General features: G+C 48.7%; 119 protein-coding genes, 6 tRNA genes, 3 rRNA genes and 1 pseudogene (1 of these 129 running past the window's edge). 39 read left to right on the forward strand and 90 right to left on the reverse strand.

Annotation, left to right across the window (positions count from 1 at the left end; translation table 11 throughout):
• The first annotated feature begins 29 nt into the window (after nt 1-29).
• On the forward strand, nt 30-848 hold the full coding sequence (locus VN23_RS15245; RefSeq protein WP_046351363.1) for a UDP-2,3-diacylglucosamine diphosphatase: 819 nt from the start codon (nt 30-32) through the stop codon (nt 846-848).
• Nucleotides 845-1,891 carry a glycosyltransferase family 4 protein gene (locus VN23_RS15250; RefSeq protein WP_046351362.1) on the forward strand — a complete coding sequence of 349 codons (1,047 nt, stop codon included), beginning with the start codon at nt 845-847 and terminating at the stop codon, nt 1,889-1,891. Before VN23_RS15245 ends, VN23_RS15250 begins: the two co-directional genes overlap by 4 nt.
• Nucleotides 1,892-2,097: 206 nt before the next feature.
• Here the strand turns inward: VN23_RS15250 and rrf are convergent.
• From rrf to VN23_RS15280, 6 genes are all read right to left on the reverse strand, one after another.
• A 5S ribosomal RNA gene (rrf, locus tag VN23_RS15255) occupies nt 2,098-2,211 on the reverse strand.
• Nucleotides 2,212-2,342: 131 nt separating this feature from the next.
• Nucleotides 2,343-5,233: ribosomal RNA gene (locus tag VN23_RS15260) — 23S ribosomal RNA — on the reverse strand.
• Between the two features lie 332 nt (nt 5,234-5,565).
• Nucleotides 5,566-7,099 (reverse strand): 16S ribosomal RNA (locus VN23_RS15265).
• The 16S, 23S and 5S rRNA genes sit together here, the layout of an rRNA operon.
• 357 nt (nt 7,100-7,456) lie before the next feature.
• Nucleotides 7,457-8,518 carry a tRNA 2-thiouridine(34) synthase MnmA gene (gene mnmA, locus VN23_RS15270; protein WP_197432931.1) on the reverse strand — a complete coding sequence of 354 codons (1,062 nt, stop codon included), beginning with the start codon at nt 8,516-8,518 and terminating at the stop codon, nt 7,457-7,459.
• Between the two features lie 32 nt (nt 8,519-8,550).
• Entirely contained in the window at nt 8,551-9,015 is a 465-nt protein-coding gene (locus VN23_RS15275) for an NUDIX hydrolase (protein WP_197432932.1), read from the reverse strand.
• Nucleotides 9,016-9,023: 8 nt separating this feature from the next.
• Nucleotides 9,024-9,647, reverse strand: coding sequence for a pseudouridine synthase (locus tag VN23_RS15280; protein ID WP_046351604.1), 624 nt, complete (start codon nt 9,645-9,647; stop codon nt 9,024-9,026).
• A gap of 125 nt (nt 9,648-9,772) precedes the next feature.
• Here VN23_RS15280 and icd point away from each other — a divergent pair, with 125 nt between their 5' ends.
• On the forward strand, nt 9,773-10,996 hold the full coding sequence (gene icd, locus VN23_RS15285; RefSeq protein WP_046351603.1) for an NADP-dependent isocitrate dehydrogenase: 1,224 nt from the start codon (nt 9,773-9,775) through the stop codon (nt 10,994-10,996).
• Nucleotides 10,997-11,127: 131 nt separating this feature from the next.
• Here the strand turns inward: icd and VN23_RS15290 are convergent, their stop codons facing one another.
• Both VN23_RS15290 and VN23_RS15295 read right to left on the reverse strand, forming a co-directional pair.
• Nucleotides 11,128-11,331, reverse strand: a complete 204-nt coding sequence (locus VN23_RS15290) for a cold-shock protein (RefSeq protein WP_046351602.1) — start codon at nt 11,329-11,331, stop codon at nt 11,128-11,130.
• Nucleotides 11,332-11,445: 114 nt separating this feature from the next.
• A complete protein-coding gene (locus VN23_RS15295; RefSeq protein ID WP_046351601.1) occupies nt 11,446-11,649 on the reverse strand; it encodes a cold-shock protein in 204 nt (67 codons plus the stop codon).
• Between the two features lie 308 nt (nt 11,650-11,957).
• Here VN23_RS15295 and clpS point away from each other — a divergent pair, with 308 nt between their 5' ends.
• A complete protein-coding gene (gene clpS / locus VN23_RS15300) occupies nt 11,958-12,269 on the forward strand; it encodes an ATP-dependent Clp protease adapter ClpS (RefSeq protein ID WP_046351600.1) in 312 nt (103 codons plus the stop codon).
• Entirely contained in the window at nt 12,266-14,530 is a 2,265-nt protein-coding gene (gene clpA, locus VN23_RS15305; RefSeq protein WP_046351599.1) for an ATP-dependent Clp protease ATP-binding subunit ClpA, read from the forward strand. Before clpS ends, clpA begins: the two co-directional genes overlap by 4 nt.
• Nucleotides 14,531-14,590: 60 nt before the next feature.
• Here the strand turns inward: clpA and VN23_RS15310 are convergent, their stop codons facing one another.
• The 8 genes from VN23_RS15310 to ffh form a co-directional block, all read right to left on the reverse strand.
• Nucleotides 14,591-15,415: a mechanosensitive ion channel family protein gene (locus tag VN23_RS15310; protein WP_046351598.1), complete on the reverse strand. Its 825-nt coding sequence runs from the start codon at nt 15,413-15,415 to the stop codon at nt 14,591-14,593.
• A gap of 63 nt (nt 15,416-15,478) precedes the next feature.
• Nucleotides 15,479-16,396 carry a site-specific tyrosine recombinase XerD gene (gene xerD, locus VN23_RS15315; RefSeq protein WP_046351597.1) on the reverse strand — a complete coding sequence of 306 codons (918 nt, stop codon included), beginning with the start codon at nt 16,394-16,396 and terminating at the stop codon, nt 15,479-15,481.
• On the reverse strand, nt 16,393-16,878 hold the full coding sequence (locus tag VN23_RS15320; RefSeq protein ID WP_046351596.1) for a methylated-DNA--[protein]-cysteine S-methyltransferase: 486 nt from the start codon (nt 16,876-16,878) through the stop codon (nt 16,393-16,395). The genes xerD and VN23_RS15320 overlap by 4 nt, the downstream gene beginning before the upstream one ends.
• A gap of 74 nt (nt 16,879-16,952) precedes the next feature.
• Entirely contained in the window at nt 16,953-17,336 is a 384-nt protein-coding gene (gene rplS, locus VN23_RS15325; protein WP_046351595.1) for a 50S ribosomal protein L19, read from the reverse strand.
• A gap of 40 nt (nt 17,337-17,376) precedes the next feature.
• Nucleotides 17,377-18,168: a tRNA (guanosine(37)-N1)-methyltransferase TrmD gene (gene trmD / locus VN23_RS15330; protein ID WP_257722030.1), complete on the reverse strand. Its 792-nt coding sequence runs from the start codon at nt 18,166-18,168 to the stop codon at nt 17,377-17,379.
• Nucleotides 18,158-18,685, reverse strand: coding sequence for a ribosome maturation factor RimM (rimM, locus tag VN23_RS15335; RefSeq protein ID WP_046351594.1), 528 nt, complete (start codon nt 18,683-18,685; stop codon nt 18,158-18,160). Before rimM ends, trmD begins: the two co-directional genes overlap by 11 nt.
• Nucleotides 18,686-18,699: 14 nt before the next feature.
• A complete protein-coding gene (rpsP, locus tag VN23_RS15340; protein ID WP_046351593.1) occupies nt 18,700-18,960 on the reverse strand; it encodes a 30S ribosomal protein S16 in 261 nt (86 codons plus the stop codon).
• A 240-nt stretch (nt 18,961-19,200) separates the two neighbouring features.
• Complete coding sequence (gene ffh, locus VN23_RS15345) at nt 19,201-20,553, reverse strand: signal recognition particle protein (protein ID WP_046351592.1); 1,353 nt, start codon at nt 20,551-20,553, stop codon at nt 19,201-19,203.
• 55 nt (nt 20,554-20,608) lie between these two features.
• On the opposite strand from ffh, the gene VN23_RS15350 reads away from it, so the two are divergent.
• From VN23_RS15350 to VN23_RS15395, 10 genes are all read left to right on the forward strand, one after another.
• Nucleotides 20,609-21,457, forward strand: a complete 849-nt coding sequence (locus VN23_RS15350; RefSeq protein ID WP_062654917.1) for a cytochrome C assembly family protein — start codon at nt 20,609-20,611, stop codon at nt 21,455-21,457.
• 45 nt (nt 21,458-21,502) lie between these two features.
• Nucleotides 21,503-22,765 carry an HlyC/CorC family transporter gene (locus VN23_RS15355; RefSeq protein WP_046351591.1) on the forward strand — a complete coding sequence of 421 codons (1,263 nt, stop codon included), beginning with the start codon at nt 21,503-21,505 and terminating at the stop codon, nt 22,763-22,765.
• A 101-nt stretch (nt 22,766-22,866) separates the two neighbouring features.
• Nucleotides 22,867-24,576, forward strand: coding sequence for a type IV-A pilus assembly ATPase PilB (gene pilB, locus VN23_RS15360; protein ID WP_046351590.1), 1,710 nt, complete (start codon nt 22,867-22,869; stop codon nt 24,574-24,576).
• An 18-nt stretch (nt 24,577-24,594) separates the two neighbouring features.
• Nucleotides 24,595-25,830, forward strand: coding sequence for a type II secretion system F family protein (locus tag VN23_RS15365; protein ID WP_046351589.1), 1,236 nt, complete (start codon nt 24,595-24,597; stop codon nt 25,828-25,830).
• A complete protein-coding gene (locus tag VN23_RS15370) occupies nt 25,830-26,699 on the forward strand; it encodes a prepilin peptidase (RefSeq protein WP_046351588.1) in 870 nt (289 codons plus the stop codon). The genes VN23_RS15365 and VN23_RS15370 overlap by 1 nt, the downstream gene beginning before the upstream one ends.
• Nucleotides 26,699-27,325: a dephospho-CoA kinase gene (coaE, locus tag VN23_RS15375; RefSeq protein ID WP_231743277.1), complete on the forward strand. Its 627-nt coding sequence runs from the start codon at nt 26,699-26,701 to the stop codon at nt 27,323-27,325. Before VN23_RS15370 ends, coaE begins: the two co-directional genes overlap by 1 nt.
• Before the next feature lie 60 nt (nt 27,326-27,385).
• On the forward strand, nt 27,386-28,144 hold the full coding sequence (zapD, locus tag VN23_RS15380) for a cell division protein ZapD (RefSeq protein ID WP_046351587.1): 759 nt from the start codon (nt 27,386-27,388) through the stop codon (nt 28,142-28,144).
• On the forward strand, nt 28,141-28,332 hold the full coding sequence (locus VN23_RS15385; protein ID WP_046351586.1) for a DNA gyrase inhibitor YacG: 192 nt from the start codon (nt 28,141-28,143) through the stop codon (nt 28,330-28,332). Before zapD ends, VN23_RS15385 begins: the two co-directional genes overlap by 4 nt.
• A gap of 90 nt (nt 28,333-28,422) precedes the next feature.
• Nucleotides 28,423-29,166 (forward strand): GNAT family N-acetyltransferase, encoded by a 744-nt coding sequence (locus tag VN23_RS15390; RefSeq protein WP_046351585.1) that lies wholly within the window; start codon nt 28,423-28,425, stop codon nt 29,164-29,166.
• A gap of 85 nt (nt 29,167-29,251) precedes the next feature.
• Nucleotides 29,252-30,025: a lysophospholipid acyltransferase family protein gene (locus VN23_RS15395; protein WP_046351584.1), complete on the forward strand. Its 774-nt coding sequence runs from the start codon at nt 29,252-29,254 to the stop codon at nt 30,023-30,025.
• Here the strand turns inward: VN23_RS15395 and VN23_RS15400 are convergent.
• The gene (locus tag VN23_RS15400; protein WP_046351583.1) at nt 30,007-30,828 is read right to left on the reverse strand and encodes a symmetrical bis(5'-nucleosyl)-tetraphosphatase; all 822 of its coding nucleotides are present in this window, start codon (nt 30,826-30,828) and stop codon (nt 30,007-30,009) included. The two genes, VN23_RS15395 and VN23_RS15400, sit on opposite strands and share 19 nt — an antisense overlap.
• A gap of 150 nt (nt 30,829-30,978) precedes the next feature.
• Between VN23_RS15400 and VN23_RS15405 the strand changes: the two genes are divergently transcribed.
• Nucleotides 30,979-31,773, forward strand: a complete 795-nt coding sequence (locus VN23_RS15405) for an HDOD domain-containing protein (protein ID WP_231743438.1) — start codon at nt 30,979-30,981, stop codon at nt 31,771-31,773.
• A 76-nt stretch (nt 31,774-31,849) separates the two neighbouring features.
• On the opposite strand, the gene rplQ is transcribed toward VN23_RS15405, so the two are convergent.
• The 46 genes and pseudogenes from rplQ to VN23_RS15635 all read right to left on the reverse strand — a co-directional run bounded on the left by rplQ (nt 31,850) and on the right by VN23_RS15635 (nt 64,239).
• The gene (gene rplQ, locus VN23_RS15410) at nt 31,850-32,239 is read right to left on the reverse strand and encodes a 50S ribosomal protein L17 (RefSeq protein WP_046351582.1); all 390 of its coding nucleotides are present in this window, start codon (nt 32,237-32,239) and stop codon (nt 31,850-31,852) included.
• Nucleotides 32,240-32,263: 24 nt separating this feature from the next.
• Nucleotides 32,264-33,247, reverse strand: a complete 984-nt coding sequence (locus tag VN23_RS15415) for a DNA-directed RNA polymerase subunit alpha (RefSeq protein ID WP_046351581.1) — start codon at nt 33,245-33,247, stop codon at nt 32,264-32,266.
• Between the two features lie 34 nt (nt 33,248-33,281).
• On the reverse strand, nt 33,282-33,914 hold the full coding sequence (rpsD, locus tag VN23_RS15420) for a 30S ribosomal protein S4 (protein WP_046351580.1): 633 nt from the start codon (nt 33,912-33,914) through the stop codon (nt 33,282-33,284).
• Between the two features lie 14 nt (nt 33,915-33,928).
• A complete protein-coding gene (rpsK, locus tag VN23_RS15425) occupies nt 33,929-34,321 on the reverse strand; it encodes a 30S ribosomal protein S11 (RefSeq protein ID WP_046351579.1) in 393 nt (130 codons plus the stop codon).
• 16 nt (nt 34,322-34,337) lie between these two features.
• Nucleotides 34,338-34,700 (reverse strand): 30S ribosomal protein S13, encoded by a 363-nt coding sequence (rpsM, locus tag VN23_RS15430; RefSeq protein ID WP_046351578.1) that lies wholly within the window; start codon nt 34,698-34,700, stop codon nt 34,338-34,340.
• A gap of 64 nt (nt 34,701-34,764) precedes the next feature.
• A complete protein-coding gene (rpmJ, locus tag VN23_RS15435; protein WP_046351577.1) occupies nt 34,765-34,878 on the reverse strand; it encodes a 50S ribosomal protein L36 in 114 nt (37 codons plus the stop codon).
• Between the two features lie 35 nt (nt 34,879-34,913).
• Entirely contained in the window at nt 34,914-35,132 is a 219-nt protein-coding gene (gene infA / locus VN23_RS15440) for a translation initiation factor IF-1 (protein ID WP_046351576.1), read from the reverse strand.
• A 12-nt stretch (nt 35,133-35,144) separates the two neighbouring features.
• Nucleotides 35,145-36,449: a preprotein translocase subunit SecY gene (secY, locus tag VN23_RS15445; protein ID WP_046351575.1), complete on the reverse strand. Its 1,305-nt coding sequence runs from the start codon at nt 36,447-36,449 to the stop codon at nt 35,145-35,147.
• Nucleotides 36,450-36,475: 26 nt separating this feature from the next.
• The gene (gene rplO, locus VN23_RS15450) at nt 36,476-36,910 is read right to left on the reverse strand and encodes a 50S ribosomal protein L15 (RefSeq protein WP_046351574.1); all 435 of its coding nucleotides are present in this window, start codon (nt 36,908-36,910) and stop codon (nt 36,476-36,478) included.
• Nucleotides 36,911-37,096, reverse strand: a complete 186-nt coding sequence (gene rpmD, locus VN23_RS15455) for a 50S ribosomal protein L30 (RefSeq protein WP_046351573.1) — start codon at nt 37,094-37,096, stop codon at nt 36,911-36,913. It lies immediately after the preceding gene.
• A complete protein-coding gene (gene rpsE, locus VN23_RS15460; RefSeq protein WP_046351572.1) occupies nt 37,093-37,608 on the reverse strand; it encodes a 30S ribosomal protein S5 in 516 nt (171 codons plus the stop codon). The genes rpmD and rpsE overlap by 4 nt, the downstream gene beginning before the upstream one ends.
• Before the next feature lie 20 nt (nt 37,609-37,628).
• Entirely contained in the window at nt 37,629-37,982 is a 354-nt protein-coding gene (gene rplR / locus VN23_RS15465; protein WP_046351571.1) for a 50S ribosomal protein L18, read from the reverse strand.
• 13 nt (nt 37,983-37,995) lie between these two features.
• Entirely contained in the window at nt 37,996-38,529 is a 534-nt protein-coding gene (rplF, locus tag VN23_RS15470) for a 50S ribosomal protein L6 (protein ID WP_046351570.1), read from the reverse strand.
• 12 nt (nt 38,530-38,541) lie between these two features.
• Nucleotides 38,542-38,934 carry a 30S ribosomal protein S8 gene (gene rpsH, locus VN23_RS15475; RefSeq protein ID WP_046351569.1) on the reverse strand — a complete coding sequence of 131 codons (393 nt, stop codon included), beginning with the start codon at nt 38,932-38,934 and terminating at the stop codon, nt 38,542-38,544.
• A gap of 15 nt (nt 38,935-38,949) precedes the next feature.
• Nucleotides 38,950-39,255 (reverse strand): 30S ribosomal protein S14, encoded by a 306-nt coding sequence (gene rpsN, locus VN23_RS15480; RefSeq protein WP_046351568.1) that lies wholly within the window; start codon nt 39,253-39,255, stop codon nt 38,950-38,952.
• A 7-nt stretch (nt 39,256-39,262) separates the two neighbouring features.
• Nucleotides 39,263-39,802: a 50S ribosomal protein L5 gene (gene rplE, locus VN23_RS15485; protein ID WP_046351567.1), complete on the reverse strand. Its 540-nt coding sequence runs from the start codon at nt 39,800-39,802 to the stop codon at nt 39,263-39,265.
• A gap of 13 nt (nt 39,803-39,815) precedes the next feature.
• Nucleotides 39,816-40,136: a 50S ribosomal protein L24 gene (gene rplX, locus VN23_RS15490; RefSeq protein ID WP_046351566.1), complete on the reverse strand. Its 321-nt coding sequence runs from the start codon at nt 40,134-40,136 to the stop codon at nt 39,816-39,818.
• 10 nt (nt 40,137-40,146) lie between these two features.
• Nucleotides 40,147-40,515, reverse strand: coding sequence for a 50S ribosomal protein L14 (gene rplN, locus VN23_RS15495; protein WP_046351565.1), 369 nt, complete (start codon nt 40,513-40,515; stop codon nt 40,147-40,149).
• A gap of 186 nt (nt 40,516-40,701) precedes the next feature.
• Complete coding sequence (gene rpsQ / locus VN23_RS15500; RefSeq protein WP_046351564.1) at nt 40,702-40,962, reverse strand: 30S ribosomal protein S17; 261 nt, start codon at nt 40,960-40,962, stop codon at nt 40,702-40,704.
• Nucleotides 40,963-40,964: 2 nt separating this feature from the next.
• Nucleotides 40,965-41,153: a 50S ribosomal protein L29 gene (gene rpmC, locus VN23_RS15505; protein ID WP_046351563.1), complete on the reverse strand. Its 189-nt coding sequence runs from the start codon at nt 41,151-41,153 to the stop codon at nt 40,965-40,967.
• A complete protein-coding gene (rplP, locus tag VN23_RS15510) occupies nt 41,150-41,569 on the reverse strand; it encodes a 50S ribosomal protein L16 (protein WP_046351562.1) in 420 nt (139 codons plus the stop codon). The genes rpmC and rplP overlap by 4 nt, the downstream gene beginning before the upstream one ends.
• Nucleotide 41,570: 1 nt before the next feature.
• Nucleotides 41,571-42,260, reverse strand: a pseudogene (gene rpsC, locus VN23_RS15515) (30S ribosomal protein S3); the annotation flags it as partial.
• 9 nt (nt 42,261-42,269) lie between these two features.
• On the reverse strand, nt 42,270-42,599 hold the full coding sequence (gene rplV / locus VN23_RS15520; RefSeq protein ID WP_046351560.1) for a 50S ribosomal protein L22: 330 nt from the start codon (nt 42,597-42,599) through the stop codon (nt 42,270-42,272).
• A gap of 9 nt (nt 42,600-42,608) precedes the next feature.
• Nucleotides 42,609-42,884: a 30S ribosomal protein S19 gene (gene rpsS, locus VN23_RS15525; protein ID WP_046351559.1), complete on the reverse strand. Its 276-nt coding sequence runs from the start codon at nt 42,882-42,884 to the stop codon at nt 42,609-42,611.
• A 5-nt stretch (nt 42,885-42,889) separates the two neighbouring features.
• The gene (gene rplB, locus VN23_RS15530; protein WP_046351558.1) at nt 42,890-43,726 is read right to left on the reverse strand and encodes a 50S ribosomal protein L2; all 837 of its coding nucleotides are present in this window, start codon (nt 43,724-43,726) and stop codon (nt 42,890-42,892) included.
• Between the two features lie 12 nt (nt 43,727-43,738).
• Nucleotides 43,739-44,041: a 50S ribosomal protein L23 gene (rplW, locus tag VN23_RS15535; protein ID WP_197433117.1), complete on the reverse strand. Its 303-nt coding sequence runs from the start codon at nt 44,039-44,041 to the stop codon at nt 43,739-43,741.
• A complete protein-coding gene (gene rplD / locus VN23_RS15540; protein WP_046351556.1) occupies nt 44,041-44,661 on the reverse strand; it encodes a 50S ribosomal protein L4 in 621 nt (206 codons plus the stop codon). The genes rplW and rplD overlap by 1 nt, the downstream gene beginning before the upstream one ends.
• Nucleotides 44,661-45,305: a 50S ribosomal protein L3 gene (gene rplC / locus VN23_RS15545; protein WP_046351555.1), complete on the reverse strand. Its 645-nt coding sequence runs from the start codon at nt 45,303-45,305 to the stop codon at nt 44,661-44,663. The genes rplD and rplC overlap by 1 nt, the downstream gene beginning before the upstream one ends.
• A 157-nt stretch (nt 45,306-45,462) precedes the next feature.
• Nucleotides 45,463-45,774 (reverse strand): 30S ribosomal protein S10, encoded by a 312-nt coding sequence (gene rpsJ / locus VN23_RS15550; RefSeq protein ID WP_046351554.1) that lies wholly within the window; start codon nt 45,772-45,774, stop codon nt 45,463-45,465.
• A gap of 12 nt (nt 45,775-45,786) precedes the next feature.
• Nucleotides 45,787-46,977, reverse strand: a complete 1,191-nt coding sequence (gene tuf / locus VN23_RS15555) for an elongation factor Tu (protein ID WP_046351553.1) — start codon at nt 46,975-46,977, stop codon at nt 45,787-45,789.
• 27 nt (nt 46,978-47,004) lie between these two features.
• The gene (gene fusA / locus VN23_RS15560; protein ID WP_046351552.1) at nt 47,005-49,104 is read right to left on the reverse strand and encodes an elongation factor G; all 2,100 of its coding nucleotides are present in this window, start codon (nt 49,102-49,104) and stop codon (nt 47,005-47,007) included.
• Nucleotides 49,105-49,131: 27 nt separating this feature from the next.
• Nucleotides 49,132-49,602 (reverse strand): 30S ribosomal protein S7, encoded by a 471-nt coding sequence (gene rpsG / locus VN23_RS15565; protein ID WP_046351551.1) that lies wholly within the window; start codon nt 49,600-49,602, stop codon nt 49,132-49,134.
• A gap of 110 nt (nt 49,603-49,712) precedes the next feature.
• The gene (gene rpsL, locus VN23_RS15570; protein ID WP_046351550.1) at nt 49,713-50,087 is read right to left on the reverse strand and encodes a 30S ribosomal protein S12; all 375 of its coding nucleotides are present in this window, start codon (nt 50,085-50,087) and stop codon (nt 49,713-49,715) included.
• A 384-nt stretch (nt 50,088-50,471) separates the two neighbouring features.
• Nucleotides 50,472-54,671 (reverse strand): DNA-directed RNA polymerase subunit beta', encoded by a 4,200-nt coding sequence (gene rpoC / locus VN23_RS15575; protein ID WP_046351549.1) that lies wholly within the window; start codon nt 54,669-54,671, stop codon nt 50,472-50,474.
• 66 nt (nt 54,672-54,737) lie between these two features.
• A complete protein-coding gene (gene rpoB / locus VN23_RS15580; protein WP_046351619.1) occupies nt 54,738-58,916 on the reverse strand; it encodes a DNA-directed RNA polymerase subunit beta in 4,179 nt (1,392 codons plus the stop codon).
• Between the two features lie 220 nt (nt 58,917-59,136).
• Entirely contained in the window at nt 59,137-59,505 is a 369-nt protein-coding gene (gene rplL / locus VN23_RS15585; RefSeq protein WP_046351548.1) for a 50S ribosomal protein L7/L12, read from the reverse strand.
• Nucleotides 59,506-59,565: 60 nt separating this feature from the next.
• Complete coding sequence (gene rplJ / locus VN23_RS15590; RefSeq protein ID WP_046351547.1) at nt 59,566-60,108, reverse strand: 50S ribosomal protein L10; 543 nt, start codon at nt 60,106-60,108, stop codon at nt 59,566-59,568.
• Nucleotides 60,109-60,382: 274 nt separating this feature from the next.
• A complete protein-coding gene (gene rplA / locus VN23_RS15595) occupies nt 60,383-61,078 on the reverse strand; it encodes a 50S ribosomal protein L1 (protein ID WP_046351546.1) in 696 nt (231 codons plus the stop codon).
• Nucleotides 61,079-61,510: a 50S ribosomal protein L11 gene (gene rplK, locus VN23_RS15600; protein ID WP_046351545.1), complete on the reverse strand. Its 432-nt coding sequence runs from the start codon at nt 61,508-61,510 to the stop codon at nt 61,079-61,081.
• A gap of 82 nt (nt 61,511-61,592) precedes the next feature.
• Nucleotides 61,593-62,126 carry a transcription termination/antitermination protein NusG gene (gene nusG / locus VN23_RS15605; protein WP_046351544.1) on the reverse strand — a complete coding sequence of 178 codons (534 nt, stop codon included), beginning with the start codon at nt 62,124-62,126 and terminating at the stop codon, nt 61,593-61,595.
• Between the two features lie 26 nt (nt 62,127-62,152).
• On the reverse strand, nt 62,153-62,506 hold the full coding sequence (gene secE / locus VN23_RS15610) for a preprotein translocase subunit SecE (RefSeq protein WP_046351543.1): 354 nt from the start codon (nt 62,504-62,506) through the stop codon (nt 62,153-62,155).
• A gap of 68 nt (nt 62,507-62,574) precedes the next feature.
• A tRNA-Trp gene (locus VN23_RS15615) sits at nt 62,575-62,650 on the reverse strand.
• A gap of 48 nt (nt 62,651-62,698) precedes the next feature.
• A complete protein-coding gene (gene tuf, locus VN23_RS15620; protein WP_046351542.1) occupies nt 62,699-63,889 on the reverse strand; it encodes an elongation factor Tu in 1,191 nt (396 codons plus the stop codon).
• Nucleotides 63,890-63,930: 41 nt separating this feature from the next.
• Nucleotides 63,931-64,005 (reverse strand) — tRNA-Thr (locus VN23_RS15625).
• A gap of 14 nt (nt 64,006-64,019) precedes the next feature.
• A tRNA-Gly gene (locus VN23_RS15630) sits at nt 64,020-64,093 on the reverse strand.
• A 60-nt stretch (nt 64,094-64,153) separates the two neighbouring features.
• Nucleotides 64,154-64,239 (reverse strand) — tRNA-Tyr (locus VN23_RS15635).
• A gap of 427 nt (nt 64,240-64,666) precedes the next feature.
• Between VN23_RS15635 and VN23_RS15640 the strand changes: the two genes are divergently transcribed.
• The 4 genes from VN23_RS15640 (at nt 64,667) to VN23_RS15655 (ending at nt 66,160) form a co-directional block, all read left to right on the forward strand.
• Nucleotides 64,667-64,742, forward strand: a tRNA-Phe gene (locus tag VN23_RS15640).
• A 54-nt stretch (nt 64,743-64,796) separates the two neighbouring features.
• A tRNA-Phe gene (locus VN23_RS15645) sits at nt 64,797-64,872 on the forward strand.
• A gap of 176 nt (nt 64,873-65,048) precedes the next feature.
• Nucleotides 65,049-65,750: a GntR family transcriptional regulator gene (locus tag VN23_RS15650; protein WP_052746548.1), complete on the forward strand. Its 702-nt coding sequence runs from the start codon at nt 65,049-65,051 to the stop codon at nt 65,748-65,750.
• Nucleotides 65,751-65,794: 44 nt separating this feature from the next.
• Entirely contained in the window at nt 65,795-66,160 is a 366-nt protein-coding gene (locus VN23_RS15655) for a hypothetical protein (protein WP_046351541.1), read from the forward strand.
• Nucleotides 66,161-66,214: 54 nt separating this feature from the next.
• On the opposite strand, the gene pdxY is transcribed toward VN23_RS15655, so the two are convergent.
• The 5 genes from pdxY to VN23_RS15680 all read right to left on the reverse strand — a co-directional run bounded on the left by pdxY (nt 66,215) and on the right by VN23_RS15680 (nt 73,298).
• Nucleotides 66,215-67,069, reverse strand: a complete 855-nt coding sequence (gene pdxY, locus VN23_RS15660) for a pyridoxal kinase PdxY (protein WP_046351540.1) — start codon at nt 67,067-67,069, stop codon at nt 66,215-66,217.
• Nucleotides 67,070-67,227: 158 nt separating this feature from the next.
• Nucleotides 67,228-68,505 carry a tyrosine--tRNA ligase gene (tyrS, locus tag VN23_RS15665; protein ID WP_046351539.1) on the reverse strand — a complete coding sequence of 426 codons (1,278 nt, stop codon included), beginning with the start codon at nt 68,503-68,505 and terminating at the stop codon, nt 67,228-67,230.
• 9 nt (nt 68,506-68,514) lie between these two features.
• Complete coding sequence (locus VN23_RS15670) at nt 68,515-69,747, reverse strand: amino acid permease (RefSeq protein ID WP_046351538.1); 1,233 nt, start codon at nt 69,745-69,747, stop codon at nt 68,515-68,517.
• 119 nt (nt 69,748-69,866) lie between these two features.
• The gene (locus VN23_RS15675) at nt 69,867-71,780 is read right to left on the reverse strand and encodes a pyridoxal phosphate-dependent decarboxylase family protein (RefSeq protein ID WP_046351537.1); all 1,914 of its coding nucleotides are present in this window, start codon (nt 71,778-71,780) and stop codon (nt 69,867-69,869) included.
• A 36-nt stretch (nt 71,781-71,816) separates the two neighbouring features.
• Entirely contained in the window at nt 71,817-73,298 is a 1,482-nt protein-coding gene (locus VN23_RS15680; RefSeq protein ID WP_052746547.1) for an amino acid permease, read from the reverse strand.
• A 409-nt stretch (nt 73,299-73,707) separates the two neighbouring features.
• Here VN23_RS15680 and VN23_RS15685 point away from each other — a divergent pair, with 409 nt between their 5' ends.
• The gene (locus tag VN23_RS15685) at nt 73,708-74,787 is read left to right on the forward strand and encodes a class I SAM-dependent methyltransferase (protein WP_046351536.1); all 1,080 of its coding nucleotides are present in this window, start codon (nt 73,708-73,710) and stop codon (nt 74,785-74,787) included.
• Between the two features lie 557 nt (nt 74,788-75,344).
• On the opposite strand, the gene VN23_RS15695 is transcribed toward VN23_RS15685, so the two are convergent.
• Nucleotides 75,345-76,610, reverse strand: coding sequence for an Hsp70 family protein (locus tag VN23_RS15695; RefSeq protein ID WP_046351534.1), 1,266 nt, complete (start codon nt 76,608-76,610; stop codon nt 75,345-75,347).
• A 157-nt stretch (nt 76,611-76,767) separates the two neighbouring features.
• Between VN23_RS15695 and VN23_RS15700 the strand changes: the two genes are divergently transcribed.
• The 4 genes from VN23_RS15700 to VN23_RS15715 all read left to right on the forward strand — a co-directional run bounded on the left by VN23_RS15700 (nt 76,768) and on the right by VN23_RS15715 (nt 79,370).
• The gene (locus tag VN23_RS15700) at nt 76,768-77,373 is read left to right on the forward strand and encodes a flavin reductase family protein (protein WP_046351616.1); all 606 of its coding nucleotides are present in this window, start codon (nt 76,768-76,770) and stop codon (nt 77,371-77,373) included.
• Nucleotides 77,374-77,382: 9 nt separating this feature from the next.
• Entirely contained in the window at nt 77,383-77,766 is a 384-nt protein-coding gene (locus VN23_RS15705) for a Rid family detoxifying hydrolase (RefSeq protein ID WP_046351615.1), read from the forward strand.
• A gap of 489 nt (nt 77,767-78,255) precedes the next feature.
• Nucleotides 78,256-78,612, forward strand: coding sequence for a CoA-binding protein (locus VN23_RS15710; protein WP_335339399.1), 357 nt, complete (start codon nt 78,256-78,258; stop codon nt 78,610-78,612).
• Complete coding sequence (locus tag VN23_RS15715; protein WP_052746546.1) at nt 78,609-79,370, forward strand: DUF3658 domain-containing protein; 762 nt, start codon at nt 78,609-78,611, stop codon at nt 79,368-79,370. Before VN23_RS15710 ends, VN23_RS15715 begins: the two co-directional genes overlap by 4 nt.
• Nucleotides 79,371-79,464: 94 nt before the next feature.
• Here the strand turns inward: VN23_RS15715 and VN23_RS15720 are convergent, their stop codons facing one another.
• Entirely contained in the window at nt 79,465-80,280 is an 816-nt protein-coding gene (locus tag VN23_RS15720; RefSeq protein WP_046351532.1) for a DUF2145 domain-containing protein, read from the reverse strand.
• Between the two features lie 12 nt (nt 80,281-80,292).
• Nucleotides 80,293-80,736 carry a hypothetical protein gene (locus VN23_RS15725; RefSeq protein ID WP_046351531.1) on the reverse strand — a complete coding sequence of 148 codons (444 nt, stop codon included), beginning with the start codon at nt 80,734-80,736 and terminating at the stop codon, nt 80,293-80,295.
• A 287-nt stretch (nt 80,737-81,023) separates the two neighbouring features.
• Between VN23_RS15725 and dapF the strand changes: the two genes are divergently transcribed.
• The 3 genes from dapF to VN23_RS15740 are packed head-to-tail and all read left to right on the forward strand — an operon-like array spanning nt 81,024 to nt 83,579.
• Nucleotides 81,024-81,875, forward strand: coding sequence for a diaminopimelate epimerase (dapF, locus tag VN23_RS15730; protein ID WP_046351530.1), 852 nt, complete (start codon nt 81,024-81,026; stop codon nt 81,873-81,875).
• The gene (locus tag VN23_RS15735) at nt 81,865-82,557 is read left to right on the forward strand and encodes a DUF484 family protein (RefSeq protein ID WP_046351529.1); all 693 of its coding nucleotides are present in this window, start codon (nt 81,865-81,867) and stop codon (nt 82,555-82,557) included. Before dapF ends, VN23_RS15735 begins: the two co-directional genes overlap by 11 nt.
• Nucleotides 82,557-83,579, forward strand: a complete 1,023-nt coding sequence (locus VN23_RS15740; RefSeq protein WP_197432934.1) for a tyrosine recombinase XerC — start codon at nt 82,557-82,559, stop codon at nt 83,577-83,579. Before VN23_RS15735 ends, VN23_RS15740 begins: the two co-directional genes overlap by 1 nt.
• A gap of 440 nt (nt 83,580-84,019) precedes the next feature.
• Here the strand turns inward: VN23_RS15740 and pip are convergent, their stop codons facing one another.
• From pip to gatC, 11 genes are all read right to left on the reverse strand, one after another.
• Nucleotides 84,020-84,976, reverse strand: coding sequence for a prolyl aminopeptidase (gene pip, locus VN23_RS15745; RefSeq protein ID WP_046351528.1), 957 nt, complete (start codon nt 84,974-84,976; stop codon nt 84,020-84,022).
• 68 nt (nt 84,977-85,044) lie between these two features.
• Nucleotides 85,045-86,811: a ferrous iron transport protein B gene (feoB, locus tag VN23_RS15750; protein ID WP_046351527.1), complete on the reverse strand. Its 1,767-nt coding sequence runs from the start codon at nt 86,809-86,811 to the stop codon at nt 85,045-85,047.
• Nucleotides 86,808-87,149 carry a FeoA family protein gene (locus VN23_RS15755; RefSeq protein ID WP_052746545.1) on the reverse strand — a complete coding sequence of 114 codons (342 nt, stop codon included), beginning with the start codon at nt 87,147-87,149 and terminating at the stop codon, nt 86,808-86,810. The genes feoB and VN23_RS15755 overlap by 4 nt, the downstream gene beginning before the upstream one ends.
• A gap of 300 nt (nt 87,150-87,449) precedes the next feature.
• Nucleotides 87,450-88,727 (reverse strand): phosphoribosylamine--glycine ligase, encoded by a 1,278-nt coding sequence (gene purD / locus VN23_RS15760; RefSeq protein ID WP_046351526.1) that lies wholly within the window; start codon nt 88,725-88,727, stop codon nt 87,450-87,452.
• A 14-nt stretch (nt 88,728-88,741) separates the two neighbouring features.
• Entirely contained in the window at nt 88,742-89,299 is a 558-nt protein-coding gene (locus tag VN23_RS15765) for a hypothetical protein (RefSeq protein WP_046351525.1), read from the reverse strand.
• A gap of 127 nt (nt 89,300-89,426) precedes the next feature.
• A complete protein-coding gene (gene purH / locus VN23_RS15770; protein WP_046351524.1) occupies nt 89,427-90,989 on the reverse strand; it encodes a bifunctional phosphoribosylaminoimidazolecarboxamide formyltransferase/IMP cyclohydrolase in 1,563 nt (520 codons plus the stop codon).
• Nucleotides 90,990-91,056: 67 nt separating this feature from the next.
• Nucleotides 91,057-91,296: a helix-turn-helix domain-containing protein gene (locus VN23_RS15775; protein ID WP_046351523.1), complete on the reverse strand. Its 240-nt coding sequence runs from the start codon at nt 91,294-91,296 to the stop codon at nt 91,057-91,059.
• Nucleotides 91,293-92,333, reverse strand: a complete 1,041-nt coding sequence (dusB, locus tag VN23_RS15780) for a tRNA dihydrouridine synthase DusB (RefSeq protein WP_046351611.1) — start codon at nt 92,331-92,333, stop codon at nt 91,293-91,295. Before dusB ends, VN23_RS15775 begins: the two co-directional genes overlap by 4 nt.
• A gap of 312 nt (nt 92,334-92,645) precedes the next feature.
• On the reverse strand, nt 92,646-94,073 hold the full coding sequence (gatB, locus tag VN23_RS15785) for an Asp-tRNA(Asn)/Glu-tRNA(Gln) amidotransferase subunit GatB (protein ID WP_046351522.1): 1,428 nt from the start codon (nt 94,071-94,073) through the stop codon (nt 92,646-92,648).
• Between the two features lie 21 nt (nt 94,074-94,094).
• Nucleotides 94,095-95,543: an Asp-tRNA(Asn)/Glu-tRNA(Gln) amidotransferase subunit GatA gene (gatA, locus tag VN23_RS15790; protein ID WP_046351521.1), complete on the reverse strand. Its 1,449-nt coding sequence runs from the start codon at nt 95,541-95,543 to the stop codon at nt 94,095-94,097.
• A 29-nt stretch (nt 95,544-95,572) separates the two neighbouring features.
• Nucleotides 95,573-95,860 (reverse strand): Asp-tRNA(Asn)/Glu-tRNA(Gln) amidotransferase subunit GatC, encoded by a 288-nt coding sequence (gene gatC / locus VN23_RS15795; protein ID WP_046351520.1) that lies wholly within the window; start codon nt 95,858-95,860, stop codon nt 95,573-95,575.
• Nucleotides 95,861-96,301: 441 nt separating this feature from the next.
• Between gatC and VN23_RS15800 the strand changes: the two genes are divergently transcribed.
• From VN23_RS15800 to VN23_RS15830, 7 genes are all read left to right on the forward strand, one after another.
• The gene (locus VN23_RS15800; RefSeq protein ID WP_046351519.1) at nt 96,302-97,345 is read left to right on the forward strand and encodes a rod shape-determining protein; all 1,044 of its coding nucleotides are present in this window, start codon (nt 96,302-96,304) and stop codon (nt 97,343-97,345) included.
• Nucleotides 97,346-97,462: 117 nt separating this feature from the next.
• Complete coding sequence (gene mreC / locus VN23_RS15805) at nt 97,463-98,344, forward strand: rod shape-determining protein MreC (protein WP_046351518.1); 882 nt, start codon at nt 97,463-97,465, stop codon at nt 98,342-98,344.
• Nucleotides 98,344-98,850 carry a rod shape-determining protein MreD gene (gene mreD / locus VN23_RS15810; protein ID WP_046351517.1) on the forward strand — a complete coding sequence of 169 codons (507 nt, stop codon included), beginning with the start codon at nt 98,344-98,346 and terminating at the stop codon, nt 98,848-98,850. The genes mreC and mreD overlap by 1 nt, the downstream gene beginning before the upstream one ends.
• The gene (gene mrdA / locus VN23_RS15815; protein WP_046351516.1) at nt 98,847-100,769 is read left to right on the forward strand and encodes a penicillin-binding protein 2; all 1,923 of its coding nucleotides are present in this window, start codon (nt 98,847-98,849) and stop codon (nt 100,767-100,769) included. Before mreD ends, mrdA begins: the two co-directional genes overlap by 4 nt.
• Nucleotides 100,770-100,779: 10 nt before the next feature.
• On the forward strand, nt 100,780-101,874 hold the full coding sequence (gene rodA, locus VN23_RS15820; RefSeq protein ID WP_046351610.1) for a rod shape-determining protein RodA: 1,095 nt from the start codon (nt 100,780-100,782) through the stop codon (nt 101,872-101,874).
• Nucleotides 101,871-102,803: a septal ring lytic transglycosylase RlpA family protein gene (locus tag VN23_RS22345; RefSeq protein WP_046351515.1), complete on the forward strand. Its 933-nt coding sequence runs from the start codon at nt 101,871-101,873 to the stop codon at nt 102,801-102,803. The genes rodA and VN23_RS22345 overlap by 4 nt, the downstream gene beginning before the upstream one ends.
• Nucleotides 102,804-103,120: 317 nt before the next feature.
• Nucleotides 103,121-106,168, forward strand: a complete 3,048-nt coding sequence (locus tag VN23_RS15830; RefSeq protein WP_052746542.1) for a bifunctional diguanylate cyclase/phosphodiesterase — start codon at nt 103,121-103,123, stop codon at nt 106,166-106,168.
• A 29-nt stretch (nt 106,169-106,197) separates the two neighbouring features.
• On the opposite strand, the gene VN23_RS15835 is transcribed toward VN23_RS15830, so the two are convergent.
• The 5 genes from VN23_RS15835 to VN23_RS15855 all read right to left on the reverse strand — a co-directional run bounded on the left by VN23_RS15835 (nt 106,198) and on the right by VN23_RS15855 (nt 109,925).
• Nucleotides 106,198-106,464, reverse strand: a complete 267-nt coding sequence (locus VN23_RS15835) for an acyl-CoA-binding protein (RefSeq protein ID WP_046351514.1) — start codon at nt 106,462-106,464, stop codon at nt 106,198-106,200.
• Between the two features lie 98 nt (nt 106,465-106,562).
• Nucleotides 106,563-107,840, reverse strand: coding sequence for a dihydroorotase (locus tag VN23_RS15840; protein WP_046351513.1), 1,278 nt, complete (start codon nt 107,838-107,840; stop codon nt 106,563-106,565).
• Nucleotides 107,841-107,842: 2 nt separating this feature from the next.
• Nucleotides 107,843-108,805, reverse strand: coding sequence for an aspartate carbamoyltransferase catalytic subunit (locus tag VN23_RS15845; RefSeq protein WP_046351512.1), 963 nt, complete (start codon nt 108,803-108,805; stop codon nt 107,843-107,845).
• Nucleotides 108,798-109,280, reverse strand: a complete 483-nt coding sequence (gene ruvX, locus VN23_RS15850) for a Holliday junction resolvase RuvX (RefSeq protein ID WP_046351511.1) — start codon at nt 109,278-109,280, stop codon at nt 108,798-108,800. The genes VN23_RS15845 and ruvX overlap by 8 nt, the downstream gene beginning before the upstream one ends.
• Before the next feature lie 72 nt (nt 109,281-109,352).
• Nucleotides 109,353-109,925, reverse strand: coding sequence for a YqgE/AlgH family protein (locus VN23_RS15855; RefSeq protein ID WP_442905459.1), 573 nt, complete (start codon nt 109,923-109,925; stop codon nt 109,353-109,355).
• 84 nt (nt 109,926-110,009) lie between these two features.
• On the opposite strand from VN23_RS15855, the gene VN23_RS15860 reads away from it, so the two are divergent.
• The 3 genes from VN23_RS15860 to VN23_RS15870 all read left to right on the forward strand — a co-directional run bounded on the left by VN23_RS15860 (nt 110,010) and on the right by VN23_RS15870 (nt 112,322).
• Nucleotides 110,010-111,395 carry a cryptochrome/photolyase family protein gene (locus tag VN23_RS15860; RefSeq protein WP_062654918.1) on the forward strand — a complete coding sequence of 462 codons (1,386 nt, stop codon included), beginning with the start codon at nt 110,010-110,012 and terminating at the stop codon, nt 111,393-111,395.
• Nucleotides 111,396-111,444: 49 nt separating this feature from the next.
• Entirely contained in the window at nt 111,445-111,816 is a 372-nt protein-coding gene (locus VN23_RS15865) for a hypothetical protein (RefSeq protein ID WP_046351509.1), read from the forward strand.
• Nucleotides 111,817-111,899: 83 nt separating this feature from the next.
• Nucleotides 111,900-112,322 carry a hypothetical protein gene (locus VN23_RS15870; RefSeq protein ID WP_156455212.1) on the forward strand — a complete coding sequence of 141 codons (423 nt, stop codon included), beginning with the start codon at nt 111,900-111,902 and terminating at the stop codon, nt 112,320-112,322.
• A 10-nt stretch (nt 112,323-112,332) separates the two neighbouring features.
• On the opposite strand, the gene VN23_RS15875 is transcribed toward VN23_RS15870, so the two are convergent.
• Nucleotides 112,333-113,214 (reverse strand): CPBP family intramembrane glutamic endopeptidase, encoded by an 882-nt coding sequence (locus VN23_RS15875; RefSeq protein WP_052746541.1) that lies wholly within the window; start codon nt 113,212-113,214, stop codon nt 112,333-112,335.
• Nucleotides 113,215-113,222: 8 nt separating this feature from the next.
• On the opposite strand from VN23_RS15875, the gene VN23_RS21865 reads away from it, so the two are divergent.
• Complete coding sequence (locus VN23_RS21865; protein ID WP_156455213.1) at nt 113,223-113,390, forward strand: hypothetical protein; 168 nt, start codon at nt 113,223-113,225, stop codon at nt 113,388-113,390.
• Nucleotides 113,391-113,396: 6 nt separating this feature from the next.
• On the opposite strand, the gene VN23_RS15880 is transcribed toward VN23_RS21865, so the two are convergent.
• Nucleotides 113,397-114,557, reverse strand: a complete 1,161-nt coding sequence (locus VN23_RS15880) for an AAA family ATPase (RefSeq protein WP_046351507.1) — start codon at nt 114,555-114,557, stop codon at nt 113,397-113,399.
• 504 nt (nt 114,558-115,061) lie between these two features.
• On the reverse strand, nt 115,062-115,343 hold the 3' portion of the coding sequence (locus tag VN23_RS15885; protein WP_046351506.1) for a hypothetical protein. Its footprint extends 9 nt past the window's final position; the window shows 282 of its 291 coding nt (coding positions 10-291); its start codon lies off the right edge, out of view; it ends in the stop codon at nt 115,062-115,064.

Consider the following 115,343-nt stretch of genomic DNA (forward strand, 5'->3'; position numbering starts at 1 on the left):
TTGCTCCATTACCTCCAAGAGCTACCAGTATGTCGGAGATCACTCTCAAGTTTCGTAGCATTTGGATCTCTGACCTGCACCTTGGTACATCAGGCTGCCAGACCGCTTATTTACTCGATTTTCTCAAGCATTGCGATGCCGATCATCTTTATTTAGTTGGCGACATTATCGATGGCTGGGCCTTAAAACGCTCTTGGTTCTGGCAACAAAGCCACAATGACGTCATCCAGAAAATCCTTAGAAAAGCCCGCAAAGGCACCAAAGTAACCTATATCCCCGGCAATCATGACGAAGGCGCACGGCAATTCCTAGGGCTGATGTTCGGTGAGATTATCATCGAAGATGAAGTCATTCACACCATGGCCAATGGCAAGCGCTTCCTTGTGCTGCATGGCGATCGCTTCGACGGCGTTGTGCAATGCGCAAAATGGTTGGCGATTGTGGGCGATCGGCTCTATACCATTACATTGAAACTAAACCATTGGTTTAACCGGGCTCGTGCACGGATGGGCTTAGGTTATTGGTCCTTGTCGCAGTTTCTGAAACACAAAGTAAAGTCGGCAGTGAGTTTTGTCTCTAATTTTGAAACGGCCGTCGCCGCCGAAGCCAAAGCACTCGGCCTGGATGGCGTAATTTGCGGCCATATCCATAAAGCAGAAATGCGTGAAATCGATGGGGTGCTCTACTGTAACGACGGCGACTGGGTAGAAAGCCTGACCGCCCTTGTTGAGTTACAAAATGGCGAACTCCGTATCCTAACTTGGCAAAAGTTTTTTATCGACCAACAAGCCGAACTAATCGACCTGTACGCCCCTAACTCTCCCCTTTTCGAAGGAATGACAGCATGAATATTCTGATTGTGACTGATGCATGGGAACCTCAAGTCAACGGCGTGGTTCGCACTCTCAAGCAAACCCGTCAAGAACTGGAACATCTTGGTCACATCGTTGACGTGCTCTCCCCACTCGAATTCAAAACCATTCCCTGCCCTACTTACCCCGAAATCCAACTGTCTTTATTCCCCGGCAGAAAAATTGCGCAACGCATCAAAGCATTTAACCCAGATGCCATTCATATCGCCACCGAAGGTCCCTTAGGTCTATCGGCCCGCCGCTATTGCATCCGCAACAAACTACCATTCACCACCGCCTACCATTCTCGTTTCCCAGAATATGTACAGCTACGCATCGGCATTCCTCTTTCTTGGACTTACGCTTGGTTGGCCCGCTTTCACAATGCAGCAGAAGCCGTCATGGCCCCTACACATGTCGTAGTAAAAGACCTAGAAGCGCGCGGTTTTAAAAATGTGGTGATATGGTCACGCGGAGTAGACCTGAAAATATTTAGCCCCGGTAGCAGAGACCGCCTCCAAACGCGCCACCCTATTTTTGTATACGTAGGCCGCGTGGCTGTAGAAAAAAATATAGAAGCATTTTTAGAGCTAGATTTACCCGGCTCAAAATGGGTTTGTGGTGATGGCCCAGCCGCCGCTCAGCTACGCAGCAAATACCCTAATATCAACTGGCTAGGTGTACTCAGCCAAGAGGAGCTTGCCCAAGTCTATAACGCAGCCGACTCCTTTGTTTTCCCATCAAAAACAGACACTTTCGGCCTCGTCCTGCTAGAGGCCATGGCCTGCGGCTGCCCGGTTGCAGCTTATCCAGTAACCGGCCCAATCGACGTCATCGGCCAAGACGGGCCTGGTGCCCTCAACACAGATCTGCAAAAAGCCTGCTTAGACTCTTTAAAATTAAACCGCGAAGATGTGCGCAAACACGCAGAGAAATTCTCATGGGCAGCAGCAAGCCAGCAATTCCTGGCCCACCTACACCCATTCACCCCAACCGCCCAAAATGAGCTGGCACTAAACCTTGCAAACACCGGCGAATAAACCATAAAACGCATGAAGAATGTCAGTCCTCCGCAGGTCGGGTTAGCGGTCTGCGTGCGAGGTTTACCTCGCTCAGCGATATTGCGTAACCCAACACGCAAACCACAGAGGCTTGATTTTGTAATTGCACTGCAGCGGCTTTCCTTTCGCGCAAAGCAAAACCCCCGCCTCTTTCGAGTACGGGGGTTCTGTTTACTGCATAAGGTGTCTGGCAATGACCTACTTTCACACAGGTAATCTGCACTATCATCGGCGCTAAGGTGTTTCACTGTCCTGTTCGGGATGGGAAGGAGTGGGACCACCTCGCTATGGTCGCCAGACTTTAACGGGTTAACACGTTGTGCTTATTGCTCCACAACGCATTCAGTTCAATAGAAGAAGTAATTCAATACTCAAACTTAACTCTTAATCTGGGTAGATTATACCGTCGCGCACACGCGTCTCAGGTTATAGGATCAAGCCTTACGGGCAATTAGTATCGGTTAGCTTAACACATTACTGCGCTTCCACACCCGACCTATCAACGTCCTGGTCTCGAACGACCCTTTAAAAGGCTTAAAGCCTTGGGGAAATCTCATCTTGAGGCGAGTTTCGCGCTTAGATGCTTTCAGCGCTTATCTCTTCCAGATTTAGCTACCCGGCGATGCCACTGGCGTGACAACCGGTACACCAGAGATCTGTCCACTCCGGTCCTCTCGTACTAGGAGCAGCCCCCCTCAAATTTCCAACGCCCACTGCAGATAGGGACCAAACTGTCTCACGACGTTTTGAACCCAGCTCACGTACCACTTTAAATGGCGAACAGCCATACCCTTGGGACCGGCTACAGCCCCAGGATGTGATGAGCCGACATCGAGGTGCCAAACTCCGCCGTCGATGTGAACTCTTGGGCGGAATCAGCCTGTTATCCCCGGAGTACCTTTTATCCGTTGAGCGATGGCCCTTCCATTCAGAACCACCGGATCACTATGTCCTGCTTTCGCACCTGCTCGACTTGTCTGTCTCGCAGTTAAGCCGCCTTATGCCATTACACTATCAGTACGATGTCCGACCGTACCTAGGCGACCTTCGAGCTCCTCCGTTACAATTTGGGAGGAGACCGCCCCAGTCAAACTGCCTACCATGCACGGTCCCCGATCCGGATAACGGACCAAGGTTAGAACCTCAAAGGGGTCAGGGTGGTATTTCAAGGACGACTCCACACAGACTAGCGTCCATGCTTCAATGTCTCCCACCTATCCTACACAAACCACTTCAAAGTCCAATGCAAAGCTACAGTAAAGGTTCACGGGGTCTTTCCGTCTAGCAGCGGGGAGATTGCATCTTCACAAACATTTCAACTTCGCTGAGTCTCAGGAGGAGACAGTAGGGCCATCGTTACGCCATTCGTGCGGGTCGGAACTTACCCGACAAGGAATTTCGCTACCTTAGGACCGTTATAGTTACGGCCGCCGTTTACTGGGACTTCAGTCAAGAGCTTGCACCCCATCATTTAATCTTCCAGCACCGGGCAGGCGTCACACCCTATACGTCGTCTTTCGACTTTGCAGAGTGCTGTGTTTTTGATAAACAGTCGCAGCCCCCATTTCTCTGCGACCCATTTCTGCTCCAGCCGCAAGGGCCTTCACATACTCTGGGCTCACCTTCTCCCGAAGTTACGGTGATAATTTGCCGAGTTCCTTCTCCTGAGTTCTCTCAAGCACCTTAGAATTCTCTTCCTACCCACCTGTGTCGGTTTGCGGTACGGTCAATATAAAGCTGAAGCTTAGAGGCTTTTCTTGGAAGCATAGGATCAATCACTTCAGTCCGAAGACTTCGTCGTCACGTCTCAGCGTTAAAGCAGCCCGGATTTGCCTAAGCCACACGCCTACTCGCTTAAACCACCTATTCCAACAGATGGCTGACCTACCTTTCTCCGTCCCCCCATCGCACTTTACATCGGTACGGGAATATTAACCCGTTGTCCATCGACTACGCATTTCTGCCTCGCCTTAGGGGCCGACTCACCCTGCGCCGATGAACGTTGCGCAGGAAACCTTGGGTTTTCGGTGTGCGGGCTTTTCACCCGCATTATCGCTACTCATGTCAGCATTCGCACTTCCGATACCTCCAGCATCCTTCTCAAGACACCTTCGCAGGCCTACGGAACGCTCCTCTACCATATGCACATCGTGCATATTCGCGTCTTCGGTTATCAGTTTGAGCCCCGTTACATCTTCCGCGCAGGACGACTCGACCAGTGAGCTATTACGCTTTCTTTAAATGATGGCTGCTTCTAAGCCAACATCCTGGCTGTCTATGCCTTCCCACCTCGTTTTCCACTTAACTGATTATTTGGGACCTTAGACGGCGATCTGGGTTGTTTCCCTCTTGACCATGGACGTTAGCACCCACAGTCTGTCTCCCATGCTCGCACTTGACGGTATTCAGAGTTTGCCATGGTTTGGTAAGTCGCGATGACCCCCTAGCCATAACAGTGCTTTACCCCCGTCAGTGATACATGAGGCACTACCTAAATAGTTTTCGAGGAGAACCAGCTATTTCCAAGTTTGTTTAGCCTTTCACCCCTATCCACAGCTCATCCCCTAATTTTGCAACATTAGTGGGTTCGGACCTCCAGTGCGTGTTACCGCACCTTCATCCTGGCCATGGATAGATCACTTGGTTTCGGGTCTACGCCCAGCAACTATGCGCCCTATTCGGACTCGGTTTCCCTACGCCTCCCCTACTCGGTTAAGCTTGCTACTGAACGTAAGTCGCTGACCCATTATACAAAAGGTACGCAGTCACCCCATTTTTCAAGGGCTCCCACTGTTTGTATGCATCCGGTTTCAGGTTCTATTTCACTCCCCTCCCGGGGTTCTTTTCGCCTTTCCCTCACGGTACTGGTTCACTATCGGTCGATGATGAGTATTTAGCCTTGGAGGATGGTCCCCCCATCTTCAAACAGGATTTCTCGTGTCCCGCCCTACTTGTCGCATGCTTAGTACCAACCAATCTTTTTCGTGTACGGGGCTATCACCCACTGTCGCCAGACTTTCCAGACTGTTCCACTAAAGTTTGATTTATCACATGCAGGCTCTTCCCATTTCGCTCGCCACTACTTTGGGAATCTCGGTTGATTTCTTTTCCTTCGGCTACTTAGATGTTTCAGTTCGCCGAGTTCGCTCTACACTGCCTATGTATTCAGCAGTGAGTGACCCAAAAGGGCCGGGTTTCCCCATTCGGATATCTACGGATCAATGCTTATTTGCCAGCTCCCCGTAGCTTTTCGCAGGCTAACGCGTCCTTCTTCGCCTATCATCGCCAAGGCATCCACCAGATGCACTTAGTCGCTTGATCCTATAACCTCAAACACGTGTTGCACTCTATTCGTCAATGAAGACGAGCAAAGCGATTCACATCCTTAAAGTATCTGATTTCGCTTTGTTTGCGACATCGATCATTCAGTTCTGACTTCGAATAATCGATTTTGATACAATCTACCCTTATTTATTTCTAAATTTGAGTATTACTTCTTCTATTTTTTTAAAGATCAATTTACTGTCTTGCTGATTTTAGAAATCAGAATTAATGTGACTTTGATAAGCCCTATTAATTCCGAATCCTATTCAACAATCCTTAAACCTACAGTCGATGAGTGTGAGTACTCAATCCAAAAGACTTTTCTCTTGAAAGGAGGTGATCCAGCCGCAGGTTCCCCTACGGCTACCTTGTTACGACTTCACCCCAGTCATGAATCCCACCGTGGTAAGCGGCCTCCTTACGGTTAGCCTACCTACTTCTGGTGAAACCCATTCCCATGGTGTGACGGGCGGTGTGTACAAGGCCCGGGAACGTATTCACCGCGACATGCTGATCCGCGATTACTAGCGATTCCGACTTCATGGAGTCGAGTTGCAGACTCCAATCCGGACTACGATCGGTTTTATGAGATTAGCTCCACCTCGCGGCTTGGCAACCCTCTGTACCGACCATTGTATGACGTGTGAAGCCCTAGCCATAAGGGCCATGAGGACTTGACGTCATCCCCACCTTCCTCCGGTTTGTCACCGGCAGTCTCCTTAAAGTGCCCAACTAAATGGTAGCAACTAAGGACAAGGGTTGCGCTCGTTGCGGGACTTAACCCAACATCTCACGACACGAGCTGACGACAGCCATGCAGCACCTGTGTTCAAGTTCCTTGCGGCACTCCTCTATCTCTAAAGGATTCTTGACATGTCAAGGCTAGGTAAGGTTTTTCGCGTTGCATCGAATTAATCCACATCATCCACCGCTTGTGCGGGCCCCCGTCAATTCCTTTGAGTTTTAGCCTTGCGGCCGTACTCCCCAGGCGGTCTACTTCACGCGTTAGCTGCGTTACTAAGGAACGAATTCCCCAACAACTAGTAGACATCGTTTAGGGCGTGGACTACCAGGGTATCTAATCCTGTTTGCTCCCCACGCTTTCGTGCATGAGTGTCAGTATTAGCCCAGGGGGTTGCCTTCGCCATCGGTGTTCCTCCGCATCTCTACGCATTTCACTGCTACACGCGGAATTCCACCCCCCTCTGCCATACTCTAGTTGAACAGTTTGCAATGCAATTCCCAGGTTGAGCCCGGGGCTTTCACATCACACTTAATCAACCACCTGCGCACCCTTTACGCCCAGTAATTCCGATTAACGCTTGGACCCTACGTATTACCGCGGCTGCTGGCACGTAGTTAGCCGGTCCTTATTCTTCCGGTACTGTCATCCCCAATGGATATTAGCCACTAGGATTTCCTCCCGAACAAAAGCGCTTTACAACCCGAAGGCCTTCTTCACGCACGCGGCATTGCTGGATCAGGCTTGCGCCCATTGTCCAAGATTCCCCACTGCTGCCTCCCGTAGGAGTCTGGACCGTGTCTCAGTTCCAGTGTGGCGGATCGTCCTCTAAGACCCGCTACAGATCGTTGCCTTGGTGAGCCTTTACCTCACCAACTAGCTAATCTGATATCGGCCGCTCTAATAACGAGAGGTCTTGCGATCCCCCTCTTTCCCCCTCAGGGCGTATGCGGTATTAGCTATCCTTTCGGATAGTTATCCCCCATTACTAGGTACGTTCCGATATATTACTCACCCGTTCGCCACTCGTCAGCGGTGCAAGCACCCTGTTACCGTTCGACTTGCATGTGTAAAGCATGCCGCCAGCGTTCAATCTGAGCCAGGATCAAACTCTTTAGTTTAATCACTATGCTAGTACTTACTGGCTTACTTTATTCAGAGCAACCATCGCTGGTTACTCCTTACTAATGCAAGCACTTGTTTCGCTTCCAAATCAAGCACTCACACTCATCGACTGTATTTTTTTAAAGATCGTTTCGCCACTGCTCGAACACTGTGTTGCTGTGTGTGCTGCAGCGAGAGGCCGAAATATACGGGTCTCGCCGTACTTGGTCAACCACTACCGTGCAATAAAAGCGTAGTAATGTGCTAAGTAGTTGATTCGTATAAAACACAAATGAATATTCGGAAAGCAAACAAGCCGCAACTCTCTGCGGCCTGTTTAAAACAGAAGCGACTTCGCCTCTGACACAAGTGCTTTATATAATGATTCCGCCACCTAAACAGACTTCTCCGTCATACAGCACCACCGATTGCCCCGGTGTAACCGCCCATTGCGGCTCATCAAAACGTAACTCGCACCGGCCACCTTCTACCCAGAGCAACTCACATGCTGCATCTTGCTGGCGGTAGCGTGTTTTTGCAGTGTAGCGACCTAGCGCCGGCGACTCACCGAGGACCCAAGAAAGGTCTTGCGCCTGCAATGTATTTTTAAGTAGCAAAGGATGATCATGCCCTTGCACCACAATCAGCTCATTTTTAGCCATATCCTTGCCAGCAACAAACCATGGAGCGCCCTCCCCTCCAATCCCCAAACCTTGCCGCTGACCGATGGTGTGATACATCAAGCCCATATGTTCGCCCATGACATTGCCTTCTGGAGTAACCATAGGCCCCGGAACTTTAGGTAAGTAGCGATTAAGAAACTCACGAAACGGGCGTTCACCAATAAAACAGATGCCGGTACTGTCTTTTTTCTTAGCGTTATGCAAGCCAATTTTCTCAGCCAGCTCGCGCACTTCTGTTTTTAGCATATTACCCAGCGGGAAAACGGCATGAGCAACTTGCTCCTGGCTGAGCTTATACAGAAAGTAGCTTTGATCCTTGCTAGCGTCTTTAGCGCGAAGTAGCTCTGTACGGCCATCTGGGCGCACTCGATTTGAAGCATAATGCCCCGTCGCCAGCTTAGTGCCACCCAATTTGATCGCGTAATCAAGAAAACACTTAAATTTAATTTCGCTATTGCACAAGATATCTGGGTTTGGTGTTCGGCCGGCAGAATATTCAGCAAGGAAATAGCTGAATACTCGCTCTTTATACTCTTGGGCGAAATTAACCAGCTCGATCTCAACACCTACTTTATCCGCCACCGAGATTGCATCCAGGCTGTCTTCTTTAATCGAACAATACTCATCGGTATTATCGTCCTCCCAATTTTGCATAAATACGCCGACTACGTCGAAGCCCTGCTCCTTTAGGAGCCACGCAGTTACCGAGGAATCTACCCCACCAGAAAGCCCTACTACAATTTTGTCAGACATACTTATATTCCAATAAACGCACTACGATCGTCTCAGCGATCAAAATCACGCAAAATTTCCAGCGGATAACGACGACCCGCCAAATAATCATCGATACATGCTAATAATAAGGGGCTGCGGTGCTGCTCAGCGCGAGCCACAATTTCGTCCCGAGTTAGCCACACCGCTTGCTCAATATCTGCATCCAAAGCACGCCCAGCCTCAAGCCCAGTTAACTCACCCGCAAATGCAAAGCGAAGATATGTTAACTCTGGCCGCTCCGACGGTGACCACTGATACATACCGATTAAAAAGCGTGGCACAAAGTGATAAGCCGTTTCTTCTAACGTTTCACGAATCGCCGCCTCAATGATACTTTCGCCATGTTCGATATGGCCAGCTGGCTGGTTAAGCTTTAACTCACCAAGAATGCGCTCCTCAACCAATAAAAACCGACCCGCCTCTTCAATAACGACAGCAACTGTTGCATTAGGCTTCCACATTAGCGTTCTTCTCAAGGAATAAATTAGCGTGTCTTATTGGGCCCACGGCGGCCACGTTGCTTGGGCTTACTTGCCTCAGCCACGGGATTAACAGGCCAGGGAGCAGCAACCGTTTCAGCACGCCAGGCCCCTAAAGGTAAACCATCTAAAGACCAATCACCAATTGCATAGCGGACCAATCTTAATGTTGGGAAGCCTACTTTGGCCGTCATACGCCGCACTTGGCGATTCTTACCCTCTCGAATAATAATTTCCAGCCAAGTTGTTGGCACACTTGCCCGAAAGCGTACAGGCGGTACGCGCGGCCATAAATTTGCAGGCTCATCAATAATGCGTACCTGCGCTGGCTGAGTAATAAAATCGCCCAAATCCACGCCTGTCAACAAAGGCTGCAAATCTGACAAACTCGGGCTACCCTCTATCTGCACCCAATATGTTTTAGGCAGTTTGTGCTTGGGATCGGCAATTTTCGCCTGCAAAGGCCCAGAGTCCGTCAAAAGCAATAGGCCTTCTGAATCCGTATCTAAACGCCCCGCTGGATAAACATCCTTAATAGGAACAAAATCAGCCAGCGAAGCATGCGGAGGCGAGGGCGAAAACTGACAGATCACCCCGTAAGGTTTATTTAAAAGTATAAGCTGAGGCATAGCGGCTTGGCAGTATTGCTACAAAACAGCGATAATAGGCTGTTTTTTCGTCGGTGCCCCACAAGAAATTCACAATACCTGCCGACGAAATGCGACAAACCACTCGACACAACAGGAATACACAGATGAGCCTGATCAAAGTTCCGCAAGATGGCGCGAAAATCGTCCAAAACCTTGCGACTCCAGATAATCCGATTATCCCGTTTATCGAAGGTGACGGCATTGGTGTTGATATCACCCCGGTGATGATCAACGTTGTCGACGCAGCGGTAAAGAAATGCTATGGCGGCGGCCGCAAAATTCACTGGATGGAAATTTACTGCGGTGAGAAAGCATCCAAGCTCTACCCAGATGGTACTTACCTGCCAGAAGAAACACTCGCGGCACTGCAAGAATATGTTGTATCGATCAAAGGTCCATTGGCAACACCAGTGGGCGGCGGCATTCGCTCATTAAACGTAGCACTGCGTCAGCAACTTGACCTCTACGTTTGCCTGCGCCCAGTACGCTACTTCCAAGGTGTTCCTTCACCGGTTAAGCATCCAGAACAGATCGAAATGGTTATTTTCCGCGAAAATACCGAAGACATTTACGCTGGTATCGAGTGGGATGCACAATCTGAAGGCGCTAAGAAAGTAATCGACTTCTTGCAAAACGAAATGGGCGTGAAGAAAATTCGCTTCCCGGAAACTTCTAGCATCGGCATCAAGCCTGTGAGCAAGGAAGGGACTGAACGCTTGGTCCGTCGCGCAATTCAATACGCAATCGACAACAACCGTAAGAATGTTACCCTCGTTCACAAGGGTAATATCATGAAGTACACCGAAGGCATGTTCCGTACTTGGGGCTATGAATTAGCCAAGAAAGAATTTGGCGGCGTAGAAATTGATGGCGGCCCGTACCTTGAGCTACCCAACGGCATCGTGATTAAAGATGTAATTGCTGATGCATTCTTGCAGCAAATCCTCTTACGTCCGGCTGAATATGATGTGATTGCAACACTTAACCTGAATGGCGATTATATTTCTGACGCCTTAGCAGCGCAGGTTGGTGGTATCGGTATTGCTCCGGGCGCAAACTTATCTGACAGCGTCGCCATGTTTGAAGCAACACACGGCACGGCACCGAAGTATTCTGGTCAAGATAAAGTAAATCCAGGTTCGTTACTGCTATCTGCTGAAATGATGTTGCGCCATATGGGCTGGAAAGAAGCGGCTGACTTGATCATCACCGCCATGGAAAAAACCATTGCTGACAAGATCGTTACTTACGATTTTGCCCGTCTGATGGATAATCCAACAGAAGTAAGTTGCTCTGGCTTTGGTAAAGCGATTATTGAACGCATGTAATCCAATCTAGCCAAGCTCGGCTCGATCTAACCCCGCTTCGGCGGGGTTTTTATTTACCCCAAGGCATCCTCCACAATGCATAGACGTAAAAAAACCCCGCCTTGGCGGGGTTTTTGATCACCAGCGGCTAATTAAGCAGCTTGGATGTTAGAGGCTTGTTTGCCTTTAGCACCATTGGTGATGTCGAAAGAAACGCGTTGGCCTTCTTTCAGAGTTTTGAAGCCTGGCATGTTGATCGCGGAGAAGTGAGCGAAGATGTCTTCGCCGCCTTCGTCTGGAGTAACAAAGCCGAAGCCTTTAGAATCATTGAACCACTTTACGGTACCTAGAGCCATTTTGGCACTTCCTATCTAAACGATGAAACATGGACCACCTCAGAAATGAGGCCCAATTAAGGGATTGGTCCGAAAAAACCCGCGTGAGCGGGATACCATATCACCTAGTTGCGATTAAGCAGCTTGGATGTTAGAGGCTTGTTTGCCTTTAGCACCATTGGTGATCTCGAAAGAAACGCGTTGGCCTTCTTTCAAGGTTTTGAAGCCTGGCATGTTGATCGCGGAGAAGTGAGCGAAGATGTCTTCGCCGCCTTCGTCTGGAGTAACAAAGCCGAAGCCTTTAGAATCATTGAACCACTTAACAGTGCCCAGAGCCATTTGGGGTCTTTCCTATCAACTTGTAAAACATGAACCGCCTCGAAGAGGCACCATGAGGTTTGAGGTCCAAGACCAGCAAAACGGCCAAACCGGTACTGCAGAAACTTGTACATCAAACTCGAGCCACCTTTTTACGCGACTTTTACACCGGAGGTCAAGTAAAATTCTAAAAATAGATGGTTATACTCAATAAAAAAACCACAACGAAAAGAGTATGCACACCATCCACCCATGTTCATGCAGATCAGAGCTTGAAAAAGAACAGGGGCGGACCAAAATGATTATAAACCACATGATATGGTAGAAAAATGCCTGCACAGCATCAAACCGATGCCGAACTTAATCAGCAATCGACACTCTCACCACCACCCGCTTTGTGGCGTGTACTTCTGCTAAACGATGACTTTACACCGATGGATTTTGTCATCAATGTATTAGAAAAATTTTTTGGAATGAACCGTGAACGGGCTACGCAAGTTATGCTTAAAGTTCACACTGAGGGTCGCGGGATGTGTGGGGTATTCCCCAAGGACATTGCGTCCACTAAGGTCGCAGAAGTCAGCCAGTATTCCAGGCAACATCAGCAGCCACTGCAATGCACAATGGAGGTGAACGAATGATTGCCCAAGAACTAGAAGTCAGCCTCCACATGGCCTTTACGGATGCGAGGCAAAAGCGCCACGAGTACATTACCGTGGAACATCTCTTACTTGCGCTGCTAGATAACCCATCCGCAGCCGAGGTCTTACGCGCTTGCGGCGCACACATGGATGAGCTACGTCGCCTGCTCGGAGATTTTGTGAAGGAACACACACCTGTCGTATCCGGCGATGGTGAAGTAGAAACCCAACCAACCATTGGCTTTCAGCGTGTTATACAGCGCGCTATTTTGCACGTGCAATCTTCGGGTAAAAAAGAAGTGACCGGGGCCAATGTACTGGTTGCGATCTTTGGCGAAAAAGACAGCCACGCTGTTTACTACCTGCATCAACAAGCGATTACCCGTCTCGATGTAGTCAATTTTATAGCGCATGGCATCGCAAAATCGACCAGCTCACAACAGCCCATTCCGCGCACCGAACAAAATGAAGAACACGAAGAAGAAACTAGCACGGGTGGAGCACTCAGTAGTTTTACTGAAAACTTAAACCAGCAAGCCATTGCTGGGCGCATTGATCCGCTGATCGGTCGTGAGCACGAGCTAGAGCGTGTTATTCAAACGCTTTGCCGTCGCCGCAAAAACAACCCTTTGTTGGTCGGTGAAGCAGGCGTAGGTAAAACGGCGATTGCTGAAGGGCTTGCTCGTCGTATTGTCGAAGGCAATGTGCCTGACGTACTCAAAGATGCCACCGTTTATGGTTTAGATATGGGCGCCCTGCTAGCAGGTACCAAATATCGCGGCGATTTTGAACAACGCCTGAAAGCTGTTATCAAACAGCTGCAAGAAGAACGTAATGCGGTACTGTTTATTGATGAGATTCACACACTGGTCGGCGCTGGTGCAGCTTCTGGTGGCACCTTAGATGCCTCCAACCTGCTAAAACCCGCACTCTCTAACGGCACTTTAAAATGCATTGGAGCGACGACTTATACCGAGTATCGCGGCATTTTCGAGAAAGATAACGCCTTATCACGCCGTTTTCAAAAAATCGACGTGCCTGAGCCAACTGTTGAGCAAACGATTGAAATCCTTAAAGGCTTAAAAGATAAATTTGAACAACACCACGGTGTGAAATACACCTTGGCGGCTCTGACCACGGCAGCAGAACTTTCAGCCAAGTATATCAACGATAGACACTTGCCGGATAAAGCGATTGATGTAATAGATGAGGCCGGTGCTGCGCAAAAGATTTTGCCAAAATCAAAGCAAAAGAAAACCATTAACAAGCACGAGATCGAAGAAATCGTTGCCAAGATTGCACGAATTCCACCTAAGAGTGTGTCGACAGACGACCGGAATACGCTTAAAACGCTGGAAAGCGATCTTAAACATGTGGTGTTTGGTCAGGAAAAAGCCATTGAGTCCGTAGCTACTTCAATCAAGATGGCGCGTGCTGGCTTGGGTAATCCACAAAAACCAATCGGTGCCTTCTTATTCAGCGGCCCGACCGGCGTAGGTAAAACAGAAGTCGCTCGCCAGCTAGCCTATACGATGGGTATTGAGTTACTGCGCTTTGATATGTCCGAGTATATGGAGCGGCATGCGGTCAGCCGTTTAATTGGTGCACCTCCGGGATATGTTGGCTTTGAACAAGGCGGCTTACTCACCGAAGCCATCACAAAACATCCTTATGCAGTATTGCTGCTTGATGAAATCGAGAAAGCGCATCCGGACATCTTTAATGTGCTGTTGCAAGTGATGGATCACGGCACGCTCACTGACAACAATGGGCGTAAAGCAGACTTCAGAAATGTAGTGATCGTCATGACCACCAACACGGGTGCGGAAACACTCAATAAGTCGGTAATTGGCTTCACGACCAGCAAGCAGACGGGCGATGAAATGCAAGAAATTAAACGCATGTTCACCCCGGAGTTCCGTAACCGCTTAGATGCCATTATTCCTTTCGCCCCACTCTCGCATGAAATTATTATGCAAGTCGTGGATAAATTCCTGATTCAACTTGAAGTACAGTTGCAAGAGAAAAAAGTAGAAGCGCACTTTACACCGGCTTTGAAAACCCATCTTGCAGCCGAAGGTTTTGACCCGCTAATGGGGGCAAGGCCTATGGCTAGATTGATTCAGGATACAATCCGCAAAGCACTAGCCGATGAATTATTATTTGGCCGTTTAATTCATGGCGGCGAAGTGACCATTGATATTGATGATGATGGGAAAGTCCGTTTGGAAATTCCAAACAAAGAAGCAATCCCAGCCTGATCTATTTCAAACAAAAGCCCCGCCTGTAAGACGGGGCTTTTTTATGCGGTATTAGCGGCCCTAACTTTGTTGCTGCACCACAACAGTTTGAGCAGGCATTGGTACAGGGAATCCTGCCGCTGCCAAACTCTCTTTAATGGTGCGATTCGTATCAAAATAAACTTGCCAGTAATAATCATTATGGCAATAGGGGCGCACCACCAAGACCGGCCCGACCAAATTAAACTCAATAATTTCCACATCAACTTTAGGCTCAGCGAGCACATTAGGAATAGCTGCAATTTTTTCACGCAAGATTTGCATTGCTGCGGCATGATTCGTACTACCCGCCAATTGCGCTTTTAAATCAACGCGGCGAAATGGATTAAGGGTAAAATTTTGAATATTATCGGAAAAAATTTTGTTATTTCCAACCAAAGTCATCACGTTGTCAGGCGTATTAATCATAGTGGAAAACAAACCAATTTCACTCACCGTGCCCACAATTCCTGCAACGGCCACAAAATCACCAACCTTAAACGGACGCAATACAATAATAAATGCGCCAGCCGCAAAATTAGCCAATAAACCAGACCATGCCATCCCAATTGCGATACCACCCGCAGCAATTAAAGCGGCAAAGGTAGTGGTCTGAATACCGCAATAACCCAAAATACCAATCACCAATAGAATATTCAGCGTAACAGTAATTACAGACCCAACATAACGTAATACAGTGGGATCAACCTTTTGCTTACCTAAAGAGTTTTGTACCAAACGCACCGCCAAACCAATAAGCCAGCGGCCAATGACCCAAAAGGCAATCGCGGCAATCACTTTCACGCCAAATTCAGCCACATAGCCCATCGCTAGGTCTTGATATTTTTGAACCCAAGTTGCATCCATTCTCTATCTCCCCAAACCGCCGAACGGCGGGTTAGTTATGAGATTAGCATATAGATATTGTTCTTATGAACGAGAACCACGAGGGTGGTGCTCTTTATGCAACGATTTTAAACGTGCCGTTGCTACGTGCGTATAAATTTGAGTCGTCGTAATATCTGCGTGCCCCAATAACATTTGCACAACACGCAAATCAGCACCGTGATTCAACAAATGCGTTGCAAATGCGTGCCGCAAAACGTGCGGGCTTAAGTGACTGGCGTCTATTCCTGCTGCAGCAGCATACTGCTTGATAATGTACCAAAACCCTTGTCGAGTAAGCGGCCTGCCACGCTGGTTCACAAATGCCTCAGCTACTTGGTGAATGCCTACTAAAGCCGGGCGAGAACGAGCTAAATATTGCTCAAGCCAATCGGCGGCTACCTCTCCCATAGGTACCAAGCGCTGTTTACCGCCCTTACCCGCCAAAATCTGCACATAGCGTTCACGTAACTTTATTTGGCCCAAAGGAAGGGTCACCAACTCAGAGACACGTAAGCCTGTCGCATACATTAGCTCCAGCATTGCCCGATCTCGTAGACCACCGGCCTGATCCAGCTCAGGAGCAAGCAAAAGCGCCTCTATCCGTTCTTCGTCCAGCGCCCTGGGTAAAGGCCGTACACGCTTAGGAGCAGTCAGCTCAGCTGTTGGATCAAAAATCGCTTGCCCAGATAAAATCCAGTGCCGATAAAATTTTCGCAAGCTAGCCATACGTCTAGCCAGTGTTGCAGCTTTCATATCCCGTGCTTGCCTAGCCAAAAAAGCCTGCACGCACTCACGATCTGCAGCAAGCAAATCGCAACGTCGCTCCAATGCCAACCAATTCGCCCAGATTAATAAATCACGCCGATAGCTATCAATCGTATTCTTAGACAGCTGATCACTCAGCCAGACTGCATCTAAAAACTCGTCAATCAAAACCAACTGCTCATTCCCTTGATTCATACCGCAACACCCTCATGGCTTAGCAACCAGCGCTTAATAGGCAACCAATCTACGCCATGACGACCTGCATTAAACCCACCTAAACCTGCCGCAGCCACAACCCGATGACAGGGAATCAGTAATGGCAAAGGATTTCGTCCACAAGCCCCCCCTACGGCGCGAGGACTAGAATGAATACGCTTAGAAATATCTGCATAGGTTTGCAACTGGCCAACAGGAATCGCCGCAATTTCAGCCAGAACTTTCTTTTGATGCTCACTTACCGACAAAGCCCAAGGCAAATCAAAAGTAAAACCCGGATTTTGGAAATAGGCCTCCAACTGACGGGCAACATCTTGCAGCAGAGGACTTATTGCCAGCTGCAAAGGTAAAGACTTTGGGAGAAATTCGACTAGAACGAGGTGCTCATCGCGCTCAGCAAGCCCTAAGTGGCCAACAGGGCTAGAGATAACAGCATAAGAATCTGTACTTTCGATACGCATAACAAACCCAGATGTTATGGAAACGAAAACGCGGGCACTGGGCCCGCGTTTGAATACTGTATTGCTTAAATAAATTAAGCAGCAGCTTTTGCAACAACCTTGCGAGCTGGCAACTTTTCCTTGATACGTGCGGACTTGCCTGAACGATCACGGAGGTAGTAAAGCTTAGCACGACGTACATCGCCGCGACGCTTCACTTCGATACCAGCCACCAGTGGAGAGTAAGTTTGGAAAGTACGCTCAACACCCATACCTGCGGAAATTTTACGCACGATAAAGGAGCTATTCAGGCCGCGATTACGCTTAGCAATCACAACGCCTTCATAAGCCTGCAGACGCTCACGTGTACCTTCCTTAACCTTGACCTGAACGATCACGGTATCGCCAGGGGCGAATTCAGGAATAGTCTTGGCTAAGCGAGCGATTTCTTCTTGCTCAAGTTGTTGAATCAAATTCATGGGTATTACTCCAATGTGAAGCTTGTTCCTTCAAAGGTGGTCAAACCACCTGATCTTGGCTCATCGCCAGATCCGCCTTAAATTCGGCCAGAAGACGAGCCTCCTCTTTTGATAGCTGTCGCTTTTTCAACAAGTCAGGTCTGCGCAATAGCGTACGACCTAAAGACTGTTTTAAGCGCCAGCGCCGTATCAGTGCATGGTTTCCTGAAAGTAAGACTTCCGGTACGCTCATACCTAGATAATTTTCGGGACGGGTATAATGCGGGCAATCCAGCAACCCATCCACAAATGAATCTTCTTCTGCACTCGCTGCAGTGTTAAGTACACCCGGTAATTGGCGGATGATGGCATCCATCAAAACCATTGCAGGCAACTCTCCACCTGAGAGCACATAATCGCCGACCGAGATTTCCTCGTCGATCTGGCGATCCAGCAAACGCTCATCAACACCTTCGTAACGACCACATAACAAGACCAAACCCGGCTTTTGGGCCAGCTCTAAGACCTTATCATGCGTTAATGCCGCCCCTTGGGGAGATAAATAGACGGTATGCGTTGTAGCAACACCGGCTTCACGCTGCCTATTTTTAGCTGCTTCAAGCGCACTTTCCAGCGGCTCTGGCAACATCACCATACCGGGGCCACCACCATAAGGCCGGTCGTCCACAGTACGATGTTTGTCTACGGTGAAATCACGTGGATTCCAGCTACTTAGTCCGAAAAGACCTAATTCAACCGCCCGCCGGGTAATACCGTAGCGGGTAATTGCCTCAAACATCTCTGGAAACAAAGTAACCACATCAAAGTGGTAAACTTCAGCCTTAGTAATCAAGGCCCCAATCCACAGAGATTGTTTTAGCAGCAAGATCAACCTTAAGCACAACATGAGCTACAAAAGGTAGCAGACGCTCGGTCTGGCCATCTTTCACAACAATCACATCGTTAGCACCGGTTTCAAACAAGTTATCCACAACACCAAGCCTCTCGCCTTGCAAATTGATAACATCCAAGCCGATTAAATCGACCCAGTAGTGTTCATCACTTGCAGGGGCTGGCAACAGGCTACGGGAAACAGCAATTTTACAACTCTTTAGGGCAAATGCCGCATCGCGATCATTAACACCTTCAAGCTGAGCAGCTAGTTTCTTTGTATGAACTTGACCTTCTACAAGCGTATAAGCTTGCCATTGACCATCACGACCGATCCACCAAGTGTCGTAGTCAAAAAGACTATCGGCATCTTCGGTATCACCAACCAAGTTGATCCAGCCATGTACACCAAAAGCCCCACTTACATAGCCCATGATCAAAAGATCATCAGGCACCGGCAGCGAAGCCCGCTTTTGCATAGTCACGGCTTGAATCAAGCAGCAGCAACAGCAGCTGGCTTGTAGTTCTTCAGCAGCTTGGCAACGGAGTCAGAAGCTTGCGCACCAACGCCAACCCAGTAGCTTACGCGGTCCATAGCTAGACGCACGCCTTCTTCACCATCTTTGGCGAGTGGGTTGTAAAAGCCAAGACGCTCAACAAAGCGACCATCACGACGATTACGGGAGTCGGTTACAACAACATTGTAAAACGGACGGTTTTTAGCACCGCCGCGGGAAAGACGAATAACAACCATGGCATTAAACCCAATAATGGAGATTAATTTAAAGGGGTTCGATTATGGAACAAAACACCAAACCCCGCAAGAATAACCGGCAAAAGTACAGCAAAAACAATCACGTTGTAAAGCCTAACGTGATATTCGGCAGCCGGTCAGGTTCGAATATTTTAAAAAACCAGCATCGAAAGGAAGCTGAGCCTTAGAAACGACAGGCTTATCCTGCAAGTGCCGCACAAAAAAAACAGACCTGTTTGATCACATACCAGGCAGCATTCCCTTCATGCCGCTCATGCCACGCATTAATTTAGACATGCCACCCTTAGAGAACTGTTTCATCATTTTTTGTGTTTCTTCAAACTGCTTAAGTAAGCGGTTAACTTCTTGTACCTGAACGCCTGCACCAGCCGCAATACGACGTTTGCGGCTGGCTTTAAGCAACTCGGGCTTGCGGCGCTCTTCTGGTGTCATCGAGTTAATAATACCTTCGATGCGTGCCACAGATTTGTCAGTAACCTGGCTATTGGCCATTTGGCTTACTTGCCCTGGCAACTTATCCATCAAAGCACTCATCCCACCCATTTTTTTCATTTGCTGGATTTGTGTTTTAAAGTCTTCCAAGTCAAACCCTTTGCCGGATTTAACTTTTTTCATCATTTTAAGTGCTTCTTCCTGATCGACGCTATTTTGTACGTCTTCAATCAAGGAAAGCACATCGCCCATGCCCAAAATACGGCCAGCCATACGATCAGGGTAAAATGGCTCTAACCCTGTTAGCTTCTCACCCGTACCCAAAAACTTAATCGGCTTACCCGTAATATGCCGCACCGACAATGCGGCACCACCACGTGAATCGCCATCCATTTTGGTAAGAACCACCCCTGTTAAAGGGAGCGCTTCATTAAAAGCTTTCGCCGTGTTAACCGCATCCTGCCCCTGCATAGCATCAACCACAAACAAGGTTTCAACAGGATTAACCGCCTCATGCAGCGCTTTAATTTCAGCCATCAAGGCTTCATCAATCGCCAGACGGCCTGCGGTATCGACAATCAGCACATCATGGAAATGTTTTTTCGCGTAATCATGGGCAGCGAGCGCAATATCAACCGGCTTTTGCCCGACATCAGAAGGAAACCACTCCACCTCTAATTGCCCAGCCAGCATTTTTAACTGCTCAATCGCAGCAGGGCGATAAACGTCTGTAGAGACCAGTAAAACTTTTTTCTTTTGCGTTTCTTTGAGTAATTTTGCTAACTTACCCGATGTTGTTGTCTTACCTGCGCCTTGCAATCCAGCCATTAAAATCACGGCAGGTGGAACAGCAGCCAAATTCAGCGCGTCATTTTGCGCGCCCATTAACTTGGTTAATTCCTCATGTACAACACCAATTACGGCTTGGCCCGGTGTAAGGCTACCAATCACCTCTTTGCCTTGTGCACGAGCTTTAACGTCAGCAATAAACTGCTTAACCACCGGCAAAGCAACATCGGCCTCAAGCAAAGCCATGCGCACTTCACGCATTGCGTCTTGAATATTGTCCTCAGTCAGGCGAGACTGACCACGCAGGTTTTTGACAACACCTGAAAGACGACTAGAAAGATTTTCAAACATGAGTATCCTTTGCTTGGCGACCGCCCCAAGAGGGACCTCGCTCTGATAGACTTATATGATGACCATTTTACCTGAAGTTAGCCCGGCGACTTATTTAGCGCTGCTGGCTTTAACCATTTATCTTTTACTTGGCTGGCATTTCTGCCGTAGCCGACTGGCTTTGTCTCGCCCTAAGAGCCCGCTAAGCCCTGCATTAGAGCAATTTATCTTAATCTGCGGGCTAGCCCTGCACGCTTCGGCACTTTTTCCGCAGCTACTCTGGTCAAGCACCCTTCACTTCGGTGCAGCGGAAGCATTATCACTCAGCGCCTTTGCCACGCTATGCATTTATTTAAGCGGGCAACTTTTCTGGAAAATGGATGGGCTTCAACCTCCCATGCTCGGTATTGCTGCGATATTTTTATTTATATCTCAGCTGCTTCCGCAAGGCCACCCAATTACCTACCCCCTAAATGCACTATCCCGCGGGCACTTTTTATTAGCTATGTTTGCGCATGGCATGCTGCTCAATGCGGCAGGAGTGGCCATTCTAATGCGTTTTGCTGATAGAAATTTACATCAAGCCAAGGCAAGCTCTCTCATTCGCACCCTTCCGCCCATCATGACGCTTGAGCGACTTATGTTTGCTTGCGTACATTTAGGCTTTATTTTACTGACTTTAGCACTCCTCTCCGGCATCTTTTTTGCGGAGAAAGTATTTGGGCATGGACTGGTATTTTCACACAAAGTGATCCTGTCTATTGCTGCATGGCTGGTATTTGGCACCTTACTTTTTGGAAGATGGAAGCATGGTTGGCGAGGACGTTTTGCCGCCAACTGGACACTCTTTGGCTTTGGCTTGCTATTCCTTGGCTATATAGGCAGCCGTTTTGTTCTTGAAGCGCTACTGCACCGCCCTTTTTAAACAGAGCGGCTCACTCCTTTGTAAATTACGGGCATCGCAACGACCTTGGAACAGACTTCTTTATCCTACCTTTATCTTGCTCTTGCATTGTGCTTAGCCACTTCCGCCTTTTTCTCCGGCGCAGAAACGGCAATGATGGCGGTCAACCGCTACAAAATAGCCAGCAAAGCACGCCAAGGTCATCTTGCTGCCTCACGCACTCAAAAGCTACTCACACAAACAGACAAGCTGCTATCCGTTATTTTAATTGGCAATACACTAATCAACACCGCATCGGCAACCTTATCTACACTGATTGCAAACCGACTTTTTACCGGGAATGACGTTGCTCTTGGTACCGCCACCTTGCTGGTTGCCTTTGCCATACTTATTTTCTCTGAAGCCACACCCAAAGTACTGGCTGCCAATTATGCAGAGCAGTTTGCATATACAGCATCTTTTCCATTACTGATTCTTCTGCGCCTGCTCTATCCTGCAGTGTGGCTAGTCAATTTATTTGTAAGTGCTTTGATTAAAACATTACGCCTTAAAAAAAACCAAGAAAATCAACATGCCTTATCGCCCGAAGAATTACGCCTTTTAGTTTTAGAGTCTGGGCGCTATATGGAAAAAAAACACCACACTATTTTGCTTAATTTATTTGAGCTGGCCAGCATTACCGTTGATGACGTGATGACACCGCGCCATCAAATTGAAAGCATCGATTTAGACGGACCAACGGATGAAATCCGCAAGCAAATCGTGACCTGTCATCACACACGACTTCCTGTTTATGCCGTTAATCCAGACAATATTATTGGCATTTTACATATTCGGAAAATTTTATCGTTAAGAGAAGACGAGGTAGATCAGACCCGGCTGCGTGAAATGATGCGCCCCCCTTATTTTATTCCATCAAGCACGCCCCTTTTTACTCAACTGCAAAACTTTCAAGAAAACAAACGAAGAATGGCGGTTGTAGTTGATGAATATGGCGAAATGCAAGGACTCGTGACATTAGAGGACATCCTTGAGCAGGTTGTCGGTGAATTCACAAGCAACTCCCCTGCTCAAGGAGCTAAAGTATTACGCCAGCCCGACGGTAGTGTCTTGCTTGATGGTGCGTCCAGCTTGCGAGATCTAAATAGAAAATTACGCTTAACATTTCCTGTGGATGGGCCTAAAACATTAAATGGACTCATACTTGAACATTTCGAAGATATCCCCGATGCGGGCACATGCCTAGTTTTGTCGGGGCAACGAATTGAAATCGTACAAACACAAGATCGTAGTATTCGCGTCATTCGCCTTTACGCACAAGACATTTAGTTGTGTTTTAAAAGGAAAGAAAGCGCAAGGTTAAAAGGTATTTGCTAAACTAAATGTGTAAGGCAATACCGCTCACTTTTTTGATTACAAATTAGAAGACCATGTCAGCACCTAACTCACCTGTATCTGGTCTTGCCCGCCTGCTTGTTCAGCACGGTAGATTAATTGAAGCAGACGCTGAAGCTTTACAATCTACGGCAAACAGCAGCAAAACGCCCTTTATTGAGCAACTCATTCGCAGTCGTAAAATGACTGCGAGGGACGTTGCTGAATTCTCGTCGCAAGCGTTTGGCTACCCCCTGCTCGATCTTGACCATATTGATCCAAGCTATATACCTCAAGGGGTTTTGGACAATAAAGTAATGTTGATACAGCGCATCGTGCCGCTCTTTAAACGGGGCACGAAGCTGTTCATCGGTCTTTCAGACATCACTAATTTGCAGGCATTGGAAGAAGTTCGCTTTCAAACCGGCCTGCAAGTCCAGCCTCTGGTCGTCGAAGACAGCAAGCTTGTTTCCTTGCTTGAAAAAATCGTCGAATCCACAGGAGCCAACTTAAGCAGTATGGCGCTGGATGATGTTGATTTAGACATGGGTGGTGGCGAGGAAGAAACAAGCCAGAATGAAGCTGCGGCCCTAGAGGTCGATGACGCGCCCATCGTTAAATACCTGCAAAAGATTCTGCTCGACGCCATTAATGCAGGTGTTTCCGATATTCACTTTGAGCCTTACGAGAAATTTTTCCGTATCCGCTACCGCCTTGATGGTGTGCTACGAGAAGTAGCACAACCTCCGCTGGCGATCAAAGACAAGCTCGCCTCACGCATTAAAGTTATTTCCAAGCTCGATATTTCTGAGAAGCGCGTTCCACAAGATGGCCGTATGAAATTGGTTTTGTCCAAAAGCCGGGCCATCGACTTCCGAGTTTCCACCATGCCAACCATGCATGGCGAGAAAATTTGTATGCGGATTTTAGATCCTTCCTCAGCCACCTTGGGGATTGATGCGCTGGGTTACGATCCAGACCAAAAAGAAATCTTGCTGGAAGCCATCCAGCGGCCGTATGGCATGATTTTGGTTACAGGACCAACCGGCTCAGGAAAAACGGTTTCTCTTTACACTTGCTTGAACATCCTGAACCAGCCGGGGATTAATATCTCTACCGCTGAAGATCCTTGTGAAATTAACTTGCCGGGTGTTAATCAGGTTAATGTAAACGAAAAATCCGGGCTTACTTTTGCTGTCGCTCTGAAAGCTTTCTTACGCCAGGATCCCGACATCATCATGGTGGGGGAGATTCGCGACCTAGGAACGGCAGATATTTCCATTAAAGCCGCGCAAACAGGGCATATGGTGTTCTCTACCCTGCACACCAATGATGCACCCACCACGCTCACACGGATGCTCAATATGGGAATTGCTCCTTTTAATATTGCGTCATCCGTTATTTTAATTACCGCACAACGCTTAGCCAGAAAGCTGTGTAGCTGCAAAGCGCCGATTGATATTCCTCATCAGGCCTTACTGGACGCAGGTTTTGCAGAAGAAGATCTTGATGGCACATGGAGCCCTTACAAGCCCGTTGGCTGCGATATCTGCAAGGGTTCTGGCTATAAAGGTCGGGTCGGTATTTACCAAGTGATGCCAATTACCGATGCAATGAACCGCATTATTATGACCAACGGTAATGCAATTGATATTGCAGACCAAGCAAAACGCGATGGCGTACGTGATTTACGAGGCTCTGGCTTACGTAAAGTAAAACAAGGGCTAACCTCATTAGAAGAGATCATGGCTGTTACCAATGAATAAAATCCAAAGAGGGGCGTCATGGCTCTAGCACCCAAAGCACTTAACAAAACACTTAAAGTAAAAGAATTTACTTTTATCTGGGAAGGTAAAGATCGCGGAGGCAAAATTGTCAAAGGCGAGGTACGGGCCAGTGGCGAGCACGTTGTTAAAAACACGCTTCGCCGCCAGGGTATTAATGTACTCAAAGTAAAAAAACAACGGATGGGTTCGAGCAAGAGAATTACTGACGAAGACATCACCATGTTTACCCGGCAATTAGCCACCATGCTTAAATCCGGCGTGCCGCTGCTCACTTCTTTTGATATTGTTGCCAAAGGCCACAGCAATCCATCAGTAACCAAGTTGCTAATGGATATCAAAAATGATATCGAAACGGGATCATCTCTCACGCAAGCGTTTAGAAAGCACCCCAATGAGTTTGATGCTCTGTATTGCAATCTGATTCAGGCGGGTGAGCAAGCCGGTATTTTAGATGCCTTACTCGCCCGGCTTGCCACATATAAAGAAAAAACGCTGGGCGTTAAGAAAAAAATCAAATCCGCGCTGTTTTATCCTACTGCCGTTATTGTGGCGGCATTTGTTATTACTGCCGTGATTATGATTTTTGTGATTCCTGCGTTTAAAGAGCTATTTTCCAGTTTCGGGGCTAATTTACCTACGCCAACACTGGTAGTTATGGCTATTTCCGATGTATTTGTCACTTACTGGTGGCTCATATTCGGCGGGATATTTGGCGGAATTTGGGGCTTTTTAAAAGCATGGAAAAAATCCGAAGCCATTCAAATTGTCATGGATCGCTTGCTGCTTAAAATTCCGATTATTGGCAAAATTATGCTGGATGCCACAATTGCTCGCTGGTGCCGTACCTTGGCAACCATGTTTGCGGCGGGCGTCCCCCTAGTCGAATCGCTTGATTCGGTTGGTGGAGCTGCAGGTAATTATCTCTACAAACTGGCAACCAAGAAAATTCAAACCGAAGTAAGCACCGGTACCAGCTTAACTTTAGCCATGCAAAGCACCAATATGTTCCCCAATATGGTGATGCAAATGGTCGCAATTGGTGAAGAATCCGGTGCATTAGATTCAATGCTCAGCAAAGTGGCCGATTACTACGAAGAAGAAGTGGATAATGCGGTTGAAGCATTATCCAGCCTGATGGAGCCGATTATCATGGTGGTATTGGGTACGCTCATTGGTGGCTTGGTCGTTGCAATGTACTTACCAATTTTCAAAATGGGCGAGGTTGTGGGTTAATGATTGAGTTGTTTTTGGATAGCCCCGCCATATTTGGCGGTTTTTTATTCGTATTGGGTTTATTAGTGGGCAGTTTTTTAAATGTCGTTATTCACCGTATCCCCAAAATGATGGAGCATCAATTCAGGCAAGAATGTCAGCTTATTGATGCCCCAATCGATGCCATTACTCCACCAAGCACCACCTACAACTTAGTCGTTCCACGCTCAGCCTGCCCAAGCTGCGGCCATGCAATTGGGGCACTAGAGAATATCCCGGTGATCAGTTACTTGGTTTTACGAGGACGTTGCAAAGCATGTAAAACGCAGATCAGCCCTCGCTATCCGATGGTTGAGCTGCTTTGCGCAACACTCACAACCATTGCAGGCTTACATTTTGGCGTTACAATCGCCGCAATCGCCGCAATCATGCTGACATGGGCTTTAATTGCACTGGTCTTTATTGATGCAGATACTTATCTATTACCCGATAGCATCACACTCCCGCTGCTCTGGCTTGGCCTGCTCTTTAACTTAAATAACCTATTTGTTCCCCTCGACCAAGCTGTCATCGGTGCAGTTGCCGGCTATTTAGTGCTGTGGGCTGTTTACTGGCTATTTAAGCTTGTCACTGGCAAAGAGGGCATGGGCTACGGCGACTTTAAGCTACTTGCAGCATTGGGCGCTTGGTTTGGGTGGCAAGCTTTGCCAAGCATTATTTTGCTATCCTCAATCAGTGGCGCAGTAATCGGTATTGCTCTTACCATACTTGCTAAGCGTGGAATGGGAAAACCCATGCCATTTGGGCCTTACCTTGGGATTGCAGGCTGGCTTACATTACTGATTGGCGGCTCGCTACAACAGCTTCTTTTTAGTGGTGTGGCGGCTTAATGCGAGCAGATGGCATGCGTATTATTGGTCTTACTGGAGGGATAGGCAGCGGCAAATCAACCGTTGCCAAGCTTTTTGCAGAACTAGGCGTTCCTGTCATTGATACCGATGAAATTGCTCACGCCCTAAGTCAGCCCCCTTCTGCAGCACTAGTGCAAATTGCTCAAGAATTCGGCCAGGATTTCATAGAAAAAGATGGTTCACTCAAACGAGCACGGATGCGTGAACACATTTATACAAATACAGAAGCAAAAACCAAGCTAGAAAATATTTTTCATCCCATGATCAAAAATATTGTAATGGAAAGGCTGGATCAGTTACCCACCCATACTCCCTATGCACTATTAGTTGTCCCTTTATTATTTGAAACAAACACCTATACCAATACTATTGATCGGAGTCTGCTGGTCGATTGCTCTATTGAGCAGCAAATTGAGCGGGTAGGCGCACGGAGTGGCTTAAAAAACACAGAAATTGAAGCGATTATTGCCAATCAACACCCAAGAGCCGCACGAATACAACTCGCCAATGATATTATTTTGAATGTAAGCACTCTTGCTCATTTACAATCCAGCGTTAGTTCACTTCACCAGCGATATCAGGATCCAACATGTCGGTTTACGTAATAGATTTTCATAAACCATTTTTTGCTGCAAAATCGAATATCTTCGCCGGTTAGACGCATCGTGATTAGCTACGAATTCCCTATTAACGAGCGCATTCGCACCCTTTTGCGGCTCGAGCACTTATACAACCGCACCATTCAGTATGTGGGGCGCGACTCTGCAACAGACCATCATGCGGCCTTGCTTGGTATTTTCGAAATCATGGAAGTCGCTGGTCGTGCGGATATGAAATCGGATTTACTGCAGGAATTGGAACGCCAACGACAAGCTTTATCTGCACTACGTAATAATCCGCAAATATCAGAAGATGCATTGGAACGGGTCTTAATCGATATTGAGGAAACGCATTGCAAAATGCTAAATATGACAGGCAAGTTTGGTCAGGCGCTGCGAGAAAATGAATGGCTAATGGCCATTAAACAACGTGTCACTATTCCAGGTGGTGCATGCGCCTTTGACTTACCTTCTTACCACTATTGGCAGCAACAAACTGCTGAATACCGCAGAGTAGACATTGATGGCTGGTTTAATCCTTTACTGCCCATCAAGCATGGATTAGACATTGTACTTCGCTTACTGCGAGACAGCATGCGCGAGAATAATTACACCGCAAAAAATGGTAATTTTCAGCAAATGTCAGGCGGAAAAACAGTACAACTATTAAGAGTGAGCTTGCCTACTCACTTGGCGGCTGTGCCCGAGCTATCAGCTAACCGCTATGCGATTAATATCCGTTTTGTAGTGCCCTCAACTAGTGGAGAACGCGCTAAGGTTGTCGATACAGATGTCGACTTTGGCCTTGGCTACTGTAATTTATGAATACACCCACATTTCAAACCAAATGCCCAAGCTGTGGAAAACAACATACATATTCCACAGAAAATCCGAGCCGCCCTTTTTGCTCTGAACGCTGCAAATTGATCGATTTAGGCCGTTGGGCCAATGAAGAATACAATATTCCGGCAACGCCCAGCAGCAGCCAGGATTTAGACGCCCCCTCACATTAACTCTTTTTCTTCTGTCACTTCAGCTTCATCTCACCGTCATCGCAGCGTCATCTGCAAGCTTTAAGTTTCCTCTTACTCAGGAGGAAACCAATGCTTCAAACTCAGATTACCCCCAGCCGAAAACGTAAACTCTCTGTATGTATTGCTGACAATGATGAGCTAATCCGTGCAGCGCAGGCTTTACGATACCGAGTGTTCGTTGAAGAAATGGGTGCACATATTGTATGCCGTGAGCCAGGCATTGATCGTGATCTGTTCGACGCTTACTGCGACCATTTGCTGGTCCAGGACGATGAAACCGGCGAAGTCGTCGGCACCTACCGCATCCTTCCCCCACATCAGGCACGAAAGCTGGGCAGCTATTACTCAGATACTGAATTTGATCTCACCAGACTAGGGCATTTACGCGAGCAATTGGTTGAAATTGGCCGCTCTTGTGTACACCCAGACTATCGCTCTGGCGCCACAATCACGCTGCTCTGGGCAGGCCTTGCCGAATATATGAGCAAGAACCAATACAACTACCTAATAGGCTGCGCCAGCGTCTCTATTGCTGATGGTGGCCACGTAGCTGCTAGTCTTTATCACAAACTTGCCAAAGACAAACTAGCCCCCGTTGAATGGCGTGTTTTTCCTCGCTGCCCTCTTCCCATCTCAACACTGAACCAACGCCTAGAAACTGAAGTGCCGCCTTTAATTAAAGGTTATCTTCGCGCCGGTGCACTCATTTGCGGCGAACCCGCATGGGACCCAGACTTCAATACCGCAGACCTTTTCATTATCTTGCCAATGCAAAACTTAGATATGCGTTATGCCCGACACTTCATGCGGTGATCTTCACACACAAGGGAGTTGGCCGAACGAGCAAGAAACAGCTAAACTCACAGCATTACGAATTTTCCTACAGAATTTTAGCTGCATGCGCACTCCATTGTTATGCCTACGTCTTAGTCGCCTATGCCGCTTAATCATCCATTTTGCCAAAGGTTTGTTTAAAGTTACATTCCGCTTTCCGCACTGGTCGCTGGCAGAACGGGTGGACTATATTCAGACGTGGTCAAAGCAATTAACCCTGATTCTAGGTGTTAGTTTACGTGTCCAAGGCATTGGGCCAGGCAAGTACCCAGAACAGCATATGCTGTTAGCCAATCACATTTCATGGCTGGATATTTTTATTCTGGATTCGGTGACTGTTTCAAGATTTGTAGCCAAATCCGAGCTCAGGTCCTGGCCAATTATTGGCCGCCTATGCATTGGTACTGGCACGCTTTTTATTGAAAGAGAGCGAAAAAGAGACACTGCCCGTGTTAACGATGCCATCGTTGCTGCTTTAAGTGAAGGGCACTGTGTTACCGTTTTTCCTGAAGGCACTACGGGCTGTGGGCGGCAACTTTTGCCATTTCGTTCATCATTATTGCAAGCAGCAATCGATGGGAATGCAACAATTCAACCTGTTTACCTGCGCTACACCGATGAAGATGGCAAGCACTCTGACGCTGCGACCTATATTGGCGACATGTCGATTGCACAATCTGTATGGCGAATTTTAGGTACACGCTCATTACATGCAGAAATTAACTTTCTGGCCCCGTTTCCGACTGACCATAAAAACCGGCGCATATTAACTCAATTTATTGAAGCAAGAATATGCACGGCTCACCATGCACTCAACCCTCAATCAAATAACGCCTGATACTGACTGCGGGCGGCAACCTGGTAAAGTCGCCCACTATCTAAGCACACTCCAGTTAACGCGCCACCCCATACACACCCCGTGTCTAATGCCCACACGTCGTCTCGCAACATCAAACCAAGCGCTGACCAATGGCCGCAAACAATACGACGGTTTAAAGGCAAGCGACCTGCAACATCAAACCATGGCTTAATCCCTGCTGGTGCTTGATCGCGCTCGCCTTTATACTTAAATTGCAGCGCGCCATCCGTAGTCACAAACCGCATTCGTGTTAAACAATTTACAGTGAAACGCATTCGATCTTCAGCACTCATACTCTCCGCCCAATCAACGGGCTGATTGCCGTACATCACCGCCATAAAGTCTTTCCATTTTTCACCACGTAATGCCAGCTCTACCTCACAAGCGGCAGTCTTAGCCGTTTCAAGCGACCAGCCTGGGCTAATACCGGCATGCACAATTAAAACATCACTCAAATCAATCAACAAAGGTTGCTGCCGCAGCCAGAAAATAAGCGCGTCCCCATCAGGAGCATCTAGCACCACCTGCAAAGTGTCCCCTGGCTTTGCCTGAGCGATTCCAGCTGCCATTGCTAATAGATGCAAGTCATGATTCCCAAGCACCAGTGACACACCTTTGGTATGCGCCGCCCAGCGAAGTGTTTCAAGTGATGCAGGCCCACGATTAACCAAATCGCCAACAAGATAAAGCTCATCGCAAAGAGGATTAAAAGCCATGCTATCTACTACGGCCATTAGCTCTGTAAAACACCCTTGAATATCGCCAATTGCATATCGTGACATAACTCATCCATTTAGCAGCTAAAATGAAAACATTACTACTGATCCAGCAGATTAATGACCATGGCCCTTCATATAAAACCCAGCCTTAACGACTGGCTCATTAAACTGAGTAATATAGAAATCCCCGCCATGCAGTATACCTTGGATCAAATGGCACATTTGAAATCCAAAAGTGATGACATTAGCATCAGAGACCTGTCACAGCTCATACGACACGATCCGTTGCTCACGCTCAGATTAATACGATTCCAGCAAGAACATCGGCGCGCAGTCCAAACGAGCGATGTAAACACAGTGGATCATGTGCTTTTAATGATAGGAATGACTGGTTTTTTCCGTGAATTTAGCACGATGCCTGCTATTGAAAACACCCTGCATCAGAGCCCCAGCGCGCTGATTAGCATAAAGAAAATCATATCCCGCTCCTATCTGGCAGCAAAAATTGCTGAAAGCTTAGGTGGTCAACGCCATGATGTAGACCCAGTCGAAGTAATTACAGCCTCTTTATTACATGACCTCGCTGAAATTTTACTCTGGCTGATCGCTCCTGAGCTTGCACAACAAATTGCACTTCATATACAGCGCCACCCTGGCAGCAGAAGTCATGACGCGCAAAAATTAATCCTTGGCTTTACCAACAATGAACTACAAACAGCATTAGCGCAACACTGGCACTTGCCTGCTTTACTCACCCATTTAATGGATGAGCGCCATATTGATGAGCCCAGAGTCAGAACAGTGACCATTGCGACATCAACTGCCCGCCACCTTGTTCATCACTGGCAAGACCCTGCGCTACCCGATGACTACCAGAATATTGCCGACCTACTGAGCTGTGACGATGACCATGCCTATGCTTTGGTTCGAAATGTAATGATCAAAGCCGCTCATGAATGGAGCTGGTTTTCTGTTTTGCCTGTGGCATCACAAATACCACAGCAATAAAATACTGAGGGCAATAAAAAAGCCAACCTTGCGGTTGGCTTTTTTACATTACAACGAATAGCTGCAAAACAACTGATTACTCAGCTGCTTCAACCACTTCCGCTTCTTCCGGACGGTCTACAAGTTCAACAAATGCCATAGGAGCATTGTCGCCTTGACGGAAACCGCACTTCAGAATGCGAAGGTAGCCGCCATTACGGGCAGCATAACGCGGGCCCAGCACGTCGAACAACTTAACCACCATATCGCGATCGCGAGTGCGATTGAACGCCAGACGGCGGTTCGCAAGCGAAGGCTTTTTACCCAAAGTGATCAAAGGCTCTGCAACACGGCGCAGCTCTTTTGCTTTAGGTAAAGTGGTCTTGATGACTTCGTGACGGAGCAACGAATTCGCAAGATTGCGCAACATCGCCAGACGGTGACTTGTCGTGCGATTTAATTTGCGATTAGATTGACGGTGACGCATTTGTCGATTTCCTTTTGCCCGCTATTACGGCTTTTCTAAGCCAGCAGGCGGCCAGTTTTCAAGGCGCATGCCCAGCGAGAGGCCTTTAGAGGCAAGAACTTCCTTGATCTCATTAAGCGATTTACGCCCAAGATTAGGTGCCTTCAAAAGCTCAGTCTCGGTACGCTGGATCAGGTCGCCGATATAATAAATGTTCTCTGCCTTCAGGCAGTTAGCCGAACGGACAGTCAGTTCGAGGTCATCAACCGGACGCAACAGAATCGGATCGATCTGCGGTGCCTGTGGTTGCTCTTCCTCTACGGGAGTGCCTTCAAGATCAGCGAACACGGCGAGCTGGTCAATTAGCATACGTGCAGCCTGACGCACAGCTTCTTCAGGTTCAATTACGCCATTGGTTTCAATGTCAATAATCAAACGATCAAGATCAGTACGTTGCTCTACACGTGCGCTTTCTACGTGGTAGCTAACACGGCGAATCGGGCTGAAAGACGCGTCAAGCATGATGTTACCGATAGTACGGTTTTCATCTTTAGCAAGACGGTTAGGTGCAGGCTGATAGCCGCGACCTTTTTCAACCGTAATTTCCATATTAAGCTTGCCACCAGCAGACAGATGGGCAATCACATGATCTGGATTGATCACCTCAACATCGTGTGACAGCTGAATATCGGACGCTTTAACGACGCCCTCACCCTCTTTTGAGAGGGTGAGAACGACCGAGTCCCGACCATGCAGCTTGAGCACAACGCCTTTGAGGTTCAGCAAGATATCGACTACATCTTCCTGTACGCCATCCAGTGCGGAATACTCGTGAACCACCCCTTCAATTTTCACTTCAGTCGGTGCAAAACCAGACATCGATGAAAGAAGAATGCGGCGTAGAGCATTGCCGAGCGTATGGCCGTAACCGCGCTCGAACGGCTCCATCACGACTTTCGCCTGGGCAGCGTTTAAAGCCTGCACATCAATGATGCGCGGCTTGAGCAACTCATTCGCGTTGATTTGCATAAGTCAGTATCCCTTGGCTAGCCGGGTCAGAATATTACTTGGAGTAGAATTCCACAACCAGCGCTTCGTTGATGTCGCTGGACAGATCGGAACGCTCTGGCATGTTCTTAAACACACCTTCAAGCTTCTTAGAATCTACCTGTACCCAGCTCGGAAAACCGATACCCTCAGCCAAGGAAACTGCTTCTTGGATACGTGCCTGAGTTTTCGACTTATCGCGAACGGAAACAACGTCGCCAGCTTTAACCAAGTAGGAAGGAATATTCACAACACTACCGTTTACCACAATAGCTTTGTGGGAAACAAGTTGACGAGCTTCAGCACGTGTAGAGCCAAAACCCATACGATAAACAACGTTATCGAGACGACACTCAAGAAGCTTCAGTAGGTTTTCACCTGTTGAGCCCTTACGACGGCTAGCTTCTTCAAAATAACGACGGAACTGACGTTCCAATACGCCATAAATGCGACGGATCTTTTGTTTTTCACGCAAATGAACGCCGTAATCAGATAGACGTGATGGCTTTTTACCGCCACTCACACCGTGCTGACCAGGAGCTTGTTCTAATTTGCACTTACTATCCAAAGAACGACGAGCGCTCTTAAGGAAAAGATCCGTACCCTCACGACGTGCAAGTTTGCACTTGGGTCCAATATAACGAGCCATAACTTACTCCGGGATTAGATACGACGCTTCTTCGGCGGACGACAACCGTTATGCGGAATCGGCGTAACATCCGAAATGCTCGTGATCTTGAAGCCGAGAGCGTTCAATGCACGCACAGCGGACTCACGACCCGGACCCGGACCCTTGATACGAACTTCGAGGTTCTTTACACCGTATTCTTGGGCAACTTTACCAGCAGCCTCTGCAGCTACTTGAGCCGCAAAAGGTGTACTTTTCCGAGAGCCTTTAAAACCAGCACCGCCCGAGGTAGCCCAAGACAGTGCATTCCCTTGGCGATCAGTGATGGTTATGATTGTGTTATTGAAAGATGCGTGCACGTGCACAACGCCTTCAGACACACTCTTTTTGACTTTCTTCCGTACACGTACTGTGTTTGCTTTAGCCATTCTTCAATTCCTTGGATTACTTCTTGCCAGCGATGGACTTACGCGGACCCTTGCGAGTACGCGCATTGGTACGAGTACGCTGACCGCGGCACGGAAGTCCTCTGCGGTGACGGAAACCACGGTAGCAACCAAGGTCCATAAGACGCTTGATGCTCATGGTCACTTCGCGGCGCAAATCACCCTCGACAACATACTTGCCAAGTTCTTCACGCAGCAGATCTAATTCAGCATCGCTGAGATCTTTAACCTTTTTTGTAGGCTCTACGCTTGTAGCTGCGCAGACGGCATAGGCGCGGGTGCGACCAATACCGAAAATAGCCTGAAGGCCGATCACAGTATGCTGATGATTCGGGATATTAACCCCAGCAATACGGGCCATACTTTTCTTACCCCAGGTTCAAAAAGCTTTGCATGTTAACACCAGAAACTGATTGTCGCAACAATCAGCCTTGGCGCTGCTTGTGCCGCGGGTCGGTGCAAATCACACGCACAACACGGTTGCGGCGTACGATTTTACAATTGCGGCAAATTTTCTTGACCGACGCTTGAACTCTCATCGTCTTTCCTTTCGATCAAAATTAAATCCGGGCTATTACTTGGCCCGGAATACAATGCGAGCCTTAGTCAGATCATAGGGAGTCAACTCCACTGTGACCTTATCTCCAGGCAGGATACGGATGTAATGCATCCGCATCTTACCAGAAATATGACCAAGAACCACATGTCCGTTTTCGAGCTTGACCTTGAACGTTGCATTTGGCAACGTTTCCAGGACTTCGCCCTGCATCTGAATGACTTCGTCTTTCGCCATAGCCTGTTACGCCTAGCCCTTGAAGTTAGCTTTCTTGAGCAGACTCTCGTACTGATGTGAGAGCACGTAAGACTGCATCTGCGACATAAAGTCCATTGTTACGACTACAAGAATCAACAGAGAAGTACCACCAAAATAGAATGGAACATTCCACTTCAGGATCAAAAACTCCGGAATCAAGCAGATTACCGTAATATAAACAGCACCGATTAATGTGAGTTTTAAAATCAATTTTTCGATGTATTTCGCAGTATGGTCTCCCGGGCGGTAACCCGGAATCATCGCCCCACTTTTCTTCAGATTATCTGCAGTTTCCTTCGGATTGAAGACTAAGGCAGTATAGAAGTAGCAGAAGAAAATGATCGCAGTCGCATACAACAGCACATAGAGCGGCTGACCAGGATGCAGCATGTCACCGATCGATTTAAGCCAAGACAACTTATCGCTATTACCAGTCCACGACAGTAATGTCGCAGGGAACAAGATAATTGAAGAAGCAAAAATCGGAGGGATCACGCCCGCCATATTCAGTTTCAGCGGAAGGTGTGTGCTTTGTGCCTGCATCATGCGATTACCAACTTGGCGTTTCGCATAATGAATAGGAACTTTGCGCTGACCGCGTTCAACAAACACAACAGCAGCAGTTAACAACACAACACCAACAAAGAGAAACAGCACAAGCAAGATAGGTAAAGCGCCCTGATTAGCAAGTGATAATGTCTTACCGATCGCCGATGGCAGACCAGAAGCAATACCAGAACAGATCAAGATTGAAATACCGTTGCCGATACCTCGCTCAGTGATCTGCTCACCTAACCACATCAGGAACATGGTGCCAGTCACCAGCGTCACGACAGTAGTAAACACAAACTGAGCTTGTGCTACAACCACCAGATTCGGCTGCTTGAACAGCATCATTGCAATACCAAAGCTCTGTGCAGTAGCAAGAAGCAGCGTCGCATAACGCGTATATTGCGTAATCTTACGACGACCTGCTTCTCCCTCTTTTTTCATCTGCTTCAGAGATGGCAGCACCTCGGCAGCGAGCTGTAAAATAATCGATGCCGAGATGTAAGGCATGATCCCGATAGCGAACACGGTAAAGCGAGAGAGAGCACCACCGGAAAACATATTGAACATGTTCAATAAACCGGTTTGCGACGACTCAAACAATTTTGCCAGTTCAGCTGGATTGATGCCTGGCACCGGGATGTGTGCGCCGATTCGATATACGATCAACGCCCCGATGAGGAACCAAATCCGGCGTTTAAGATCCGCAAACTTGTTTGCAGAACTAGCCAGAGCGGGATTTGCCATTACTGCCTTATCCTCAGTTTACCGAATTACTCGGTGATGCTGCCGCCAGCTGCTTCAATAGCAGCACGGGCACCCTTAGTTACAGCCAAGCCCTTGAGTACAACCGCACGCTCAATAGTGCCGGAAAGTACAACTTTCCCGCGTAGAGCATGCTGAGATACAACACCAGCTTGAAGCAGCGCTTCAAAGGTAATTTCGCTCAATGGCAAATCGTTGATGTCCGACAAACGAACTTCAGCGGTATCACCACGTGTGAGTGAAACAAAACCACGTTTTGGAAGACGGCGTTGTAAAGGCATTTGACCGCCTTCAAAACCGACTTTATGGAAACCACCAGTACGCGATTTCTGACCTTTGTGACCACGACCAGACGTTTTGCCTAAGCCAGAGCCAATACCGCGGCCTACACGACGCTTAGCGTGAGTAGAACCAGCAGCTGGTTTCAGGTTATTAAGTTCCATTTAGCCTTCCACCTTCAGTAGGTAGCTAATCTTGTTAGCCATACCACGGTTTTCCGGGGTATCGATCACTTCAGAGCTACTGTTAAGACGACGGAGACCTAAGCCACGGGCGCATGCCTTGTGAGCTTCCAGGCGTCCAATCAGACTTTTAACCAAAGTTACTTTGAATTTCTTAGAGTCGCTCATTTAGCCGCTCCCAGAATCTCTTCAACAGACTTACCACGCTTCGCAGCAATATCTGCTGGCGTATGAAGCTTGGAAAGACCGTCTAAAGTCGCACGTACAATGTTGTACGGGTTAGTAGAACCATGGCACTTAGCCGAAATATTATGGATACCCATAACTTCGAACACAGCACGCATTGGACCACCAGCAATAATACCCTTACCATCTGCAGCAGGCTGCATGAACACTGTAGTAGCGCCATGTTTACCAAATACTGTGTGGTGAATCGTACCATTGCGCAAAGTAACTTTTTGCAACTTACGACGGGCTTCTTCCATTGCTTTTTGTACGGCTACAGGCACTTCTTTCGATTTGCCCTTACCCATACCAACGCCGCCATCACCATCACCAACTACTGTCAGTGCGGCAAAACCAAGGATACGACCACCCTTGACGACCTTGGTAACGCGATTTACAGCGACCATCTTTTCACGAAGGCCGTCGCCGCGTTCTTCCATATCGTTCTTAGCCATTATATCAACTCCAAACTCAATTAGAAGACGAGGCCGCCCTCACGAGCGGCATCAGCTAAGGCCTTAACACGGCCGTGATATTTGAAACCGGAACGGTCAAATGCAACCGTTTCGACACCTGCAGCTTTCGCTTTTTCTGCGATACGCTTGCCAATCACGACTGCGGCATCAACAGAGCCGCCATTCTTGATTTGGCCACGAACATCTGCTTCAAGAGTTGAAGCAGAAACCAGTACTTTGCTACCGGTTTCGTCGATGATCTGGGCGTAGATGTGACTGTTGGTGCGGTGCACCGACAGACGCAACATCTTGAGCTCCGAAATCTTTGCACGGGTTTTACGTGCGCGGCGGAGTCGAGCTTGGTTCTTGTCCATGATTCAGCCTCGATTACTTCTTCTTGGTTTCTTTCAATACGACAACCTCATCGGAATAACGTACGCCCTTGCCTTTATATGGCTCTGGTTTACGATATTCACGAATTTCGGCTGCAACCTGACCAACTAGTTGCTTGTCGGCGCCCTTGAGGACGATTTCGGTTTGTGTCGGAGTTTCCACCTTCACACCCGCTGGCATTGTATGCGCAACTGGGTGAGAAAAGCCGAGAGTCAAGTTCAAGACATCGCCTTGAGCTTGAGCACGGTAACCAACGCCAACCAGCAAGAGCTTACGCTCAAAGCCTTTAGAAACGCCGTTTACCATGTTGTTTACCAACGCACGCAAAGTACCGGACATAGAGCGAGCATGCTTAGATGCACTCTTAGCGGCAAATTGAACTGCATTGTCCTCAACCTTAACATCCACATCAACGCAAAGAGTTTGCGTCATTGTGCCGTGCGGGCCCTTCACAACGATTTCACCAGCAGCGAACTTAACTTCTACGCCTGCCGGGATAACTACTGGGTTTTTTGCTACGCGAGACATCGATTCACCTCTTTAAGCGACGACGCACAGAAGCTCGCCACCAATACCATTGGCACGTGCTTTGCGATCTGTCATTACGCCTTTGGAGGTGGACAAAATAGCCACACCCAGACCGTTCATCACCGTTGGGATTTCTGTTGCACCTTTGTAGATGCGCAGACCCGGCTTGGACACACGGTCCAAGCGCTCGATAACCGGACGACCAGCGTAGTACTTGAGTTCGATGGTCAGAACAGGCTTAACTTCACCTGCGACTTCAAACGATTCGATATAACCTTCATCTTGCAACACGCCAGCAATTGCTAACTTCAGCGTGGACGATGGCATTGTAACTTGTGCCTTGTCCGCGCGTTGTGCGTTGCGAATACGGGTTAGCATATCGGCGATAGGATCATGCATTGCCATGTTTTATCTCTCCTATTACCAGCTAGCCTTGACCATGCCAGGAACTTCACCCTTAAAGGCGAGTTCACGTAGCTTGATACGGCCGAGTCCGAATTTGCGATACACGCCACGACCACGACCAGTAATCGAACAACGATTTACTAGACGTACCGGGCTTGCATTACGCGGAAGCTGCTGGAATTGCAAACGAGCAGCAAAACGCTCTTCGTCAGATGCATTCTGGTCATTGATGACCGCCATCAGCTTTTCACGCTTGGCGGCGTACTTGGCGACGGTTGCACGACGCTTTTCCTCACGCTTAATCACTGCGACTTTAGCCATGGTTGCCTCAACTCTTGAATGGGAATTTGAAGCAAGCGAGTAAAGCACGCGCTTCTTCATCTGATTTAGCTGTAGTGGTAATCGTAATATTCATACCACGTAAAGCATCAATCTTATCGTATTCGATTTCTGGGAAAATGATTTGCTCACGTACGCCCATGTTGAAATTACCACGACCGTCAAACGATTTACCACTCACGCCGCGGAAGTCACGTACACGTGGCAGAGCAATCGTTACCAGACGATCCAAGAATTCGAACATGCGTTCGCGGCGCAAAGTCACTTTGCAGCCAACCGGATAACCTTCACGAATCTTAAAACCAGCAATCGACTTTTTAGCTACAGTAACAACCGGCTTTTGACCAGCAATCTTCACCAAATCACCAACAGCATGATCCATCACTTTCTTATCCGCGATCGCTTCGCCAACACCCATATTAATGGTGATTTTGTCGATACGTGGAACTTGCATGATGGATTTGTAACCGAACTGTTCAACCAGCTTCGGAATTACTTGATCTTTATAAAACTCTTGCAGACGAGCCATTTTTCATCACCCCTTAGCCGCCAATCACTTCGCCACTAGACTTAAAGAAACGAACCTTACGGCCATCCTCTAAAGTCTTGAAGCCAACGCGATCAGCCTTGCCCGTTGCAGTGTTAAACAAGGCAACATTAGAAATGTGAACCGGCATAGTCTTTTCGACAATACCGCCCTGTACACCGCGCATTGGATTAGGCTTTTGGTGTTTTTTCACCACGTTCACGCCCTCAACCACGACACGATCTTCAGCCGGGATTACGCGCAGCACTGTACCGCGCTTGCCGTTGTCCTTGCCTGTGATAACGATGATTTCATCGCCTTTGCGAATCTTGTTCATGCCCGTCCCCTTACAACACTTCTGGCGCAAGTGAAACGATTTTCATGAATCGTTCATTGCGCAGCTCACGAGTCACTGGCCCAAAAATACGGGTACCAATTGGCTCAAGCTTGGCGTTAAGGAGAACTGCAGCGTTGCCGTCAAACTTGATCAGCGAACCATCAGCACGGCGTACGCCCTTAGCGGTGCGAACCACTACAGCGCTATAAACATCACCTTTTTTAACACGGCCGCGAGGGGCTGCATCTTTAATGGCAACTTTAATAATATCGCCCACCGAAGCGTAGCGACGCTTGGATCCACCAAGAACCTTAATGCACATTACAGAACGTGCACCAGTGTTATCGGCAACTTCAAGCCTAGTTTGCATTTGAATCATTGAAACAAACCTCCAACTTTTTCCGCCATTATCTCGGCAAGACCGAGTCGCTCGGCAAAACCGAGCATTAGCAGCTAGTTTTGGATCCCGTAGGGAAGAACTCCATACACAACAAGATATTATATATGGATAAGAAAGCGGGCATTGTACATAAAGCACAATACCCGCGCAAGCACGTATTAAATATTAATTACGAGCTTTTTCTACCAGCGTCGTCACAGCCCAATTTTTAGTCTTGGATAGTGGACGAATTTCTTGGATCGTAACCAAATCACCTTCGTGATATTGATTGCTTTCGTCGTGTGCATGGTATTTTTTGGAACGACGCATCATCTTGCCGTAGAGCGGGTGTTTAACCAGACGCTCTACCAACACGGTAACAGTCTTATCCATTTTATCGCTGACGATACGGCCTGTCAGTTCGCGCTTCAGTTTAGCTTCAGACATCGTTACGCCGCCTTCTGAGCCATGATGGTATGAACGCGCGCAATATCTTTGCGCACACGGTTGAGTTCGCTTGGCTTCGCCAGTTGACCCGTCGCATGCTGCATACGCAAGCTAAACTGCGCCTTCAACAATGCGGTCAACTCAGCCTTCAGCTCTTCAACAGATTTCTGATGTAGTTCAGCAGCTTTCATCGTTGTCCCGCCTGACGAGTGACAAAGGTAGTCGCGAATGGCAACTTAGCAGATGCAAGGCGGAAAGCCTCACGTGCAACTGCTTCATCTACACCATCCAACTCATACAATACTTTGCCTGGTTGAATCTCAGCAACCCAGTAATCCGGGCTACCCTTACCATTACCCATTCGAACTTCAGCGGGCTTGGTAGAGATTGGCTTATCTGGGAACGTACGAATCCATACACGACCACCACGTTTAATATAACGGGTAATCGCACGACGTGCGGATTCGATCTGACGAGCAGTCAGACGACCACGACTAGTGGCCTTGAGCCCAAACACACCAAAAGCAACGCTGTTACCACGAGTAGCAATACCCGTGTTACGGCCCTTCTGGACCTTGCGATACTTAAGTCTAGTTGGCTGCAGCATTGCGAGGCCCCTTCCGTGCGTTTTTCTTCTGAGCTTCAGGCGCTACTTCAGCGGCCTTTTCGCCCGGCTTCATTTCGCCTTTATAAACCCAAACCTTGATACCAATGATACCGTAGGTGGTTTTGGCTTCAGAAGTCGCGTAGTCGATATCAGCACGAAGAGTATGCAAAGGCACACGGCCTTCACGATACCACTCACAACGTGCAATTTCGATGCCATTCAAGCGACCTGACGACATAATCTTGATACCTTGAGCACCAAGACGCATCGCGTTTTGCATAGCACGCTTCATAGCTCGACGGAACATCACACGCTTTTCAAGCTGTGCAGAAATGCTGTCGGCAATAATCTGCGCATCGATTTCAGGCTTGCGCACTTCTTCGATATTTACATGCACGGGCACATTCAGGATTTTTTGCAGCGCTTTCTTAAGCTGCTCAATATCCTCACCCTTCTTACCAATCACCACACCAGGACGAGCCGTGAAAATAGTGATTTTGGCATTCTTAGCCGGACGCTCGATTACGACACGACTCACTGAAGCACTGGCCAGTTTCTTTTTCAGATAATCGCGTACAGCGATATCTTCATTGAGCATACCGGCAAAATTGCTACTGTTGGCGTACCAACGCGAAGCCCAGTTCTTAGTGACGGCGAGACGAAAACCCGTCGGATGAACTTTCTGACCCATAGTCGCTCCTTAATCGCCAACAATCAATGTGATGTGGCAAGTTTGCTTCTCGATACGATTGCCACGGCCTTTGGCACGTGCGCTGAAACGCTTAAGAGAAGGTCCCTTATCCACAAAAATTGTGGTCACTTTGAGTGCGTCGATATCGGCGCCTTCATTGTGCTCAGCATTGGCAATAGCGGATTCCAGAACCTTCTTAATTAAAACTGCACCCTTTTTAGGGCAGAAGGCCAAGATGTTCAACGCCTGCTCTACCGGCTTGCCACGGACTAGGTCAGCGACCAGCCGCGCTTTTTGGGCGGAGAGGCGAGTGTTGCTTAATACAGCAGATACTTGCATGTCTTCACCTTATCGCTTGGCTTTTTTGTCCGCAGCATGGCCTTTGAACGTGCGGGTGAGTGCGAACTCGCCCAGCTTGTGTCCAACCATGTTTTCGTTCACATATACTGGAACGTGCTGCTTACCATTGTGAACTGCAATTGTCAGACCAACGAAGTCTGGCAACACAGTAGAACGGCGTGACCAAGTTTTCACTGGACGCTTGTCGTTCGCCGCGCGGGCAGTTTCCACCTTTTTAATCAGGTGCAGGTCAACGAATGGGCCTTTTTTAATAGAACGTGCCATTTACATTACCTCTTGTTCGCGGGACGACGACGCACGATCATATTGCTTGTGCGCTTGTTGCGACGAGTGCGATAGCCCTTAGCAGGCTGGCCCCATGGACTTACTGGAACACGACCTTCACCAGTACGACCTTCACCACCACCGTGCGGGTGATCAACCGGATTCATAGCAGTACCACGTACAGTTGGACGAATACCCAACCAACGCTTAGCACCTGCTTTACCGTAGGAGCGAAGATTATGCTCTTCGTTACCCACTTCACCGATTGTTGCGCGGCAGTCAACGTGAACCTTGCGGATTTCGCCAGAGCGCAAACGCAACTGAGCGTAAGCACCTTCACGAGCCAGCAACTGAACACCAGCACCAGCAGAGCGAGCAATTTGCGCGCCTTTACCTGGCTGCATTTCAATACAATGGATCGTCGAACCAACTGGGATATTGCGGATAGGAAGGGTATTACCCACCTTAATCGGCGCATCCGAGCCAGAAATCACGGTCATATCAGCCTTAAGGCCTTTAGGAGCAATGATGTAGCGACGTGTGCCGTCTGTATAACAAAGCAAGGCGATGTTAGCAGTGCGGTTAGGATCGTATTCAAGACGCTCTACGCGAGCTACGATTCCGTCTTTATCATTACGCTTAAAGTCAATTAGACGATAATGCTGTTTGTGACCACCACCCATATGACGGGTTGTAATCACACCACGGTTGTTACGACCAGCTGTCTTGCTTTGCGACTCGAGCAAAGGAGCGTATGGCGCACCTTTGTGTAGATCTGGGGTCACAACCTTGACGACGGCGCGGCGACCGGGGGACGTCGGTTTTACTTTTACCAATGCCATTTTCAGTCTCCTTTACTGCGCTGCCGCGAGGTCGAGTTCTTGGCCTGCAGCAAGGCTAATATAAGCCTTTTTCCAGTCCTTGCGACGACCTACGGTACGACCAAATTTCTTGCCCTTGCCCTTGACATTCAATGTCGACACGCCTTCAACCTTCACTTTAAAGAGAAGCTCAACAGCGGCCTTGATTTCTGCCTTAGTAGCGTCCGTAGATACACGGAAAACAACTTGATCATTCTTTTCAGCCACAAAAGTGGTCTTTTCTGACACGATAGGTGCCAAAAGAACTTGAAGCAGACGATTTTCAGAGAATTGCATCATGCGTACAACTCCTCAAAAGCTTGCAGCGCTTCACGAGTGATAACCACTTTCTTAAAACGAACGAGGCTCACTGGATCAGCTTGCGATGGCTCAAGCACCAGAACGTGCGCAAGATTGCGCGACGCTAGGTACAAGTTTTCATCCAGCTCTTTGGTGATAATCAACACGGAATCCAACTGCATAGCAGCAAGCTTCAGTGCGAAAGCCTTAGTTTTTGGTGTTTCGGCAGTAAAGCTTTCCACCACCACAAGACGCTCTTCACGAACCAGCTGCGACAAGATAGTCGCAATACCAGCACGGAACATCTTACGGTTAACCTTTTGTGAGAAGTTCTCATCCGGGCTATTCGGGAAAGCACGACCACCACCACGCCATAGCGGTGAGGAGCTCATACCAGCACGAGCACGGCCTGTACCCTTCTGCTTCCAAGGCTTTTTGGTCGAGTGACTTACGTTATCACGACCTTTTTGAGCACGATTGCCGCTACGAGCATTCGCGAAGTAAGCTGTCACAACTTGGTGAACCAGCGCTTCGTTGAATTCGCGTGCGAACAGTGCATCTGAACCAGCGACAGCGGCTTGCGCCTCGCCGGCAGCATTGATGACTTTAAGATCCATTACGCACCTGCCTTCACACTCGGACGAACAACCACGTCATTGCCCTTGCAGCCAGGAACAGCGCCCTTAACTAACAGCAATTGACGTTCGGCATCGACACGGACGATTTCCAAGTTCTGGGTAGTACGTTGAACGTTACCCAGTTGACCTGCCATGCGCTTACCAGGAAAAACACGACCCGGATCTTGCGCTTGACCAATGGAACCCGGCGTATTATGCGAGCGCGAGTTACCGTGGGAGGCACGGTTGGAAGAAAAATGGTGACGTTTGATAACACCAGCAAAACCCTTACCCAGAGTTGTACCAGTTACATCAACATAAGAACCAATCGCAAACATCTCAACTGAAAGCTGATCACCAGCTTTCAATTCTGCTAATTTCTCAGCAGTAACGTTAAATTCAACCAGACCCAAACCTGCTTCCACGCCTGCTTTCGCAAAGTGGCCAGCTTGAGCCTTGTTAACACGACTAGCTTTCTTTGCACCGAAAGTTACCTGAACAGCTGCATAGCCATCAGTTTCCGGCGTCTTGATTTGCGTAACGCGATTAGCAGACATGTCCAGCACTGTTACCGGAATGGAAGCACCATCCTCAGCAAAAACGCGGGTCATGCCGACTTTACGTCCGACAAGTCCTAAGCTCATAGTTATATCCCTTTCAGGGCCGATTACGATTGACCGGCTAAACCTAAAGTAAAAAAGGCTTGCCACCCTTAAGTGGCAAGCCCGCGACTTTAGCAAAGTTTTCCTTTTACCGCAAGCACTTAGCGTACATCACTGTAAAAAAAACTTTGATTGTCTATTACTGCAGTTTGATTTCTACGTCTACACCAGCTGGAAGATCCAGCTTCATCAGTGCATCAACGGTTTTGTCTGTTGGATTGACAATATCCATTAAACGCAGGTGCGTACGAATTTCCATCTGATCACGCGCCATTTTATTAACGTGTGGAGAGCTCAGAATGTCAAAACGCTCAATTTTAGTAGGAAGCGGAACCGGTCCTTTAACAACAGCACCAGTACGCTTAGCCGTATCAACAATTTCCTGCGCCGAACGATCGATCAAAGCGTAGTCAAAAGCTTTCAGACGGATACGAATTTTTTGGTTTTGCATTTTCACAAGCCTTTAAACGAGGACTTTGGCAACAACACCAGCGCCAACAGTACGACCACCTTCGCGAATAGCGAAGCGTAGACCTTGTTCCATAGCAACTGGAGCGATCAGGGTAACGGTAACTTCAACGTTATCACCTGGCATCACCATTTCAGTACCTTCTGGCAAATCAACCGAACCTGTTACGTCAGTTGTACGGAAGAAGAATTGTGGACGGTAGCCGTTGAAGAATGGAGTGTGACGACCACCTTCATCTTTCGACAGAACGTAAACAGAACCTTCAAACTTAGTATGCGGAGTAATCGAACCTGGCTTAGCCAATACTTGACCACGCTGAACATCTTCACGCTTAGTACCACGAAGCAATGCACCGATGTTATCGCCAGCTTGACCTTGATCAAGCAGCTTACGGAACATTTCAACACCAGTACATGTTGTCTTAACTGTTGTAGTAATACCAACAATTTCGATTTCTTCGCCGACTTTAACAACGCCGCGCTCAACACGACCAGTCACAACAGTACCGCGACCTGAGATCGAGAATACGTCTTCAACTGGCATCAGGAACGCGCCATCAACAGCACGTTCTGGCAATGGAATGTATGAATCAAGCGCTTCAGCAAGACGGAAAATCGATGGCTCGCCGTGCTCAGACTGATCACCTTCCAGGGCCATACGAGCAGAACCAACAATAATTGGAGTGTCGTCACCAGGGAAGTCATACTTGCTCAGCAGTTCACGAACTTCCATGTCTACCAATTCAAGCAATTCAGCATCATCAACCAAGTCAGCTTTGTTCAGGTAAACAATGATGTATGGAACGCCAACTTGACGAGCCAACAAGATGTGCTCACGAGTTTGCGGCATAGGACCATCAGCTGCTGAACATACCAAGATCGCGCCATCCATCTGCGCAGCACCAGTAATCATGTTCTTGATGTAATCCGCGTGACCTGGGCAGTCAACGTGAGCGTAGTGACGTGTTTCTGTCTCATACTCAACATGTGAAGTATTAATAGTAATACCGCGTGCTTTTTCTTCAGGAGCGCTATCGATTTGCGAGTAATCTTTAGCTTCGCCACCGAATTTCTTCGACAAGATAGTCGAAATTGCCGCTGTCAGTGTGGTTTTACCATGGTCAACGTGACCAATTGTACCAACGTTAACGTGTGGCTTTGTGCGCGTAAACTTTTCTTTTGCCATTGCTGTAGATCCTTTAAATTTATTTAATTATTTCTTGTTCGCAATAATCGCGTCAGCCACATGCTTCGGCGCTTCGGAGTAGTGCTTGAATTCCATAGAGTAAGTTGCACGACCTTGCGACATTGAGCGCAAGCGAGTCGAGTAACCAAACATCTCGGAAAGAGGCAACTCAGCCTTAACCATCTTGCCACCGGCAGGATTATCATCCATACCTTGCAAGATGCCACGACGGGACGAGATATCGCCCATGATGTCACCCATGTACTCTTCTGGTGTTTCGACTTCTACAGCCATCATTGGCTCAAGAATAACGGCACCAGCACGACGCATCGCTTCTTTAAATGCAATCGAACCTGCAAGTTCAAACGCAAGTTGTGAAGAGTCAACATCATGGTACGAACCAAACGTCAGGCGAACCTTAACGTCCACGACAGGGAAGCCTGCCAACACACCAGCTTTCAGCGTGTTTTGGATACCCTTGTCCACCGAAGGGATAAATTCACGAGGAATCGAACCACCCTTAACTTCGTCAGAGAAGGAGTAACCATTGCCTTCACCAGCCGGCTCAACAGTAATCACGCAATGACCGTACTGACCTTTACCGCCAGACTGTTTCGCGTGCTTACCTTCAACATCGGCAGCGATGCGGGTAATGGTTTCGCGGTATGCAACTTGCGGAGCACCCACATTCGCTTCAACGCCAAATTCACGACGCATGCGATCAACCAGAATTTCTAAGTGCAACTCACCCATACCAGACATAATTGTCTGGCCGGTTTCTTCGTCAGTACGCACACGGAAAGAAGGATCTTCTTTCGCCAAGCGATTCAGGGCAATACCCATCTTCTCTTGGTCTGGCTTTGTCTTAGGCTCAACAGCAACGTGAATTACTGGCTCTGGGAACACCATGCGTTCCAAGATAATGAAGTCACTCGGCGCACATAAAGTCTCACCAGTCGTTACATCTTTCAAGCCAATCGCAGCGGCAATATCACCCGCGTAAACTTCATCAATTTCTTGACGATCGTTTGCGTGCATTTGCACGATACGGCCAATACGCTCTTTCTTATCTTTAACCGAGTTCAAAACGGTATCGCCAGACTTCACGATGCCGGAGTAAACGCGGAAGAAGGTCAACTGACCAACATAAGGATCGCTCATCAGCTTAAATGCTAAGGCAGAGAATGGAGCTGCATCAGAAGCTTCACGAGTGATATTTTCTTCTTTCTCGTTTACACCAGTGATCGCAGCAACCTCAACCGGCGACGGCATAAAGTCGATAACTGCGTCGAGCATGCGTTGCACACCCTTGTTCTTGAACGCACTACCGCACAGCATAGGCTGAATTTCGCACGCTAAAGTACGAATACGCAGGCCTTCAATGATTTCAGCTTCGCTCAAATCGCCTTCTTCAAGGTATTTGTTCATCATCTCTTCAGATGATTCAGCAGCCGCTTCAACCATGTTTTCGCGCCATGTTTGAGCAATATCTACTAATTCAGCAGGGATCTCACCATACTCAAACTTCATACCTTGCGATGCTTCATCCCACAAGATGGACTTCATCTTGATCAGATCAACCACACCGGTAAAGCCATCTTCTGCGCCAACTGGAATTACAACTGGTACTGGATTAGCTTTCAGGCGAATCTTCATCTGCTCAACTACGCGGAAGAAGTTAGCACCTTGACGGTCCATCTTGTTTACGAAAGCAAGACGCGGAACTTTGTATTTATTAGCTTGACGCCATACGGTTTCAGACTGGGGTTGAACACCACCCACAGCGCAGTAAACCATGCAAGCACCATCCAGAACGCGCATTGAGCGCTCAACTTCAATCGTGAAGTCAACGTGACCTGGGGTGTCGATGATGTTAATGCGGTGTTCCGGGTACTGTTGCGCCATGCCTTTCCAGAACGTAGTTGTCGCAGCAGAAGTAATCGTGATACCACGCTCCTGCTCTTGCTCCATCCAGTCCATTGTTGCAGCGCCGTCATGCACTTCACCGATCTTGTGGTTTACACCGGTGTAGAACAGAACGCGTTCGGTCGTCGTCGTTTTACCGGCGTCAATGTGAGCAGAGATACCAATATTACGGTAACGCTCAATAGAAGTCTTACGTGCCACGGGATATTCCTTGTCCGAGTTACGCGATTAGAAGCGGTAGTGAGCGAACGCTTTGTTCGCTTCTGCCATGCGGTGTACTTCGTCACGCTTCTTCATAGCGCCACCACGGCCTTCAGCCGCATCGAGGAGTTCGCCTGCCAGACGCAGATCCATCGACTTTTCACCACGTTTACGAGCCGCATCACGAACCCAACGCATCGCCAATGCCAAACGACGGCTAGGACGGACTTCGACTGGTACTTGATAGTTTGCACCACCAACACGACGGCTTTTAACTTCAACCATTGGCTTAGCATTACCGATTGCAGCGGAGAACACTTCCAGCGGTGACTTGCCAGTTTTTTTCTCGATTTGTACAAGTGCACCGTAAACGATACGCTCTGCAACCGCTTTCTTGCCATCCATCATTACAACGTTCATGAACTTAGTCAGTTCTTGGCTACCAAATTTTGGATCCGGTAAAACGTCACGTTTCGGTACTTCTCTGCGTCTAGGCATAATTCTCTATCCTTAATATTTCATTCAGTCGGGGTTTCCCCCTCGGTCGCCCATCAAGACGACCACTTACTCGACGGCCCAAATGGGACTCGCCGACCGTCCAGTGGCAATTAAGCCTTTGGACGCTTAGTACCGTACTTGGAGCGCGACTGTTTACGACCCTTAACGCCAGCAGTATCCAAGGAGCCGCGTACTGTGTGGTAACGCACACCCGGCAAATCCTTAACACGACCGCCGCGGATCAGCACAACGCTGTGTTCCTGCAGGTTATGGCCTTCACCACCGATGTACGAAATAACTTCGAAACCATTGGTTAGGCGAACTTTACAAACTTTACGAAGCGCTGAGTTAGGCTTCTTAGGAGTGGTTGTGTATACACGAGTGCATACGCCACGTTTTTGCGGGCAAGACTCAAGAGCTGGCACTTTGCTCTTTGCTTTTTCCTGCACACGACCTTTACGGACGAGCTGGTTAATCGTTGGCATTGATTACTTCCTTAGGTTAAAAATCCCCGTAGGGCACTTACTACTTCTTCATATTTATGACAAAGCATTAAACATATTATCAGTCAGCTTGCGCCGGCCACCACATGCTTGTTTCTTTGTTTTACCACTGGCTACTGCTCACAACTACCTCTTCACTTAATGAGGCGCTGTTTTTATTTACAATAAAATCAAAGCATTAAGTCTGTTATTAGTCCTGCTTTTCGCTAACCACCACGGGCTCATTTCTTCATTTTTAAAGCAAATAAAACAGGGACAACCACATCAAAAAAAGAAGTGCACAACGCCCAGCAAAGCTGAGCGTTGTGTAAAAGTACAGGATTCTATTGAAATCAAGTGCTTGTCGTCAAGACAAGCTGATGACCGTTAGACCCCAACTTCACCACTTGCAGCGGTTTCAGCCTCTGCAGTTGGTGCAAAAATGTCAGCCAATTGATCAACAACTGGTGCCTGACGCTTACGATTACGATGGTAAGCTAAGCCAGTACCCGCAGGAATCAAGCGACCTACGATGACGTTTTCTTTCAGACCGCGCAAGTCATCAATTTTGCCCATGATGGCTGCTTCAGTCAGCACTCGCGTGGTTTCCTGGAAGGAAGCCGCTGAAATAAACGAATCTGTAGACAGAGATGCTTTAGTAATACCTAACAGAACATTATCGTAGCTTGCTGGTAACTTACCCTCAGCAATCAACTTATCGTTCACTGTCAGTACTTCTGCGCGCTCAACTTGCTCACCCTGAATGAAGGCAGAATCTGCAGAATCAGTAATGATGACACGACGTAACATTTGACGAAGAATAACTTCAATATGCTTATCGTTAATCTTTACACCCTGCAAACGATACACTTCCTGCACTTCTTGTACAACGTAGCGTGACAACGCTTCGATCCCTTGCAGACGCAAGATATCGTGCGGATCAATCGCACCGTCCACAATACTTTCACCACGGTTAACAACCTGACCATCGTGAACCAGTACGTGTTTTTCTTTCAAGATCAGGTATTCGTGCGGCGCACCTTCCAGATCCGTTAAGACTAGACGCTGTTTACCCTTAGTTTCTTTACCGAAGGAAACTGTACCGGTAATTTCAGCCAACATACCCGGATCTTTCGGAATACGCGCTTCAAACAACTCAGCAACACGTGGCAGACCCCCGGTAATATCGCGAGTCTTAGCAGATTCTTGTGGAATACGCGCCAACACATCACCCACACCAACCACTTGACCATCTTTCACCGTGATAATACAACCCACTTGGAAACCGATCATAACGGTAGTGTCAGTACCCGCCATTTTAACTTCGCCACCACGTTCATCCAATAACTTAACCATTGGACGTACGCCAGTTGCCTTACCGCCTTTACGCTTAGGATCGATAACAACCAAGGTCGAAAGACCGGTCACATCATCGACCTGCTTCATTACGGTAATACCCTCTTCCACATTATCGAACTTCACCTGACCGGCGTATTCCGAAATAATTGGACGAGTGTGCGGATCCCACGTACCCAGTACGCCACCGGCTTTGATGCTATCGCCATCTTTAACAGTCAGTGTTGCACCATACGGCACTTTATGACGCTCACGCTCACGACCATTGTCATCAACAACAATCACTTCAGCAGAACGTGCAATCACAACTGGATCACCCTTGGCATTGGTCACATAGCGCATGTTCGGGCTGTACGCGATATTACCACTGGATTTCGATTCTACTTGTGTTGCCGCAGCCGCACGAGAAGCCGCACCCCCGATGTGGAAGGTACGCATGGTCAGCTGTGTACCTGGCTCACCAATCGACTGAGCAGCGATAACACCCACTGCTTCACCCGTATTCACCAGATGACCACGACCAAGGTCACGACCGTAACACGCGGCACATAGGCCATAACGTGTTTCGCAAGATAGCGGAGTACGAACCTTAACCTCGTCAACACCAAGGTGTTCGATCTCTTCAACTTCGTCTTCACCCAGCAATGTACCCACTGGGAACACTGTTTCGTGCGTAACAGGATCGATCACATCGAGCACTACCACGCGACCCAGAATACGATCACGCAGTGCTTCAATCACATCACCACCCTGTACAACCGCCTTCATGACCACGCCGTTCTTGGTGCCGCAATCGTCTTCAATCACAACCAAGTCTTGCGTTACGTCAACCAGACGACGAGTCAGGTAACCCGAGTTCGCTGTTTTCAGCGCCGTATCTGCCAGACCCTTACGTGCACCGTGGGTGGAGATAAAGTACTGAAGAACGGTCAAGCCTTCACGGAAGTTGGTGGTAATCGGCGTTTCAATAATCGAACCGTCCGGTTTAGCCATCAAACCCCGCATACCAGCCAGCTGACGAATCTGCGCTGCAGAACCGCGGGCACCGGAATCGGCCATCATAAATACTGAGTTAAACGAGTCTTGATCGACTTCAACGCCTTCGCGGTTGATGACCTTCTCTTTACCGAGCTGATCCATCATCGCCTTGGCAATCTGATCACCGGCACGGCCCCAGATATCCACAACCTTGTTATAACGTTCACCCTGAGTCACCAGACCGGAGCTGTACTGATGCTCGATCTCGCGCACTTCAGCGTAAGACTCAGCCAGAAGCTGAACCTTTTTATCCGGCACAACCATATCATCAACGCAAATCGAGATACCGCCGCGTGTCGAATAAGCAAAACCGGTGTACATCAGTTGATCCGCAAAAATAACGGTATCTTTCAGACCGCAACGGCGGAATGAAGCGTTAATCAGCTTACCAATTTCTTTCTTTTTCAACGCTTTATCGATGTGGCTGAAGTCCAAACCCTTAGGCAGAATTTCAGACAAGATCGCACGACCAACTGTGGTGCTACGACGCACCATCTGAGCTTGCCATTCGCCGTCTTCGTCTTTTACCCATTCTTTCAGGCGGATATCAACACGCGTTTGCAAGGTTACTTCCTTGCTCGCATAAGCGCGCATTGCTTCGCTTACGTCGATCAGGTACATGCCCTCGCCCTTGGCATTGATACGCTCACGAGTCATGTAATACAGACCCAGCACGATATCCTGCGAAGGAACGATAATTGGCTCGCCGTTAGCTGGCGACAATACGTTGTTAGAAGCCAGCATCAAGGTGCGTGCTTCCATCTGCGCTTCAAGGCTCAGTGGAACGTGAACAGCCATCTGGTCACCGTCAAAGTCGGCATTGAATGCCGCGCAGACGAGTGGATGCAGTTGAATCGCTTTACCTTCGATCAACACTGGCTCAAACGCTTGAATACCCAAGCGGTGAAGTGTTGGCGCACGGTTCAAGAGAATCGGATGTTCGCGAATCACATCTTCCAAGATGTCCCAAACGACTGGATCTTGGGCTTCCACCATTTTTTTCGCCGCTTTAATGGTGGTCGCAAGACCAAGCACTTCAAGCTTGTGGAAAATAAATGGCTTGAACAGCTCCAGACCCATCAGTTTTGGCAAGCCGCACTGATGCAGACGCAGTGTCGGGCCCACGGTAATAACCGAACGACCAGAGTAATCTACGCGCTTACCCAACAAGTTCTGACGGAAACGACCGCCCTTACCCTTGATCATATCGGCCAAGGATTTGAGAGGACGCTTGTTCGCACCCGTCATCGCTTTACCGCGACGGCCGTTATCGAGCAAGGAATCAACCGCTTCTTGCAACATACGCTTTTCATTACGCACGATAATTTCAGGCGCGCGCAATTCTAAAAGACGTTTCAGACGGTTATTACGGTTAATCACGCGACGATACAGATCGTTCAGATCTGAAGTAGCGAAACGACCACCATCCAATGGTACGAGAGGACGTAATTCTGGCGGCAATACAGGCAGAACTTCCAAAACCATCCATTCTGGCTTGATGCCGGAACGTTGGAAGGCTTCCAGCACTTTCAGGCGCTTGGAAATCTTCTTGATTTTAGTTTCAGAGCCGGTGGAGGACAATTCAGCACGCAAGGTGGTGATTTGGTCTTCTACATCCATGCTCTTCAAAAGCTCACGCACCGCTTCCGCACCCATCAGGGCTACGAATTCGTCACCGTACTCTTCAACTTTATTGAAGTAATCTTCTTCAGTCAGCAATTGGCCACGTGTCAGCGGCGTCATGCCTGGCTCGATCACCACAAAACCTTCGAAGTAAAGTACGCGTTCGATATCACGCAATGGGATATCAAGCACCATACCCAAGCGCGATGGCAGGGATTTCAAGAACCAGATGTGTGCAACTGGGCTAGCCAGCTCGATGTGTCCCATGCGGTCGCGACGAACCTTAGACAGGGTCACTTCCACACCGCACTTCTCGCAGATCACGCCACGATGCTTCAGGCGTTTGTACTTACCGCACAGGCATTCGTAATCTTTGATTGGGCCAAAAATACGCGCGCAAAATAAGCCATCACGTTCTGGCTTAAATGTACGGTAGTTAATGGTTTCCGGCTTTTTTACTTCGCCGAACGACCAAGAGCGGATTTTTTCTGGCGACGCCAGACCGATCTTAATCGCATCAAATTCTTCATTTGCAGCAACTTGCTTGAAGAGTTCGAGTAAGCCTTTCATTCTTTGACTCCAGTGAGGCGTTCGGGGTATGGCGGGCACTCTGCCCGCCATCTACTACCCCTCGAATCAATACGTTTCCAGATCGATATCGATACCGAGTGAGCGAATTTCCTTCACAAGTACATTGAAGGATTCCGGCATACCCGCATCAATCCGGTGATCGCCCTTCACGATGTTTTCATACACCTTAGTACGACCGTTCACATCATCAGACTTCACGGTCAACATTTCTTGCAAGGTGTAAGCTGCACCGTATGCTTCCAACGCCCAAACTTCCATCTCCCCGAAGCGCTGACCACCAAACTGAGCTTTACCGCCCAGTGGTTGTTGCGTTACGAGTGAGTAAGGACCAGTGGAGCGAGCATGCATCTTATCGTCTACCAAGTGATGCAGTTTCAGGTAGTGCATCACACCAACCGTTACTTTGCGCTCAAATGGCTCACCATTACGACCATCAAACAGCTGCATTTGTGTCTTGCTGCTGTTGAAGTCCAGTAATTCGGTGTGTGGATCTTCGCTTGGGTAAGCTAAGTCCAGCATCTGATAGATTTCTGACTCTTTCGCACCGTCAAATACCGGGCTTGCAAAAGTCATACCGTTGCGCAGACCATTGGCTAACTCGATCAATTCTTCATCAGTGAGACCGTCAATATCTTCGGTCTTACCACTGGTGTTATAGATCTTGTTCAAGTAAGCACGCATATCAACCAGCATGCCGTTACGTTGCTCGCGCAACATCGCGTCAATACGCTGACCAATACCCTTAGCTGCCCAACCCAAGTGCATTTCCAGAATCTGACCAATGTTCATACGCGAAGGTACGCCCAATGGGTTCAGAACGATATCTACAGTTGTACCATCTGCCATATATGGCAAATCTTCAATCGGCAGAATCTTAGAAACAACACCCTTGTTACCGTGACGGCCGGCCATCTTATCGCCTGGCTGCAGGCGACGTTTAACCGCCACATACACTTTAACCATCTTGATCACGCCAGGTGGCAATTCGTCACCTTGAGTCAGCTTGCGTTTTTTATCTTCAAAACGCAGATCAAACTCAGTACGCATCTGACCAATCAGGTCTTTCATGGCTTCTAGCTGGCGAGCGGACTCTTCGTCTGCTAAGCGGATATCAAACCAATCAATCTTTGCTGGCAAGCCAAGCAAGTATTCTTTGGTGATTTCAACGCCCTTAGCAAGCTTCATTGGGCCGCCGTTGGCGACTTTGCCCACGATCATGCGTTCAATACGTTCAAACAAATCGCTTTGTACAATACGTAATTGATCGTTCAGATCCTGGCGGTAACGACGCAACTGATCATCAATGATGGACTGGGCACGACGATCGCGCTCCACACCTTCACGAGTGAACACTTGAACGTCAATAACCGTACCCACCATGCCGGATGGGACGCGCAGCGAAGTATCTTTAACGTCGGAAGCTTTTTCACCGAAGATCGCACGTAAGAGCTTTTCTTCAGGAGTCAGCTGGGTTTCACCCTTAGGCGTCACCTTGCCGCACAATACATCGCCCGCTTCTACTTCTGCACCGATGTAAACCACACCAGATTCATCCAGACGGCCCAGCATACGCTCGGACAAATTGGAGATATCACGGGTAATTTCTTCAGCGCCAAGCTTGGTGTCACGCGCCATTACGTTCAATTCTTCGATGTGAATCGAAGTATAACGATCGTTAGATACGACATCTTCCGAGATCAAAATCGAATCTTCGAAGTTGAAACCGTTCCATGGCATAAAGGCGATCGTCATATTCTGACCCAGAGCCATTTCACCCAAGTCAGTTGACGCACCATCTGCAATCACATCGCCCTTGGCAATAATGCTGCCACGAACAACCACTGGCTTCTGATTGGTGTTGGTGTTCTGATTAGAACGAGTAAATTTAATCAGGTTGTAAATATCTACACCTGTTTCACCCGCAATCGCTTCGTCATCGTTTACACGAATAACCACACGCGCTGCATCAACATAATCAACCACACCACCACGCAAGGCGGTTACTGCAGTACCCGAGTCAGTTGCACATGTGCGCTCAATACCCGTACCTACAAACGGTGCTTGTGCACGTAAGCAAGGTACAGCCTGACGCTGCATGTTGGCACCCATCAGCGCACGGTTGGCGTCATCGTGTTCCAGGAATGGAATCAGAGAAGCCGCAACCGATACGATCTGGCTAGGCGCCACATCCATGTACTGCACGCGATCTGGCGTCGCCACAATCGTGTCGCCATTAGAACGGCAAGTCACTAGCTCGTCAGTTAAGCGGCCTTCATCGTCGAACTCGGCATTCGCCTGAGCGACAACGTACTTGCCCTCTTCAATCGCGGACAAGTATTCAATTTCATCAGTAACTTTACAATCGATCACTTTGCGATAAGGCGTTTCCAAGAAGCCGTAGCTGTTGGTGCGCGCATAGCAAGAGAGCGAGTTGATCAGACCAATGTTTGGACCTTCCGGTGTTTCGATCGGGCAAACACGGCCGTAATGCGTCGGATGCACGTCACGAACTTCAAAACCAGCGCGCTCACGTGTCAAACCGCCTGGTCCCAAAGCAGAAACACGACGCTTGTGCGTGATTTCTGACAACGGGTTGGTCTGATCCATAAACTGCGACAGCTGGGAAGAGCCGAAGAATTCTTTGATTGCAGCCGAAACAGGCTTGGCATTAATCAGATCATGCGGCATCAGGTTATCTGATTCTGCTTGTGACAAACGCTCTTTAACAGCGCGTTCTACACGAACCAAACCAGCACGGAATTGGTTTTCGGCCAACTCACCTACCGAGCGCACACGACGATTACCCAAGTGATCGATATCATCGATATCACCACGGCCATTACGCAACTCTAAGAGGATACCGATCACAGCAATGATGTCTTCTGTGCATAGAATGCCAGCACCTTCAACACCACGCGGACCCGCTTCTTCGTAGAAACGACGTTGCCAGCCCGGTGCTTTTTCTTCTAAGCGATCCGGATAAGCACGGCGGTTAAATTTCATACGACCAACAGCAGACAGATCGTAACGCTCAGGGGCGAAGAACAAGCCCTTAAACAGCGCTTCAACCGAATCTTCAGTCGGCGGCTCACCAGGGCGCATCATGCGATAGATTGCAACGCGAGCACCATACTGATCAGCTACATCATCTGAACGCAATGTCTGAGACAGGAACGCGCCCTGATCCAGATCATTCACATACAGCACTTTTACAGACTTAACATCCGCCATATCCAGCTTAGCAGCCAGATCTTCGGTCACTTCTTCGTTAGCCTTAGCCAGCACTTCGCCGGTTAATGGATCAACAACGTTGTGCGCCAGAATACGGCCATAGAAGAAGTCCAGTGGCACTGGAATCTTTTGCAAACCAGACGCGTTAATGTCGCGAATGGTTTTAGCTGTAATACGCTTATCTTTTTGTACGAGTACTTTGCCGTCATCAGCAACGATATCGAATTTTGCAACTTCGCCTTTCAGACGTTCTGACACCAGCTCTAAGCACAGGCCATCTTCGTCCATCAGGAAAGTATCGGTATCGAAGAAACCAGCCAGAATTTGTTCCGGGTTATAACCCAGCGCTTTCAGCAAGGTGGTTACCGGCATCTTGCGACGACGGTCGATACGGAAGAACAACAGATCTTTTGGATCGAACTCGAAATCCAGCCAAGAGCCGCGGTACGGAATAATCCGTGCCGAGAACAAGAGCTTGCCTGAAGAATGAGTTTTACCCTTGTCGTGTTCAAAGAACACGCCAGGAGAGCGATGCAGCTGGCTAACAATAACCCGCTCTGTACCGTTGATCACAAAAGAACCCGTACGTGTCATCAATGGCACTTCGCCAAAGTAAACGTCTTGTTCTTTAACTTCTTTGATCGTTGGCTTAGACGCTTCACGATCCATGATCACGAGACGTACACGCGCACGCAGTGGAGCTGCGAAGGTAATTCCTCGCTGCTGGCACTCGAGCACATCAAACGCAGGATCGCCGAGGGAGTAATGCACAAACTCCAATCGAGCGTTTTCGTTATGAGAGACGATAGGGAAAATCGAATTAAACGCAGCTTGCAAACCGATCATCCGGCGCGAATCGGCCGGAACCCCTAGTTGCAGGTATTCACTATAAGAATCGATCTGCGTTGCGAGCAGGAATGGCACCTCAAGGACGCTCTTCCGTTTCGCAAAACTTTTACGAATGCGTTTTTTCTCAGTGAACGAGTATTTCATACTCATAAACTCTCCATGGAGTGGGGCGCAAAGGACAAACCGCAAACGCCCGCCAACGTGTTTGTGAGCGGTTTCCGGTTTGACAACTGCTTGCAAAAGAACACAAGCTGGATTCCGCTAACCGACAAATATCGGGATCAGCTGTAAGCTAAGCAATAGACACAAACGCAAAAGGGCAGGCGGATTCCTCCGCCTGCCTTCACTACATCCTAATGGATGCTTACTTCATCTCAGCTGTTGCACCAGCCTCAACGAGTTTCTTAACCATAGCTTCTGCATCAGCCTTAGAAATGCCTTCTTTCAGAGACTTAGGAGCGCCGTCAACCAGGTCCTTCGCTTCTTTCAGGCCAAGACCTGTCAGTTCGCGAACGATCTTGATCGTGCCCACTTTGTTAGCGCCAGCGCCAGTCAGAATTACGTCGAATTCTGTTTTTTCTTCAACAGCGGCACCAGCAGCAGCTGGGCCAGCAACTGCAACAGCAGCAGCAGAAACGCCAAACTTTTCTTCGAATGCCTTAACCAGCTCATTCAGTTCCATTACGGTCAAAGCGGATACTGCTTCGAGGATATCGTCTTTAGTCAGAGCCATTTATTAATACTCCTGAAAATCTTGTCTGTTTTAATACAACAATCGTGTTTAAGTAGTCGTTTACGCAGTCGCTTCTTCGGCTGGGGCTTCTGCAGCCTCCACCGGTGCGGCGACGCCTTCGGACTTCTTCTCTGCCAGCGCGGCAAGGCCACGTGCGAAACCAGCCATCGGTGCTTGCATAACGTACAGCAGCTTGGACAACAGTTCTTCACGGCTTGGAATAGATGCAAGAACAGCTACTTCTTCTGCATTCATTACCTTACCATCATAAGAACCAGCCTTGACCACGATTTTCGCGTCTTTCTTTGCGAATGTGTTCAGGACTTTTGCCGCAGCAACTGGGTCTTCAGAAATACCGTACACCAGTGGGCCAACCATTTGGTCTGCCAACTCAGCGAACGGAGTTCCTGCAACCGCACGGCGTGCCAGCGTGTTCTTTAGAACACGCAAATACACACCTGACTCACGCGCTTGTTTGCGCAGTGTAGTCATGCTTGCAACGCCGATACCTCGGTATTCAGCGATAATAATCGTTTGAGCTGTAGCAACTTCTGCTGCGATCTCAGCGACTACCGCCTTTTTGTCTTCAAGATTGAGACTCAAGGTCTACCTCCATTGGTTAGTAGTTCAGTACGAATAAATCGCACCACCCAATCAAACGGCGACCTTTGCTTCAGGAGACTTGCTAACAACATTGCCACAAGAGCTATGCATTTAGAGCCTATAGATTCGGGCGCACCGTCTGCGTAGGCTGGCTTTTGGGAGCCGGATTAAGCCACAAGAAAACTTATGGCACCTACGGTCTTTGACAACCTTGGCAATATTCCGCCAAGCCCAAAGTCGACTGGGCCAGTCAAAAGACTGACCCCATAATTACTTAAGCTACTACCGAAGCGGTTTCAACGCGAACGCCTACACCCATAGTGCTCGATACAGCGATCTTCTTAAGGTATACACCTTTTGAAGAAGCTGGTTTAGCTTTTTGCAGCGCATCAACCAGCGCCAACAAGTTTTCTTTCAGATCAGCAGCTTCGAAAGTTGCACGACCTAGAGTAGCGTGAACAATACCACCCTTGTCAGTACGGTATTGAACCTGACCGGCTTTAGCATTTTTAACTGCTTCAGCAACGTTCGGAGTTACAGTACCCACTTTCGGGTTAGGCATCAGGCCGCGTGGACCCAAGATCTGACCTAATTGACCAACAACGCGCATTGCATCTGGAGAAGCAATAACAACGTCGAAGTCCATATTACCGGCTTTGATCGATTCAGCTAAGTCTTCGAAACCAACGATTTCTGCACCAGCAGCACGAGCAGCTTCAGCATTTGCACCTTGTGCGAATACGGCTACGCGAACTGACTTACCAGTACCTTTAGGCAATACAACAGCGCCGCGAACCACTTGGTCCGACTTACGTGCGTCAATACCTAAATTAACAGAAACGTCGATCGATTCGTTGAATTTAGCAGTTGCAGCGGCTTTAACGAGTGCAATTGCTTCGTCAATAGCGTACAGCTTGTTAGAATCAACAGTTGCGTTCAGTGCCTTCAGGCGTTTAGATAGCTTAGCCATTTACACACCCTCCACGGTCAGACCCATCGAACGAGCGGAACCAGCGATAGTGCGCACTGCTGCGTCAATATCAGAGCCAGTCAAGTCAGCATTCTTGGTCTTAACGATTTCTTCAAGCTGAGCACGAGTCACAACACCAACTTTGTCAGTATGTGGCTTAGCGCTACCCTTAGTGATACCAGCAGCCTTTTTCAGCAAGATCGTTGCTGGTGGGCTCTTCATCACGAAGGTGAATGATTTGTCTGCAAAAGCAGTAATTACTACAGGAATTGGCAAACCTGGCTCGATACCTTGAGTAGCCGCGTTGAATTCCTTGCAGAAATTCATAATATTCAGACCACGTTGACCCAAAGCTGGACCAATCGGTGGAGATGGATTTGCTTTACCAGCTGGAACTTGCAGCTTGATATAGCCAATGATTTTCTTAGCCATTTAAAACTCCTAAATTCGGGTCAAACGCGAGCAAAAAACTCGCTCCCCTACCAAAATGCCCTAGGGCATTACACTACACAGATCAGGTTTTTTCGACCTGTGCAAAATCGACTTCAACTGGTGTTGCGCGACCAAAAATAAGCACAGACACTTTAATCCGACTTTTGTCATAATCAACATCAACAACAGTTGCATTGAAATCAGCAAACGGGCCTTCAGTAACACGAAGCTCTTCACCCACTTCAAACAGGATTTTCGGACGAGGTTTCTCAACCCCTTCCTGAACCTGTTGAAGCATAGATTTAACTTCACGCTCAGGCAAAGGTGTAGGACGATTACCCACACCACCGATGAAACCACTAACCTTAGCCGTACTCTTAACTAAGTGCCAGGTTTCATCACCCATTTCCATTTCAACAAATACATAACCCGGGAAGAGTTTCCGTTCGGTCAGCTTACGAGTGCCGGCCTTCACTTCCATCACTTCTTCAACAGGCACCAAGATCTGACCAAACAAGTGCTGCATATCAGCACGTTCAATCCGCTCAATCAGCGCCTTTTGCACACTTTTTTCAAAGCCGGAATAGGCGTGTACCACATACCAACGCATAGACATTCAGATACTCCGCTTTCCCGTTTACTTTAGCCACGACCTAAAATCAGATCATAGAATACCCATGTCAGACCAGAGTCGACGCCCCACATAAAGAGAGACAACACCCCTACGAACAGGAATACAACGCCCGTCATCTGCCAGGTTTCTTTACGAGTCGGAAACACAACCTTCTGCGCTTCTTTGATCGAGTCGCGCGCGTAATCTACAAACGCACGACCTGGACCCGAAAACCATAGCACAAAACCTGCAAGTGCCAAACTAAGCACTACAGGCAATGAACGAACGACCCCTTGATCAGTTGGAACTAGGTAAAACCCAGTAACACCCAATGCAACCAGCAGCAATGATGCTGCGATCTTGATTTTGTCGATGCTAACCATTTGTCCGATTCGGAAACTTGGATAAAACAGAGCCGTTCCCTACGGAAACGGCTCTGATGTCTAAACCGTGGCAGGCGAGGAGGGTGTCGAACCCCCAACCCCCGGTTTTGGAGACCGGTGCTCTACCAATTGAGCTACTCGCCTACGGGAGGGCAGAACTATAACAATTCAACCCTCTTTTGTAAACCTCTTTTATTCAATAACTTTTGCAACAACACCAGCGCCAACCGTACGACCACCTTCACGAATCGCGAAGCGCAGACCCTGCTCCATTGCAACAGGAGCAATCAGACTAACGGTAACTTCGACATTATCACCAGGCATTACCATTTCGGTACCTTCTGGCAAATCAACCGAACCTGTTACGTCCGTTGTACGGAAGAAGAACTGTGGACGGTAGCCGTTAAAGAATGGAGTGTGACGACCACCCTCATCTTTCGACAAAACGTACACCGAACCTTCAAACTTTGTGTGCGGAGTGATCGAACCCGGCTTTGCCAGAACTTGACCACGCTGAACATCTTCACGCTTAGTACCACGAAGCAATGCGCCGATATTATCGCCAGCCTGACCTTGATCAAGCAACTTCCGGAACATTTCAACACCGGTACAAGTCGTCTTAACCGTTGGTGTAATACCAACGATTTCAATTTCTTCACCAACCTTAACAATACCGCGCTCAACACGACCAGTCACCACAGTACCGCGACCAGAGATCGAGAATACGTCCTCAACCGGCATCAGGAACGCGCCATCAACAGCACGCTCTGGCAATGGGATGTATGAATCAAGCGCATCAGCAAGGCGGAAAATCGATGGCTCGCCGTGCTCCGATTGATCACCTTCCAACGCCAAACGGGCAGAACCCACAATAATCGGCGTATCGTCACCAGGGAAATCATATTTACTTAGTAGCTCACGAACTTCCATGTCTACCAATTCAAGCAATTCTGCGTCATCAACCAAATCAGCTTTATTCAGGTAAACAATGATGTATGGAACACCAACCTGACGAGCCAACAAGATATGCTCACGAGTTTGCGGCATCGGACCATCAGCAGCAGAACAAACCAAGATCGCGCCATCCATCTGCGCTGCACCTGTAATCATGTTCTTAATGTAATCTGCGTGACCCGGGCAATCTACGTGGGCGTAGTGACGTGTTTCTGTTTCGTACTCAACGTGCGAGGTATTAATCGTAATACCACGAGCCTTTTCTTCAGGCGCACTATCAATTTGCGAATAATCTTTTGCTTCGCCACCAAATTTCTTCGATAAGATAGTCGAAATAGCCGCTGTTAGTGTGGTCTTACCATGATCAACGTGACCAATTGTACCGACGTTAACGTGGGGCTTAGTGCGCGTAAATTTTTCTTTTGCCATGATATTTCCTATCTCGAGAACTTGAAAATATACCAAGCGATTGGAGCCGTTGGCGGGAATTGAACCCGCGACCTCTCCCTTACCAAGGGAGTGCTCTACCCCTGAGCTACAACGGCACGCTAATCTTTTTTGGAGCGGGTGAAGGGAATCGAACCCTCGTCGTAAGCTTGGAAGGCTTCTGCTCTACCATTGAGCTACACCCGCATTATTTTAATCCAACCTTACAACATCTACGCAGATTCTTCACTACGCATAATATTATTCTGGTGGGGGGGGAAGGATTCGAACCTTCGAAGGCTAAGCCGCCGGATTTACAGTCCGGACCCGTTGACCGCTGGGGTAACCCCCCCGACAAGAGAAGCGCATTCTAGGCAAGGTTCTTTCTTGCGTCAAGCCCGACAATTGAACATTTTCAAAATTTATCGCTAAGCTTCTTATACAAAACAAGTTAATTTCATTTAAAAACAGCGCTTAAGCGCGATCGGCGAGCTTATTTTTATTTTCATTTTTTTATAAAACAAGTAATTCACACACCAAACCGTCCATAAGCACAGGCAAATTGATGCAATAGACTAAGGATTCTAACTTTCCCCCTTTCCAATCACAAAACATAAGCCCCTATACTCGCAAACTGCACAACGGGCCGCTAGAAAATGCCCCAATTCCAAGCGAACTAATCATATATAGCGAAATATAAAAATTCAGCTATTTTAGAATATTATTTATAATAAAGGTTGACGACTCATTACAAATGGGCTTTAATAGCGACCTCTCAGCGGCCTGTTAGCTCAGTTGGTAGAGCAGCGGATTGAAAATCCGCGTGTCCTTGGTTCGATTCCGAGACAGGCCACCAAGTTTTTATAAGATCAGATTGTTAGAATCTGGTTGGCTTTAAACCGCTTTATGCGGCCCGTTAGCTCAGTTGGTAGAGCAGCGGATTGAAAATCCGCGTGTCCTTGGTTCGATTCCGAGACGGGCCACCAGTTATACAAGAACGGCCCCAATGTAAATTGGGGCCGTTTTTCATTTCGCCTTTCAAATAGTTCCCCCTCTATTATTTGTGGTTATTGCCTGTGGCATCGACGATGATTACGTTATCATGTTTGCTTCTTGCAATGGCTGTCATTGCGCTGTATTAAAAGCGAATATATAAAAACCCATGACAAACAGCACAACCCTTTCAGATCAAATGGTTAAAGCCATTCGCCGCGACATTTTACTTGGTACTTTTTTGCCAGGTGAAAAGCTGCAGATGAATGAATTAAAGCAGCATTATCAAGTAGGTGGCACGCCTATTCGTGAAGCTTTGGTGCAGTTGGTCTGGCAGCATTTTGTGGTGATGGAGCCACAAAAGGGCTTTAGAGTTGCGCCTGTATCGCTCGATGAATTGCGCGATATTCTGGCCACCCGGCGTGCCATTGCTGGCTTAGCCTTAGAAAAAGCCATGCAGCGCGGAGATGAAGAATGGGAACTGAGCATTATCACCGCTTTCCACCGAATGGAGCGCATTCAATTAGATCAGCCAGGCGTGGATTACGAAGAATGGGGCGAGCGCCATATGGGCTTTCATATGGCCTTAATTAAGGCATGCAATTCGCCCATGATGCTTTCCACCCTAGAGAATATTTATAATCAGCTGGAGCGCTATCGTCATATCTGGCTCAATGGTGAATTAGACAAAGTGACCCGCTACCACGATCATGGTGAGCACAAAACAATTATGGATGCCGTGCTGGCCAGAGACTTACAAAAGGCGTTGGCACTTATTGAAGCGCACTATCAGCATGTAATTGATTTGGCAGAGTCTTTAAGCCCCGAAAAGTTTTCCGAAAGGGTAAAACACAGCCCAATCAGCGCCTAAGCCTTACGCCACTTTAAATACCACTACAATTAAAAAGATAAGAAATGAGAAAGATTGCTTTATATTTGGCCTTATTTTTATCTGCCTGCGGCTCATCTGAAGTTGACGATGCCAGCGACATTATCAAACAAACACTCAAAAAGCCGAAGAGCTTCACGCTCAAAACCGGAGAGGTCATTTGGCAAGGGAAGCAAGCAGGCCAGCAAAATGCTTTTATTGTTAAAATAAAATACACCGCGATGAATGGCCTAGACGAAACCATAGACGAGTGTAAATACGTGTCGTTTTATACGGAAGATGGCAGCAATCACTGGCAGGAAAACGGCGGGCTGGAAAACTGCATTGCAGCGGGCGGCAAGGAAGAAGAAAACGCTTTAGTCATGCTTAGAAAAATCAATTCATTCAAATAAATATTGAGACAAAAGCTTCCCTAGGAAACTTTTGCTCAAAATGGCTGAACTGGACTAAAGCCTAATCGCGTGCAGAGTGTGGCTTGGCGCCGTGTATTCCTGCCTTGCTGCAACCACGGCTAGCTCGTAACGCAACTGGCTGGCGGTTTCCAGCAATACGCCATACACCGCCGCCGTGGTGTGCTCTAACGCCGCCGCGATTGATTTGCCAGCCAGTAAGCTGGCTAAGAACAGCGCCGAAGTCATATCCCCTACCCCTACCGGCTCTTTATCAAAAGCCAGTATCGGGCGGCGAATCAGCCAGGCTTCGTCCTGGCTGAGTGCCAGCATTTCAAAGCAAGATGGATCCTTGCTCTGATAATGCAGATGTTTAATCAAGATCGTTTGTGGCCCTCGGGCCAGCACCTTGTGGCAAGCCGCCACAATCTCGGCCAGGCTGCTTAACGAGCGGCCCACAATCATTTCTAATTCAAGCTGATTAGGGGAAACGATATTCGCCTCTGGAATCGCTTTTTCGATTAGAAACTCTGCCACGCCAGGGGCCACAATACAGCCCTTGAGCGGGTGCCCCATCACTGGATCACAATGGTAAATCGCCAAAGGGTTTGCTGCTCTAACCATCTGCAAAGCAGCCAGAATATGCTCTCCCTGAGCTGCACTACCGATATAGCCAGACAATACCGCATTGCACTGAGCCAGCTGCCCTGTCTGGGCAATGCCTGCTGTTAGCTCGCTAATCTGCGCTTCTGGCATCACCATGCCAGCCCAATGGCCATATTGTGTGTGATTAGAAAACTGCACCGTGTGGAGCGGCCAAACATTCGCCCCCATGCATTGCATAGGAAACACGGCCGCACTATTTCCTGCATGGCCAAATACCACATGTGATTGAATAGACAAGATATTCATATGAGATCCAATAGTGAAATAGCTGCATAAAAAAATCACCACTTCCGAGCTCAGCGAAAGTGATGATTTAGTTGAACAATAAGCACCGATAAAACAAAGCTTAACAAATACACCCAGTCAAAACCCTGCTGCTCAGGCACTGACCTTCTAAAAAGCAATTACTTCCAAATAATCAGGCAATGATTTTTTTTACCGCGTCTCAGCAAAGTGTAACGGTTAAAACGATGATCAACCGTTCCCATATGGTAAGTAAGATCGTTGATCTTCTGGCCATTAATACTCACTGCATCGCTTTCAATAAAGCCACGCGCCTGGCTTTTTGAGCTAGCTAATTCAGATTGAACCAGCGCATCAACAAGACTCGTTTCGGTATAACCCAGCTCAATATGATGCACGCCATCCAGTGCTAATTGCTGGAAATCGCTTTCGGTTAATGCACTCTGATCTTCTGCAAACAGATTCTGGCTAATGCGCTTAGCCGCCTCCAAAGCCTCCTTACCATGTACTAACTCTGTTGCATGATCTGCCAAAATACGTTGTGCCGTTGGGGCGGTGCCGCTGGCACGATCTGCCGCTTCAATGGCATCGATCTCGGCCAGAGTCATAAAAGTAAAGTACTTCATAAAGCGGTAAACATCGTCATCCGATGTGCTCAGCCAGAACTGGTAAAACTTATAAGGCGAGCATTTGCTTGGATCCAGCCAAATGGCATTGCCTTCACTCTTACCAAACTTAGTACCATCCGATTTAGTAATCAGCGGCATGGTAATGCCAAACACCTGCTGCTGATTCATCCGGCGGGTAAGATCAACCCCTGACGTAATATTGCCCCATTGATCCGAGCCACCCAATTGCAGCTGGCAATCATGGCTCTTATTTAATACTGCGAAGTCATAACTTTGCAGCAGGCTGTAGGCGAACTCGGTAAATGAAATACCCACTTCATCCCGGTTCAGCCTTTGCTTTACCGATTCTTTATTAATCATGGCATTCACTGAAAAATGCTTGCCAATATCACGCAAGAAGCTCAGCACATCCATGCCCGCAAACCAATCGTTGTTATTCACCATGACGGCACTATTGGCACCACAGTCAAAATCTAAGAATGGCGAGACTTGCTTGCGAATCTTATCCACCCAGCCTGCCACCACATCAGGCGTATTGAGTGAGCGCTCGGTGGCTTTAAAGCTAGGATCACCGATCATACCGGTCGCACCGCCCACCAAAGCCAAGGGCCGATGACCAGCCATTTGAAAACGCTTTAAAGCCAGCAAAGGCACAAGATGGCCCAGATGCAAGCTATCTGCCGTTGGATCAAAACCACAATAGAGCGTAACGGATTTCTGCGCGAGAATGGCGTCCAGCGCCGCTGCGTCGGTGACCTGAGCAATCAGCCCGCGCTCTTGCAGCTGGCTGATTAAATTTGATTCTTTCATTACGTGCTCCTAGCAAATCGGTAATAAATTCTGCATTTTCATAATTTGAAAAACGATAATGCACCCGCCCATCATCGTTACAGTACAAAACGAGCAGGTATTACATGGAACTCGCCAACCTGCCTGATAACTTTCTCGGGCTCGTAATTTATATAGCGCCAGTGCGGGAAATAAAATAGCCAGAATCGATAAGAAAATAGCGGCAGCCCCAAGTGCCAAAACAAAGCCTTCTGGGTAAATCCAAGCAAATACAAAGGGGGGAAGATAAGTAGCCAGCGCCGTAATTAAGCGATCATGCTTAGAATTTTTCCAACCAATACTGCTTGCCACCGAATCAAACAACCCTAAGGACACGCATAAATAGGAAGTAAATAAAGCGATCGATGAAAACAAACTAATCAGGCTGGGGATCCAATGATTACTAGTACTGGCATGGATATAATCAAGAAACATCCCTACCGAGCCTTGGTTTTCTGCCAAGCTCAGAAAGCTATTCTCCCCTATTCTGGGCACAAGGCCGAGACTGCAATATTCCCAAATAGCGTAAACCACTAAGGGAATCAGCCCTCCCAAGATAAAAATATTGCGCAGCGTTTGTGGCTTATCACGACCAATATATTTCACCATACTAGGGATGCTGCCATGAAAACCAAATGCCGTAATAAACACCGGGAATGCTGCATAGATATAGCGGCTGGAATCTTGCGGGCTATTTAAATTGCCCTGATTAACATAAGGCTGAATGGTGATAGCCATTGCAAAGAAGATAAAAACATTCAAACTAAATAAAACACGATTAACACGATCCACGGCTCCCGTGCTCATATAGACAATAGAGCCAATCAGCAGGGTAAAGATCGCAGCAACGACGGCAGAAGGGACGTCTATTCCCAAATACTGTTTAATATTTGAGGTATAAGACGAAGCCGCACCAGAGATATACGCACCAGAAAGTGCATATAAAAGCAGCAAAAGCGAGGCATTGATAATCCACAAACCTTTGTTGCCGAACAAACTATGTGCCATTACATCAAAACCGCTACCGACCGGAAAAGCCAGCGAGACTTCCAGCAGCATCAACGCGGTATAGGTCATCAGCAGCCAGATACAAACGAGCGCAAGGCTGGCGTAGGTGTAGCCCATTCCTGAGGAAACCAGAGGCAAAGCCAGCATTCCTGCTCCCAGCATGGTGCCGGAAATCAGCAAAGTAGCGCCCACCGCTTTGTAGTTAATCGCAAACATAGCCCAACCTTTTAATCATCCCGCACAAATAAGCGGATTGATCGGATAATTACCTTGAATAGAAACATTGATCTCTTCGATGGCAAAAAACCCACCTCGGCTGAGGCGGGTTTTTTGCATTAAGCAGCTTTTAATTGATTGGCTTCTTTGGCTTCCATATCGATGATATGGCCTAGTTTTTCTGCAAAAATGGCGCGCAGATTAGTCCAGTAGTCTTCAAAGCCTTGTGGATCACGCAGGAAGTGAGTCATCACCGCAGCGCGCAAGATGTAAACGCTTTGGGTTTTATCCCACTCTTTGCGGCTGAAACCACGGCTTTCAGCGTACATCCAAGGGGTATCACCGTATTCGTCAAAGGCGAGCGAAGTCGATGAAGTCAGGAAATCATTGCTATAGGTGCGGCCCGATGAGTAAGAGCACACTTCGTACATGCGTTGATTCAGACGGTTATGGTCTTCCAAGCTTGGATTGCCGATTTCCTTAAAGGTGAAGTTCACCATATGGAAATCTGGGTGCATCAATGGGCGCAATTCAAAGCGGCGATTACCCACCACGATTGGTTTTGCCATCGATAACTTTTGTGCAAACCAATCGGCAGTCACAATACCGCGGCCAATTACCTTGCCGTAGCCTGAGATATTCAGCGGTACTAAGCGATGCGCCGCCCATACTGCCGCAGCGGTTGCACCGGCTTTAGAGCCTTCCATAATGGACGAGCCCAGCACCACATTTTGTTCTTCACCCGCATCATCGGCTTCTTCAAATACATAGGCCGCGTGGTAGGAGATCAGATCAACAATGCGCTTGTCTTTCATACATACCGCACCGGCAGCGTATTGAATAAAGCCAGCTTTGTGCGGGTCCACCGTAATTGAATCGGCTTCAGACATCGCTTTAAAGCCTTCATACACCGCACGCTTAGGCCAAGTTACGCCTTCAGGGATAATATCTTCGGCGCGATAACGGGCAACCAGTGCGTCGTATTCCATGAATTTGCTGTTTTCATCAAGGAACATCGAACGTACATAACCACCGTAAGCAGCATCAACGTGTACATAGAAAGACACGCCGTATTTTTCTTCACATTCACGGCGCAGCTTGATCACTTCATCCACATGATCGATCGAGCCTTCTTCGGTTGTGCCCACGACAGCCACCATACCGAGGATAGGCGTACCTTCTTCGATCAATTTAAAGGTAATGGCACGCATTGTTTCAACGTCGGTGCGGTAGTTTTCATCCACTGGCAATGGCACGATATGCTCTTGACCAATACCCATCACATCCATGGCTTTCATCCATGAATAATGCTTGGACATCGGCACAAGGAATTTACCCAGCTGCCCTTGTTTAACACCCACACCACGTACAGTCAGCGCACGCACTTCTTCAAACAGGCCACGTTTTTTCAGCTCGTCAGATAAATCCAGAATGGCTGTTGGCGACATATTCAGTAATTGCTTTTCGCTCATGCCCGCCACTAAATCTTTGGCTTTTTCGTGTTGAGCAATGGCTAAAGGCAGAGATTTCAGATTGCGAGCAACCCAAACGCCTTCGTAGTTAGCAACCGTACCGCCAGAAGTAATATGGCCCCATGATTTTTGTACGTCGTAACCAAACATCGCACATAGATCACGGCCTGCTTCTAATTCAAGCTCAGTGGTCGTAGGGGACGCTTCATGCGCACAATTGTTTGGGTTGTAAAGCATGGTCATCACATAGGCGATATTGGAAACCATCAGCGTATCGGCATTCATATGGCCCAAATAGCGTGGCGAGAACCAAGGCACTGAAGTGGTTTTTAGCTTTGAAGACAGCTGACGCAAAATGCCTTCGGTGCGATAAAGCGTATTACGGAAATCAGGCTGATGCTGATCCATTGGGGTAAGCAAAGGCGCATCTTCCGGGTGAAAATCTGCACGCCAGTGAATATGCTCATCCACCGCGTAATCCACCATTTCTTTAAAGAACTCACGATTTTCTGATTTTGGGCCCAGAAACAGCGCATCTACATTCATTGTGGTTTTAAACATTTTGAACTCCTGATTAATTTAATTTTGAGCCGGCGCTTAATGCGCAGCAGCGTGTTGCTCATCAAGGGCTTCTTGCTTGGCGGCCTTAGTGGCGGCCGCAACTTGCAGTTTTTTCGCTTGACGTAATTTGTCTTTTTGGCCGTAGGCATAGACAAGGAAGGGAATCACAAGCATCACGATCAGACCGATCAGCTGGAACATGAAGTAACCCGATGAGGAGCCTTTAAAGCTGCCAGGTGGAATAAACGCAAGGTAAGCAGCGAGCAGCGACATCACAAAACCCATGCCGGAAACAACCCACATGCCTAAATTGCCACCGGGTACTTTGAAGCTGCGTTCAATATCTGGGCGTTTGTAACGAAGCCAGATGGCTGCGGCAAACATAAACAGATAGGCCACGAGGTAAACCAGACCAGTAAGCCCCATCAACATAAAGTAGAAGTTGTCTACATCAGGGATCACTGTGATCAACACACCCACCAAGCTAATTGCAACTGCTTGGATAATGACCAAGGTAACGGGCACACCGTGCTTGTTTGATTTTTGCAAGAAGGCAGGTAATGCACCTGAATTAGCCGTAGCTTGCAGGCCACGCACAGGGCCAAGCACCCAAGAATTAACCTGACCAATCAGACCTAATGCAATGGATAAGCCCATCACAGGCGCAAGCCAAGGCATGCCCCATTTAGTGAAGTAGAGCTCAAACGCCTGCATCAAACCGGCAGTCATTGAGATTTCTTCTTTAGGAATCGCCACGAAGATAGCGGCAGAGCCAACAACAGAGAGGAAAACCATGATGATCGACACCAGAACGATGGCAATCGGATAATTACGTTTTGCGTCTTTAATTGAAGACACATTTGAAGCCGAGACTTCCATCCCCATTACAACGAAGATAAAGCCAATAAACAGACCTAAAGTACCGGCATCGCTAAATTGCGGAATCATATTCGACATGCTGAAAGACACATCGGTCATGATTGGGTTGCCGCCAGCCACATAAGCAATACCCGCCACAATCAGCACGATACCCGGCAAGAACACACCCAAGCTCACACAAATAGTGGAAACCCAGCCCAGGGTTTTAACCCCTTGCAGATTCACCAGCGTGCAACCCCACCACACCGCCAGAATCATTCCCAACATAAAGAACTTATTACTAGCCAGCGCCGGATCAACCACATAGGCAATCGTTGCGGCGATGATCATGATGATCGACGTCATACCAAACACCATTTGAATCCACTGCATCCAAACGGCGACAAAACCTAAACGCTCGCCAAATGCCTCACGCACCCAGATAAAAATACCGCCATCTTGTGGCCAGGCTGTTGCCAGCTCGGCAGCCACCAGTGCGGTGGGGACCAAAAACAACAAGGCCGCAGCCAGAGTTAGGAAAATTGTCATCATCCCTGGCTGCGCAGTCATAGGCAGCGTACGAACGCTTACTACAACGGCAGCGGTGATCATGACAAAGGTTGACACCCCAATTTTGGGGCTAGCTTCACTACTAGACATGCTTGGCCTCTTTGTCGAATATTTAAATAATTTCGAAATATTGTATATTTTCGACTAAAAGGCGGCTTGATAAAAATCAACAAGATGTAAGCAACTAATGCCTTGCTGGGCCAATTTAATCGGCGTATCGGGCGCGCGATGGCTAAATATCCCGACTAAAAAACTAAAAATACATTTAAATACAATTAGTTAGAAAATACCCGAGCAAACCAAGGCAAGGCATACATACGCTCGACTTGTAAGACTTATGCCAAGAAATGCGGCGAGCTATCGATGCCATCCAAGCTAAGGGCGTTAAAAAACCCTCATCAAGGATGAGGGTTCCGATCGTTTGATCTGTCTACAGACAAGCAGGCAAGGTAGAATCGCCCCCTTAGCCAAAGCTTTGGCCTTATCAAATAAAGAATATATGTCTGCAAGCCCGATAGATTTGATTGATTTTGCTGCGCTCAATTTGCTGCGCTACCCAGCAAAGCACGCTAAAGATTTACGTGCATGGGATGCGAGTGATGAATACCTTGCAGAATTTATTCGTGCGGATGCACCAGCGCTGTTAATCAACGATGCTTTTGGCGCGCTACATTGTGCCGTGGGCGTAAACGCGTTTCATATCAATGATTCCTGGTGCTCGCGCCACGCGATTGAAATCAATAGCCAGCAAAGCTTTACGCCCTATACAGGGCAAGCAGTCGCCTATGGCCTCGTTAAGCTGCCCAAGTCTTTGTCCTTATTTGAAGCCCAGCTACAGCAGGTAGCACGGCATTTAAACGTGCCACTCACTTTATATTTCTCAGGCATGCAAAAGCATGTCAGCAGCGGACATTTAGACATTATTAAGTCTTGCTGCGATGAAGTTGAATACCTGCCCACGCAGCGAAAGGCGCGCATGTACACCGCCTGCCTGCGGCCAAGCCACATTGTCGCCACGCCCTATCTACAAGCCGCGCCCGAGCTAGGCCTCACACTCCGCAATGCGCCAGGTGTTTTTGCTGAGCAAAAAGTAGATATTGGCTCTCGCTTTTTTACCGAGCATTTTGATCGCTTGCCAAGCGCAGAGACCGTTGCTGACGTGGGTTGTGGCAATGGCCTACTGTCCCTTGCCTACCACCGCCTGCACCCCAAGGCCGAGTTACATTTATTTGATGAGTCTTTAGCAGCAGTAGAATCAGCCCAGCTCAGCTTTGCCGCCAACTTCCCGGATGCTAGCTGCCAGATTCAGCACGGCGACGGCCTCTCTAGCGCGGTGGCAGACGGGAAATTTTTTGACCTAATCCTGATCAACCCGCCATTTCATCAGCAAAACACCGTCACCACCGATATTGCACTGAGCATGTTTGCCCAAGCCAAGCAATGCATGACGGCCAATAGCGAATTATGGATCGTGGCTAACAGCCACTTAAACTATCAGGCCGCGCTAAAGAAAAACTTCAGACAGATCGAGCTAGTCGCGCAGAACGCCAAATTTGTGATTATCAAAGCGAAGCGGTAAACCTAAGATCTGTAGACACGGAGAAAACCTTAAAAGTGAGTAAAAACTAAGGTCATACAGGGAGTATAAATTTTGTAGGACGGATAAAACCCGCCGGACTTTAGCATGACAAGCTAGGAAATCGGCGGGTTTCACCCATACGCGCTAACCAAATTGTTTTTTTAGCAAACAGAGAAAAACGCGTTGACCACGCTCTTTGCACGGGGCTTTTTAAAGTCCCCTTGAAGCACGCCGAAACGAGGAACAAGCGGGCGGGGTTTCTTTGATGCCTGTTTGAGCGAAGCGAGTTCCGCAGCCGCCGCTCGATTGTCCGCAGTGAGGGATTTCGTGCTGGTCGGGGCGGCCTTCTTTGGCTTCGTTTCTTGGCCGTTCAAGAAAGGAAGGCCCCCGCGGAGGCCAACCGCTCCAAAATCAACGTGCCGAAGGCACTTAAAAAGGTCTTTTTGACTTTGCTTATCGCCAATAAGTGAAACCCGGCGGGTTTCACCCGCCCTACGAATAACAGGACACCCGCAAACGTGGGCAGGATCAAGCTGTGCCCACTTCGCAAAGGCTAATCAACCAAACCGTCTTGCCGCTTCCACTGCCAAACCTGTACCGATGCTGCCAAATAAATCGCCTTCTACATGGCGGGCGTTGGGCAGTAAGGCGCCTACTTGGGCACGTAGTAGCGGTACGCCGCTAGAGCCGCCGGTAAAGAATACGGTGTCGACCTGCTCTACACCGATACCTGCGGTATTTAATAGCTCGGTCACTGTCTTTTCTACTGTATCCACCAAGCGGGAGATCGAGGTATCAAAATCGGCGCGGGTCAGATCATGGGTCAGATCGTCCTCTAATCTGTCCAAATAGATCGTGGTTTTATCGCTGCTAGAGAGCGCGATTTTGGCGTCTTCAACTTGCAAGGCCAGCCAGTGCCCGGCGCGTTGCTCGATCAGGCTCATTAAGCGATCCAGCTTATCGCGCTCCATGGCATCGCGATACACATCGGCCAAATCGCTCCAGGAGCGACGGGTGTAGGCAAAGTTAATCGTGTGCCAGGTAGCCAGATTAAAGAAGGTGCCCGAAGGGACTTCTGAGTTATTTTTTAGCCGCGTTTTATAGCCCAGTAAGGGCATTACGCCAGCAAGGCTCAGCGCTTTATCAAAATCTGTGCCACCAATATGCACACCGGCGCTGGCTAATAAATCATCGCGGCGATCTAGAAGCTTTGCACGCTCTGGCGATAAACGCACCAAGGAAAAGTCTGAAGTACCGCCGCCAATATCCACAATCAGCACCAGCTCTTCTTTTTGAATGCTGCACTCGTAATGAAAAGCCGCCGCAATCGGCTCGAACTGAAAGCTAATTTCCTTAAAGCCAACCTGATAGGCAATCTCGGCCAGTGTTTTTTCAGCTTGCGCATCGGCAGCCACATCGTCATCAACAAAATGCACAGGGCGGCCAAATACCGCCTGCTCGAAAGGCCGACCCGCCGTGGCTTCAGCGCGGTGTTTTAACTCGCCAATATATTTAGCTAATAAGCCACGCAGCGGCACAGCACGACCATTGACTTCGGTTTGCGCGTCAATCAGGCTGCTGCCCAACAGGCTTTTAAGAGAGCGCATCAGGCGGCCTTCATAGCCTTCCAGATATTCGCCCATGGCCGCGCGGCCAAAGCAAACCGAATCTTCTTCGGCATTAAAAAACACCATTGAAGGCAGCGTCGCCTTACCATCTTCCAAAGAAATCAGCGTGTTGTGGCCGGGACGAACCCAGCCCACCGTAGAATTAGAGGTACCAAAATCGATGCCGCAGGCACGAGCAAAAGTAGGAGTAGTCACAGGCCTGTTCCGGACGGCAAAAAGGGGCGTAATTCTACCCGCCAAAGGCGAACAAAACAATTTCGAATCATTGCCTTATCTTTTAAGATTTGTATTGAGTTAATCAGATTTGCCCCCATTTACGTTCAATACTTAAGCCAGAATGGGCAGCACAAGCATGGAATTAACAATCTCGGCGCTCTCGCCCGATGAAAAATACGCTTTAATTAGCGATTGTGTTGTACCGCGCCCTATTGCATGGATCAATACCCAAAGCAGCAATGGAATAGTCAATGTAGCGCCTTTTTCTTACTTCAATATTGTTTCCAATGAACCCATGATTGTGTCGGTCAGTATTAATCGCCGCCACGATAATGCCCTGCTTAAAGATACTGCGCGCAATATTTTGCAAACGGGCGAATGCGTCGTTCACCTGCCATCGCGCGGACACGCACCGCAAGTGAATGCCAGCGCGGCCGCTTTTGCCCCGAATGAAAGCGAAGCCACCGCCCTTGGGCTAGCCCTTACGCCATCCACAGCCGTAAAACCACCCCGCCTTGCCGATTGCGGTATTGCGCTGGAGTGCCGTCTGCATATGCATGTAGAGGTAGGGGACCCTGTTGTGGCTGATTTAATTTTGCTGGAAGTGATACACATTGGCGTGGCCGACGATTTGCTCAGAGACGGGCGCATCCACCCCGAGCCACTCGACCCGCTCTCCCGCCTTGGCGGCCCAGACTACGCCGTGATTGGTGAGCGCTTTATTATTCAGAGGCCTAAATAAATGAACACAATGAACAAAACCATTATCCATAGCGACAGCGCACCCAAAGCCGTCGGCACGTACTCGCAAGCAGTCAAAATTGGTAATACCGTGTATTTATCCGGCCAGATCGGCCTTGATCCTGCCAGCGGCATTCTGGCCGAGGGCTTTAATGCCCAAGCGCATCAAGTCTTTCAGAATCTGCGTGCGGTATGTCAGGCCGCAGGTGGTGACTTGCAAAATATTGCAAAGCTAGGTGTATTTGTTACCGACCTGAGCAACTTTGCCGCACTCAACGACATCATGGGGCAATATTTCACCGAGCCCTACCCTGCCCGAGCCGCCATTCAGGCTGCAGCTCTACCTAAAGGCGCACTGGTTGAGGCCGATGGAGTGATGGTTTTAGATTTGTAACTGATGCCGCGCAGTAAAACCCAAATCTTGAAACACGGAGGCCACAGAGAACACGGAGTTTCACGGAGAAAAACAGTTTCTTAATTCAGCAATTTTCTTTGGAATTTAAGCACTCTCAAACCAGATAATCTGGACTTTTATCACAACTAGTGGCATGGGGCTTAAAAACCCCCTTGAAGCCGCGACACGAGGAATAAGCGGGTCGGGGTTTCGGAAAAGGGGTAGCGGCTTGCTCCCGAGCAGCCGCTACGCCGAGCTGATTATCCGCAGTGAGAGACCTTCGTGCTTTTGAGGTTGCGGTTTTGCTTCCTTGCTTGGCCGTTCAGAAATCAAATACTTCGCGGGGATGCCGCACCTAAATCAACGAGCCGAAGGCACTAAAAAGATAATCTCTGCATAACATCACAATCAATACACCTCAGGAGAAAAGCTATTTTCCAAAATCCTAGTGACTCAGCCATCCGGCAGTTTCTGCTTAGCATTCATCGCATCGCCGTAGTAGGCCTTTCTCCCAAACCCGATCGACCAAGCTTTGCTGTGGCCAAAGTGATGCAACAGGTAGGTATGCAAATTGTGCCGGTGCGCCCGTTTACCGAAAGCGTACTGGGAGAGCCCGCCTATGCCAGCCTAAGTGATGTGCCGGGCAAGGTGGATTTGGTGAATGTATTTCGGGCAAGCGAGCAAATCGATGCCATTGTGGATGAAGCCATTACCTTGCAGATCCCGGCGATTTGGATTCAGCAGGGCATTATTAATGAGGCAGCGGCAGAACGCGCCCAAGCGGCGGGGCTGTTTGTGGTGATGGATCGATGTATCAAGATTGATTATCTAAGGCTCTGCCTGTGAGCTGCCATCTGGTCTTAGGGGATTTTGCCGCAGATGTTCTGCGGGAGTTGCTTGGCCCCTATGCCGATATCCGCATTCACAGAGATGACTTAGCTCTTGGCCCGCTGGGTGATATCGATCATGTTTACCCCGCAGCCAGAATTCAGTTTTGGAATGAAGTCTTCCCGCTATCCAGCTTTGACTTTAGCGATGTGCTCCCCGCAGGCAACGCCCAGCTCGCGGCCCTGCCGGAAGATCTTACTTTATGGATAGGCACATCTTGTGGCGAGGCGCTTTTGCTACGCCGCTTAGCATGGTGGCGAAATCAAACCGGACGAAGTTTTAAGCTGATTATTCCTGACACCTCAGGAGTCGCCAGCTATATTGCAGGTCAAGTACCACTCAGCCTGCTTCGCCCCGAGCAAATCGAATCGGCCAATAGCGAACTCGTTCCCCTCGCCCAATTACAAAAATTAGCGCAAGAATGGCAAACGCTGTGCCAGCAAATCAGTATGTTTCGTGGCTGGAATGGGCAGACGTTTCAACATCTGGGCGAAACCGCGCTTGACGCCGAAATGCTGGCTTTAATCACCGATAACTATTTGCCTTGCAGCCAGATTGCAGGGCTTTGGATACAGGCTAGCAAAGACTTTTTTCGCAGTGACGTATTAGCCATGTGGCGCTTACGCTGCCTGACGGCACAAGGACTGATCGAAATGGAAAGCCTCCCCGATCAGCACGATTTATTTGCTTTTAAAGTACGTAAAAACTTTATTTAGCAAAAAAGCCGCAGCTCCAGCTACGGCTTTTTAAAGATCAAGACTAAATTCACTAGCTAGTGTTTATCCAACGCAATATCCCAAGCCTTAAACCTTAGCGCAATTCCGGTAATTTTTTCGCTTCTACTAAATAGCTGCGGCTTTCCGGAATAGCTTGCTGCAAAAAATTCACGATCGAATCAACGGTTACGGTATCAATTTTCCCCGCCATCCGCCGATCCGTTGGATGATCGTCAAAAGCGATATTGGCGCGAAACATCCGCCCTCCCAAGCGCTTAAAAGTATTTATTTTTAGCTCGCTAGGTTGGTAATTCATCAATTTCAACCATTGCTGGGCTTGTACACGGCTGCGAATATCCAGATCACGGCTCATTGCCGACGCTAAACCTTCTAACACCCATTGATTTGAATTTTGATAGAGCGTGGAAAACGGATAGGCCAGCATATTGTATTTACTGCCATGCAATTGCTCCATTTTGCTTTGCTCACTTAACCAGGATTGCAGCTTATCTTGCACAGCAATAGATGGAACAATAATCAAAGCATCATAGGCAAAAGGATCATCCATAAAAAAATTAGCCAAGCCTTCACGCCATAAATCCGATTGCACCGTGCCGCACTGATTTAATAAATGCATCACCCACCATTGGCCCTGAGCGCTAGGGTCGCGCCAAACAAAGCCCAGATGAGAAAACCGTAGATTGTAAGCCGATAAATCTTGGCCTACCCTCGCAATCAGCGCCACTTTAGGCTTGATTTCATCCAGCTGCTGCATACTGGCGTAGCCCGCGGCCATCGCCTGACGGAATGTTTCAGTATTAGGCGACGCATCCTGGCACGCACGCCCAGCCCAGACATGGCTCATTAGCAGACTGGCGATCAGCCCAAGCAGCCATTGATTCAAGCGCATGCAAGCATCCCCTTATTGGGCGGAAATTTTGGATTGGTGCAGCAAAGACATCCCTATTTCATTGGGAATAAACGCCACTAATTTGCCCGAGGCAATCAAAGCATAGCCGGTGCTTTCAGCGGTCGTTTTAATCGATGTGCCCACGGCAATACCTAATTCTTTAAGCATGGCTTCGCTAACTTTCACCATATAACGACTGCCATCACTCACTCGCTCAATCGTGAGCATGCTCGCCTCTGCCGCCACCTTACCAACACCTACCACCGTAAAGCCCACTCCCAAACCAAATGCCGCAGAGGCTTCAACGGGCTTACCTTGTAGCGACAATACAGGCGAAAGCACCACGGACATCAAACCACTTTGCAGTATTTCACTCCCTTCATTGCGAGCTTGTGCGGAGGTAGTAAATAAACAACTGCCTAGCAAGATTGCAAATAATAAGGTTGGTTTTAGCATTTTTATAATCCTTTTAAAAAGACTTTAGAAAACACATAAATGAATAAAAATGTCCGTTTTGCAAAAAAAACGATGCGGGGGGCTTCTATATAAATCAAGTCATGCTCTGACACAAAAAATCAGTGTATTGCACAATGCGCCGATCATGTACAAACTAAAACCCATACGGGCATCACCTTAAATTCGCCAAGCAAAGCTTAGCATGTGATTTTTTTCTTGCTCACGCATTGCCTTAAATGGCCGCTAAGTTTACCTTTAGTTAAATTCTTCAGCGGCGCGCCAGATATATGAAACTTCAGTTCACAAAGATGCAAGGCCTAGGTAATGATTTTATGGTGATTGATGGGGTAAATCAGCAGATCAAGCTGAGCACCGACACCATACGCCGGCTGGGTGATCGGCATTTTGGTATTGGTTTTGACCAGCTTTTACTGGTAGAGCCTTCCACGCGTGCCGATATCGACTTTAGCTACCGCATTTTTAATAATGACGGCAGCGAAGTGGAGCAATGTGGGAATGGCGCACGCTGCTTTGCTCGCTTTGTGCACGATAAAAAGCTAAGCCTTAAAAAAGAAATCGCCGTTGAAACAGCAAGAGGGGTGATTTATCCACGGCTGGAAGACAATGGCCATGTCAGCGTCAATATGGGCGTGCCGCAATTTTCCCCAAAGGAAATCCCCTTCATTGCTGACAGCGATCTCATCATTCACCCACTGGATATTGACGGAATAATCTTTGAGATTAGTGTGGTATCCATGGGCAACCCACACGCTGTGCAAGTTGTTACTGATGTTGAAGTCGCCCCCGTTGCCAGTATCGGCCCAAAAATTGAAACCCACCCGCAATTCCCGGCTAAGGTGAATGTTGGCTTTATGCAAATCATCAGCCGTGATGAAATCAAGCTACGCGTGTTTGAACGCGCTGCGGGCGAAACATTGGCTTGCGGCACCGGCGCTTGTGCGGCTGTTGTAGCAGGAATCCGCCGTGGCTTACTCAATCCGCAAGTTCGTGTCCTCACTCATGGTGGCGAGCTGACCATTGCTTGGGAAGGGGATTCACAAGCAGTATGGATGACCGGCCCTGCCGTCACCGTGTTTGACGGTACTATCAATCTCCAAGGAGAAGAATATGCAGCCTAATGAAATCGTCGCGTGGCTACGGGACAACCCGGAATTTTTTGACCAATACGCCGATGAACTGGCTGAAATCTATGTGCCACACACGCACCGTGGTCAGGCGATTTCTCTGGCCGAGCGGCAACTGCTTACCCTGCGCGAGAAAAACCGCTCGCTAGAGCTGCGCTTAGGCGATTTGCTGCAATTTGGTGAAGAAAACGACCATATTTCGGAAAAGCTGCACCAACTCAGCGTCAGCCTGATGCAGGCTGATGACTTAGCCAGCATGATCGGCACCTTGGAATACCATTTGCAGCATCGCTTTGGCATACCGCATATCGCCTTACGGCTGTGGCTGGATAGCGATTGTAATCTGCGCGAATTTGCTCCCGTAGGAGACGCCGTGCAAAAGCTAGCACAAAACTTAGTATCGCCTTACTGCGGCCCCTATGTAACCGATGAAGTGCTTTCTTGGTTTGAATGCGACACCACTACGCTGAAATCCTTCGCCCAATTTGCCCTGCGTACCGGCGGCGAGCCATTTGGCGTACTCGTCATGGCCAGCGAAGATATCGAGCGCTTCTACCCTGATATGGGCACGCTGTATTTGCAGCGCCTGTCTGATTTAGTATCCGCATCGATTCGCCGCGCCGTACCTCAATTTGCGCCCGATGACGAGCCTATGCTGCTCACCGAAGAAGTGTAATGCAAGCCACCACAGAGCGTCTTCCCCAGACCAGAGGGGAAGATGCCAAGCCTGCAGCAAAAGGCGATAGCACCGAACAAATCAGCGCAAAACACGCCATGCTCGCCCACTTTGTGCAATACCTGGAAGGTGAAAAAGGCGCAGGGGAGCACACGCGTGCAGCCTATGAGCGCGATATGGCCACCCTGATCGAATGCGCTGCTGGCCATGATTTATCGGCGCTCACACCCAAAGAAATTCGCGGCTATGTGCGTAAACTGACCGGCCAAAGCCTATCGGCCAGAAGCATCGCCCGCACGCTTTCAACCTGGCGCACGTTTTATCGCCTGATGTGCCGAGATTTTCACTGGCCGATGAACCCCGCCGATGGAGTAAAGCCTCCGAAAGCCAGTAAAAAACTACCCGCTGCGATGACCATTGATGACGCCAGCGGCTTTTTAGAAAACATGCCTGACGACGAAATCTTGGCCTGCCGGGATAAAGCAATCTTCGAGCTGGCTTATTCTTCGGGCCTGCGCGTGGCGGAATTGGTTTCGATTACCTTGCTGGATTTAGACCTCAACCACGGCATGGCGGTAGTCACGGGTAAGGGCGGCAAAACCCGGCAACTGCCCGTTGGCAGCGTGGCATGTGAAGCCATCCGCCGCTGGCTTCTAGAGCGCCCCAAACTGACCCCGAAAGACAACACGGTATTTATCGGAAAAAACGGCGGCTCGCTCAGCACCCGCGCTGTGCAACTACGCATCAAATACTGGGAAACCAAACTCAATATCGCCGAGCCACTCTACCCGCACAAACTGCGCCACAGCTGCGCCAGCCATTTACTCCAAAGCTCCCACGACCTGCGCGCCGTGCAAGAACTCCTCGGCCACGCCAGCATCGCCACCACCCAAGTCTATACCCACCTCGATTACCAGCACCTAGCGCAAGAATACGACCGAACTCACCCAAGGGCTAAAAAGCCTGAGGATGAAGAAGAGAAGTTAGCTTTGTTGCTGCGTAAACCCAAACCCAAATCTTGAAACACGAAGGGCACGGAGAACGCGGAGTTTCACGGAGAAAAACGGAGGGGGAATTAAGCGATTTACTTTGAAATTTGAAGTTTGGACACTTCCAAACGCAGCCATCTAAGTTCATCCCGATACTTGTTGCACAGGGCTTTTATCCCCCCCTGAAAACGCGCCGAGCGAGGAACAAGCGGGCGGGGTTTCGGCGAGGACTGTTTGAGCGAAGCGAGTTCCGCAGCCGCCGCTCGATTGTCCGCAGCGAAGGGGTTTCGCGTTTGTGGGGTCGCCTTCTTTGGCTTCGTTTCTTGGCGACGCAAGAAAGGAAGGTCCAGCGGGACGCCCGCACCTAAATCAACGTGCCGAAGGCACTAAAAAAGCCTTTCTGACTTAAATTAGCACATATCAAACAAGAAAACGGCGGGTTCCACCCGCCCTACAACGGCTCACCAAACCTACTAAGAAAACCTCCCCTGCAATTTAAATTCCTCAGTCGCTTTAATTAAAGCCGTAGCAATCCCCGGCTCCATTGCCGCATGACCCGCATCAGGGATGATATGCAAAGTAGATTCAGGCCAAGCCTGATGCAGGCGATAAGCCGATTTTGGTGGGCAAATCACATCGTAGCGGCCTTGGATAATCACCGCAGGCAAATGGCGAATCTTCCCCACTTGTTGCAGCAACTGGTCTTCTGCCATAAAGCCGGCATGGTACATATAGTGTGCTTCTAGACGGCCTAAGCTGGTGCAAACGGCGTCAGTTTCAAACTGGGCAATGGTGCTGCTTTGCGGCTCTAAAAACAGGCAACTCCCTTCATAACGGCTCCAGCTGCGGGCGGCAGGCAGATAGACTTCTGGATTATCATTAAAGAGCCGCTGACTATAGGCTTCGAGCAAATTACCCCGCTCAGCTTCAGGAATATGCGCTGCGAATTCGGTGTGGACTTCTGGGTAAAAATGGCCGATGCCATTCACAAACCAATCCACCTCGGCCGCAGTGCAGAGGAAAATTCCGCGCAAGATAAAGCCTAAACACGCCTCAGGATGTGCCTCGCCATAGGCTAGCGAAAGAGTCGATCCCCAAGAGCCGCCAAACACCAGCCACTGCTCTACATCCAGCATCTGACGCAATACTTCGATATCGGCGATTAAATGAGCCGTGGTGTTATTGCGATACTCACCCAAGGGTGTTGATTGCCCTGCGCCGCGTTGATCAAATAGCACAATGCGGTAATAACTAGGGTCAAAAAAGCGACGATGCATGGGCGAAATACCGCCACCGGGGCCGCCATGTAAAAACAGCACCGGCACGCCATCAGGGTTACCACATTCTTCCCAGTAAAGGGTATGCACATCATCTACGGCCAGGCGGCCGCTGCAGTGGGGCTGAATTTCTGGAAACAATAAGTCGCTCATTCATTAACCTTTGTAAGATGGATGCAAAACAGGGGCATTGCTGCCCCTATTTATGCCAAATCTGCAAATCAAAAACCTAAGGCTCTCGCCCCTTGGTAAAAGACAAACGACAGCACCCAAGCGAGTAATAAAGAATAGACCACAGAGAAAGTCGTTAGCGCTACGCTATTCGATTCCTTGCGCATGGCCGCAATAGTAGAAACGCAGGGCACATAGGTCAATGAAAATAGCATAAAGCTATAAGCCGATACCGGATCAAGCACGATAGATAAATGATGTGCCAAGGCAGGGCCGTCTTGCCCAGCAATCACCGCTAGCGCACCCAACACCACTTCTTTAGCCACAAAGCCAAACATTAAAGCAATCGACAGCTCGGCCTGAATACCGATCGGCGATAGCACCGGCTGAAAAAATTCCGCAATCATGGTGGAATAACTGTGTTGTGGGTTTGGATAATTACTCAACAGCCACACCAAGACCACACCAATCACAATCATAGTCGTCGCCAAGCGCACAAAGCCTGCAGCCTCGCCCCAGCCACGTAAAAATATTTGCCGCAACACAGGAAAGCGATAAGGCGGCAGCTCTAGTGTAAACGGCTCAGTCGATTTAAAGCGGCCACGCAGCAGGAGTGCCGTGCCCATAGAGATAAAAATACTCGCAAAATAGAGTGATAACAGCACCCAAGGCGCTTGCAGCGGACTAAACAGCGCTCCGGTTAAAAAGAGAAAAATCTGTAAACGTGCCGAGCAAAGCGAAAAAGGAATTGCCAGCATCGTCAGTAAACGCGCCTTTCTATCCCGAATCACCCTTGTTGCCATCAGCGCAGGCACATTGCAGCCAAAGCCCATCATCAGCATCACAAAGCCGCGCCCATCCATGCCGAGGCGTGCCATCAGCCCATCCATCATAAAGGCCGCACGGGAGAAATAACCCGAGTCTTCAATAATGGCCATCAGGCAAAAGAACAGAAAAATAATCGGGATAAAAGTCAGTACCGTACTCAGCCCATCGTACACACCATTCACCAAAAGCCCCGCTAAAAAAGGCGGCCATGTGGCTGCAGCGGGCACAAGTGCCGCCTGTTTAAACCATTCCAAACCATCGCCTACCGCATCTTGCATCGGCACGCCCAAGACATAGGTCAGCTGAAACAGACAAAACATCATCAAAACAAAAATAGGCAGGCCCAGCCAGGGGTGAAGAATCCAGCGATCCAGCATGGCGCTTGGGCCTGGCGCTAATACGGCGGGCCGGTCAATAAAACGCGCATAGAGGCGTGCCTCTTCATCATGCAAAGATTCAGAGCGTGGCGCGGCTGCCAAATCAATTTGCCGAGGCGGCTGATGGCTGATCAAGCGATTCAAAGCGTCTTTAAGTTCGCTGATTCCTAGGCCATGTTTGGCGCTTATTTTTAATACGGGGCAAGCTAATTGCTCGGCCAGCCCTTGCACATTAATTTGTACCCCTGCTTGCTTGGCCTCATCGCTCATATTCAGCGCAACCACCAAGGGCGCGCCCAGCGCTTTAAGCTGCAAAGCCAATACCAGTTGCCGATCAAGCTGCGTTGCATTTAGCACCAAAAGAATGGCATCTAGCTCAGTTTTATTGAGAAACTCCTGAGCGAGGCGCTCATCCTCGGCCCCGCCGCTTAAATCATAAATCCCCGGCAGATCGACCATCTGCACCATAGAGCTACCGAGCAAAATACGACTAGAAGCCAATTCCACCGTTAGCCCCGGCCAATTGGCTGTACGCGCTGTGCCCCCCGTAATGCGGTTAAATAAGGTCGATTTACCGGTATTGGGCATCCCCACGAGGGCAACGCGTTTCATACGAGCACCCCATGCTCAGCAAGCAGAGGATTCGCTTCGGGCAAAAGCGCGACCACAATCTGCCTTGCGGCATCGCGCCGCAGCATAAACTCGGTGCTGGCGCACCTAAGCTGCAAAGGCCCACCTAAGCATCCTCGCCGAATCACCTCGATCTCGCGATCAGCATGCAGGCCTAAAGCCGCCAAACGCTGAGTTAGCTCGGCACTAAGCTGGCTAGAAATAATTTTAGCGGGGGTATTGGAAGGTAAATCGTAAAGAGTCATGATAGCGGCAATGAGAATGGTTTTTCTTACATTTATCATCTGCCGCATAGAGAGCAGCGTCAATTCTAAAGCCACTCAAGCTTGACCTGTATCAGCTCCAAAGCTGAGGCAAATAATTACACGCCCTGATTTACACGCCCTGATGTTATGCAACAAACCTTAAACCACGGAGGTCACAGAGAACACGGAGTTTCACGGAGGAAAATATTCTTTGAAAAAAGCCATTTATTCTGTTCTTTTAAGCGTCTTCAAATCCTGAAGTCTGCCATTTCTCGCTACTAGTGGTATAGATCTTCAGAGCCTCGTTGAAACTCGCCAATTAAAGGGCATAAAAAAAGCCATGCAGTGCATGGCTTTTCTCTTTGGCGTTAAATATTACTTACGGCCAATCGCTCGCCAGCCGATATCACTACGGTATTGCGCGCCTGCAAATGAAACGCCTGCCAAGATTTGATAAGCGCGTTTTTGCGCCATTTTAAAGCTATCGCCAAAAGCCGTAACGCAAAGGACACGACCACCGGCGGTGATGGCTTCACCTTGTTCATTAAGCGTAGTACCCGCATGGAACACATGGCCGTCTTCTAAGGCCACCGTTGGTAGGCCTGAAATTAAATCGCCTTTACGCGGGGTTTCCGGGTAATTAGCCGCAGCCATCACCACGCCCATTGCCACACGTCTATCCCATTCGGCTTCGATCTGATCCAGCGTGCCATTGACGCCGTGTTCAAGCAGGGTGACGAAATCGCTTTTTAAACGCAACATAATCGGCTGGGTTTCAGGGTCACCAAAACGGCAGTTATATTCGATGACTTTAGGATTGCCCAAAGTATCGATCATCAGGCCAGCGTACAAAAAGCCGGTAAACACAGAGCCATCTTTAGCCATACCTTGCACGGTAGGCAAAATCACTTCCCGCATCACTTTGGCATGTACATCAGGCGTCACCACAGGCGCTGGGCTATACGCGCCCATGCCACCGGTATTTGGGCCTTCATCGCCATCCAGAAGGCGTTTATGATCCTGGCTAGAAGCCATCGCCAGCACATTCTTGCCATCGACCATCACAATAAAGCTGGCTTCTTCTCCAACCAGACACTCTTCGATCACCACCCGAGCGCCCGCATCACCAAATTTATTATCCGACAACATGGAATCAACCGCAGCGTGCGCTTCATCCAGCGTCATCGCCACCACCACACCCTTGCCAGCCGCCAGACCATCGGCCTTAATCACAATCGGCGCGCCCTGCGCCTTGATATAAGCGTGCGCTTCATCTGCGTTGGCAAAGGTCTGGTAAGCCGCGGTGGGAATACCATGGCGCTGCATAAAGGCTTTGGCAAAATCTTTAGACCATTCCAGCTGTGCGGCGGCGCGGGTTGGGCCAAATATTTTTAAATCTGCAGCGCGAAAAGCATCAACCACACCTTGCGACAATGGTGCTTCTGGCCCCACGACGGTGATGGCAATATTTTCTGCTTTTGCAAACTCAATCAGCTCATCAATCGCCGAGATATCAACATTAATTAAGTCTTTTTCCAGTGCCGTACCCGCATTACCTGGCGCCACAAATACTTTACCTACACGTTCAGATTGGGCAATTTTCCAAGCCAATGCATGCTCACGACCACCCGAACCAATTATCAAAATATTCATTAATTTATTTCCTGTTAATCGAATTCGTAGCGGCCAAAAACATAAGCCACATTGCCATTATTCAGTTGGCCATTCAGCCTTGGGATAAAGGTGCCAATCAAAGAGGCCTTGCCGTAGCGAATCGATGCAATAGGCAAAGGCGCAGGAAACGGTATTCCACCGATCACATCTTGACGTGAAATAAGCTGTAAAGACATTCCCAAGCCCGCTGATAACTCCCCAACAATCGGCCAATACCAAAGACGCATATAGCCAACCTGCAGTTGTGCCTGATTATGCGAATCAGCAAAAATCATCCCGTAGATAAATTCCTGATTATTGTTTTCATCCGTAATGCGCTTACCCAAGCCGCCACCGTAAGCAAACTCTTGAAAGTCTTCAAGCTTGTCAGCGGTATAAGTTGAACGGTCATGCCAGGAATAACCGGAAACCAGCAGATCATTCTTACCTTCCCTATTTATTTTATCCACACGCTGACAAGCAGCCGTCGCCCAATCCCACATATTGGAGCAATCTATTGCAGATGCAGGTAAGGCGATCAGCAAGCAAAGAGTGGCAAACAGTTTTTTCATCTTCTCAACCAAAATATTTCACAAGCACCGACGCATCGTCGGCAACTCAAGTAAACACACAGCTCAATACCATAAACTCAATGAGCGGAGAATTTCTTCCCCGCTTTTAGATATTCTATCTGCCAAATTAATGACGGAAATGACGAATTCCTGTCACGACCATCGCAATACCATGCTCATCTGCAGCAGCAATCACTTCATCGTCACGCACCGAACCGCCCGGCTGGATGATTGCGGCAACACCGTTCTCTGCAATCACATCTACGCCATCACGGAAGGGGAAGAAGGCATCAGAAGCGGCCACCGAGCCACGTAAATCCAGACCCGCAGCCTTGGCTTTAATCGCCGCAATTTTGGTGGAATCCACACGGCTCATCTGGCCAGCGCCCACACCCAGTGTTTGGCCTTTACCGCAGAATACAATGGCGTTTGATTTAACAAACTTGGCCACATTCCAGGCAAACAGCAGATCTTTAAGCTGAGCTTCTGTTGGCTGCAGCTTGGTAACTACTTTCAAGTCATTCAAGGTCAGAATGTGTGAATCCGGTGTTTGCACCAGCAAGCCACCGCCTACGCGCTTCACATCAAAGCGATTAGCGCCCTGCTCTACCGGCACTTCCAGTACGCGAACATTTTGCTTTTTAGCCAGCAATGCCAGTGCTTCGGCGGTATAGGCAGGCGCAATCAATACTTCCATAAATTGCTTGGAAACCGCTTCTGCCGTATCGGCATCCACCGTTTGGTTAAACGCGATAATGCCGCCAAATGCACTAGTGGTATCGGTTGCAAAAGCAAGACGATACGCTGAGTAACTATCACTCCCTAAGCCCACACCGCAGGGATTAGCGTGCTTCACAATCACGCAAGCTGGCTCTGCAAACTGCTTCACGCATTCCCATGCCGCATCAGAATCAGCCACATTGTTGTAGCTTAACTCTTTACCTTGTAATTGCTTGTAAGCAGCAAGGCTGCCCATGGCCGGATCGATATCACGATAGAAAGCCGCACTTTGATGCGGATTTTCGCCGTAGCGCATGTCTTGCACTTTAACGAACTGCATATTCAGGCGATCTGGGTAAGATTTTTTCTCGCCGTCGCTAGTAAGCGACGTCAGGTAGTTAGAAATCGCACCATCGTAAGCAGCGGTATGACTAAAGGCTTTTTTTGCCAGCACTTTACGCGTTGCCAGTAATAAAGCCCCATCGTTAGCTTGCATTTCTTTGATCAGATCAGCGTAATCGCTGGCATCAGTCACAATCGCTACATGCGCATGGTTTTTAGCGGCAGAGCGCACCATGGCCGGGCCGCCGATATCGATGTTTTCGATGGCATCTTCATAGCAGCAATCAGGCTTGGCAATGGTCGCTTCAAACGGGTAGAGGTTCACACACACCAAATCGATATTGCCAATCTGATGCTCTGCCATCGTAGCAACGTGTGCAGGTAAATCGCGACGACCCAAAATGCCGCCGTGAATTTTTGGATGCAGCGTTTTTACACGCCCATCGAGCATTTCAGGAAAGCCGGTGTAATCAGCCACTTCGATCACAGGCACGCCGTTGTCGCTAAATAATTTGGCGGTCCCACCGGTCGACAAAATTTCGACGCCTTGCGCTGCCAATGCCTTGGCAAAATCGAGCACACCGGTTTTATCGGATACGCTGATGAGCGCACGGGTAATTTTGGTCATGATTTCAGCTTCCCTGTGTATATAAACAATCTGGCTTGGTAAAAACCTGAACTACGCTTACGCGCAATTACAGCAAATCATAAATCTGTAATTTCTTACGCAGGGTATTGCGGTTAATACCCAGCATATCGGCCGCTCGGGTCTGATTGCCCTCTACGCGTTCTAATACTAATTCTAACAGTGGCTTTTCAACACGAGCCAAGACCATATCGTACATTGCACACGGCGGTTCGCCGTCCAGGTCCTGGAAATACTGGTCGAGAGAAGCGTAAATCGCCTCGGCGATCAGATCGGTTTGAGTACTCATAAATCTCCCGATTCATTTTTTTGTGATTCTGTATCTACGGCTAAATCTTCGTACTGCAAGCGCTCACCAAGGGTAAGCAAGCCATCAAAGTAATTGCGGGTGGCGTTGGCCTGCCCTAAAGTTGATTCCTGAGCATACATAGACTGGCGAAATTCATTACTGCCTCGTAAACCCTTGGTGTACCAAGCGATATGTTTACGCGCGATACGGCAACCTGAATACTCACCATAAAAGGCATATAAATCATCCAGATGGCCGAGCAATACATCGCGAACCTCTACCACTTCGGGCGCGGGCAAAAGCTCACCGCTAGCCAGATAATGGGCAATTTCGCGGAAAATCCACGGCCTACCCTGCGCTGCCCGCCCAATCATAATTGCATCTGCACCGGTTTCTTTAAGCACCAGCGCCGCTTTTTGCGGGCTATCAATATCGCCATTGGCGATCACAGGAATCTGAATCGATTGTTTTACTTGAGCAATCAAAGCATAGCGCGCGTTGCCCAAGTACATATCTTCACGCGTTCGGCCATGAATAGCCAGCGCGGCTATCCCTGCTTCTTCAGCTATTTTGGCCACACGCATAATGTTTTCTTCGCCATTGGCAAAGCCCAAGCGGGTTTTCAGTGTAACTGGCACATCTACGGCGCGCACCACGGCATGCAGAATCTTTGCAACTAAGTCTTCATTTTGCAACAGGGCTGAACCCGCCAGCTTATTGCAAACCTTTTTAACCGGGCAGCCCATATTAATATCAATGATTTGCGCACCGTGCGCCACATTATGCCGCGCAGCTGCGGCGAGTAATTCCGGGTCAGAACCGGCAATTTGCGCAGAAACCGGCGCAAGTTCACCTTCAAAATTAGCGCGGTGTAAGGTCTTCTGGTGCGAACGCATGCTGCTGTCAGCCGTAATCATCTCGCTCACCGCATGCCCCGCGCCAAATCGCTTGCAAAGCATGCGAAAAGGACGATCGGTCACACCCGCCATGGGAGCGACAATCAGATTATTTACAAGGGGATAGGGGCCGATATGCATATGCTGCTGGCGCAGTAAAAGGCCGCGCATTCTAACGCCTGCCTAATTTTTAAGCAACAGCCTTAAAGCGGATTTTTGTGAAAAAACCTTAAATCTGTAGGCACAGAGAACACAGAATTTAAAAGGAAGAACACGGAGAAACCACAAGTTAGAACAAAGGCGGCATGCAACGCTTTGGTGATCGCTAATGCTTTACAAGCATCGCATCATGCTTAGGGCGATCCAGCATTGCTCGAGGGTTTCAGCCACCCTACATTTTTGCAAAAAAACAGCGAGCCCGCAGGCTCGCTGTTTTTAATGGCTAGGCAATAATCAGCTTAGCTTCTTGGTCAGAATCTCGGTCACCATCGCTGGGTTGGCTTTTCCCTTGCTGGCCTTCATGCACTGGCCCATTAAGGAGTTAATCGCGGCTAGCTTACCGCTCTTATACTCTTCAACTGCCTTGGCGTTCGCTGCCAGCACTTCGTCGATAATGGCTTCGATTGCGCCGGTATCGGTGGTTTGCTTCAGGCCATCGCGCTCGATAATGACATCCGCTACGTCACCTGATTCCCACATTTTTTTCAGCACATCTTTGGCAGTTTTATTGTTGATGGTGTTATCCATCACCCGCTTCACTAAGCCAGCTAAAGCTGCGGCAGAAACAGGGCTATCACCAATCGATTTTTCTTCACGATTCAGCGTGGCAGAAACATCGCCCATAATCCAGTTAGCGGCGAGCTTTGCGTCCGCGCCTGCGGCAACCATCGCTTCAAAGTACAGCGCCATATCTTTAGAGCTGGTCAAGGTGCTGGCGTCATAGGCCGATAAACCGTATTGCGCGCTAAAGCGCTCGCGCATCAACTGCGGCAGCTCGCTCATTTCACTCTTAACGCGCTCAATCCAGTCTTCAGAGATGCAAAGCGGCGGCAAATCCGGGTCTGGGAAATAGCGGTAATCATGCGCGTCTTCCTTACTGCGCATCATGCGGGTTTCGCCGCTATCTGGGTCAAACAGAATCGTTGCTTGCTGAATCTTATGGCCGTCTTCGATCTGATCGATTTGCCACTGCGTTTCAAACTTGATCGCTTGTTCCATAAACTTAAAGCTGTTCAAGTTTTTAATTTCACGGCGCGTGCCAAATTCTTTCTGGCCTTCCGGGCGAACAGAAACATTCACGTCACAACGAAAACTGCCTTCCTGCATATTGCCATCGCAAATACCGATCCATGTCACCAAGCTATGTAAGGCTTTTGCGTAAGCAACGGCCTCGGCAGCGGAGCGCATTTCTGGCTCGGAAACGATTTCCAGCAGCGGTGTACCGGCACGGTTCAGATCAATACCGGTCATGCCGTGGCAATCTTCGTGCACCGATTTACCCGCGTCTTCTTCCAAGTGAGCGCGCGTCACATTAATGACTTTCGTGACGTCGCCAACCTGAATCTCAATCGTACCGCCCTCAACCACCGGCAGTTCAAACTGGCTGATCTGGTAGCCCTTAGGCAAATCAGGGTAAAAATAGTTTTTACGCGCAAAAATCGACTTACGATTAATCTTGCCGCCAATCGCTAGGCCCAGCTGAATCGCACGCTCTACCGCGCCACGGTTCATTACCGGCAAGGCACCCGGCATCGCTACATCGACGACCGAAGTCTGTGTATTTGGCTCAGCGCCGTAAGCGGTGCTGGCGCTGGAAAAAATTTTCGACTGAGTCGAGAGCTGGGTATGCACTTCCAGCCCGATCACTACTTCCCATTTCATTTTGGTGATTCCTGTGACGGGTTAAAGGCTGGGCGCACGCGTGTGCCAGTCTGTGACTTGCTGCAATTGATGCGCCGCATTCAGCATTTTGGCTTCACTGAAATAGTTGCCAATCAGTTGCAAGCCAACCGGACGGCCATTTGCGGCAAAGCCTGCTGGCAAGCTCATGCCTGGCAAGCCTGCCAAATTCACCGCCAACGTGTAGATATCTTCTAAATACATCGCAGTTGGGTCGGCATTTTTCTCGCCCAGATTCCACGCGGCCGTTGGCGCAACAGGCCCGGCGATCAGATCACAATGCTCAAACGCAGTTTGGAAATCATTGGCGATAATGCGGCGAATTTTTTGCGCTTGCAGATAGTAAGCATCGTAATAACCGTGGCTCAGTACATAGGTACCGGTCAGGATGCGGCGTTTTACTTCCGCACCGAAGCCTTCTGCACGGCTTTTTTCATACATTTCAGCCAAGCCCGAATATTCCGCAGCACGATGACCAAAACGCACGCCATCAAAGCGGCTTAGATTACTCGAAGCCTCCGCTGGAGCAATCACGTAATAGGCAGGGATCGACAGCTTGGTATTCGGTAGGCTCACTTCAACAATCGTTGCGCCCAGCTTCTTATATTCGCTAATGGCGACATCCACGGCGGCAGCGACGTCGCTCGCCAGCCCTTCGGCAAAATACTCCTTGGGCAGGCCAATTCTTAAACCCGCCAGCGGTGCGGTTAAATCGCGGCTGTAATCTTCTTTGGCATGCTCCAGCGATGTGGAATCACGCTCGTCAAAGCCCGCCATCACATTCAGCAGCAGCGCGCAGTCTTCAGCGCTTTTACCAATCGGGCCACCTTGATCCAGCGAGCTGGCGAAAGCGATCATACCGAAGCGGCTGACAATGCCGTAAGTAGGCTTAATACCGGTTACGCCACAAAATGCCGCAGGCTGACGAATCGATCCGCCGGTATCCGTTGCCGTAGCAATCGGGGCCAAACGTGCAGCCACCGCAGCAGCCGAGCCACCCGAAGAGCCACCGGGCACCGCTGATTTATCCCAGGGATTTTTTACCGCGCCGTAAAAGCTGTTTTCATTGGATGAGCCCATTGCGAACTCGTCCATATTGGTGCGGCCCAAGCTCACCAAACCCGCCTTGCGGCATAGCTCGATTACATTGGCGTCATAGGGCGCAACAAAGTTATCCAGCATTTTGGAGCCACAGGTGGTCTTCCAGCCTTGCTGGCAAAAAATATCTTTTTGCGCGATCGGTACACCCGTTAATACGCCAGCTTGGCCACTTGCCAGCAGCGCATCAGCGGCTTTTGCTTCGGCAAAGGTTTTATCCTCGTCCAAAGTAATAAAGGCATTCAAGTCCCGCATGGCTTTGGCACGCGCCAGATACTCGCTGGCCATTTCGACCGCAGAAATTTCTTTAGCTGCCAGCATCGCCGACAGTTGTTTTACTGATTTTTCTATCATTATTTTTTAGCGGGGATGATCCCTGCCCCTCACTCAATCACTTGCGGAACAAGATATAAACCAGCTTCAACCGCTGGCGCCACCGCCTGCCATGCCTCTCGACGATTAGGCTCACGCGCCACATCATCCCGCAGACGTAGCATCACATCTTGCGCATGCGCCATCGGCTCGATACCTGTGGTATCGACAGCGCGCATTTCTTCAATCAAAGTAAGAATTTGGTTTAACTGGCCTTGGGTAGCTGCTAATTCATCACCGGTCACCGCAATGCGGGACAAGCGAGCGATGCGCGCTACATCTTCAATAGACAGGGACATGTCGGATTTACCCCGTAAACATTTATTAACGTCAACTCGATAGGGTATCATACAGGGTTTGATTACTACCACCCGTCCTCACGCTAGGGTGGAGGCATCAAGGTTCAAATGTGCCGCGGAACTTTTTCGCTTGCACCACCGCCCAACAGCCCCTGCCCTTACTCATGTAGCGTAAGGCGAAAAAGCTAGGTGGAAAAACCCAATATCGTGCCGTGGCTAACCATGCCGACGGCCTGCAATACGCATAATTAAATGTGAGACACCCGAATATTTGTGCTTTTTGCATAGGGAGTTAATCAATGACAACAGCCTTATTCTGACAAAATATACTCAAATACGTTTTTGCCTTATAGGCACAAGCACAGAGCAGCAAAAAAATCATTAGCCCGTGGGTATTTTACCGGCGGCCTTCAACACCTCTATTTAAAGTGTGAGACCCGAATGTTTGGACTTCTTTCCGGCTACTTTGCCAACGACATCGCCATTGACCTTGGTACTGCCAACACGCTGATTTATATGCAGGGCAAGGGCATTGTGCTTGATGAACCTTCCGTAGTGGCCATCCAGCAAGAAGGCGGCCCGTCAGGCAAGAAAACTATTTTAGCAGTAGGCGCAGAAGCCAAGAAAATGCTGGGCAGAACACCCGGTAGCATTAACGCCATTCGCCCGATGAAAGACGGCGTGATTGCCGATTTCACCATCACAGAACAAATGCTGAAGCAGTTCATTAAAAAAGTGAACCCAAGCCGCATGTTCTCGTCCCCTCCCCGTATCGTGATTTGCGTGCCATGTGGCTCTACTCAAGTTGAGCGCCGTGCAATCCGTGAATCCGCTCTGGGTGCAGGCGCACGTAAAGTTGAATTGATCGAAGAACCAATGGCCGCAGCCATTGGTGCAGGCATGCCCGTTGAAGAAGCAACCGGCTCGATGGTGGTAGATATCGGTGGTGGCACCACCGAAGTCGGCGTAATCTCGCTGGGCGGTATTGTTTACGCTTCAAGCGTGCGCGTAGGCGGTGATAAGTTCGATGAAGCCATCATCAACTACATCCGTCGCAACTACGGCATGCTGATTGGTGAAGCCACCGCTGAAGAAATCAAAAAACGCATCGGTAGCGCCTTCCCCGGCGCAGAAGTGCGCGAGATGGAAGTCAAAGGTCGCAATCTAGCCGAAGGGATTCCACGCTCATTCACGATTTCTTCCAATGAAATTCTGGAAGCGCTGACTGAACCACTCAACCAAATCGTATCTGCAGTAAAACAAGCGCTGGAACAAACTCCGCCAGAGTTGGGTGCAGATATTGCCGAAAAAGGCATGGTACTGACCGGCGGCGGCGCATTGCTGCGTGACCTGGATCGTCTGTTAATGGAAGAAACAGGCTTGCCGGTGTTTGTAGCTGAAGATCCGCTGACTTGCGTTGTACGTGGCTCGGGCAAAGCGCTAGAGAAGCTGGACAAAGCAGGCAGCATCTTTACTTACGATTAATCACATCTTGAGGCGGCAAGTCGAAATAACGATTTGCGATAAAACACACGCAAACCATCCTGAGCAAGATGGTGGTTTGCGTCTTACTTAGCTTTTGAGAATCATCGGCCGTCTTTCATGCAAGCCTCTCAGCCCGCCTTTTTTAAGCAGGGACCTAAACCGCTGACGCGGTTTTTCCTGTTTTCTGTCCTGTCTATTTGCCTAATAGTCGGGGATGCCAACTTTCAAATGCTTGGCCCTGTCCGCCAACAGCTTTCAGTGTTGCTTTATCCCTTACAGTGGCTGGTTACCGCCCCCTTTGAGCTACTTAAAGACACCAGTACTTTTCTATCCAGACAAGCTGAATTACTTGGTGAGAATCGTAAACTGCATGATGCCCAATTACTGGCCAGCGTCAACGCCATGAAATTGAAAGCATTAGAGGCTGAAAATGCACGGCTTAGGCAGCTCAGCACCGTACAAGCCAGCCAACCTAGCCAGCTGACAGAAATCCTCTATAACGGCCGCGATCCGTTTACGGCCCGGCTGATTGTAGACAGGGGCGAAAGAGCCAATATTCGAGCCGGGCAAATTGTGGTCGATGCCAGCGGCGTAGTCGGCCAGGTTGTGCGTGTGCAACCCATGACCAGCGAAGTGCGCCTGATTTCTGATCGCAACCATATGGTGCCGGTACAAATTGAGCGCAATCAATTACGTACCGTGATCTATGGTATGGGAAGAGACTTGCCCTTAGAAATTCGCAATATGTCATCTAATTCAGATATTAAAGAAGGCGATACGCTGATTACGTCAGGAATTGATGGCTTATATCCTGCAGGGCTGCCTGTTGCTAAAGTTAATAAAATTGAACGCAGTAATGCCTTTGCACGGATTTACTGCACTCCGCTGGCCGGAATTGAGCAACACCGCTTCTTGCTGATTCTAGAAGCCAATCGTGCCCTTACACCTTATCCTGCCCATGCCTCAGATGTGGTCACCAAGCAAAAGAAAGGTCGCTAATGCCCATTTCACGCCAGCTACTTCGCCCGGTCAGCAGCAGCTTTATTCTGTTTACTTTTATTCTTTCTTTAAGCGTTAATCTTTTGCCATGGCAAGCCGGTTTAGTGGGCTTTGCACCTGATTTTGTTGCGCTATTTATTATCTACTGGACACTCAATCAACCCCGCCGCGTAGGTGTGGGCGTGGCGTTTTTCTTAGGCCTTTTGATGGATGTAGCGGATGGCAATATCTTGGGGCAACATGCCCTGGCCTACACCGTCATCGCCTATCTCACTCTTGCCCGCCAGCGCCAGCTAGCTGTCTTTCCTTTTTGGCAGCAGGCTTTTGTTGCACTCGGGTTGATGCTAGCCGGACAAGCTTTAATGCTGCTGCTACGCACCGCGATGGGCGCTCCTTTTCCAGGTTGGGCTTACTTTGCTGGTAGTTTTGTGGCGGCCTTTATCTGGCCGCCTCTTTCCAATATTCTGCTCTCCCATCAACGCAGACCGACGACTGAAGAACTATGAGCCGCGGCGAGATTAAAAATCAGCACCGAGAGCGTTATGCTTTCCAGCTGCGAATTATCGCGGCTGCCCTCTTTGTTTTATCCTTATTTGCCTTGCTATTTGGGCGTTTTTTTTGGCTGCAAGCCGTTCAGCACGATAAATATATGACGCTGGCCGAACAAAACCGTATCTCGCTCGTGCCTATTCCGCCATCACGCGGCATTATCCGGGATAGAAACGGCGTGGTTCTGGCGCATAATTTCTCTGCCTATACGCTGGAAATCACGCCCTCTAAACAAGCCAATCTGGAAGAAACAATCGAGCAACTCTCCAGCATTGTTGAAATCACCGCCAAAGATAAACGCCGCTTTAAAAAGCTGCGTGATGAAACACGTGATTTTGAAACGCTACCGATCCGCACTCGCTTAAGTGATGAAGAAGTCGCCCGCTTTGCCGCCAATAGCTATCGCTTTCCCGGCGTAGAAATCAAAGCGCGCTTATTCAGGCATTATCCGCTAGGCGAAATTGCCAGCCATTTAATCGGCTATATCGGCCGCATCAATACCAAAGATTTAGAACAGCTTGATGAAGAAGGAGTCGTTGCCAATTACCGTGGCACTGATCATTTAGGCAAAATTGGCATTGAGCAAAGCTATGAGCAGCAATTGCATGGCAAAACAGGCTTTGAAGAAGTAGAAATTGATTCCGGCGGTCGGGCAGTGCGCACTTTACGCCGCACGCCTCCTGTGCCGGGCAGCGATCTCACGCTCTCTATCGACATTAAATTACAAAAAGTAGTGGAAGATTTATTCGATAAGCGCCGTGGCTCTTTAGTGGCCATCGATCCAAAAACAGGCGGGCTATTAGCCATGGTTTCCAAACCGGGCTTTGATCCTAATTTATTTGTAGATGGAATTGACCCTTTAAACTGGAATGAGCTCAATACCTCGCCAGATAAACCCCTGCTTAATCGTGCCACGCGTGGTGAATATCCTCCGGGCTCAACCTTTAAACCTTTTATGGCATTAGCCGCGCTTGAAGGTGATTTCCCGTTAACCCGGCAAACGATTAGCGACCCCGGCTATTTTATGTATGGCAATAATAAATTCAGGGATTCACACGCAGGCGGCTATGGCTCGATGAGTTTTGATCGCTCGATTGTGGTATCCAGCGATACTTATTTTTACCAGCTGGCAGTACAAATGGGCATCGAAAATATCGCCAAATTTATGGCGACACTCGATTTTGGTCGTCCAACTGGCGTTGATTTAAATGGCGAACGCCCGGGTATTTTGCCTAGCCCGGAATGGAAGAAAAAGCGCTTTAAAACCCCGGCCACACAGAAATGGTATTCAGGTGAAACCGTGTCGATTGGTATTGGTCAGGGCTATAACAGCTACACCCCCATGCAAATGGCGCATGCAACAGCTACTTTAGCTAACCGCGGCGTGATGTTTCGTCCGCATGCCGTCAACAAAATTATCGATCCCATTACCGGCATTGTTAAAGTGGTTGAGCCCCAACCTGTTAAAACCATGACTTGGAAAAGCGAGAACGTAGAGCGCGTCATTCGCGGCATGGAAGGCGTAATCCGCGAAGGCACGGGCGCACGCTCTTTTGCCGGAGCTAATTATATTGCCGCAGGTAAAACCGGCACGGCGCAGGTTTATAGCTTGAAAGGCAGCAAATACAATAAAAACATCAGCGAGCGATTACGCGATCACTCTTGGTTTATTGTCTTTGCCCCCGCAGCAAACCCAACCATTGCACTCGCTGTTATCGTAGAAAACGGTGGCTTTGGTGCGCAAGCGGCTGCGCCAATCGCAAAGCAGGCACTGGATTACTATATCAACGGCAAATTGCCTGCTATTGCTAAAGCCAGCGCCAGCAGCATAGCCCCTCAAGCCGCCAGCAATCCAGAGGAAGCCATCGGTGATTAAGCATATTTGGATGCGTTTTATTCGGCCTATTGATCCTTGGCTCTTATTGTTTACATTTTTAGTCCTGCTGCTTTCTACGATTTTGCTGTTTTCTGCCTCAAATCGTGATTTAGACATGATCATGAATAAAATCACCTTTATGGGCATTGCCCTTACGGTGATGTGGGTGGTGGCTAATACCTCGCAGCAAACATTGATACGTCTTGCCGTACCCGCCTATGTGGTAGGCTTGCTGCTACTGATTGCCGTGGCACTTTTTGGCGATATTAGCCACGGTGCGCGGCGCTGGCTACATGTTGGGGTAACTAAGATTCAGCCTTCAGAATTAATGAAGCTGGCTTTGCCGATGATGCTAGCTTGGTATTTCCATCATTTTGAAACCAGTATTCGCTGGAAGCATTATTTATTTGCTGCCATGCTGATGATTGTGCCGGTTGGCCTGATCATGAAACAACCCGATCTGGGCACCAGCTTACTTATTGCATCATCAGGGTTTTATGTGCTGTTTTTTGCTGGCCTGTCGTGGAAATTTATCGGCCTGATGGGCGCTGCGGGCGGTGGACTAGCCTATGTAGTCACCCACTGGGATTTATGCATTAATATCTTGCACGAATACCAATGCCGCCGTGTTGCCACCATGCTTGATCCCATGCAAGATCCGCTGGGCGCCGGATACCATATTATTCAAGGCACCATTGCCATTGGTTCGGGCGGCCTCTTTGGTAAAGGCTGGCTTAACGGCACACAAACCCACTTAGATTTTATTCCTGAACGCACTACAGACTTTATTTTTGCGGTATTTGGTGAGGAATTTGGCCTGCTCGGTAATGCTATTTTACTGATCTTATATTTACTGATTATTGGCCGTGGCTTAGTCATTGCCAACAACGCATCGACTTTATTTGGTCGCTTATTGGCCGGAGCCATTACGCTCACCTTTTTCACCTACGCCTTTGTCAATATGGGCATGGTCTCTGGCATTTTACCGGTGGTGGGAATTCCCCTACCACTGGTGTCTTATGGCGGCACCTCGATGGTGTCGCTGCTCACCGGCTTTGGGCTCTTAATGAGTATTCAAGGTGATCGTAAGTTGATGAAATCATGAAGCTACAACACTACTCCTCGCTGATCGCAGCGTTATTACTGGCAGCATGTAGTACTACACCGATGCCTCCACCAACGACCAAACCCTTGCCAACCCATTTGCCGCCAGGACCGACTACACCGCCGCAGTACAGCTGTAGCTACTCAGCCAAAGGAAGCGGTGCATTTTATAAAGACGATGGCCCGATGGACTCATTTCCATCGGGTATCGATCAGATTCCTGAGCCACTACCACGCTGGGAGCCGCTACATCGTTGGGCAAATAATCCTTATACCGTGCTAGGACAAAACTTTAGCCCTCTGCCGCGCCCCGGCGAGCTAAAGCAACGCGGCACTGCATCTTGGTACGGGCGTAAATTTCACGGGCAAAAAACATCCACCGGCGAAATCTACGATATGTTCGCGATTACGGCAGCGCACCCCACGCTGCCTATTCCGTCGTATGCCCGTGTCACCAATGTAAAAAATGGCCGCAGTATTATTGTGCGTGTCAACGACAGAGGCCCGTTTTTGCATGGCCGCGTCATCGATTTATCTTTTTTGGCCGCCTGCCGCCTTGGGTACACCATGAATGGCAGCGCCGAAGTGGAAGTAGAAAGCCTGCTGGCCAGTGATACGCCAAGCAATATAGCAGCAGCCGTTCAGCCAGTCATTGCAGCCAAACCCAAGCCCATTAGTATTCCGCTGGCTGATGCAGGCAATGGCGCAATCTACTTACAGTTAGGGGCTTTTGGCTCGCTCGCCAATGCCGAAAACTTCCGTAATCATGTATCTGGGCAGCTCGATAGCGAAGCCAATAAGCTCCTGATTCAAACCATAGGCCAGCTTCATCGCGTAAGGCTTGGCCCCTACCCCGATCGAAAAACCGCCGAACTGGTAGCAGCCAAAATCAGCGGTGAATCTCAGCTGCCTACCGTGCTTAGCCACTAGCACCGTGCAGTGCCTGCATTAGGCTCTAGACTAGCTTACAAGGCCCTCGCTACCCCCGGCGGGGGCCTTTTTGTAAATCATCATCTCAATTTAAAGCATTGCTTAGTCAGTAATAGACTCTTTCTCCAGCCATTAAAGTTTATCTAATCCCAGCAATAGACTGCACTGATTAATATTGGCTATAACACCTTCAGCAATACCCAATCATCTTAAGTAGATCACATTACATTAAGGCTGTTTTAAACGATGGGATAATATTTCCAAGAAATAAACTCAGCGTTTTAATCTCTGTATTGCATTTAATTCAAGGTGATTGTGTGTCCCATCATCAAGCGGTGTCATCACATGAAGCCGAACACTCTTTTGAGCAGATTCGCCGCCTGCTCAGCGTACTTTCCGCCTGCGTGTTTATTTTTAGTATTGCAGCCGTCAGCTGGTCTATTTATCGCGGCTACCATGACACCCTTAGCAGCACCGAAAAAGAAATCCTCACCTTAGCCCGGGCCATTGATGAGCACTTAAGTCGCACGATGGAAAACAGCTTGCATGGCCTGACTAATCTTCAGAATGATGAGATTTTCCAAAGCTGCCTCGCTGCCAAAAACGAGCCCTGCCTCTATGCCTTGCTAAGCCGCCAGTTAGGCCCTTACCCTCAGCTCAGCACCTTTGCCGCCGCCGATGCCAAAGGCGAGATAGCCGTATCCACTTTGCAGCACCCTGCGCCTGAGCACAATATTGCCCAATCGCGGGCCTTTAACGTGCCCAAAATGCAGCCACAGGCGCGATTCTATATCGCGGAACAACAAACGGATCCCAGTGGAAATATGGAAATTATTCCGCTGGTACGCGCCCTGATAGATAAACAAGGGCAGTTTAATGGCGTATTAATTGCCGGCATTAAGCCAGCTTACTTCGAAACTTTCTACGCATCACTCAGCCAGAGAAAAGGCATTATCATTCGCTTATTCAGAGATGATGGTATTTCGCTAGCGCGCTTTCCCCGAGATGAGCGTGATATTGGCCGTGATATATCCGGCAAGCCATTTTTTGAATCTGACTTTTCCCGGCAAGACAGCGGCTTATTTACCGAGCATAGCCATGTGGAGCAAATGACACGTATTTTTGGCTGGCGCTATTTAAATCAATGGCATTTAGGCATTTCTGTAGGCCTGGATAAAGATGAAGCATTACAGTCATGGAAAAACGAAAGCCTGCTCAATGCAGGTATTACGCTACTGATGTTATTTTTTGGTGGCTTATTACTTATCTATGTATTTCGCCAATTATCACGTTTAGAAAAAACGGAAGCCGATCTTTATCTGACCAAAGTAGCCGTAGAGCACGGCGCTGATATGGCTATCTGGCTGGATTCGCAAGGCAGAATTCGCTATGTCAATACCACGGCATGCACTCGCCTTGGCTATAGCGAAATTGAATTACTATCCATGCAATTGCGTGATATTAATCCTAACTTTAATCCGGATCATTGGCAAAGATTCTGGAATAAATTAAAAAACAATAAATACTTAAGAGATGAGATATCACTAAAAGCACGGAATGGAGAAAGCATTCCCACCGAAATCAACTCCAATTTTATTGTTTTTAAAAAGCTCGAATTTAACTGTGCTGTAGTGCGTGATATTTCTGAACGCCGTATGGCGGAGCTGGCCATTATTAAAAGCGAACAACAACTGCGTTTAGCTTTAGAAGCATCCAGCACCGGCTTATTTGATATGCCCATGCAAGGCGACCAAATTGCAATCACTAGCCCGGAATACGACCGGCTTCTTGGCTTAAAACCCGGCGATGAAAGCTTTAAAAAATGGCAAGACCAAGTACACCCCGATGATAAAGTGCAATCACTTGCTCATTTTCAGCAATATTTAAAAGGGGAAGCAGCACAATTAATCAGCGAATACCGCCGCAAAACACAATCCGGTGAATATCGCTGGTTTCAATCACGCGGCAAATTTGTAGCCTTTGATACTCACGGCAAGCCTACCCGTATTATTGGCACGATGACCGATATTACCGAACGCAAAGAAGCACAAGAACGCATTATTGAATTAGCTAATTTTGACTCTGTAACTGGCTTGGCTAATCGTAATTTGCTGCGCGACGAGCTGCGGCTTGCACTCGCTTCTGCAGAGCGCAACCAGCAAAGCCTAGCCGTATTTTTCCTCGACTTAGATCGCTTTAAAACAATTAATGATTCACTTGGCCATGCAGCAGGTGATGCGGTGCTGGCTCAGGTGGCTAATCGCTTTAAAAAATTGATTAGCCCGGGCGATATTCTGGCTCGATTGGGCGGCGATGAATTTGTGATTGTGCTGACCAATATCTCTCATTCGCTGATTGCTGGGTCGATTGCCGAAACAATTCTAGCGTCTTTTGCTCAGCCATTTGAATTAGAAGCAGGCCATTTTTCAACCTCCACCTCAATTGGTATCAGCATTTACCCGGAGGATGGCGCAAGCGCAGATGATTTAATCCGCAATGCAGATGTAGCGATGTTTCAGGCTAAAGCACAGGGGCGCAGCAATTTTCAATACTTCACACCAGAAATGAATGCCCGTGCCTCTGAAAGGCTGGAGCTGGAAACCAGTATGCGAACGGCGCTGCTTAATCATGAATTTATCCTGCATTACCAGCCGCAAGTCAGCTTAGAAGATGGCCACATTATCGGAGCAGAAGCACTCATTCGCTGGAATCACCCCAAACATGGGCTTATTTCACCGGCTAAATTTATTCCTATTGCAGAAGAAAGCCGCTTGATTATTCCAATTGGTAATTGGGTACTGCAAGAAGCATGCAGGCAAGCGGCCAAATGGCAAGCAATCGGCTTAGTGCCGATTAATATGGCCGTTAACTTATCGCCACATCAATTGCATCAGGCTGATTTCCTTAATCTCATCAAATCTGCCTTAAATGATGCGCAGCTCGATGCCCGTTATCTGGAATTAGAAGTCACCGAATCGGTGATTATGCAGGAAGTAAAACAAGTCATGACCACCCTGCATGATATTAAGCAGCTTGGCGTTAAGCTTTCTTTAGATGATTTTGGAACAGGCTATTCCAGCCTTAGTTACCTCAAGCGCTTTGCTTTTAATAAATTAAAAATAGACCAAAGCTTTGTAAGAGACGCATGCAGTAATAATAACGATGCAGCAATTGTATTAGCCATTATTGGTTTGGGGCAAACACTGGGCATGGATGTATTGGCAGAAGGAGTAGAAACCCGTGAACAACTGGCCTTTCTAAAACAAACACAGATTGCTTCAATACAAGGCTATTTATTTAGCAAGCCTGTAGCAGCGACTGAATTTGAGGCCTTACTTTTAGCAAATAAGAAATTAGAATTATAAAAAAACCGGGCTATTTAGCCCGGCTTTGCTTATTCGTCTTTCGCTTTTAACTCTGTTACCAAATCAATATATTTCTGTTTGGCTTCATCAGAGCTCATTTCTGCTAATTCAGACCACGCATCAAACTTAGCACGGGCAACAAACTGAATGGCCGATGGGCGATCGCCTGTTGCATTGCCTTCCGCGGCTTGTTTAAACAAAGAATAAAGCTTGAGCTTCGTCGCCACATCCGGCGCATCGTTTAATTTAACCACATCATCTTGCGCGGTTTGAAACAGGGTAGCCAGATCAGACATTGTGTTCTCCAAGGAAAAAATTAAACGATCGTTTCAATAAGGCAAAAGTATAGCCCGAGTACCAGGATAAACCAAGCACACGAGCCTGCTGATATCCCTTAGTTTGCTAATTGATACACTCGCTTGCCTTTTACCAGCGTATGCACCACTTGCCCCTTCATTTCCATGCCCACAAACGGCGTGTTTTTGCCCTGGCTTTTCAACGTAGCAGGCGTGACTTGCCAATGGGCTTCAGGGTCAAAAATCACCAAATCCGCACGATGGCCCACTTCTAAACCTGCGGCAAAACCCAGCATCTTTGCGGGAACGGTGGTGATCTTGGCCAGTGCTTGCGCCAGCGGAATATGCTGGCGCTCGGCCCATGCAAGGGTGAGTGGCAAAAGCAACTCCAAGCCTGTTGCACCCGGCTCTGCCTCAGCAAATGGCAGTAATTTACCGTCATCATCCACCGGACTGTGATCCGAGCAAATGGCATCAATCGTGCCATCGGCCAGCGCAGCCACAATGGCATCACGATCGCGTACCGATCTTAAAGGCGGATCAAAGCGGTAATTGCTATCAAAAAAACCAATGTCCACATCGGCCAGATGAATATGATTGATGCTCACATCACAGGTAATCGGCAGGCCTTGTTTTTTAGCGGTGCGTACCAAATCGAGCCCGGCCATAGATGAAAGACGGCATAAATGCACGCGTGCACCGGTTTCTTTCATAAGTAGCAGGATATTAGAAATAGCCACGGTTTCGGCCAGCACCGGAATACCCGCCAAGCCCATACGAGTAGCGTAATCGCCGTCATGTGCCACACCGGCGTTTAAATCAGCTTCCTGTGGTAACAAACGTAAAGCCACATCAAACGTCGCTGCATATTGCATGGCACGATACAGAATCTGCAAATTGCCTACTGCTTGATCGCCTTGCGAAAACGCCACACAACCCGCATCGCGCAACTCGGCCATTTCAGTAAGTTCCAAGCCTTTAAGCTGGCGGCTTAAAGCGCCCACTGGATAGAGTCGAGCCAAATCCAGATTTTTAGCGCGCTGGCGCAGCATGGTGACCAAACTTGGCTCATCGAGTGGCGGATCGGTGTCTGGCGGGCACACAATGCTAGTGACCCCACCGGCCACAGCAGCGGTCATTTCAGATGCCAAAGTGGCTTTATATTCAAAGCCCGGCTCACGCAAACGCGCGGCTAAATCGACTAGGCCGGGGCTGACTAATAAACCCTTAGCATCGATGGTTTCGTCCTGCACAAAGCCAGCAGGAGCCGCGCCCACGCCAACAATTTTGCCACCGGCAAGGTATAAATCAGCCACTTGATCGGTGTTATTCAGAGGATCAATTAATCGGCCACCAAGAATTGCGATGTTTTTCATGATTATTTATTCGCTTTCTGATTACGAGCCACAATCGCTAATACCGCCATGCGCACAGCAATACCAAAGGTTACTTGCGGCAAGATCACCGCTTGCGGGCCATCGGCCACGGCAGAATCAATTTCTACGCCACGATTCATCGGGCCGGGATGCATCACGATGGCATCCGGCTTAGCCAGCGCCAGTTTTTCTGGGGTAAGGCCGTAATACTTAAAGAATTCTTGAGTCGATGGCAGGAAAGCCCCTGCCATACGCTCATTTTGCAAACGCAGCATGGCAATCACATCGACGTCTTTCAGGCCTTCGGCCATATCGTGGTACACATGCACACCCAGCTGCTCGATGCCGGTCGGCAGCAAGGTTTTAGGTGCAATCACGCGAATTTCCGGACAGCCTAAAGTGCTAAGCGCATGGATTTGCGAACGCGCCACGCGCGAATGCAAGACATCACCGACAATCGCCACGCGCAGCTTGGTAAAGTCGCCCTTAAAGTGGCGAATGGTAAACATATCCAGCATGGCTTGCGTAGGGTGAGCATGGCGACCATCGCCAGCATTGACCACCGCGATGCCTTTTTTTACATGCTTGGCAATCAAATGTGCCGCGCCTGATTCTGAATGGCGCACCACAAATAAATTAGCACCCATCGCTTCCAGATTGTGGATGGTATCAAGCAGCGTTTCGCCCTTGGCGGTGCTGGAGGCTTGAATATTAAGGCTGGACACATCGCCGCTTAGGCGTTTTGCAGCCAGCTCAAAGGTCGTGCGGGTACGGGTAGAGTTTTCAAAAAACAAATTAAAAACAGAAGTACCGGCCAGATCTTGCCATTTATTATTTAGTAATTCGCCGTTCTCAACGTATTCGGCAGCCTGATCGAGGATTTGCGTCAGGATGCGCTTAGGCAAGCCTTCGGTAGTCAACAGGTGGATCAGCTCACCTTGAGCATTTAACTGCGGGTTATACATCGGCATCCTCGTCAGAACGATCAACAGAAACCTCGGCCGAGCGGTGGCTTAGTGCCTCGCCGGTGGCTGGGGAGTCGAGATAAGTTTGTAAAATCTGCATCGCAGCCACTTGATCAAGGGCTGGCTTCTGACGGCGGCCACGTACTCCGGCCTCATTAAGTGCGCTGCAAGCGGCGGCGCTGGATAAACGCTCATCTACCAAAAATACCGGCAAACCAAAACGCCCGTGCAGGCGATTGGCAAATTTGCGTGAAAGACGCGTCATCTCATGCGGCGTGCCATCTAAATGACTAGGCAGGCCGACAATCAAACAAGCAGGCTGCCACTCGCGAATCAGCTGTTCAACCCGCGCAAAACGGCGCTCGTTTTCTTCCGCGGTGATGGTTTCTACAGGGTGGGCAATACCCAACTCGGATGAGCCAACGGCTACGCCGATCCGCACTTCACCAAAGTCAAAAGCTAGGAGAGTACTCATTATTTTCCAGATGACAGCCCAGATTTCGAGCGTTTTCAAAATGTGGCATGCCCAAAGAAAAGCTCAGCCGAATTAAGCGTGGCCCGCTTCTTTAGACAACATTGCAATATCAATACCCAGCAAGCCCAAGGCCGCGGCATAACGCGCTTCAGGCGGTAAATCAAAAATGATTTTCGGATCGGCTTCTACGGTAAGCCAGGAGTTCTGTGCGATCTCATTTTCTAACTGCCCTGCATCCCAGCCGGCATAGCCCAAGGTTAAAAACACCTGATCTGGCCCTTCACCGTCCCCAAGCGCCTGCAAGACATCTCTTGAAGTAGATAGCCCCATTTCATCCGAAACGGCTAGGCTAGATTGCCAGCTACCCAGCGGCGTATGCAGCACAAAGCCACGATCGGTTTGTACCGGCCCGCCAAAGTGTACCGACAGCGCAGCCATATCGGGGCGGTGCAGCTCGATATCGATCTGCTCAAATAGCGACGCCAGCGTCATACCCAGCGGCCGATTCACAATCACCCCCATCGCTCCACGCTCATTGTGCTCGCACACAAAAGTCAGGGCTCGGGAGAAAATCGGATCAACGAGGCTAGGCATCGCAATCAAAAAATGACGAGAAAAGTTCATTGCGTTATCCATGCCTGCAATTATCGCACAAGGTGCTAAAAATGGGCGCATCACCAATGCCGATGGCACAATACGACATTCATATTTATTACGCCGCCTCTGCCCATGACATCACTCGTTTGGTTTCGCCGCGATCTGCGCTTATTTGACCACGCAGCACTGCATCACGCCTTAAAAGCATCCCCAAACGTGATCGCGGTATTTATTTTTGATACTGCCATTTTAGATGGATTATCAAAAGAAGACCGACGCGTGGCTTTTATTTGGCATAGCCTGCAGCAATTAAAAACAGCGCTGATTGAGCAAGGCTCGGATTTAATCATTCGCCATGGCGTAGCCAGCGATGAAATTCCCCGCCTGGCGGCAGAATTCAAAGCCACAGCAGTTTACTGCAACCACGATTACGAGCCAGCAGCCATTAGCAGAGATCTCAGTGTAGCCGAGCAATTGGCCGCTAATGACTGCCGCTTTTACAGTTTCAAAGATCAGGTCATTTTTGAAAAAGACGAAGTACTCACTAAAACCGGCGGCATGTATAGCGTATTCACCCCGTATAAACGCGCATGGCTGGCTAAAGTGAATGACTTTTATTTAAAATCCTACCCTGTGCGGCCTTATTTAAACCGCCTTGCGCCTCTGAGCGGTGAAGCAATGCCCACACTGGCAGAGCTGGGCTTTGATGAAATCGATGTAAGTAATCTTAAACCCGGTATGGATGGTGGCGAAGCACTGTTTGATGACTTTTGCCAGCGCATCGGTGATTACCAAGAAGCGCGGGATTTTCCGGCAGTAAAAGGCTTGTCTTATTTATCTGTGCATCTGCGCTTTGGCACGGTATCAATCAGAGAATTAGCAAAAAGAGCCTGGCAGATTGGCGGTGGGGGGGCAGAAACATGGCTTTCCGAGCTGATCTGGCGCGAGTTTTACCAGCAAATCCTCTGGCATCGGCCCGAAGTCGTTCAACATGCATTTAAGCCCGAATACGACACACTGCCGTTCCCGAATAATGCAGAGTACTTTGCCGCATGGTGCGAAGGCCGTACGGGGTTTCCAATTGTGGATGCCGCCATGCGCCAGTTAAATCAAACCGGCTTTATGCATAATCGCCTGCGCATGATTGCCGCCAGCTTTTTAGTCAAAGACTTACTCATTGACTGGCGATGGGGCGAGCGCTATTTTGCCGAAAAACTCAATGATTTTGACTTGTCCGCCAATAATGGTGGCTGGCAGTGGGCCGCATCCACCGGCTGCGATGCCCAGCCTTATTTCCGGATATTTAATCCTGTAACGCAATCGGAGCGCTTTGATCCGCAGGGTAAGTTTATCCGCCGCTATTGCCCCGAGCTGGCAGCGCTCAGCCATAAAGAAATCCACGCGCCATGGTTGGTTAAAGCTATTTTTGGGCAAAAAGCCAGCTATGACTATCCCCCACCGATTGTTGACCATGCAGTACAACGCCTCGCTGCACTGGCTTTATATAAACGAAACTAAACCGATGGGCGCATCGCCCATCTCATTTGCCCCAAGCAGACTCAAGCACATGCCAATCATTTTTACGCCAGCCCGGATTATTTTTACCGTAATCTGCCTGCTCTGTACTTCTGCAGCGCTCGCTTTTTTTATCATCATGCAAGAAAAAGAGCAGGACGGGCACTGGCCTTGGCCGGTGAATGGCGTGCTGATTAATCAATATTCACAAGCGACCCAAGTATGGGATGACGATCACCGTTTTTACACGATTCCCGCTCACACCCGCTCTGGCAATGAGCTAGATGTTGATCATGCTTTTGAGCCCGCCTCAAGGCGATGGTGCAAAATCGGCCCTCACACTGTTACCCTAAAAACCGATGGCTATTTTAAAAATTGCCCCTGCTTTGCGCTTGATGCAGGCCGAGCTTGTATTCAATTTTAACGTTCTAAAGCGGCAATAGATCACAACCAGAGGCCAAGCAATAGCGGCATGATAGCCAACTGACTTTTCCGCGCATTGTGCCCATGACTCGCACTACCCGAATTATCTATACCCTGCTTTTTCTAAGTATCAGTTGCCTTAGCACCTATGCTTCCGCCATGTATTGGCCCTGGCCCTTAAATGGCAAAGTGGTGAATCAAAGCCGCCTGCCCGTTGCCGTATGGGATGGAGAACACGGTATTTATACCCTGCCCGCACATAGCTTTAGCCCCAAAGTGCTTGATATTGATCATCTGTACTCCAGCCAGAATAATCGCTGGTGCAAAATTGGATTACTCAAAGTACAAATTGATAGCAAAGGCAATATTAATCAGTGCGAATGCTGGGTAGATAATGCTGGAGACGCATGCAATAGCAGCCCTATCATCGCCGAAATAAAATCCAGCCAAGCGCCTAAAGTAGCTCAAGCGGCACAACCTGCCAGCATTCCGGCCAGCTCAAACTAAGGCAGCACGCTTATACCCCCACAGACTTCGGATAGGTAAAGCAAAGAAAATGGATAAGATTAAATCCGAAGTGTAAAAGAATCGCCATTTCAATGCGCCGGCTCTGCTGATACACCAAGGCATAGCCCAAGCCTGCCAAGCTAGCTAAAGCCATATACATCGCGCCACCCGCAAAATGAGCCAACCCAAAGAACAGCGCCGAAGCGGCCACCGCCAGCACCGAACCCGAAGGTTTACTACTGATCCGGTGCAAAGATTCTTGCACAACACCTCGAAAGAACGCCTCCTCGGCTACGCAAGTCAGCAATAAATTAACGACAGCAAATACCACCGTAGCGGCTGGCAACTTAAAATCAAAACGGAAAAACTGGCTAAGCAGGCCGGCAGTGCTCAATAGCCCAATCGTTGCAAAAACAATTAGCCATGAGCGGTGAAAATCTGACTTTAGCCCGGCGAAGCTTGTCGCCTTGCGGCAAAACAAAACCAGCAACAATAAGCCTGCGATTCCCTTATCAAAATTGGCATAGAGCGTAAATGACGGCGCATCTGCACTCAATTGCACACCCTTAAAAATCAGTAAATTACTAAACCCCGGCACCTTATGCATCGCCAAAGCCAGCGCCAACACCGCCGCGATCACGCCCAAAGCCAGCCGTAAAACAAGAGATAGCCGATCGCAGCTCGCCCCCGATAGTGCAAAAGCCAGCACTAAAACGAGCAATAAAGCAGTAACCCCCATCACCCCCGTTGCCAACGCAGCAGCGAGTGCCAGCGCAAAACACACTAGCCAAGGCCAAATAGCAAACCTACCCCACTGCACCGCAGGTAACCATGCACATACAATGGCCAGAATTAAAAACACATAGGCTGGGGAGCTTAGAAGCATCAACATTTAGAACCATGAAAGAGGTGGAAAACGGGAAAGATGATACGGAAAATAGCGAGGGTAAGGAGCAAAGAGAGGAGCAAAAAAACCATCATGCAGATGATGGCAGGGCTCAGCTTAAAGCAAAAAAATACAGAAAACAGGCCACAATCACTAAAAAAGTAGCCTGTAGCATCAATTAATGTGGCCTATCTGTTCGCCCATGACCATGCAGGTTTATCCAAATCATGCTGCCCTAAAATCGACGTTTCACCGCAGTCTTTTTGCAAAATAATCGAATTGCAATCCACTTCACGCTCAAGTGCCGCAACCAGACGGCTGGCATGGCTAACAACAATCACCTGGCTGTGCACCGCAGCGGCAGAAATCAAGCGTGCTAAAGCAGGCAATAAATCGGGATGCAAACTGGTTTCTGGCTCGTTCAATACCAAAAGCTCCGGCGGGCGCGGGCTAAGCAAAGCGGCAATCAGCAGCAAATAGCGCAAAGTGCCGTCCGATAACTCCCTTGCCGCCAAAGGGCGCAATAGGCCACGCTGCCACATCAAAACGCTGAAGCGGCCATCATTCACGGCAATCTCGATCCGTGCTCCGGGGAAAGCATCGTCAACCGCCGCCATCAGTGCAGCAGCATCACCAATCTCAATAATGGTTTGCAGCGCCGCAGCCAGATCGCCGCCATCATTCGCCAGAATAGGCGTGTAAGTGCCAATCTGCCCCTGCCTGGCGGGCGCACTGGCATCGGTGCGTAAATGATCATAAAAACGCCAGCGACGCATAGCCTCGCGCAGCTGCAAAACCTCGGGCGCATTCACCGGATCGGCACACTGGCTAAAAATACTATCGTAAGCAGGCACATGCTGGTTGATCACTTGCCAGCTGCGCCCCAGCCGCGTTTTGGCAACGGCATTACGCCTGTCCATCAGTAAGGTAACTTCCCGCTGAGCACTGCCCGCCCAGATTTGCTCACGCTTTATTTCAGGATCGGCGGCAAATAACGATGAGCTGGGTGTGGGCAAACCTAAATCAATCGCATAAGAAAAATCATCACCAGCAAAGCCCAGCTTGAGTGAAACAGCAGACTTCCTTACCGTAGCTTGAATCGGCACCTCACCACGGCGCATTGCACTAGAAATATTTTCCGGCCCCGCCCACAAAGTGGAAGCAAAGCCCCCTTCCTGCGCCAAATGCCCAATCAAACGCCCCGCCGCGGATTCCGCAATTAAGCGTAAAGCACGGTATAAACTAGACTTCCCGCAACCATTAGCACCACTAATGACATTGAGCTGAGCCAAAGGAATAATTAAATCGCGCAGGGAACGGTAATTGGCAATCGCAAGTTTATGCAGCATGGCAACCAATCGGCAAAAAACACTATCATAAAGCCAAGCGCCCCCTGTGGCTTGGGTGTTTCTTTACAAAATGCACAGAGATGGAAAGCCTGGGATAAATACTCAGAACTTCAGCTGAATAGCAGGGTGCTGATTATTTATTTTAATTAAAACTAACGTCTTTAAAGCCATAAAAAATATTAAATTAAACTTTTTATTGCTGACTATCAGGTTTAACCGATCGTGCAAATCATTACTATCTTCCTGGCTGCATTACAGGACGTTAATGTCGTCGATGCGGCGTAAATTACTGACGACATTATGGTTATTTACTCAACATTAGTTGTGTGTTGGCTTTGCAGGCTCAGCGACAAGCTACAAAAGCCCAACGTGGAGTAAGGCGGGTTAGCCATAAGTCTAACCCGCCACTATTTTTGCAGCCAAAGAAGTGATTAATACAGACTGTCTATTTGATGAATATCAGCGCGGGTTGATAAAACTAACCAGCCCTGCTGGGCTCCCCCCTTATAACTCCCCTAGTTCGACAAGTTTGAAGGTAAATTGGGTACCCGCCTCATCTAACGAATGTTTAAAATTAAAGTTTTTATGAAAATGATATCCACAAGGGAAATTTCCAAGAGCCAATTCAGCACAGATACGAGCCATATGCAGAAAACCATCAGCATTGGCACTGAGACAAAAATTTCCAGCTTCATCGACTTTCATAAAAATTGTGGCTCCATCAGGGGTATCCGTATTGAACGGAATATATCCATCCAATTGATCATCAACACGGTGTGAGAATTC

Source organism: Janthinobacterium sp. B9-8 (assembly GCF_000969645.2).
Taxonomy (GTDB): domain Bacteria; phylum Pseudomonadota; class Gammaproteobacteria; order Burkholderiales; family Chitinibacteraceae; genus Iodobacter.

Coding starts and splice junctions, on each gene's coding strand:
- VN23_RS15245 (WP_046351363.1), top strand. CDS start 30: ATGTCGGAGATCACTCTCAAGTTTCGTAGCATTTGGATCTCTGACCTG.
- VN23_RS15250 (WP_046351362.1), top strand. CDS start 845: ATGAATATTCTGATTGTGACTGATGCATGGGAACCTCAAGTCAACGGC.
- mnmA (WP_197432931.1), bottom strand. CDS start 8,518: ATGTCTGACAAAATTGTAGTAGGGCTTTCTGGTGGGGTAGATTCCTCG.
- VN23_RS15280 (WP_046351604.1), bottom strand. CDS start 9,647: ATGCCTCAGCTTATACTTTTAAATAAACCTTACGGGGTGATCTGTCAG.
- icd (WP_046351603.1), top strand. CDS start 9,773: ATGAGCCTGATCAAAGTTCCGCAAGATGGCGCGAAAATCGTCCAAAAC.
- VN23_RS15290 (WP_046351602.1), bottom strand. CDS start 11,331: ATGGCTCTAGGTACCGTAAAGTGGTTCAATGATTCTAAAGGCTTCGGC.
- VN23_RS15295 (WP_046351601.1), bottom strand. CDS start 11,649: ATGGCTCTGGGCACTGTTAAGTGGTTCAATGATTCTAAAGGCTTCGGC.
- clpS (WP_046351600.1), top strand. CDS start 11,958: ATGCCTGCACAGCATCAAACCGATGCCGAACTTAATCAGCAATCGACA.
- clpA (WP_046351599.1), top strand. CDS start 12,266: ATGATTGCCCAAGAACTAGAAGTCAGCCTCCACATGGCCTTTACGGAT.
- VN23_RS15310 (WP_046351598.1), bottom strand. CDS start 15,415: ATGGATGCAACTTGGGTTCAAAAATATCAAGACCTAGCGATGGGCTAT.
- xerD (WP_046351597.1), bottom strand. CDS start 16,396: ATGAATCAAGGGAATGAGCAGTTGGTTTTGATTGACGAGTTTTTAGAT.
- VN23_RS15320 (WP_046351596.1), bottom strand. CDS start 16,878: ATGCGTATCGAAAGTACAGATTCTTATGCTGTTATCTCTAGCCCTGTT.
- rplS (WP_046351595.1), bottom strand. CDS start 17,336: ATGAATTTGATTCAACAACTTGAGCAAGAAGAAATCGCTCGCTTAGCC.
- rimM (WP_046351594.1), bottom strand. CDS start 18,685: ATGCAAAAGCGGGCTTCGCTGCCGGTGCCTGATGATCTTTTGATCATG.
- rpsP (WP_046351593.1), bottom strand. CDS start 18,960: ATGGTTGTTATTCGTCTTTCCCGCGGCGGTGCTAAAAACCGTCCGTTT.
- ffh (WP_046351592.1), bottom strand. CDS start 20,553: ATGTTTGAAAATCTTTCTAGTCGTCTTTCAGGTGTTGTCAAAAACCTG.
- VN23_RS15350 (WP_062654917.1), top strand. CDS start 20,609: ATGATGACCATTTTACCTGAAGTTAGCCCGGCGACTTATTTAGCGCTG.
- pilB (WP_046351590.1), top strand. CDS start 22,867: ATGTCAGCACCTAACTCACCTGTATCTGGTCTTGCCCGCCTGCTTGTT.
- VN23_RS15365 (WP_046351589.1), top strand. CDS start 24,595: ATGGCTCTAGCACCCAAAGCACTTAACAAAACACTTAAAGTAAAAGAA.
- VN23_RS15370 (WP_046351588.1), top strand. CDS start 25,830: ATGATTGAGTTGTTTTTGGATAGCCCCGCCATATTTGGCGGTTTTTTA.
- coaE (WP_231743277.1), top strand. CDS start 26,699: ATGCGAGCAGATGGCATGCGTATTATTGGTCTTACTGGAGGGATAGGC.
- VN23_RS15385 (WP_046351586.1), top strand. CDS start 28,141: ATGAATACACCCACATTTCAAACCAAATGCCCAAGCTGTGGAAAACAA.
- VN23_RS15390 (WP_046351585.1), top strand. CDS start 28,423: ATGCTTCAAACTCAGATTACCCCCAGCCGAAAACGTAAACTCTCTGTA.
- VN23_RS15395 (WP_046351584.1), top strand. CDS start 29,252: ATGCGCACTCCATTGTTATGCCTACGTCTTAGTCGCCTATGCCGCTTA.
- VN23_RS15400 (WP_046351583.1), bottom strand. CDS start 30,828: ATGTCACGATATGCAATTGGCGATATTCAAGGGTGTTTTACAGAGCTA.
- VN23_RS15405 (WP_231743438.1), top strand. CDS start 30,979: ATGGCACATTTGAAATCCAAAAGTGATGACATTAGCATCAGAGACCTG.
- rplQ (WP_046351582.1), bottom strand. CDS start 32,239: ATGCGTCACCGTCAATCTAATCGCAAATTAAATCGCACGACAAGTCAC.
- VN23_RS15415 (WP_046351581.1), bottom strand. CDS start 33,247: ATGCAAATCAACGCGAATGAGTTGCTCAAGCCGCGCATCATTGATGTG.
- rpsD (WP_046351580.1), bottom strand. CDS start 33,914: ATGGCTCGTTATATTGGACCCAAGTGCAAACTTGCACGTCGTGAGGGT.
- rpsK (WP_046351579.1), bottom strand. CDS start 34,321: ATGGCTAAAGCAAACACAGTACGTGTACGGAAGAAAGTCAAAAAGAGT.
- rpsM (WP_046351578.1), bottom strand. CDS start 34,700: ATGGCCCGTATTGCTGGGGTTAATATCCCGAATCATCAGCATACTGTG.
- rpmJ (WP_046351577.1), bottom strand. CDS start 34,878: ATGAGAGTTCAAGCGTCGGTCAAGAAAATTTGCCGCAATTGTAAAATC.
- infA (WP_046351576.1), bottom strand. CDS start 35,132: ATGGCGAAAGACGAAGTCATTCAGATGCAGGGCGAAGTCCTGGAAACG.
- secY (WP_046351575.1), bottom strand. CDS start 36,449: ATGGCAAATCCCGCTCTGGCTAGTTCTGCAAACAAGTTTGCGGATCTT.
- rplO (WP_046351574.1), bottom strand. CDS start 36,910: ATGGAACTTAATAACCTGAAACCAGCTGCTGGTTCTACTCACGCTAAG.
- rpmD (WP_046351573.1), bottom strand. CDS start 37,096: ATGAGCGACTCTAAGAAATTCAAAGTAACTTTGGTTAAAAGTCTGATT.
- rpsE (WP_046351572.1), bottom strand. CDS start 37,608: ATGGCTAAGAACGATATGGAAGAACGCGGCGACGGCCTTCGTGAAAAG.
- rplR (WP_046351571.1), bottom strand. CDS start 37,982: ATGGACAAGAACCAAGCTCGACTCCGCCGCGCACGTAAAACCCGTGCA.
- rplF (WP_046351570.1), bottom strand. CDS start 38,529: ATGTCTCGCGTAGCAAAAAACCCAGTAGTTATCCCGGCAGGCGTAGAA.
- rpsH (WP_046351569.1), bottom strand. CDS start 38,934: ATGGCAATGCATGATCCTATCGCCGATATGCTAACCCGTATTCGCAAC.
- rpsN (WP_046351568.1), bottom strand. CDS start 39,255: ATGGCTAAAGTCGCAGTGATTAAGCGTGAGGAAAAGCGTCGTGCAACC.
- rplE (WP_046351567.1), bottom strand. CDS start 39,802: ATGGCTCGTCTGCAAGAGTTTTATAAAGATCAAGTAATTCCGAAGCTG.
- rplX (WP_046351566.1), bottom strand. CDS start 40,136: ATGAACAAGATTCGCAAAGGCGATGAAATCATCGTTATCACAGGCAAG.
- rplN (WP_046351565.1), bottom strand. CDS start 40,515: ATGATTCAAATGCAAACTAGGCTTGAAGTTGCCGATAACACTGGTGCA.
- rpsQ (WP_046351564.1), bottom strand. CDS start 40,962: ATGTCTGAAGCTAAACTGAAGCGCGAACTGACAGGCCGTATCGTCAGC.
- rpmC (WP_046351563.1), bottom strand. CDS start 41,153: ATGAAAGCTGCTGAACTACATCAGAAATCTGTTGAAGAGCTGAAGGCT.
- rplP (WP_046351562.1), bottom strand. CDS start 41,569: ATGCTGCAGCCAACTAGACTTAAGTATCGCAAGGTCCAGAAGGGCCGT.
- rplV (WP_046351560.1), bottom strand. CDS start 42,599: ATGCAAGTATCTGCTGTATTAAGCAACACTCGCCTCTCCGCCCAAAAA.
- rpsS (WP_046351559.1), bottom strand. CDS start 42,884: ATGGCACGTTCTATTAAAAAAGGCCCATTCGTTGACCTGCACCTGATT.
- rplB (WP_046351558.1), bottom strand. CDS start 43,726: ATGGCATTGGTAAAAGTAAAACCGACGTCCCCCGGTCGCCGCGCCGTC.
- rplW (WP_197433117.1), bottom strand. CDS start 44,041: ATGCAATTCTCTGAAAATCGTCTGCTTCAAGTTCTTTTGGCACCTATC.
- rplD (WP_046351556.1), bottom strand. CDS start 44,661: ATGGATCTTAAAGTCATCAATGCTGCCGGCGAGGCGCAAGCCGCTGTC.
- rplC (WP_046351555.1), bottom strand. CDS start 45,305: ATGAGCTTAGGACTTGTCGGACGTAAAGTCGGCATGACCCGCGTTTTT.
- rpsJ (WP_046351554.1), bottom strand. CDS start 45,774: ATGCAAAACCAAAAAATTCGTATCCGTCTGAAAGCTTTTGACTACGCT.
- tuf (WP_046351553.1), bottom strand. CDS start 46,977: ATGGCAAAAGAAAAGTTTACGCGCACAAAGCCACACGTTAACGTTGGT.
- rpsG (WP_046351551.1), bottom strand. CDS start 49,602: ATGCCTAGACGCAGAGAAGTACCGAAACGTGACGTTTTACCGGATCCA.
- rpsL (WP_046351550.1), bottom strand. CDS start 50,087: ATGCCAACGATTAACCAGCTCGTCCGTAAAGGTCGTGTGCAGGAAAAA.
- rpoC (WP_046351549.1), bottom strand. CDS start 54,671: ATGAAAGGCTTACTCGAACTCTTCAAGCAAGTTGCTGCAAATGAAGAA.
- rpoB (WP_046351619.1), bottom strand. CDS start 58,916: ATGAAATACTCGTTCACTGAGAAAAAACGCATTCGTAAAAGTTTTGCG.
- rplL (WP_046351548.1), bottom strand. CDS start 59,505: ATGGCTCTGACTAAAGACGATATCCTCGAAGCAGTATCCGCTTTGACC.
- rplA (WP_046351546.1), bottom strand. CDS start 61,078: ATGGCTAAGCTATCTAAACGCCTGAAGGCACTGAACGCAACTGTTGAT.
- rplK (WP_046351545.1), bottom strand. CDS start 61,510: ATGGCTAAGAAAATCATTGGCTATATCAAGCTGCAAGTTCCAGCTGGT.
- nusG (WP_046351544.1), bottom strand. CDS start 62,126: ATGTCTATGCGTTGGTATGTGGTACACGCCTATTCCGGCTTTGAAAAA.
- secE (WP_046351543.1), bottom strand. CDS start 62,506: ATGGTTAGCATCGACAAAATCAAGATCGCAGCATCATTGCTGCTGGTT.
- tuf (WP_046351542.1), bottom strand. CDS start 63,889: ATGGCAAAAGAAAAATTTACGCGCACTAAGCCCCACGTTAACGTCGGT.
- VN23_RS15650 (WP_052746548.1), top strand. CDS start 65,049: ATGACAAACAGCACAACCCTTTCAGATCAAATGGTTAAAGCCATTCGC.
- VN23_RS15655 (WP_046351541.1), top strand. CDS start 65,795: ATGAGAAAGATTGCTTTATATTTGGCCTTATTTTTATCTGCCTGCGGC.
- pdxY (WP_046351540.1), bottom strand. CDS start 67,069: ATGAATATCTTGTCTATTCAATCACATGTGGTATTTGGCCATGCAGGA.
- tyrS (WP_046351539.1), bottom strand. CDS start 68,505: ATGAAAGAATCAAATTTAATCAGCCAGCTGCAAGAGCGCGGGCTGATT.
- VN23_RS15670 (WP_046351538.1), bottom strand. CDS start 69,747: ATGTTTGCGATTAACTACAAAGCGGTGGGCGCTACTTTGCTGATTTCC.
- VN23_RS15675 (WP_046351537.1), bottom strand. CDS start 71,780: ATGTTTAAAACCACAATGAATGTAGATGCGCTGTTTCTGGGCCCAAAA.
- VN23_RS15680 (WP_052746547.1), bottom strand. CDS start 73,298: ATGTCTAGTAGTGAAGCTAGCCCCAAAATTGGGGTGTCAACCTTTGTC.
- VN23_RS15685 (WP_046351536.1), top strand. CDS start 73,708: ATGTCTGCAAGCCCGATAGATTTGATTGATTTTGCTGCGCTCAATTTG.
- VN23_RS15700 (WP_046351616.1), top strand. CDS start 76,768: ATGGAATTAACAATCTCGGCGCTCTCGCCCGATGAAAAATACGCTTTA.
- VN23_RS15705 (WP_046351615.1), top strand. CDS start 77,383: ATGAACAAAACCATTATCCATAGCGACAGCGCACCCAAAGCCGTCGGC.
- VN23_RS15720 (WP_046351532.1), bottom strand. CDS start 80,280: ATGCGCTTGAATCAATGGCTGCTTGGGCTGATCGCCAGTCTGCTAATG.
- VN23_RS15725 (WP_046351531.1), bottom strand. CDS start 80,736: ATGCTAAAACCAACCTTATTATTTGCAATCTTGCTAGGCAGTTGTTTA.
- dapF (WP_046351530.1), top strand. CDS start 81,024: ATGAAACTTCAGTTCACAAAGATGCAAGGCCTAGGTAATGATTTTATG.
- VN23_RS15735 (WP_046351529.1), top strand. CDS start 81,865: ATGCAGCCTAATGAAATCGTCGCGTGGCTACGGGACAACCCGGAATTT.
- VN23_RS15740 (WP_197432934.1), top strand. CDS start 82,557: ATGCAAGCCACCACAGAGCGTCTTCCCCAGACCAGAGGGGAAGATGCC.
- pip (WP_046351528.1), bottom strand. CDS start 84,976: ATGAGCGACTTATTGTTTCCAGAAATTCAGCCCCACTGCAGCGGCCGC.
- feoB (WP_046351527.1), bottom strand. CDS start 86,811: ATGAAACGCGTTGCCCTCGTGGGGATGCCCAATACCGGTAAATCGACC.
- purD (WP_046351526.1), bottom strand. CDS start 88,727: ATGAATATTTTGATAATTGGTTCGGGTGGTCGTGAGCATGCATTGGCT.
- VN23_RS15765 (WP_046351525.1), bottom strand. CDS start 89,299: ATGAAAAAACTGTTTGCCACTCTTTGCTTGCTGATCGCCTTACCTGCA.
- purH (WP_046351524.1), bottom strand. CDS start 90,989: ATGACCAAAATTACCCGTGCGCTCATCAGCGTATCCGATAAAACCGGT.
- VN23_RS15775 (WP_046351523.1), bottom strand. CDS start 91,296: ATGAGTACTCAAACCGATCTGATCGCCGAGGCGATTTACGCTTCTCTC.
- dusB (WP_046351611.1), bottom strand. CDS start 92,333: ATGCATATCGGCCCCTATCCCCTTGTAAATAATCTGATTGTCGCTCCC.
- gatB (WP_046351522.1), bottom strand. CDS start 94,073: ATGAAATGGGAAGTAGTGATCGGGCTGGAAGTGCATACCCAGCTCTCG.
- gatA (WP_046351521.1), bottom strand. CDS start 95,543: ATGATAGAAAAATCAGTAAAACAACTGTCGGCGATGCTGGCAGCTAAA.
- gatC (WP_046351520.1), bottom strand. CDS start 95,860: ATGTCCCTGTCTATTGAAGATGTAGCGCGCATCGCTCGCTTGTCCCGC.
- VN23_RS15800 (WP_046351519.1), top strand. CDS start 96,302: ATGTTTGGACTTCTTTCCGGCTACTTTGCCAACGACATCGCCATTGAC.
- mreC (WP_046351518.1), top strand. CDS start 97,463: ATGCAAGCCTCTCAGCCCGCCTTTTTTAAGCAGGGACCTAAACCGCTG.
- mreD (WP_046351517.1), top strand. CDS start 98,344: ATGCCCATTTCACGCCAGCTACTTCGCCCGGTCAGCAGCAGCTTTATT.
- mrdA (WP_046351516.1), top strand. CDS start 98,847: ATGAGCCGCGGCGAGATTAAAAATCAGCACCGAGAGCGTTATGCTTTC.
- rodA (WP_046351610.1), top strand. CDS start 100,780: ATGCGTTTTATTCGGCCTATTGATCCTTGGCTCTTATTGTTTACATTT.
- VN23_RS22345 (WP_046351515.1), top strand. CDS start 101,871: ATGAAGCTACAACACTACTCCTCGCTGATCGCAGCGTTATTACTGGCA.
- VN23_RS15835 (WP_046351514.1), bottom strand. CDS start 106,464: ATGTCTGATCTGGCTACCCTGTTTCAAACCGCGCAAGATGATGTGGTT.
- VN23_RS15840 (WP_046351513.1), bottom strand. CDS start 107,840: ATGAAAAACATCGCAATTCTTGGTGGCCGATTAATTGATCCTCTGAAT.
- VN23_RS15845 (WP_046351512.1), bottom strand. CDS start 108,805: ATGTATAACCCGCAGTTAAATGCTCAAGGTGAGCTGATCCACCTGTTG.
- ruvX (WP_046351511.1), bottom strand. CDS start 109,280: ATGAGTACTCTCCTAGCTTTTGACTTTGGTGAAGTGCGGATCGGCGTA.
- VN23_RS15860 (WP_062654918.1), top strand. CDS start 110,010: ATGACATCACTCGTTTGGTTTCGCCGCGATCTGCGCTTATTTGACCAC.
- VN23_RS15865 (WP_046351509.1), top strand. CDS start 111,445: ATGCCAATCATTTTTACGCCAGCCCGGATTATTTTTACCGTAATCTGC.
- VN23_RS15870 (WP_156455212.1), top strand. CDS start 111,900: ATGACTCGCACTACCCGAATTATCTATACCCTGCTTTTTCTAAGTATC.
- VN23_RS15875 (WP_052746541.1), bottom strand. CDS start 113,214: ATGTTGATGCTTCTAAGCTCCCCAGCCTATGTGTTTTTAATTCTGGCC.
- VN23_RS21865 (WP_156455213.1), top strand. CDS start 113,223: ATGAAAGAGGTGGAAAACGGGAAAGATGATACGGAAAATAGCGAGGGT.
- VN23_RS15880 (WP_046351507.1), bottom strand. CDS start 114,557: ATGCTGCATAAACTTGCGATTGCCAATTACCGTTCCCTGCGCGATTTA.